This is a genomic window from Marichromatium sp. PS1, from assembly GCF_041155115.1.
Classification (GTDB): domain Bacteria; phylum Pseudomonadota; class Gammaproteobacteria; order Chromatiales; family Chromatiaceae; genus Marichromatium; species Marichromatium gracile.
This window is the reverse complement of the sequence record NZ_BAAFHB010000002.1, coordinates 1,416,239-1,530,183: the sequence shown is the minus strand read 5'-3', so window position 1 is coordinate 1,530,183 and position 113,945 is coordinate 1,416,239. Positions and strand designations below refer to the sequence as shown.

101 protein-coding genes, 1 tRNA gene, 1 other RNA gene and 3 pseudogenes (2 of these 106 running past the window's edge) are annotated in these 113,945 nt (G+C 66.4%); 47 read left to right on the top strand and 59 right to left on the bottom strand.

The genetic code is table 11. The features are described 5' to 3' along the window. On the bottom strand, positions 1-935 hold the 5' portion of the coding sequence (gltX, locus tag ACAM26_RS08315; protein WP_369613421.1) for a glutamate--tRNA ligase. The gene continues 481 nt to the left of window position 1, outside the view; only the first 935 of its 1,416 coding nucleotides appear in the window; the start codon lies at positions 933-935; the stop codon falls past the left edge of the window. Positions 936-1,213: 278 nt separating this feature from the next. On the opposite strand from gltX, the gene ACAM26_RS08310 reads away from it, so the two are divergent. Continuing rightward, complete coding sequence (locus ACAM26_RS08310) at positions 1,214-1,585, top strand: Mth938-like domain-containing protein (protein ID WP_369613420.1); 372 nt, start codon at positions 1,214-1,216, stop codon at positions 1,583-1,585. A gap of 20 nt (positions 1,586-1,605) precedes the next feature. Beyond that, positions 1,606-2,304, top strand: coding sequence for a hypothetical protein (locus tag ACAM26_RS08305; RefSeq protein WP_123139785.1), 699 nt, complete (start codon positions 1,606-1,608; stop codon positions 2,302-2,304). On the opposite strand, the gene ACAM26_RS08300 is transcribed toward ACAM26_RS08305, so the two are convergent. From ACAM26_RS08300 to mtnA, 8 genes are all read right to left on the bottom strand, one after another. Next, positions 2,283-3,149 (bottom strand): prephenate dehydrogenase/arogenate dehydrogenase family protein, encoded by an 867-nt coding sequence (locus ACAM26_RS08300; protein ID WP_132230517.1) that lies wholly within the window; start codon positions 3,147-3,149, stop codon positions 2,283-2,285. The two genes, ACAM26_RS08305 and ACAM26_RS08300, sit on opposite strands and share 22 nt — an antisense overlap. Next, entirely contained in the window at positions 3,146-4,258 is a 1,113-nt protein-coding gene (hisC, locus tag ACAM26_RS08295; protein ID WP_123139787.1) for a histidinol-phosphate transaminase, read from the bottom strand. The genes ACAM26_RS08300 and hisC overlap by 4 nt, the downstream gene beginning before the upstream one ends. A 141-nt stretch (positions 4,259-4,399) precedes the next feature. Continuing rightward, positions 4,400-5,500 (bottom strand): prephenate dehydratase, encoded by a 1,101-nt coding sequence (gene pheA / locus ACAM26_RS08290; protein ID WP_123139788.1) that lies wholly within the window; start codon positions 5,498-5,500, stop codon positions 4,400-4,402. A gap of 2 nt (positions 5,501-5,502) precedes the next feature. Next, positions 5,503-6,687, bottom strand: coding sequence for a 3-phosphoglycerate dehydrogenase family protein (locus ACAM26_RS08285; RefSeq protein ID WP_369613419.1), 1,185 nt, complete (start codon positions 6,685-6,687; stop codon positions 5,503-5,505). Positions 6,688-6,740: 53 nt separating this feature from the next. Further along, complete coding sequence (serC, locus tag ACAM26_RS08280; protein WP_123142546.1) at positions 6,741-7,826, bottom strand: 3-phosphoserine/phosphohydroxythreonine transaminase; 1,086 nt, start codon at positions 7,824-7,826, stop codon at positions 6,741-6,743. 33 nt (positions 7,827-7,859) lie between these two features. Next, entirely contained in the window at positions 7,860-10,472 is a 2,613-nt protein-coding gene (gene gyrA, locus ACAM26_RS08275; RefSeq protein WP_123142545.1) for a DNA gyrase subunit A, read from the bottom strand. Positions 10,473-11,015: 543 nt separating this feature from the next. Beyond that, positions 11,016-12,065: an EAL domain-containing protein gene (locus ACAM26_RS08270; protein ID WP_369613418.1), complete on the bottom strand. Its 1,050-nt coding sequence runs from the start codon at positions 12,063-12,065 to the stop codon at positions 11,016-11,018. Positions 12,066-12,174: 109 nt separating this feature from the next. Then, positions 12,175-13,230 carry an S-methyl-5-thioribose-1-phosphate isomerase gene (gene mtnA / locus ACAM26_RS08265; protein WP_123139793.1) on the bottom strand — a complete coding sequence of 352 codons (1,056 nt, stop codon included), beginning with the start codon at positions 13,228-13,230 and terminating at the stop codon, positions 12,175-12,177. A 70-nt stretch (positions 13,231-13,300) separates the two neighbouring features. On the opposite strand from mtnA, the gene ACAM26_RS08260 reads away from it, so the two are divergent. From ACAM26_RS08260 to ACAM26_RS08250, 3 genes are all read left to right on the top strand, one after another. After that, positions 13,301-14,617, top strand: a complete 1,317-nt coding sequence (locus tag ACAM26_RS08260; protein ID WP_123139794.1) for a TRZ/ATZ family hydrolase — start codon at positions 13,301-13,303, stop codon at positions 14,615-14,617. Positions 14,618-14,826: 209 nt separating this feature from the next. Beyond that, complete coding sequence (locus tag ACAM26_RS08255; protein ID WP_369613417.1) at positions 14,827-17,013, top strand: tRNA(Met) cytidine acetyltransferase TmcA; 2,187 nt, start codon at positions 14,827-14,829, stop codon at positions 17,011-17,013. Between the two features lie 201 nt (positions 17,014-17,214). Next, positions 17,215-20,841: an EAL domain-containing protein gene (locus ACAM26_RS08250; protein ID WP_369613416.1), complete on the top strand. Its 3,627-nt coding sequence runs from the start codon at positions 17,215-17,217 to the stop codon at positions 20,839-20,841. 6 nt (positions 20,842-20,847) lie between these two features. Here the strand turns inward: ACAM26_RS08250 and parE are convergent, their stop codons facing one another. Continuing rightward, positions 20,848-22,734 carry a DNA topoisomerase IV subunit B gene (parE, locus tag ACAM26_RS08245; protein ID WP_123139797.1) on the bottom strand — a complete coding sequence of 629 codons (1,887 nt, stop codon included), beginning with the start codon at positions 22,732-22,734 and terminating at the stop codon, positions 20,848-20,850. 120 nt (positions 22,735-22,854) lie between these two features. On the opposite strand from parE, the gene ACAM26_RS08240 reads away from it, so the two are divergent. From ACAM26_RS08240 to ACAM26_RS08205, 8 genes are all read left to right on the top strand, one after another. Beyond that, positions 22,855-23,097 carry an exodeoxyribonuclease VII small subunit gene (locus ACAM26_RS08240; protein WP_062276649.1) on the top strand — a complete coding sequence of 81 codons (243 nt, stop codon included), beginning with the start codon at positions 22,855-22,857 and terminating at the stop codon, positions 23,095-23,097. Beyond that, the gene (ispA, locus tag ACAM26_RS08235) at positions 23,090-23,989 is read left to right on the top strand and encodes a (2E,6E)-farnesyl diphosphate synthase (RefSeq protein WP_123139798.1); all 900 of its coding nucleotides are present in this window, start codon (positions 23,090-23,092) and stop codon (positions 23,987-23,989) included. The genes ACAM26_RS08240 and ispA overlap by 8 nt, the downstream gene beginning before the upstream one ends. Before the next feature lie 127 nt (positions 23,990-24,116). Next, a complete protein-coding gene (gene folE2, locus ACAM26_RS08230) occupies positions 24,117-24,965 on the top strand; it encodes a GTP cyclohydrolase FolE2 (RefSeq protein ID WP_123139799.1) in 849 nt (282 codons plus the stop codon). A 10-nt stretch (positions 24,966-24,975) separates the two neighbouring features. After that, positions 24,976-25,698, top strand: a complete 723-nt coding sequence (locus ACAM26_RS08225; protein WP_123139800.1) for an alpha/beta fold hydrolase — start codon at positions 24,976-24,978, stop codon at positions 25,696-25,698. Next, the gene (locus ACAM26_RS08220; protein WP_369613415.1) at positions 25,695-26,897 is read left to right on the top strand and encodes a Bcr/CflA family multidrug efflux MFS transporter; all 1,203 of its coding nucleotides are present in this window, start codon (positions 25,695-25,697) and stop codon (positions 26,895-26,897) included. The genes ACAM26_RS08225 and ACAM26_RS08220 overlap by 4 nt, the downstream gene beginning before the upstream one ends. Further along, positions 26,894-27,583, top strand: a complete 690-nt coding sequence (locus ACAM26_RS08215) for a Crp/Fnr family transcriptional regulator (RefSeq protein WP_123139802.1) — start codon at positions 26,894-26,896, stop codon at positions 27,581-27,583. The genes ACAM26_RS08220 and ACAM26_RS08215 overlap by 4 nt, the downstream gene beginning before the upstream one ends. A 244-nt stretch (positions 27,584-27,827) precedes the next feature. After that, a complete protein-coding gene (locus tag ACAM26_RS08210) occupies positions 27,828-28,013 on the top strand; it encodes a DUF2892 domain-containing protein (protein WP_062276659.1) in 186 nt (61 codons plus the stop codon). 225 nt (positions 28,014-28,238) lie between these two features. After that, the gene (locus tag ACAM26_RS08205) at positions 28,239-29,504 is read left to right on the top strand and encodes a diguanylate cyclase (protein WP_165913539.1); all 1,266 of its coding nucleotides are present in this window, start codon (positions 28,239-28,241) and stop codon (positions 29,502-29,504) included. Here ACAM26_RS08205 and ACAM26_RS08200 read toward each other — a convergent pair. From ACAM26_RS08200 to ACAM26_RS08190, 3 genes are all read right to left on the bottom strand, one after another. Then, positions 29,501-30,610 (bottom strand): osmoprotectant NAGGN system M42 family peptidase, encoded by a 1,110-nt coding sequence (locus ACAM26_RS08200; protein ID WP_123139804.1) that lies wholly within the window; start codon positions 30,608-30,610, stop codon positions 29,501-29,503. The two genes, ACAM26_RS08205 and ACAM26_RS08200, sit on opposite strands and share 4 nt — an antisense overlap. After that, positions 30,607-32,355 carry an N-acetylglutaminylglutamine synthetase gene (gene ngg / locus ACAM26_RS08195; protein WP_123139805.1) on the bottom strand — a complete coding sequence of 583 codons (1,749 nt, stop codon included), beginning with the start codon at positions 32,353-32,355 and terminating at the stop codon, positions 30,607-30,609. Before ngg ends, ACAM26_RS08200 begins: the two co-directional genes overlap by 4 nt. A gap of 188 nt (positions 32,356-32,543) precedes the next feature. Beyond that, a complete protein-coding gene (locus ACAM26_RS08190; RefSeq protein WP_369613414.1) occupies positions 32,544-34,319 on the bottom strand; it encodes an N-acetylglutaminylglutamine amidotransferase in 1,776 nt (591 codons plus the stop codon). 443 nt (positions 34,320-34,762) lie between these two features. Here ACAM26_RS08190 and folE point away from each other — a divergent pair, with 443 nt between their 5' ends. Further along, positions 34,763-35,401, top strand: a complete 639-nt coding sequence (gene folE, locus ACAM26_RS08185) for a GTP cyclohydrolase I FolE (protein ID WP_123139807.1) — start codon at positions 34,763-34,765, stop codon at positions 35,399-35,401. Between the two features lie 15 nt (positions 35,402-35,416). Here folE and ACAM26_RS08180 read toward each other — a convergent pair whose 3' ends face one another. Then, entirely contained in the window at positions 35,417-36,040 is a 624-nt protein-coding gene (locus ACAM26_RS08180; RefSeq protein WP_243695653.1) for a response regulator transcription factor, read from the bottom strand. A gap of 289 nt (positions 36,041-36,329) precedes the next feature. Here ACAM26_RS08180 and ACAM26_RS08175 point away from each other — a divergent pair, with 289 nt between their 5' ends. Further along, positions 36,330-37,250, top strand: a complete 921-nt coding sequence (locus ACAM26_RS08175; protein ID WP_369613413.1) for a diguanylate cyclase — start codon at positions 36,330-36,332, stop codon at positions 37,248-37,250. A 148-nt stretch (positions 37,251-37,398) separates the two neighbouring features. Then, positions 37,399-38,850: a sensor histidine kinase gene (locus ACAM26_RS08170; protein ID WP_132230423.1), complete on the top strand. Its 1,452-nt coding sequence runs from the start codon at positions 37,399-37,401 to the stop codon at positions 38,848-38,850. A 73-nt stretch (positions 38,851-38,923) separates the two neighbouring features. On the opposite strand, the gene ilvC is transcribed toward ACAM26_RS08170, so the two are convergent. The 4 genes from ilvC to ACAM26_RS08150 all read right to left on the bottom strand — a co-directional run bounded on the left by ilvC (position 38,924) and on the right by ACAM26_RS08150 (position 43,581). After that, positions 38,924-39,940 carry a ketol-acid reductoisomerase gene (gene ilvC, locus ACAM26_RS08165; RefSeq protein ID WP_025275104.1) on the bottom strand — a complete coding sequence of 339 codons (1,017 nt, stop codon included), beginning with the start codon at positions 39,938-39,940 and terminating at the stop codon, positions 38,924-38,926. A 106-nt stretch (positions 39,941-40,046) separates the two neighbouring features. Further along, positions 40,047-40,538 (bottom strand): acetolactate synthase small subunit, encoded by a 492-nt coding sequence (ilvN, locus tag ACAM26_RS08160; RefSeq protein WP_005220234.1) that lies wholly within the window; start codon positions 40,536-40,538, stop codon positions 40,047-40,049. A gap of 31 nt (positions 40,539-40,569) precedes the next feature. Then, positions 40,570-42,333: an acetolactate synthase 3 large subunit gene (locus tag ACAM26_RS08155; RefSeq protein ID WP_123139811.1), complete on the bottom strand. Its 1,764-nt coding sequence runs from the start codon at positions 42,331-42,333 to the stop codon at positions 40,570-40,572. 207 nt (positions 42,334-42,540) lie between these two features. Beyond that, positions 42,541-43,581 (bottom strand): PilZ domain-containing protein, encoded by a 1,041-nt coding sequence (locus tag ACAM26_RS08150; RefSeq protein ID WP_369613412.1) that lies wholly within the window; start codon positions 43,579-43,581, stop codon positions 42,541-42,543. A gap of 233 nt (positions 43,582-43,814) precedes the next feature. Here ACAM26_RS08150 and ACAM26_RS08145 point away from each other — a divergent pair, with 233 nt between their 5' ends. Both ACAM26_RS08145 and fabA read left to right on the top strand, forming a co-directional pair. Then, positions 43,815-45,539 carry a proline--tRNA ligase gene (locus ACAM26_RS08145; protein WP_234526090.1) on the top strand — a complete coding sequence of 575 codons (1,725 nt, stop codon included), beginning with the start codon at positions 43,815-43,817 and terminating at the stop codon, positions 45,537-45,539. Between the two features lie 119 nt (positions 45,540-45,658). Next, entirely contained in the window at positions 45,659-46,174 is a 516-nt protein-coding gene (fabA, locus tag ACAM26_RS08140) for a 3-hydroxyacyl-[acyl-carrier-protein] dehydratase FabA (RefSeq protein WP_062276685.1), read from the top strand. Positions 46,175-46,228: 54 nt separating this feature from the next. On the opposite strand, the gene ACAM26_RS08135 is transcribed toward fabA, so the two are convergent. Both ACAM26_RS08135 and ACAM26_RS08130 read right to left on the bottom strand, forming a co-directional pair. Further along, a complete protein-coding gene (locus tag ACAM26_RS08135; RefSeq protein WP_369613411.1) occupies positions 46,229-46,411 on the bottom strand; it encodes a hypothetical protein in 183 nt (60 codons plus the stop codon). 161 nt (positions 46,412-46,572) lie between these two features. Then, entirely contained in the window at positions 46,573-47,160 is a 588-nt protein-coding gene (locus ACAM26_RS08130) for a YceI family protein (RefSeq protein ID WP_369613410.1), read from the bottom strand. A 163-nt stretch (positions 47,161-47,323) separates the two neighbouring features. Here ACAM26_RS08130 and ACAM26_RS08125 point away from each other — a divergent pair, with 163 nt between their 5' ends. Next, positions 47,324-47,905, top strand: coding sequence for a nucleoside deaminase (locus ACAM26_RS08125; protein WP_369613409.1), 582 nt, complete (start codon positions 47,324-47,326; stop codon positions 47,903-47,905). Here ACAM26_RS08125 and ACAM26_RS08120 read toward each other — a convergent pair. Next, positions 47,878-48,258 (bottom strand): hypothetical protein, encoded by a 381-nt coding sequence (locus ACAM26_RS08120; RefSeq protein WP_123139817.1) that lies wholly within the window; start codon positions 48,256-48,258, stop codon positions 47,878-47,880. The genes ACAM26_RS08125 and ACAM26_RS08120 overlap by 28 nt on opposite strands. 98 nt (positions 48,259-48,356) lie before the next feature. On the opposite strand from ACAM26_RS08120, the gene ACAM26_RS08115 reads away from it, so the two are divergent. Both ACAM26_RS08115 and ACAM26_RS08110 read left to right on the top strand, forming a co-directional pair. Continuing rightward, entirely contained in the window at positions 48,357-49,007 is a 651-nt protein-coding gene (locus ACAM26_RS08115; protein WP_123139818.1) for an ankyrin repeat domain-containing protein, read from the top strand. Positions 49,008-49,040: 33 nt separating this feature from the next. Continuing rightward, positions 49,041-49,334 (top strand): hypothetical protein, encoded by a 294-nt coding sequence (locus tag ACAM26_RS08110; RefSeq protein WP_123139819.1) that lies wholly within the window; start codon positions 49,041-49,043, stop codon positions 49,332-49,334. Between the two features lie 348 nt (positions 49,335-49,682). Here the strand turns inward: ACAM26_RS08110 and bamC are convergent, their stop codons facing one another. From bamC to tpiA, 19 genes are all read right to left on the bottom strand, one after another. Further along, the gene (bamC, locus tag ACAM26_RS08105; RefSeq protein ID WP_123139820.1) at positions 49,683-50,864 is read right to left on the bottom strand and encodes an outer membrane protein assembly factor BamC; all 1,182 of its coding nucleotides are present in this window, start codon (positions 50,862-50,864) and stop codon (positions 49,683-49,685) included. Positions 50,865-50,953: 89 nt separating this feature from the next. Further along, positions 50,954-51,829, bottom strand: a complete 876-nt coding sequence (dapA, locus tag ACAM26_RS08100; RefSeq protein ID WP_123139821.1) for a 4-hydroxy-tetrahydrodipicolinate synthase — start codon at positions 51,827-51,829, stop codon at positions 50,954-50,956. A gap of 138 nt (positions 51,830-51,967) precedes the next feature. Beyond that, entirely contained in the window at positions 51,968-53,410 is a 1,443-nt protein-coding gene (gene nuoN / locus ACAM26_RS08095) for an NADH-quinone oxidoreductase subunit NuoN (RefSeq protein WP_123139822.1), read from the bottom strand. Between the two features lie 89 nt (positions 53,411-53,499). Then, positions 53,500-55,077, bottom strand: a complete 1,578-nt coding sequence (locus ACAM26_RS08090) for an NADH-quinone oxidoreductase subunit M (protein WP_005220220.1) — start codon at positions 55,075-55,077, stop codon at positions 53,500-53,502. A gap of 22 nt (positions 55,078-55,099) precedes the next feature. Then, complete coding sequence (gene nuoL / locus ACAM26_RS08085) at positions 55,100-57,106, bottom strand: NADH-quinone oxidoreductase subunit L (RefSeq protein WP_123139823.1); 2,007 nt, start codon at positions 57,104-57,106, stop codon at positions 55,100-55,102. 147 nt (positions 57,107-57,253) lie between these two features. After that, complete coding sequence (gene nuoK, locus ACAM26_RS08080; RefSeq protein ID WP_062276709.1) at positions 57,254-57,559, bottom strand: NADH-quinone oxidoreductase subunit NuoK; 306 nt, start codon at positions 57,557-57,559, stop codon at positions 57,254-57,256. After that, positions 57,556-58,218, bottom strand: coding sequence for an NADH-quinone oxidoreductase subunit J (locus ACAM26_RS08075; RefSeq protein WP_123139824.1), 663 nt, complete (start codon positions 58,216-58,218; stop codon positions 57,556-57,558). The genes nuoK and ACAM26_RS08075 overlap by 4 nt, the downstream gene beginning before the upstream one ends. Positions 58,219-58,265: 47 nt before the next feature. Further along, entirely contained in the window at positions 58,266-58,754 is a 489-nt protein-coding gene (gene nuoI / locus ACAM26_RS08070) for an NADH-quinone oxidoreductase subunit NuoI (protein ID WP_198015509.1), read from the bottom strand. 19 nt (positions 58,755-58,773) lie between these two features. Continuing rightward, on the bottom strand, positions 58,774-59,808 hold the full coding sequence (gene nuoH / locus ACAM26_RS08065) for an NADH-quinone oxidoreductase subunit NuoH (protein ID WP_123139825.1): 1,035 nt from the start codon (positions 59,806-59,808) through the stop codon (positions 58,774-58,776). Positions 59,809-59,815: 7 nt separating this feature from the next. Further along, the gene (gene nuoG, locus ACAM26_RS08060) at positions 59,816-62,209 is read right to left on the bottom strand and encodes an NADH-quinone oxidoreductase subunit NuoG (protein ID WP_369613408.1); all 2,394 of its coding nucleotides are present in this window, start codon (positions 62,207-62,209) and stop codon (positions 59,816-59,818) included. A gap of 181 nt (positions 62,210-62,390) precedes the next feature. After that, positions 62,391-63,674, bottom strand: coding sequence for an NADH-quinone oxidoreductase subunit NuoF (nuoF, locus tag ACAM26_RS08055; RefSeq protein ID WP_190287888.1), 1,284 nt, complete (start codon positions 63,672-63,674; stop codon positions 62,391-62,393). Positions 63,675-63,678: 4 nt separating this feature from the next. Then, the gene (gene nuoE / locus ACAM26_RS08050; protein ID WP_123139827.1) at positions 63,679-64,206 is read right to left on the bottom strand and encodes an NAD(P)H-dependent oxidoreductase subunit E; all 528 of its coding nucleotides are present in this window, start codon (positions 64,204-64,206) and stop codon (positions 63,679-63,681) included. After that, positions 64,206-65,465: an NADH-quinone oxidoreductase subunit D gene (locus tag ACAM26_RS08045; protein ID WP_123139828.1), complete on the bottom strand. Its 1,260-nt coding sequence runs from the start codon at positions 65,463-65,465 to the stop codon at positions 64,206-64,208. The genes nuoE and ACAM26_RS08045 overlap by 1 nt, the downstream gene beginning before the upstream one ends. Then, complete coding sequence (locus ACAM26_RS08040) at positions 65,458-66,168, bottom strand: NADH-quinone oxidoreductase subunit C (RefSeq protein WP_234526072.1); 711 nt, start codon at positions 66,166-66,168, stop codon at positions 65,458-65,460. Before ACAM26_RS08040 ends, ACAM26_RS08045 begins: the two co-directional genes overlap by 8 nt. Positions 66,169-66,185: 17 nt before the next feature. Next, positions 66,186-66,662, bottom strand: a complete 477-nt coding sequence (locus ACAM26_RS08035; RefSeq protein WP_005220209.1) for an NADH-quinone oxidoreductase subunit B family protein — start codon at positions 66,660-66,662, stop codon at positions 66,186-66,188. Next, positions 66,653-67,009: an NADH-quinone oxidoreductase subunit A gene (locus ACAM26_RS08030; RefSeq protein ID WP_025275102.1), complete on the bottom strand. Its 357-nt coding sequence runs from the start codon at positions 67,007-67,009 to the stop codon at positions 66,653-66,655. Before ACAM26_RS08030 ends, ACAM26_RS08035 begins: the two co-directional genes overlap by 10 nt. Positions 67,010-67,184: 175 nt before the next feature. Beyond that, positions 67,185-67,269: transfer RNA gene (locus ACAM26_RS08025), tRNA-Leu, on the bottom strand. Between the two features lie 8 nt (positions 67,270-67,277). Continuing rightward, complete coding sequence (gene secG / locus ACAM26_RS08020; RefSeq protein WP_123139830.1) at positions 67,278-67,766, bottom strand: preprotein translocase subunit SecG; 489 nt, start codon at positions 67,764-67,766, stop codon at positions 67,278-67,280. A 20-nt stretch (positions 67,767-67,786) separates the two neighbouring features. Then, positions 67,787-68,551: a triose-phosphate isomerase gene (gene tpiA / locus ACAM26_RS08015; protein ID WP_369613407.1), complete on the bottom strand. Its 765-nt coding sequence runs from the start codon at positions 68,549-68,551 to the stop codon at positions 67,787-67,789. A gap of 149 nt (positions 68,552-68,700) precedes the next feature. On the opposite strand from tpiA, the gene smpB reads away from it, so the two are divergent. Continuing rightward, a complete protein-coding gene (gene smpB / locus ACAM26_RS08010) occupies positions 68,701-69,180 on the top strand; it encodes an SsrA-binding protein SmpB (protein ID WP_005220205.1) in 480 nt (159 codons plus the stop codon). 80 nt (positions 69,181-69,260) lie between these two features. After that, positions 69,261-69,617: a transfer-messenger RNA gene (gene ssrA, locus ACAM26_RS08005) on the top strand. Between the two features lie 418 nt (positions 69,618-70,035). Here ssrA and ACAM26_RS08000 read toward each other — a convergent pair. The 3 genes and pseudogenes from ACAM26_RS08000 to ACAM26_RS07990 all read right to left on the bottom strand — a co-directional run bounded on the left by ACAM26_RS08000 (position 70,036) and on the right by ACAM26_RS07990 (position 71,780). Beyond that, a complete protein-coding gene (locus ACAM26_RS08000) occupies positions 70,036-70,452 on the bottom strand; it encodes a hypothetical protein (RefSeq protein WP_369613406.1) in 417 nt (138 codons plus the stop codon). A 2-nt stretch (positions 70,453-70,454) separates the two neighbouring features. Next, on the bottom strand, positions 70,455-70,610 hold the full coding sequence (locus ACAM26_RS07995) for a hypothetical protein (protein WP_369613405.1): 156 nt from the start codon (positions 70,608-70,610) through the stop codon (positions 70,455-70,457). Between the two features lie 61 nt (positions 70,611-70,671). Continuing rightward, a pseudogene (locus ACAM26_RS07990) lies at positions 70,672-71,780 on the bottom strand (IS3 family transposase). On the opposite strand from ACAM26_RS07990, the gene ACAM26_RS07985 reads away from it, so the two are divergent. Beyond that, positions 71,779-72,093 carry a hypothetical protein gene (locus ACAM26_RS07985; RefSeq protein ID WP_369613404.1) on the top strand — a complete coding sequence of 105 codons (315 nt, stop codon included), beginning with the start codon at positions 71,779-71,781 and terminating at the stop codon, positions 72,091-72,093. The pseudogene ACAM26_RS07990 and the gene ACAM26_RS07985 overlap by 2 nt on opposite strands. Positions 72,094-72,129: 36 nt before the next feature. On the opposite strand, the gene ACAM26_RS07980 is transcribed toward ACAM26_RS07985, so the two are convergent. Next, positions 72,130-73,304, bottom strand: a protein-coding gene (locus tag ACAM26_RS07980; protein ID WP_369613403.1) for an IS3 family transposase whose coding sequence is annotated in 2 segments (ribosomal slippage) — positions 72,130-73,052 and positions 73,052-73,304 — 1,176 coding nt in all. Because the reading frame shifts where the segments join, the coding sequence is not laid out codon by codon here. Positions 73,305-73,319: 15 nt separating this feature from the next. Between ACAM26_RS07980 and ACAM26_RS07975 the strand changes: the two genes are divergently transcribed. The 10 genes from ACAM26_RS07975 (at position 73,320) to ACAM26_RS07930 (ending at position 87,006) form a co-directional block, all read left to right on the top strand. Further along, on the top strand, positions 73,320-73,733 hold the full coding sequence (locus ACAM26_RS07975) for a gamma-glutamylcyclotransferase (protein ID WP_369613402.1): 414 nt from the start codon (positions 73,320-73,322) through the stop codon (positions 73,731-73,733). Between the two features lie 160 nt (positions 73,734-73,893). Further along, the gene (locus ACAM26_RS07970) at positions 73,894-74,109 is read left to right on the top strand and encodes a helix-turn-helix domain-containing protein (protein WP_029917984.1); all 216 of its coding nucleotides are present in this window, start codon (positions 73,894-73,896) and stop codon (positions 74,107-74,109) included. A gap of 9 nt (positions 74,110-74,118) precedes the next feature. Continuing rightward, entirely contained in the window at positions 74,119-76,251 is a 2,133-nt protein-coding gene (locus ACAM26_RS07965; RefSeq protein WP_369613401.1) for an N-6 DNA methylase, read from the top strand. Continuing rightward, on the top strand, positions 76,251-77,666 hold the full coding sequence (locus ACAM26_RS07960) for a hypothetical protein (RefSeq protein WP_369613400.1): 1,416 nt from the start codon (positions 76,251-76,253) through the stop codon (positions 77,664-77,666). The genes ACAM26_RS07965 and ACAM26_RS07960 overlap by 1 nt, the downstream gene beginning before the upstream one ends. Continuing rightward, the gene (locus tag ACAM26_RS07955) at positions 77,653-80,643 is read left to right on the top strand and encodes a type I restriction endonuclease subunit R (protein ID WP_369613399.1); all 2,991 of its coding nucleotides are present in this window, start codon (positions 77,653-77,655) and stop codon (positions 80,641-80,643) included. Before ACAM26_RS07960 ends, ACAM26_RS07955 begins: the two co-directional genes overlap by 14 nt. Next, positions 80,633-81,682, top strand: a complete 1,050-nt coding sequence (locus ACAM26_RS07950; RefSeq protein ID WP_369613398.1) for an HTH domain-containing protein — start codon at positions 80,633-80,635, stop codon at positions 81,680-81,682. Before ACAM26_RS07955 ends, ACAM26_RS07950 begins: the two co-directional genes overlap by 11 nt. 73 nt (positions 81,683-81,755) lie before the next feature. Further along, on the top strand, positions 81,756-83,156 hold the full coding sequence (locus ACAM26_RS07945) for a UvrD-helicase domain-containing protein (RefSeq protein WP_369613397.1): 1,401 nt from the start codon (positions 81,756-81,758) through the stop codon (positions 83,154-83,156). After that, a complete protein-coding gene (locus ACAM26_RS07940) occupies positions 83,153-83,848 on the top strand; it encodes a DarT ssDNA thymidine ADP-ribosyltransferase family protein (protein WP_369613396.1) in 696 nt (231 codons plus the stop codon). Before ACAM26_RS07945 ends, ACAM26_RS07940 begins: the two co-directional genes overlap by 4 nt. Further along, positions 83,838-85,601 carry an ADP-ribosylglycohydrolase family protein gene (locus ACAM26_RS07935; protein ID WP_369613395.1) on the top strand — a complete coding sequence of 588 codons (1,764 nt, stop codon included), beginning with the start codon at positions 83,838-83,840 and terminating at the stop codon, positions 85,599-85,601. Before ACAM26_RS07940 ends, ACAM26_RS07935 begins: the two co-directional genes overlap by 11 nt. A 297-nt stretch (positions 85,602-85,898) precedes the next feature. Then, positions 85,899-87,006 (top strand): IS3 family transposase gene (locus tag ACAM26_RS07930; RefSeq protein ID WP_369613394.1). Its coding sequence is split into 2 segments (ribosomal slippage): positions 85,899-86,152 and positions 86,151-87,006, totalling 1,110 coding nucleotides; the frame shifts between segments, so codons are not numbered across the junction. A 53-nt stretch (positions 87,007-87,059) separates the two neighbouring features. Here ACAM26_RS07930 and ACAM26_RS07925 read toward each other — a convergent pair. Both ACAM26_RS07925 and ACAM26_RS07920 read right to left on the bottom strand, forming a co-directional pair. Beyond that, a protein-coding gene (locus ACAM26_RS07925) for an IS3 family transposase (RefSeq protein WP_369613393.1) occupies positions 87,060-88,234 on the bottom strand; the annotation gives its coding sequence in 2 pieces (ribosomal slippage) (positions 87,060-87,982 and positions 87,982-88,234; 1,176 coding nt in all). 72 nt (positions 88,235-88,306) lie between these two features. After that, positions 88,307-88,885, bottom strand: a pseudogene (locus ACAM26_RS07920) (IS701 family transposase); the annotation flags it as partial. 174 nt (positions 88,886-89,059) lie between these two features. On the opposite strand from ACAM26_RS07920, the gene ACAM26_RS07915 reads away from it, so the two are divergent. Both ACAM26_RS07915 and ACAM26_RS07910 read left to right on the top strand, forming a co-directional pair. Then, positions 89,060-89,800 (top strand): hypothetical protein, encoded by a 741-nt coding sequence (locus ACAM26_RS07915; RefSeq protein WP_369613392.1) that lies wholly within the window; start codon positions 89,060-89,062, stop codon positions 89,798-89,800. A 141-nt stretch (positions 89,801-89,941) separates the two neighbouring features. Continuing rightward, positions 89,942-90,082 (top strand): annotated as a pseudogene (locus ACAM26_RS07910) (Wadjet anti-phage system protein JetD domain-containing protein); the annotation flags it as partial. Positions 90,083-90,090: 8 nt separating this feature from the next. Here ACAM26_RS07910 and ACAM26_RS07905 read toward each other — a convergent pair. After that, complete coding sequence (locus ACAM26_RS07905) at positions 90,091-90,639, bottom strand: HD domain-containing protein (protein WP_369613391.1); 549 nt, start codon at positions 90,637-90,639, stop codon at positions 90,091-90,093. 364 nt (positions 90,640-91,003) lie between these two features. Continuing rightward, entirely contained in the window at positions 91,004-91,459 is a 456-nt protein-coding gene (locus tag ACAM26_RS07900; protein ID WP_369613390.1) for a hypothetical protein, read from the bottom strand. A gap of 687 nt (positions 91,460-92,146) precedes the next feature. Between ACAM26_RS07900 and ACAM26_RS07895 the strand changes: the two genes are divergently transcribed. Beyond that, a complete protein-coding gene (locus ACAM26_RS07895) occupies positions 92,147-92,389 on the top strand; it encodes a hypothetical protein (RefSeq protein WP_123139837.1) in 243 nt (80 codons plus the stop codon). A gap of 74 nt (positions 92,390-92,463) precedes the next feature. Here the strand turns inward: ACAM26_RS07895 and ACAM26_RS07890 are convergent, their stop codons facing one another. After that, entirely contained in the window at positions 92,464-92,808 is a 345-nt protein-coding gene (locus tag ACAM26_RS07890) for a TusE/DsrC/DsvC family sulfur relay protein (RefSeq protein ID WP_165913537.1), read from the bottom strand. 290 nt (positions 92,809-93,098) lie between these two features. Between ACAM26_RS07890 and ACAM26_RS07885 the strand changes: the two genes are divergently transcribed. The 5 genes from ACAM26_RS07885 to ACAM26_RS07865 all read left to right on the top strand — a co-directional run bounded on the left by ACAM26_RS07885 (position 93,099) and on the right by ACAM26_RS07865 (position 99,840). After that, on the top strand, positions 93,099-94,634 hold the full coding sequence (locus tag ACAM26_RS07885; RefSeq protein WP_369613389.1) for an alkaline phosphatase: 1,536 nt from the start codon (positions 93,099-93,101) through the stop codon (positions 94,632-94,634). A 53-nt stretch (positions 94,635-94,687) separates the two neighbouring features. Continuing rightward, positions 94,688-95,797 (top strand): YibE/F family protein, encoded by a 1,110-nt coding sequence (locus tag ACAM26_RS07880; RefSeq protein WP_123139840.1) that lies wholly within the window; start codon positions 94,688-94,690, stop codon positions 95,795-95,797. 200 nt (positions 95,798-95,997) lie between these two features. Continuing rightward, positions 95,998-97,587, top strand: a complete 1,590-nt coding sequence (locus ACAM26_RS07875; RefSeq protein WP_369613388.1) for a diguanylate cyclase — start codon at positions 95,998-96,000, stop codon at positions 97,585-97,587. 27 nt (positions 97,588-97,614) lie between these two features. Then, the gene (locus tag ACAM26_RS07870) at positions 97,615-98,244 is read left to right on the top strand and encodes a protein phosphatase CheZ (protein ID WP_123139842.1); all 630 of its coding nucleotides are present in this window, start codon (positions 97,615-97,617) and stop codon (positions 98,242-98,244) included. A 231-nt stretch (positions 98,245-98,475) separates the two neighbouring features. Next, complete coding sequence (locus ACAM26_RS07865) at positions 98,476-99,840, top strand: NAD-dependent succinate-semialdehyde dehydrogenase (RefSeq protein WP_369613387.1); 1,365 nt, start codon at positions 98,476-98,478, stop codon at positions 99,838-99,840. 12 nt (positions 99,841-99,852) lie between these two features. Here ACAM26_RS07865 and ACAM26_RS07860 read toward each other — a convergent pair whose 3' ends face one another. The 3 genes from ACAM26_RS07860 to ACAM26_RS07850 all read right to left on the bottom strand — a co-directional run bounded on the left by ACAM26_RS07860 (position 99,853) and on the right by ACAM26_RS07850 (position 101,540). Next, positions 99,853-100,170: a cupin domain-containing protein gene (locus ACAM26_RS07860; protein WP_369613386.1), complete on the bottom strand. Its 318-nt coding sequence runs from the start codon at positions 100,168-100,170 to the stop codon at positions 99,853-99,855. Between the two features lie 120 nt (positions 100,171-100,290). Beyond that, the gene (locus ACAM26_RS07855) at positions 100,291-100,824 is read right to left on the bottom strand and encodes a GNAT family N-acetyltransferase (protein WP_369613385.1); all 534 of its coding nucleotides are present in this window, start codon (positions 100,822-100,824) and stop codon (positions 100,291-100,293) included. Between the two features lie 17 nt (positions 100,825-100,841). Then, positions 100,842-101,540, bottom strand: coding sequence for a hypothetical protein (locus ACAM26_RS07850; RefSeq protein WP_123139846.1), 699 nt, complete (start codon positions 101,538-101,540; stop codon positions 100,842-100,844). Positions 101,541-101,710: 170 nt separating this feature from the next. Here ACAM26_RS07850 and ACAM26_RS07845 point away from each other — a divergent pair, with 170 nt between their 5' ends. Then, on the top strand, positions 101,711-103,192 hold the full coding sequence (locus tag ACAM26_RS07845; RefSeq protein ID WP_123142344.1) for an oligosaccharide flippase family protein: 1,482 nt from the start codon (positions 101,711-101,713) through the stop codon (positions 103,190-103,192). Between the two features lie 31 nt (positions 103,193-103,223). Here the strand turns inward: ACAM26_RS07845 and ACAM26_RS07840 are convergent, their stop codons facing one another. Further along, on the bottom strand, positions 103,224-103,856 hold the full coding sequence (locus tag ACAM26_RS07840) for a DUF2076 domain-containing protein (RefSeq protein WP_123142345.1): 633 nt from the start codon (positions 103,854-103,856) through the stop codon (positions 103,224-103,226). Positions 103,857-104,011: 155 nt separating this feature from the next. On the opposite strand from ACAM26_RS07840, the gene nhaR reads away from it, so the two are divergent. Both nhaR and ACAM26_RS07830 read left to right on the top strand, forming a co-directional pair. Next, complete coding sequence (gene nhaR, locus ACAM26_RS07835; protein ID WP_132230395.1) at positions 104,012-104,950, top strand: transcriptional activator NhaR; 939 nt, start codon at positions 104,012-104,014, stop codon at positions 104,948-104,950. 293 nt (positions 104,951-105,243) lie between these two features. Then, on the top strand, positions 105,244-105,672 hold the full coding sequence (locus ACAM26_RS07830; RefSeq protein WP_123139850.1) for an FUN14 domain-containing protein: 429 nt from the start codon (positions 105,244-105,246) through the stop codon (positions 105,670-105,672). A gap of 44 nt (positions 105,673-105,716) precedes the next feature. Here the strand turns inward: ACAM26_RS07830 and ACAM26_RS07825 are convergent, their stop codons facing one another. From ACAM26_RS07825 to ACAM26_RS07800, 6 genes are all read right to left on the bottom strand, one after another. Next, a complete protein-coding gene (locus tag ACAM26_RS07825) occupies positions 105,717-106,763 on the bottom strand; it encodes a cyclopropane-fatty-acyl-phospholipid synthase family protein (protein WP_123139851.1) in 1,047 nt (348 codons plus the stop codon). Positions 106,764-106,844: 81 nt separating this feature from the next. Next, positions 106,845-107,429, bottom strand: coding sequence for an L-threonylcarbamoyladenylate synthase (locus tag ACAM26_RS07820; RefSeq protein ID WP_369613384.1), 585 nt, complete (start codon positions 107,427-107,429; stop codon positions 106,845-106,847). Beyond that, on the bottom strand, positions 107,426-109,729 hold the full coding sequence (topA, locus tag ACAM26_RS07815; protein ID WP_369613383.1) for a type I DNA topoisomerase: 2,304 nt from the start codon (positions 109,727-109,729) through the stop codon (positions 107,426-107,428). The genes ACAM26_RS07820 and topA overlap by 4 nt, the downstream gene beginning before the upstream one ends. A gap of 265 nt (positions 109,730-109,994) precedes the next feature. Further along, entirely contained in the window at positions 109,995-110,483 is a 489-nt protein-coding gene (locus ACAM26_RS07810) for a DUF494 domain-containing protein (RefSeq protein ID WP_062273949.1), read from the bottom strand. A gap of 94 nt (positions 110,484-110,577) precedes the next feature. Next, entirely contained in the window at positions 110,578-111,717 is a 1,140-nt protein-coding gene (dprA, locus tag ACAM26_RS07805) for a DNA-processing protein DprA (protein ID WP_123139854.1), read from the bottom strand. An 11-nt stretch (positions 111,718-111,728) separates the two neighbouring features. Then, a complete protein-coding gene (locus ACAM26_RS07800; protein WP_123139855.1) occupies positions 111,729-112,940 on the bottom strand; it encodes a LysM peptidoglycan-binding domain-containing protein in 1,212 nt (403 codons plus the stop codon). A gap of 121 nt (positions 112,941-113,061) precedes the next feature. On the opposite strand from ACAM26_RS07800, the gene def reads away from it, so the two are divergent. Together def and fmt are read left to right on the top strand one after the other, a co-directional pair. Beyond that, positions 113,062-113,598 (top strand): peptide deformylase, encoded by a 537-nt coding sequence (def, locus tag ACAM26_RS07795; RefSeq protein ID WP_123139856.1) that lies wholly within the window; start codon positions 113,062-113,064, stop codon positions 113,596-113,598. 56 nt (positions 113,599-113,654) lie between these two features. Beyond that, positions 113,655-113,945, top strand: partial view of a methionyl-tRNA formyltransferase gene (gene fmt, locus ACAM26_RS07790; protein ID WP_123142348.1) — the start only. Its footprint extends 648 nt past the window's final position; the window shows 291 of its 939 coding nt (coding positions 1-291); its start codon is at positions 113,655-113,657; its stop codon lies beyond the right edge, outside the window.

The following is a 113,945-nucleotide window of genomic DNA, read 5'->3' as shown; positions in this document are numbered from 1 at the left end:
GCATGGTGCAGATAGTGCTGGTTGAGCCAGTCGAGCTTGTCGGTGTTGAAGGCCGAGGCGGCCTTGTTGACCGCGCCGATGTCGAACAGCTCGACCATCTCCTCGAGCGAGAAGATCTCCTGATCGCCGTGCGACCAGCCCAGACGCACCAGATAGTTGAGCAGCGCCTCGGGCAGATAGCCCTGATCGCGATAGGACATCACCCCCACCGCACCGTGACGCTTGGACAGCCGCGCGCCGTCGTCGCCGAGGATCATCGGCACGTGGGCGTACTGCGGCACGTCGCGACCGAGCGCGCGCAGGATGTTGATCTGGCGCGGGGTGTTGTTGATGTGGTCGTCGCCACGGATGACATGGGTGATGCCCATGTCGGCGTCGTCCACCACCACGGTGAGGTTGTAGGTCGGCGAGCCGTCGCTGCGACGGATGATCAGGTCGTCGAGCTCGGCGTTGTTGAACGGCATCCGTCCGCGGATCATGTCGTCGACCACCACCACGCCGTCGGCGGGGTTCTTGAAACGGATCACGTGCGGCTTGTCGGGGTCGACCTGACGGTTGCGGCAGCAGCCGTCATAGCGCGGCTTGACCTTGCGCGCCATCTGGTCCTCGCGCAGCTTCTCGAGCCGCTCCTTGGGACAGTCGCAGCGATAGGCCAGCCCCTTGTCGAGCAGCTCGTCGATGACCTGGTTGTAACGGTCGAAGCGCTGCGTCTGGTAGAAGGGCCCCTCGTCGTACTCGAGCCCGAGCCAGGTCATGCCCTCGAGGATCGCGTTGACCGACTCCTCGGTCGAGCGTTCGAGATCGGTGTCCTCGATCCGCAGCACGAACTGCCCACCGTGCCTGCGGGCGAAGAGATAGCTGAACAGCGCGGTACGAGCGCCGCCGACGTGCAGATAGCCGGTTGGAGACGGTGCGAATCGGGTACGAACGGTCATGGGATTCCGGATCGGTTGTGATGGGAGTGAGCGCAGATTCTAGCAGAGCCGACCGCCGCGAACCCGGGTGGCGCGGTCGGCGGAGAATCGAGACGAGCGAAGCGCAAATGATACGACCGACCGCCAGCCGCCAGCGTCACGCCGAGCGCGCTGCGGCTGGCGGCTGGCGGCTGGCGGCTGGCGGCTGGCGGCTGGCGGCTGGCGGCTGGCGGCTGAAGGCTGAAGGCTGAAGGCTGGCGGCTTGTCCCCTCCCCGAGCCCTGGGGTATGGTCCGAGACATGAAATTCGCCCAGACAGAAGACGCCGACAGCAACCGGGTACAGGGCTACGGCCCCGAGGGGACCCAGATCCGCGACCGGCGCTACACCTATGCCCTGCTGGTCTCGGCCGAACGGCTCGACCCCGACTGGGGACCGGCGCGCGCCGAGGCGCTCACCCCCGAGCACATCGCCGCGCTGCTCGAGGGCGATCCCCAGGTCATCGTCATCGGCACCGGGGCGCGTCAGGTCTTCCCCGACCCCGCGGTCTATCGCGAGGCGATCGCGCGCGGGGTCGGCGTCGAGTTCATGGACACCGGCGCGGCCTGCCGCACCTTCAACATCCTCCTCGCCGAGGACCGGCGAGTGGTGGCCGGGCTGCTGCCCTACTGACCCGCACCGGAGCACACGCCATGGATCGCGCCCTGGTCCCCGGTCTCCTCATCGCCGCCCTGCTCGCCATCCTCGGACTGGCGCTGCTGATGCCCGATCCGCCGGCGCCCGCCGGTGCGCGTCTGCCCTGGCAGGTGAGCCTCAGCGCCGACGGCGCCACCGAGGTCTTCGGCCTGACCCTCGGCACCAGCACCCTGGCCGATGCCCGCACGCTGTTCGGCGAGTCGGGCGAGCTGAACCTGTTTCGCGCAGGCACCGAGCAGGCGCCGCGCCTGAGCGTCGAGGCCTATTTCGCGCGCCTGCACCTGCACCGGCTGCGCGCCGACTTCATCCTCAGTCTGGCGATCCCGCCCGAGCGGCTGACCGCGGCCTATGCCCGCGGGCTGCGCATCAGCCAGCTGCCGAGCGGCGACAAGAAGGTCCGTCTCGCCCCCGAGGACGAGACCGCGTTCGCCGCCGCGCCGATCCGCGCCATCACCTACCTGCCCCAGGCGCGGCTCGATCCGGCGCTGATCGAGCGCCGCTTCGGCCAGCCGGCACAGCGCCTCGTCGAGTCCGAGGGCGGCATCGTCCACTACCTTTATCCCGACCGCGGCATCGACATCGCCCTCGCCGCCGACGGCGAGACCGTCATCCAGTACGTCGCCCCGGCGGCCTTCGACACCCTGCTCGCGCCGCTCGAGGCGCGCGCGCTCGATCAGCGCACGCCGTCGATGTAGCGGTCGCGCGCCTCACGCGCGCGCGCGAACAACGCCAGCAGCTCGTCGCCGTCCTCCTCGCGGATCAACCGCGCGAGATCGGCCAGCTCGACGCTGAAGCGTCCGAGCATCGCGCTCAACGCCTCGCGGTTGGCCAGACAGATGTCGCGCCACATCTCCGGACTGCTCGAGGCGATACGGGTGAAGTCGCGAAAGCCGCCGGCGGCGTAGCGGAAGATCTCGTCGTTCTCGCGCATCCGCGCCAGGGTGTCGACCAGACCGAAGGCGAGCATGTGCGGCAGGTGGCTGGTCGCGGCCAGCACCTCGTCGTGGTGGGAGACGTCCATCCGCGTCACCTCGGCCCCGCAGGCCCGCCACATCGCCTCGACCCGATCGACCGCCTCCGGCGCGGTCTGCTCCACCGGGGTGAGGATCACCCGACGATCACGATAGAGCTCGGCGAAGGCGGCCTCGACCCCGCTGCGCTCGGTGCCGGCGATCGGGTGTCCCGGCACCAGGAACGGCGGCGGCGCGCCGAACACCGCGCCGGCATCGGCCACCACGCTGCCCTTGACGCTGCCGCCGTCGGTGACCACCGCACCCGGCGCGAGCGCCGGGGCGATGGTCTCGAGCACCCCCCGCATCGCCCGCATGGGCACGGCGAGGAAGACCATATCGGCGCCGGCGACGGCCTCGGCCGGGTCCTGGCTGAAGCGATCGATCACCCCCAGCTCGCGGGCGCGCTCGAGGTTGGGCAGCGAGCGGCCGCAGCCGACCACCTCGCCGACCGCCCCGGCCTCGCGCAGCGCGCGCGCCAGCGAGCCGCCGATCAGCCCGACGCCGATGACCGCGAGCCGCGCGATCATCGGCCCAGCACCTGCTCGAGCGCGGCGATGCAGCGGGCGTTCTCCGCCTCCAGCCCGATGCTGATGCGCAGGTGATTGGGCAGCCCGTAGTTGGCCACCGGACGCACGATCACCCCCAGGCGCAGCAGGGCGTCGTTGACCGGACCGGCCGGCCGACCGACGTCGACGGTGATGAAGTTGCCCACCGAGGGGATGAAATCGAGCCCCAGACGCGCGAAGGCCTCGGTGTACTGGCGCATCCCGGCGCGGTTGAGCTCGACCGAGGCGCGCACGTGCTCGCGATCGTCGAGGGCGGCGACCGCCGCGGCCTGGGCCAGGGCGTTGACATTGAACGGCTGGCGCACCCGGTTGAGCAGGTCGGCGACCTTGGGGTGGCTCAGCCCGTAGCCGACGCGCAGCGCCGCCAGCCCGTGGACCTTGGCGAAGGTGCGGGTAACGATCAGGTTGGGGTGCTTCTCCAGCCACAGGGTGGCGTCGGGGAAGTCGGGCTCGCTGACATAGTCGGTATAGGCCTCGTCGATCACCACCAGACAGGTGCGCGGCAGCGCCTCGATGAAGCTCTTGAGCGCGGCGGCGTCGAGCCAGGTGCCGCTGGGGTTGTTGGGGTTGGCGATCCACACCACCCGGGTGCGCTCGTTGACCAGCGCGGCCATCGCTTCGAGATCGTGGCCGTAGTCGCGCGCCGGGGCGATGCGCGCGCTCGCCCCCACCGCCTGGGTGGAGATGGCATAGACGGCGAAGGCGTGTTCGGAGAACACCGACTCGGTGCCGGGCTGGAGGAAGGCGCGCGCGATCAGGTCGAGCACGTCGTTGGAACCGTTGCCGAGGGTCACCGCACTCGGCGAGACGTCGTGGTGGGCGGCGATCGCCATGCGCAACTCGAAGCCACCGCCGTCGGGGTAGCGACCGAGGTCGCCGCAGGCCTCGGCGATCGCCGCGCGCGCCTTGGGGCCGGGGCCGAGCGGATTCTCGTTGGAGGCGAGCTTGACCGCGTCGGTGATGCCGAGCTCACGTTCGAGCTCGGCCATCGGCTTGCCGGGGACATAGGGCGAGAGACCGGCGACCCAGGGTGCGGCGATCTCGAGGAAGGGGTTGTCTTGATTGGGCATGATGCAGACTCGCGATGTTCTCGTCCTGATCGTCCCGGGGGATGGGACGAGATCCGTGATTGATGATCGGAGGCCGGGCGACGCGCGATCGCCCGGTAGCAGTCTCGACCGGCGCAGGGGCTGCGCCGGGGTCGGTCGCGGCTAGAGTACCGCCACCGGATAGGAGCCGAGCACCTTGAACAGCTGCGCCTCGCGCTCCAGGTGTTCGAGCGCCGCGGCGACCGGCAGGTCCTCGCGGTGACCGATGATGTCGACGAAGAAGACATAGTCCCAGATACCGCGTCGCGAGGGCCGCGACTCGATCCGGGTCATGCTGATGCCGTGGGCGGCCAAGGGCATCAGCAGCGCATGCAGCCCGCCGGCCTTGTTGCGACACGAGAGCAGCAGGCTGGTCTTGTCCTCGCCGCTCGGCGGTGCGTCCTGCTTGCCGATGACGAGAAAGCGGGTGGTGTTGCCCGGCTCGTCCTCGATGCGCTCGGCGAGCACCGCCAGGCCGTAGATCTCGGCGGCCTGATGGCCGGCCACCGCCGCCGCGCCCGACTCCTTGGCGGCGGTGCGCGCGGCGTCGGCGTTGCTGCCGACGGCCACCCGCTCGGCGTGCGGCAGATAGCGATCGAGCCACTCGCGACACTGGGCGAGCGACTGCTGGTGCGAATAGACGGTGCGGATCGCGCCGAGCTCGGTCTCGGCGCTCATCAGGTGATGATGGATGCGCAGCGTGACCTCGCCGGTGATCGCCAGCGGCGAGGTCATGAACAGGTCGAGGGTGTGGCTGACCACACCCTCGGTGGAGTTCTCCACCGGCACCACGCCGAAGTCGCAGGAGCCGGCCTCGACCTCGCGGAAGATCTCGTCGATGGTGGCCATCGCCCGGGTCACCACCGAGTGGCCGAAGTGCTTGATCGCCGCGGCCTGGGTGAAGGTGCCCTCGGGCCCGAGAAAGGCGGCCTGCAACGGACGCTCGAGCGCCAGACAGGCGGACATGATCTCGCGAAACAGCCGTGCCACCTCCTCGCCGTCGAGGGGCCCCGGGTTGGCGTCCTTGACCCGGCGCAGGATCGAGACCTCGCGCTCGGGACGATAGAACTGTACCGCGCGGCCATCGGTCTCGGTCTTGATGTGGGCAACACGCTGGGCACAGCGCGCCCGCTCGCTGATCAGATCGAGCAGTTCCTGGTCGATGGCATCGATCCGTCCACGGACCTGATCGAGCCCGTCCTGGTCGTGTGTGTTGTCGGCCATGGTCAGCACGCCTCCGGCAGCGGGTCGAGCGCACGCGCCGAGCACACCCCATCGATCGCCGCCAGGGCGGCGAGCGTCTCCGGCGGACAACGCCGGTCGACGTCGATCAGGGTCACCGCGATGGTCTCGCGCGAGCGGTTGAGCATATCGAGGATATTGAGCCCGGCGGTGCCGAGATGGGTCGAGATCTGACCGACCATGTTGGGGACATTGTTGTTGACGATGGAGATCCGTGCACCGCCGTTGCGCGGCAGCACGATCTCGGGGAAGTTGACCGAATGGGTCACGTTGCCGTTCTCCAGATAGTCGCGCAGCTGCTCGGCGACCATCACTGCACAGTTGTCTTCCGCCTCCCGGGTCGAGGCACCCAGGTGCGGCAGCACCACCACCTGCGGGTGGGCCTTGAGCTGGTTGTTGGGGAAATCGCAGCAGTAGCCGTGGAGCCGCCCCTCGTCGAGCGCCGCGAGCACCGCCGCGTCGTCGACGATGCCGCGCCGCGAGAAGTTCAGCAACAGCGCCCCGTGACGCATGCCGCGGATACGCGTGGCATCGATCAGATGACGGGTGTCCTCGGTCAGCGGCACGTGGAGGGTGACGCAATCGGCACGCGCGAGCACCTCGTCGACGCTGTGCGCGGCCTCGACGTCGTGTTCGAGCTGCCAGGCGCGGGCCACGGTGATGGTGGGGTCATAGCCGATCACCCGCATCCCCAGCGCCCGCGCCGCATTGGCCACCTTGACCCCGATCGCGCCGAGCCCGATCACCCCGAGGGTACGCCCCGGCAGCTCGAAGCCGACGAAGGCGCGCTTGCCCTGCTCCACCGCCTGCTGGATGGCGGCATCGTCGCCATCCAGCCCCTCGACGAAGCGCAGCGCCTGGGCGATGTTGCGCGAGCCGATCAGCAGCGCCGCGAGCACCAGCTCCTTGACCGCGTTGGCGTTGGCTCCCGGGGTGTTGAACACCGCCACCCCGCGCGCGGTCAGCGCCGTCACCGGGATGTTGTTGGTGCCCGCGCCGGCGCGCCCGACGGCGCGTACCGAGGACGGCACCGCCGCGGCCTGCAACGGCGCCGAGCGCAGCAGGATGGCGTCCGGGTGGACGATCTCCGAGGCCACCTCGTAGTGCTCGCGCGGCAGCCGCTCGAGCCCGGCCACCGCGATCTGATTCAAGGTCTGGATCCTGAACATGCCCGCTCGGCCTCCTGCATGATGACGGACGCGCGCCGACGCCCGGACGCGCCTCAGCCGTGACGACGCTCGAACTCGCGCATGAACGCGACCAGCGCCTCGACCCCGGACTCGGGCATGGCGTTATAGATGCTCGCGCGCATCCCGCCAGCCGAGCGATGGCCCTTGAGCGCGGTCAGCCCCGCGGCCGCGGCCTCTTCGAGGAAGCGCCCGTCGAGCGCCGGATCGGCCAGGGTGAAGGGGACGTTCATCCACGAACGCGACCCCGGGTCCACCGGATTATGGTAGAAGTCGGATGCGTCGATGGTGCCATAGAGCAGCGCCGCCTTGCGGGCGTTGATCTCGGCCATCGCGCCCAGCCCACCGTTCTCCCGGAGCCACTGGAACACCAGCCCGGCGAGGTACCAGGCATAGGTCGGCGGGGTGTTGTACATGGAGTCGGCGTCGGCGTGGACCTTGTAGTCGAACATGGTCGGGGTCGCCGCCTGCGGCTGGCCGAGCAGGTCGTCGCGGACGATGACGATGGTCAGTCCGGCCGGACCGATGTTCTTCTGCGCCCCGGCATAGATCAGCCCGAAGCGCGAGACGTCGATCGGGCGCGACAGCAGGGTCGAGGACATGTCGGCGACCAGCGGCACCACGCCGGTCTCGGGGACGTAGGAGAACTCGACCCCGGCGATGGTCTCGTTGGGGGTGTAGTGGACATAGGCCGCGCGCTCGCCGCTGAGCGCCAGCTCGTGCTGCGCCGGGGCGCGGCCGAGCGACTCCTCGACGGTGCTGGCGGCGACATTGACCGCGCAGTAACGCCGCGCCTCGGCGATCGCCTTCTTCGACCAGGTGCCGGTGTTGACGTAGTCGGCCTCGCCCTTGCCGCGCAGCAGGTTCATCGGCACCATCGCGAACTGGCTCGAGGCACCGCCCTGGAGGAACAGCACCCGGTAGTTGTCCGGGATGCCCAGCAACGCGCGCAGGTCGGCCTCGGCGCGCTCGGCGATGGAGACGAAGGCCTTGCCGCGGTGGCTCATCTCGGCCACGCAGGTCCCCGTACCATGCCAGTCGAGCATCTCCTCGCGGGCCTGCTGCAGCACCGCCTCGGGCAGCATCGCTGGCCCGGCGCTGAAATTGTACACTCGAGCCATTCTCACTCTTCCCCTAGCACAGAATCAGGATTGTCAATCGCGCGGCTCGGCATCCGCGCCCGCCTCGTCGGCAACATCCGAGGCATCGGCCTCGGCCTCCGCCGCCTCCTCCTCATCGAGCGCGACCACGCGCTCGACATAGGCCAGCCGCTCGCCGGCGCCGAGGTTGATCAGCTTGACGCCCTGGGCATCGCGCCCGACCACCGGGATCTCGTCGACCGAGGTCCGGATCAGGGTGCCGTGCTCGGTGATCAGCATGATCTCGTCGCCCGGCAGCACCAGCACCGCGCCGACCTGCTCGCCGTTGCGCTCCGAGGTGCGGATGGCGATCACGCCCTGGGTCCCGCGCCCCTTGGTCGGGAACTGGTCGACCGTGGTGCGCTTACCATACCCGTTTTCGGTGACGCTGAGCACGGTACCGGGCTCGGGCACCACCAGCGAGATGACGCGCTGATCGGGCTGCAGCTTGACCCCGCGCACGCCGTGCGCGGTCCGCCCCATCGCCCGCACCTGGTCCTCGGAGAAGCGTACCGCCTTGCCGGCGGAGGTAAACAGCATCAGGTCCTGGTTGCCGTCGGTGATCGCCACCCCGACGAGATACTCGTCCTCGTGCAGATCGATGGCGATGATGCCGCGCGAGAGCGGACGCGAGAAGTCCTGGAGCGGCGTCTTCTTGACCGTGCCGGCGCTGGTGGCCATGAACACGAAGTAACCGTCCTCGTACTCGCGCACCGGCAGCATCGCGGTGATGCGCTCGCCCTGCTCGAGCGGCAGCAGGTTGACCATCGGTCGACCGCGCGCGCTGCGTCCGCCCTGGGGCAGCTCGTAGACCTTGATCCAGTAGACCCGACCACGGCTGGAGAAGCAGAGCACGGTGTCGTGGGTGTTGGCCACGAACAGCCGATCGATGAAGTCCTCCTCGCGGAAGGAGGTCGCGCTCTTGCCGCGCCCGCCGCGGTGCTGGGCCTGGTAGTCGCTGAGCGGCTGGGCCTTGACGTAGCCCTGGTGGGAGAGCGTCACCACCAGGTCCTCGGGGGCGATCAGGTCCTCGAGGGTGAGGTCGGTGTGGTCGATCTGGATCTCGGTGCGACGCGCGCTGCCGAACTGCTCGCGGATCGCCTCCAGCTCCTCGCGGATCACCGCCATCAGCCGCTCGGGATCGCCGAGGATCGACAGCAGCTCGCCGATGCGGGCGAGGATCTCCTCGAACTCCTTGAGGATCTTCTCCTGCTCGAGCCCGGTGAGTCGGTGCAGCTGCAGCTCGAGGATCGCCTTGGCCTGGCGCTCGCTCAGGCGGTAGCCTTCATCGGTCATGCCGAAGCCGGGATCGAGCGTCTCCGGACGGGTCTGCTCGGCCCCGGTGCGCGACAGCATGTCGCTGACCGCGCCCGGCGCCCAGGCCCGCGTCATCAGTCGCTCGCGGGCCTCGGCCGGGCTCGGCGAGGCCTTGATGGTGGCGATCACCTCGTCGATGTTGGCCAGGGCGATGGCGTAGCCCTCGAGCACGTGGGCGCGATCGCGCGCCTTGCGCAGCTCGTAGAGGGTGCGGCGGGTGACCACGTCGCGCCGGTGACGCAGGAAGTATTCGAGGATCTGCTTGAGATTGAGGGTGCGCGGCTGACCGTCGACCAGGGCCACCATGTTGATGCCGAACACCTGCTGCATCTGGGTGTGCTGGTAGAGGTTGTTGAGCAGCACCTCGGGATGGGTGTCGCGCTTGAGCTCGATGACGATGCGCATGCCGTCCTTGTCGGACTCGTCGCGCAGCCCGTCCTGGGCGATGCCCTCGATCTTCTTCTCCTTGACCAGCTCGGCGATGCGCTCGAGCAGCCGCGCCTTGTTGACCTGATAGGGCAGCTCGGTGACCACGATCGCCTCGCGACCGCTGCGACTCTGCTCCTCGAAGTCGGCGCGCGCGCGCATCACCACCCGGCCCCGGCCGGTGCGATAGGCCTCGCGGATGCCACGTACCCCGTTGATCAGGGCACCGGTGGGGAAGTCCGGGCCGGGCACCAGCTCGATCAGCTGCTCGAGATCGACCAGGGGGTCGTCGATGATCGCCAGACAGGCGTCGATCACCTCGTTGAGGTTGTGCGGCGGGATGTTGGTCGCCATGCCCACGGCGATGCCCGAGGAGCCGTTGACCAGCAGGTTCGGGAAGCGCGCCGGCAACACCGTCGGTTCCTGCTCGGTGTTGTCGTAGTTGGGCGCGAAGTCGACCGTCTCCTTGTCGAGGTCGTCGAGCAGCGCATCGGCGATGCGGGTCATCCGCACCTCGGTGTAACGCATCGCCGCCGGCGGATCGCCGTCGACCGAACCGAAGTTGCCCTGACCGTCGACCAACAGGTTGCGCATCGAGAACGGCTGGGCCATGCGCACCATGGTGTCGTAGATGGCCGAGTCGCCATGGGGGTGGTACTTACCCATGACGTCACCGACGACGCGCGCCGACTTGCGATAGGCGCGATTCCACACGTTGCCCTGCTCGTGCATCGAGAAGAGCACCCGGCGGTGCACGGGCTTGAGACCGTCGCGGACATCCGGCAGCGCGCGCCCCACGATCACGCTCATGGCGTAATCAAGATAGGACTGACGCATCTCGTCCTCGAGATTGATGGGCAGGACTTCTCTGGCGAATTCTGGCATGGGTGTGGTGAACCGGCTGTAAGCGTGCTTGAGGGAACCTCAGAGCGAGGCCCCTGATGCGTGTTCTGAACCTGTCGATTCTACCACGCCGCGCCAAGGCACGCTGGAGACGATCGGCTGGGCGGGGAAGCAGCGACCAGGGAAGAGCGAACCGCCGAGAGGATCGAACCGCCAAGATACCGTCTTGCCCGTCAATCGCCGATCATGCACACCAGCCTCCCCGACTGGAGGCTGGAAGCTGATCGCTGGAAGCTGGTTCGAACCGCCAAGCCGCCAAGAGCGCGAAGATGGAGAAAGGCTTCCGGCCGCCAGCTTCCAGTGAAGGGGCTGGGGTGTCTCGTCGCGTCGCGGTTGACCGCAAACCGACACTGGAGGCTGCTTGCTGAAGACTAGTCGCTTTCTTCGCGCACTTTGCGGCTTTGCGGTTCAATCTCCTGGCGGCTGGCGGCTGGCGGCTGGCGGCTGGCGGCTGGCGGCTGGTAGCTGGTAGCTGGCGGCTGATAACTGGCGGCTGATAGCTGGCGACTGGCGGCGACCCTCCGCTCAGCCCCCGGCCGCCCCGGGACCGGGGCGTCCGAACAGATAGCCCTGGACCAGATCGGCGCCGTGACGGCGGACGTAGTCGAGTTCGGCCTCGGTCTCGATGCCCTCGGCGAGGAGTTCGATGTCGAGCTCGGCGGCGATGCCGGCGAGGGCGCGATAGATCGACTGGCGGGCGGGATCGCGGTCGATGTCGCGGATGATCTCCATGTCGACCTTGATGATGTCGGGGCGCAGCTGGGCGAGCAGGTTGAGCGAGGCATAACCGCTGCCGACGTCATCGAGCGCCACCCGGTAGCCGGCGTCGCGATAGTAGTCGAGGATGCGTTTGAGGTGCTCGATATCACCGACGCGCTCGGTCTCGACCACCTCGAAGACGATCCGACCGGGATCGATGCCAAGCTTGCGCGCCCAACCGACGGTGCTGCGCAGACAGTGCACCGGATCGTAGATCGCCGTCGGCAGGAAGTTGATGAACAGCAGCCCGTCGAGCCCCTGGGCGGCGGCGCAGTGCAGCGCCGCGGCACGCGCCTGACGATCGACCTGGAACAACAGGTCGTTGGCCGCAGCCAGCGAGAAGATCTCGCCCGGGAACATCAGCCCGCCCTCCGGCAACCGTCCGCGCAGCAGCGCCTCGTGCCCGACCACGGCACCATCGGCGATCGAGACGATCGGCTGGAACCAACTGACGAAGCGCTGGTATTCGAGGATCTCGAGCAGCGGGCGCGCCGCCAGCAGGGCGAACCAACGCTCCAGCGAATGGGCGCGGGTGAAGGCGTGAAAATCCAGGCCCTCTCCCGGAGCGAGCAACAGTGCCAGGATGCCCTCGCGCTCGAGGGCGTTGAACGGTTGATCGACCCGCAGTCGCTCGAGGAAGTCGAGCAGGCAGGTGTCGGGCAGGCGCACCACCATCTCCTCGACCCGGTGGACCAGCGGCGCCTGCTCGAGATAGCCGAGACACTTGTCGCGCAGCTCGCGCACCGCAAAGGTCAACAACAGCTCGCCCCGCGCCGAGGACGTCAGGGGCAGTGTCTGACAACGCGGACAGGCCATGAGGATCTCCATCTGTGAGGACCGCGGGTCAAGGGCCGGACCGCACAGGCCCGACCCCTTGATCTATGGATAACAGGCGCGCGGCCCAAGGTCCAACCCGACGCCCGCCTCAGCCCATCAGCGCGCGCATCCGTTCAGGGGTCGGCTCGAGCACCACCCCGCGCTCGGTGACGATGGCATCGACCAGTGCCGCCGGGGTGACGTCGAACACCGGGTTGCGCGCCGCGCAGCCCGCCGGCGCCACCGGGTTGCCGCCGCAGCCGAGCAGCTCGGCCGGATCGCGCTCCTCGATCGGGATCTCGGCGCCGGTGGCCAGCCCCATGTCGATGGTCGAGGTCGGCGCCGCGACCATGAAGCGGATGCCGTGATGACGCGCCATCACCGCCAGACCATAGGTACCGATCTTGTTGGCGACGTCGCCGTTGGCGGTGATGCGATCGGCGCCGACCACCACCCAGCCGACCCGCCCCTGCGCCATCAGGCTGGCGGCCGCACAGTCGGCCTGGAGGGTGACCGGGATGTCGTCCTGCATCAGCTCCCAGGCGGTCAGCCGCGCGCCCTGCATCCACGGCCGGGTCTCGTCGGCGTAGACCCGCTCGACCTTGCCCGCGGCGTGCGCGGCGCGCACCACGCCGAGCGCGGTGCCATAACCGCCGGTGGCCAGGGCGCCGGCGTTGCAGTGGGTGATGATCTCGGTCGGCGCGGTGATCAGCGCCGCGCCCAGCTCACCGATACGCCGGTTGGCCGCGCGGTCCTCCTCGTGCACCGCGCGCGCCTCGGCGAGCAGCGCGGCGAAGGGGTCGGCGGCACCCAGGGTGGCGATCAGCGCGCGCATCCGCCGAATCGCCCAGAACAGGTTGACCGCCGTCGGACGCGACCCGGCGAGCCGCTCCAGATCACCTTCGATGGCCTGCTTCCAGTCCGTCCCGGCGGCGGCGAAGGCGGTGCGCCCGGCAAGCGCCACGCCATAGGCCGCGGCCACACCGATCGCCGGCGCGCCCCGCACCACCATGTCGCGGATCGCCTCGGCGACGGCGGCGGCGTCATCGTAGGCCAGCACCTCGATACGCGCGGGCAGCACCCGCTGGTCGAGCAGATAGAGACGATCGTCCTGCCAGCGCACGGCGTCATCGGGGGTGGGGACGAACGGGGTTGCAGTTTCCATCAAAGGCTCCTTGTGGCATTTTGCGCGCATTGTCCCCGATTTTGCCGCCGTCACCAAAGGACCCCTATCGATGCAAGCCGAGCTCCTCATTCATGCCCCGTGGATTCTCCCGGTCGACGCCGCCGACAGCCAGCTCGACGACCATGCGATCGCGGTGTCCGAGGGGCGTATCCAGGCGCTGCTACCCTCGACCGAGGCGCGCGCCAGCATCGAGGCGCAACGCGAGATCGAACTCCCCGGCCATGTGCTCATCCCCGGGCTGATCAACGCTCACACCCACGCGGCGATGAGTCTGATGCGCGGGCTCGCCGACGACCTGCCGCTGATGACCTGGCTGCACGAGCACATCTGGCCGGCCGAGCAGCGCTGGGTCGATCCCGCCTTCGTCGGCGACGGCACCCGCCTGGCGGTGCTCGAGATGCTGCGCGGCGGCGTGACCTGCTACAACGACATGTACTTCCACCCCGAGGTCAGCGCCCAGGTCACCGCCGAGGCCGGGATGCGCGCGGTCATCGGCATGATCGTGATCGATTTTCCCACCGGCTATGCCGCCGACGCCGACGGCTATATCGCCAAGGGGCTGGCGCTGCACGAACGCTATCGCGATCATCCGCTGATCCAGGTCGCCTTCGCCCCGCACTCGCCCTATACCGTCTCCGACGCGCCGCTGGGCCGGGTGCGCACCCTCGCCGATCAGCTCGAGATCCCGATCCACATCCATGTCCACGAGACCCGCGACGAGGTCGCGCAGTCGCTGCGCGATCACGGCCAGCGCCCGCTGGCGCGGCTCGACGGGCTCGGGCTGCTCGACCCGGCGCTGCTGGCGGTGCACATGACCCAGCTCGAGGACGCCGAGATCGAGCGTCTCGCCGCCACCGGCGCCCATGTCGTCCACTGCCCCGAGTCCAACCTCAAGCTCGCCAGCGGCTTCTGTCCGCTCGCCAGACTGCTCGAGGCCGGGGTCAACGTCGCCCTCGGCACCGACGGCGCGGCCAGCAACAATGATCTCAGCATGCTCGGCGAGATGCGCACCGCAGCGCTGCTCGCCAAGGGCGTCTCCGGCTCGGCCGCCGCCGTCCCGGCGAGCGCCGCGCTGCGCATGGCCACCATCAACGGCGCGCGCGCCCTCGGGCTCGATGACGAGATCGGCTCGCTCGAGACCGGCAAGGCCGCCGACATCGTCGCCGTCGACCTCGGCGATGCCCACACCCAGCCGGTCTATCACCCCACCTCGCAGCTGGTCTACGCCGCCAGCAGCCATCAGGTGCGCCAGGTCTGGATCAACGGCCGCCAGGTACTGCGCGACGGTGCCCCGACCCTGATCGACACCGCCGACACCTTCGCCCGCGCCCGCACCTGGGGCGAGCGCCTGGCCGCGAGCGATTGAGCAACGCCGGGGCACAGTTGCAAGCTGTTGAACCGCAAAGACGCGAAGGACGCAAAGAAGGCAACAGTTTCCCGTGGGAGCCTGTATTCAAGCGTTGCATCGCCAGATCGCCTCTCCTCCAGCAGCCTTTCATCCCTTCGTGCGCTTCGCGTCTTTGCGATTCAAATCGCTCCCGCCAACACTGGCGACTGAAGGCTGACGCCTGAACCATGCCCACCCCGGCCCCGTCACCACAAGCAACGGCCATCGTCGCGCTGGCGCGGGCGCTGCGCGCCGAGGCGCTGGGGTGTCGACAGCGCCGGGTGTTGCTGGTCAGCGGCGAGGTCGGCTGGTGTGAGCGTCAGGCGCTGGCGGTGCTCGCGGCGCTGCCGGGGCTGGCGACGACCTGGCTCTCGGCACGCGCGAGCCCACCCCAGGCTGAACCGCTGGGCGCTGCCCGCAAGCTGCTCGGGGGCGAACTGGCGCTGCTGGTCTACGACGCCCACGGCGGCTTCGACCCCGATGCCTTCGGCGCCGCCACCGGCGCGCTGATCGGCGGCGGGCTGTTGCTGCTGCTGACCCCGCCGCTGGCCGAGTGGTCGACCCTGACCGACCCGCAGACCGCGCGCCTCGCCCCCTGGCCCCATCCGCCACAACCGGGCGGGCGCTTCATCGCGCGGCTGGCGCGGGTGCTGGCGAGCGACCCCGCACTGGCCCACATCGACCAGTCGCAGCCCCCTGCCCACTGGCCGCAACCCGCCCCCCGCGCGCCGGCCCCGGCCCCGCCGCCAGCCCCGGACGCCGAGGGCGCGGCGAGCGCCGATCAGGCGCGGGCGATCGCGGCGGTGCTGCGGGTGGCGCGCGGACGCGCTCATCGCCCGCTGGTGCTCAGCGCCCATCGCGGGCGCGGCAAGAGCGCGGCGCTCGGCATCGCCGCGCGGCGGCTGCTCGCCGAGGCCGAGGACTATCGCATCCTCGTCACCGCGCCCAACCGGGGCGCGGCGGCGACCCTGCTCGGACATGCCGGAAGCCACTCGGGGCTCGACTTCGTCGCCCCCGCCGACCTGCTCGACCGCCACCCCGCCGCCGATCTGGTACTGGTCGACGAGGCCGCGGCGATCCCCGCCCCCCTGCTCGAAGGGCTGCTGCACCGCTACCCGCGACTGGTGTTCGCCGCCACCGTCCACGGCTACGAGGGCACCGGACGGGGGTTCGAGCTGCGCTTTCGCGATGCGCTCGAGCGCCACACCCCGGGGTGGCGGCTCGAGCGGCTCGAACAACCGATCCGCTGGGCCGCGCACGACCCGCTCGAGACGCTGGGCTTCCGCGCCCTGCTGCTCGATGCGGCCATCCCCGCGATCGACCCGCCGAGCAGCACGACGCTCGCGGGCATCACCTGCGAACGCCTCGATCGCGACACCCTGGCCGGGGACGAGACGACGCTCGGGGCGCTGTTCGGGCTGCTGGTCCAGGCCCATTACCAGACCCGCCCGGCGGACCTGCGGATGCTGCTCGACGGCCCCGGGGTGCGGGTCTATGCCTGTCGGCTCGCGGGCCGGGTGGTGGCGACCCTGATCGCCAGCGCCGAGGGCGGCATCGACGACCCGGCGCTGCGCGCGGCGATCTTCGAGGGACGCCGGCGCCCGCGCGGTCATCTGCTGCCGCAGACCCTCTCGGCCCATGCCGGGCTGGCCGAGGCGCCGGCGCTGCGCGCGCTGCGGGTGGTGCGCATCGCCACCCACCCGGCGCTGCGCCGACACGGACTGGGCGCGCGACTGCTGACGACCCTGCAGGCGGCGGCGCGCGCCGAGGGCCTCGATCTGGTCGGCACCAGCTTCGGCGCCACCCCTGAGTTGCTCGCCTTCTGGCGCCACCAGGGCTGGCGACTGGCGCAGGTCGGCACCAGCCGCAACGCCGCCAGCGGCGAACACGCGGTGGTGCTGCTCGCGGCCTGCTCGGCGGCGGGTGAGCGACTGGCGACCCGCGCCGAGCGCCGACTCGGCGCGCGGATCGGGGTCTTGCTTGCCGGGCCGTTGCGCGCCCTCGACCCGAGGATCGCCGCGGCACTGCTCAGCGCACTGCCCCCGCCGAGCCGCAACGCCCTGGAGGAGGACATCGCCGAGCTGCACGCCTTCGCCAACGCCCACCGCACCCTCGAGGCGAGCCTCGCGCCACTGGCCGGGCTGACGCGGGTGCGGCTCGCCGAGACGCTGCGGGCAGGACGGATCACCCCGGACGAGGCGGCACTGCTGGTCGCCTGCGCACTCCAGCTGCATGCCCCGGCGACACTGGTCGAGCGCTTCTCCGCGAGCGGCCGAGAGGCGCTCACCGAGCAGCTCAGGATGGTCACGGGACGATTGCTGGAAGCGGCCATGCCGGGGGCAGGTGCCGACAAGACCACACCCCGGACACCCTGAGCCTGACACCGCGATCCGACCAGGGATGACGCCGCTGGAATCGACTGGAAAGCGATCGCATTTCCCCCTCGGGGCCGTGCGTTCGAGGTCCAACTGCGTCTACACTGCCAGTGGATGCCCACAAGCTGCCAGCCGCCCCTTTCAAGCTCGACCTGGATTCGCATGCCGGACAGTATCGCTACCCCGATCCGAATTGGCCTGATGCCGCCGCTCACCGGCCTGGTCTCGCTCTACGGCCCGGAGATCTCCTGGGCCGGGCGTATCGCCTGTGTCGAGATCAACGCCGCCGGCGGGGTACTCGGCCGCCCCCTCGAACTGGTGATCGTCGACGACGGCAGCCAGCCCGAGACCGCCGTACCGACCGCCGCCCGACTGATCGACACCCATCGCTGCGTGGCACTGATCGGCAACCTGCTGTCGAACTCGCGCATCGCCGTGGCCGGGCGGGTCTCGCAGCCACGCCGCGTGCCCTATCTCAACTTTTCCTTCTACGAAGGCAGCATCCACCACCGCTATTTCTTCAATTTCGCCGCCCTGCCCAACCAGCAGATCGATCATATGATCCCCTACATGGCGCGGCTGGCCGGCCCCAAGATGTTCTTCGCCGGCAGCAACTACGAGTGGCCGCGCGGCTCGATCGACGCGGCCAAGCGCGCGCTCGTCGCCTGTGGCGGCGAGGTGGTGGGAGAAGAATATCTTCCCTTCGGCAGCGCCCGGCTCGGCGCCCTGCTCAACCGGGTCGAGCGCTCCGGCGCCGATGTCTTCGTGCCCTACTTCGCCGGGGCCGACCAGATCGAGCTGCTCAACCGCTTCGACCAGCTCGGTCTCAAGTCACGCATGGCCGTGGTCATGGGCCATTTCGACGAGGCCATGGCCGCGCACCTCGCACCCGAGGTGCGCGAGGGCTTCTATTCGAGCAGCACCTATTTCATGGGCCTCGACACCCCGGCCAACCACCGCTATCTGCGCGCGCTCGCCGCCCTCCCCGAGGTCGAGGCGCTGCACCCCGAGGGGCGTGGCGTGCTGACCAACTTCGGCGAGGGCACCTATGTCTGCGTGCACGCCTTCGCCCAGGCAGCCAATTGCGCCGGCTCGGTCGAGCCCGAGGCGCTGGTCGAGGCGCTCGAGCAGGTCGTCATCGAGGCGCCACAGGGAGAGGTACGGATGGATCCGATCACCCATCACGCGGCGGTCAACGGCCATCTGGCGCGCTGCGACTTCGCCGGGCGTTTCGAGATCATCGAGTCCTTCGGCCTTACCGCCCCTGAGATCCCCGAGCGTTACTCCCACCTGCAGCGGCGACCGCACCCCGACGACGCCGGAGACAAGCCCGACGGGCAGGAGCACGAGACCAGGGCCGTGGTCCCCCAGGTCGCCGTGGTCGGTGTCGACGACCGTGACCGGATCGAGTACGTCAACCGGGCACTGCTCAAGCGCTGGGGGATCGCCGAGGAGTCCGAGCTGCTCGGCAAGCCGATCACCCTGCTCTGGGCCGAGGCCGACGAACCACTGGCCGAGGCGCGCCGCAACCTGGCCGAACAGGACGAGTGGCAAGGCATGCTGCAGGCACGCCTGAACGACGGCAGCCTGCGCCAGCTGGCCGTGGTCGCCGAACCGACGCTGCGCGCCGATGCCCGCGCCGGCTACACCCTGGCCTGTATCGACACCGAGCCACCATCGGCCAGCCAAACCTCGCCCTTCGGCCCCGAGCAGATGCTGTCGATGGCCGATGTCGCGGTGCTGGCCATCAGCGCCGAATCGATGGTGATCGAGGCCAACCGGCGCGCCGCCGAGCTGTTCGGCTATCGGGGCGACGAGATGGTCGGGCTGGCGCTCGAACAGCTCATCCCGCCGCAATACCGTCAGCGCCACGGCCAGCTCATCCAGCGCTTCCTCAATGGGCCGGAGCACGAGCGGCGGATGGGCATGCGCACCGAGGTCAGCGGATACCGCAAGGATGGCTCGTCCTTCCCCGCCGCGGCCTCGATCTCCAAGGTGATGAGCAACGGCGAGTGGGTACTGGTGGTCACCCTCAGCGACATCACCGACCGCAAGGTGGCCGAGGAGGAACTGGAGTGGCGTGCCTCGCACGACACCCTCACCGGACTGCCCAACCGCGCGCTGATCCGCGAACGGCTGGCCCACGCGCTGACCCGCTCACGCACCCAGGGACACGGGGTGGGCGTGCTGTTCATCGATCTCGACGGCTTCAAGCTGGTCAACGACAGTCACGGACACGCCACCGGCGACGCCCTCCTGAAGGGCATCGCGCAACGACTGGTCAGCCATGTCCGACCCGGCGACACCGTGGCGCGACTCGGTGGCGACGAGTTCGTGGTGCTCTGCGACCGCGTCGACACCGCGGCGACCCTCACCGCGCTCGCCGAGCGCATCAACGACCTGCTGCGCGAGCCGCTGCAACTCAACCAACACCAACTGTTCGCCACCGCCAGCATCGGCGTGGCGCTCGGTCACGGCACCACCCACAATGCCGATGACCTGCTGCGCAACGCCGACGCGGCGATGTACTCCGCCAAGGAGCAGGGACGCGACGGCGCCCGGCTGTTCAGCGAGGAGATCCACGAACAGGCGCGCCGGCGCTTCGATATCAGCAACGGGCTGCGCCAGGCGATCGAACGCGACGAGCTGGAGGTCCGCTTCCAGCCGATCCTCAGCGTCGATACCCTGCAGATCCGTGGCGCCGAGCTGCTGCTGCGCTGGTTCCCGAGCGCCGGCGAGGTCTCACCGGCACACTTCGTGCCGATCGCCGAGATGAACGGGGCGATCGTGCCGATCGGCAAGTGGGTCTTCCGTCAGGCCTGTCTGGCCGAGGCCGAGTGGCGCGCCAGCTTCGGCGCGCGCGCCCCTTATATCAGCGTCAACGTCTCGGCGCGCCAGCTCAACGACGCCACCCTGGTCGATGACTTCGTCGCCATCCTCGAGGCCACCGGAGCCGATCCCGAGCGCATCCTGCTCGAGCTCACCGAGACCTCGCTGATGAGCAACGTCAACTTCAATCTCGGCATGCTGCGCCGACTCGCCGAGCGCGGGCTGCGAGTGGCGGTCGACGACTTCGGCACCGGTTACTCGTCGCTCGCCCAGCTGCTGCGCCTGCCGGTGAGCAGCCTCAAGATCGATCGCGAGTTCGTCGACGGACTCGACAAGCGTCACGACAGCCGCGCCATCGTCTCGGCCGTCTGCAGCATGGCGCGCGCCATGGGACTCGGGGTGATCGCCGAGGGGGTGGAGAACCCCCGCCAGTTCGACTATCTGCGCGACATGGGTTGCGACCACGTCCAGGGCTATCACTTCTATCGCCCGCTGACCGCGCAGACGATGCGCGAGCTGCTCGGTGCCGCGCCGTCCGAGACCACGGTGCTCGCCGAGCACGACCTCTACGCCCTGCTCTATGTCAGCCAGGCCACCGAACCGATGAGTCCGCGCGAGCTACAGGAGCTGCTCAAACAGTCGCGCGAGTCCAATCGACGCCAGGGGCTCACCGGCTTCCTGCTCTATCTCAACGGCAGCTTCATGCAGTTGCTCGAGGGCAGTCGTCCCCGCCTGCTGCGCCTGCTGCAGCAACTGCGCGAGGATCCGCGCCATCACGGCGTGCGGGTGGTCTACGAAGGGGTGGTGAAGCAACGCATCTTCGCCGACTGGAGCATGGGCTTTCGCGACCTCGAGCACCTCGAGGACGACTACGACTTCGCGCGCTGGCGCGCGCGCACCCTCAACTTCGTCGACATGTCCGAGGATGCGCGTGCCTGCTTCAACCTCATCGCCGCCTTCGCCACGCAGACACAGGAACAATCGCGCAACGCACGCTGAACCGCATCAGAGTTCGGCCAGGTCCCCCTTGTGCTGCAGCCAACGGCGCCGGTCGGCGGCGCGACGCTTGGCCAGCAACATGTCGAGCAGCTCGCCGCTGCCATCCTCCGGATCGACGGTGAGCTGAACCAGCCGCCGGGTGTCCGGGGCGATGGTGGTCTCGCGCAGCTGCGCCGGGTTCATCTCGCCGAGTCCCTTGAAGCGCTGCACCCCGACCTTGCCGCGGATGCCTTCGGCGGCGATGCGATCGAGCACGCCGCGCTTCTCGTCCTCGTCGAGGGCGTAGAAGACCTGCTTGCCGACATCGATACGATAGAGCGGCGGCATCGCCACATAGACGTGTCCCTCGGCGACCAGACGAGGGAAATGCCGCAGGAAGAGCGCGCACAGCAGGGTGGCGATATGGGCACCGTCGGAGTCGGCGTCGGCGAGGATGCAGATCTTGCCGAAGCGCAGCCGCGAGAGGTCCTCGCTGCCCGGATCGACACCGATGGCCACGGCGATGTCGTGCACCTCCTGCGAGGCGAGCACCTCGGCGGGGTCGACCTCCCAGGTGTTGAGGATCTTGCCGCGCAGCGGCAGGATCGCCTGGAACTCGCGATCGCGCGCCTGCTTGGCCGACCCCCCGGCCGACTCGCCCTCGACCAGGAACAGCTCGCTGCGCTCGGGGTCGGTGGCGGTGCAGTCGGCAAGCTTGCCGGGCAGCGCCGGTCCCTGGGTGACCTTCTTGCGGGTGACGGTGCGCCCGGCGCGCAACCGCGCCTGGGCCGCGCCGATGGCCAACTCGGCGATACGCTCGCCGGACTCGACGTGCTGGTTGAGCCACAGGCTGAAGGCATCCTTGACCACCCCGGAGACGAAGGCTGCGCACTCGCGCGAGGACAATCGCTCCTTGGTCTGGCCGGAGAACTGGGGGTCGATCAGCTTGACCGAGAGGATATAGGCGATGCGGCTCCAGACATCATCCGGGGTCAGCCGCACGCCGCGCGGGAGCAGGTTGCGGAACTCGCAGAACTCGCGCACCGCCTCGGTCAGCCCGGTGCGCAAGCCATTGACATGGGTGCCACCCTGCAGTGTCGGGATCAGGTTGACATAGCTCTCGGCCACCGGCTCGCCGCCCTCGGGCAGCCACACCAGCGCCCAGCTCGCCGCCTCGTTGGTGCCCTGCATGTCGCCGACGAAGGGCTGCTCGGGGAGGCGCTCGACGCCGCCGAGCGCCTGCAGCAGATAGTCCTTGAGTCCGTCCTGATAGCACCAGCAGTGCTCCTCGTCGGCGGCCTCGTCGCGCAGTCGCACCTCGAGCCCGGGGCAGAGCACCGCCTTGGCGCGCAGCAGATGGATCAGCGCACGCACCGCGATCCTGGGGCTGTCGAAATACTTGGGGTCGGGCCAGAAGCGCAGCCGGGTGCCGGTGTTGTTGCGCCCGACACTGCCGACCACGGTCAGCTCGCTGACCTTCTCGCCGTCGGCGAAGGCCATGTGCGACTCCTGACCGCCACGACGCACCCACACCTCGAGGCGATTCGACAGGGCGTTGACCACCGAGACGCCGACACCATGCAGGCCGCCGGAGAAGCGATAGCTGCCGCTGCCGAACTTGCCCCCGGCATGGAGCTTGGTGAGGATCACCTCGACGCCCGGCTGGCCGAGCTGGGGGTGCAGATCGACCGGCATGCCACGACCGTCGTCGGCGACCTCCAGCGAGCCATCGGCGAACACCACCACTTCGATGCGCCTGGCATGGCCGGCGAGCGCCTCGTCGACGCTGTTGTCGATCACCTCCTGGGCGAGGTGGTTGGGGCGGGTGGTGTCGGTGTACATCCCGGGGCGCTTGCGCACCGGGTCGAGACCGCTGAGGACCTCGATGGCTGAGGCGTCGTAGTTGCCGGTCATGGCCGTGCTGGATCTTCCTGTGGCGGGGTGATGGACGAGAACGAGCGGTGCGCAAGACGCGCTGGTTTGACCACTCAACCGACCTACGGTACCGTACCTGCAAACACCGGTTCAAACCCGATGACGAAAGCCCCCGAGCACTCCCCGCCAACCTTCGAACAGGCACTCGCCGAACTGGAGTCGATCGTCGACGCCCTCGAGCAGGACGAGATGACGCTCGAGCAGTCGCTCGACGCCTTCGAGCGCGGCATCGGCCTCACCCGCACCTGTCAGCAGGCACTGGAGACGGCAGAGCAACGGGTGCGCATCCTCACCGACGCTCGGCCGGACGCCGAGCCAGAAGCCTTCGACACCCATGACTGAGACCAATCTGGACGCCTTCCGCTCGCGCTACCAGGCGCGCGTCGAGAACACGCTCGAGCAACTGCTGCCGAGCACCAGCGTGGAGCCGGCTCGCCTGCACGAGGCCCTGCGCTATACCGTGCTCGGTGGCGGCAAGCGCATCCGCCCGCTGCTGACCTATGCCGCCGGCGAGGCGCTCGCCATCGACCCCGAACTGCTCGACCGGCCGGCCTGCGCGGTGGAGCTGATCCACGCCTACTCGCTGATCCACGACGACCTCCCGGCAATGGACGACGACGACCTGCGTCGCGGCCAGCCGACCTGTCACCGCGCCTACGACGAGGCCACCGCGATCCTCGCCGGCGACGCCCTGCAGACGATCGCCTTCCAGGCCCTGGCCGAGGCCCCGGGGCTCTCCGCCGAGAGTCGGGTGGGCATGGTCACCGCGCTGGCGCGCGCCAGCGGCTCGCGCGGCATGGTCGGCGGTCAGGCGCTCGACCTCGCCGCCGAGGGCGAGGGGACCCAACTCGACGTCGCCATGCTCGAGCACATCCATATCCACAAGACCGGCGCGCTGATCCGCGCCTCGGTACAGATGGCCCTGCTCGCCCGCAGCGACGCCACCGACGACCAGCGCGAGCGGCTCGACCGCTATGCCAAGTGCATCGGTCTGGCCTTCCAGATCCAGGACGACGTGCTCGACGTCGAGGGCGACACCGCGCTCATCGGCAAGACCGCCGGACGCGACCAGGTGCTCGAAAAGGCCACCTATCCGTCGCTGGTCGGGCTCGCCCAGGCCAAGGCGATGGCGCGCGAGCTGACCGACGAGGCACTCTCGGCGATCAGCATCTTCGGCGAGCGCGCCGCTGCGCTCACCGCCATCGCCGAGGGGCTGAGCACCCGCCGCAGCTGAGAACCCCGTCACCGCCCGGGGCCGACCCGGGCGACTGTCGACACCAGACCCATTGTCTTGTCGCCGCAACACCCCCAGGGTTTGCGGCGATATCTCTTTTCCGCCGATCCGTCGAGGAAGCGAACCCATGGAGCATGTGCTCGAGTCCAACCGTTGCAACGCGACCGCCGATATCGCTGACGTCCAGGGGAGCGCCGACACCCGTCGCATCGCCATCGACAAGGTCGGCATCAAGGACATCCGCCACCCGGTGCGGGTGCGCGACCGCAGCGGCAATGAGCAGCATACGGTGGCGACCTTCAACATGTACGTCTACCTGCCGCACGATTTCAAGGGCACGCACATGTCGCGCTTCGTGCAGGTACTCAACAACCATGAGGAAGAGATCGGCGTCGCCTCCTTCAAGGACATGCTCGCCGAGATGTCGACCCGGCTCGAGTCCGAGGCCGGCCACATCGAGATGCGCTTCCCCTTCTTCATGCGCAAGCAGGCCCCCGTCTCCGGGGTGCAGAGCCTGCTCGACTACGAGGTGACGCTGATCGGCGAGATCCGTCACGGCGAGCCGGCGCTGCAGGTCAAGGTGGTGATCCCGGTCACCAGCCTGTGCCCCTGCTCGAAGAAGATCTCGGCCTACGGCGCGCACAACCAGCGCTCGCATGTCACCCTGCAGGTGCGCATGCGCGACTTCATCTGGATCGAGGAGCTGATCGAGATGGTCGAGTCGGAGGCCTCCTCCGAGCTGTTCGGCCTGCTCAAGCGCCCCGACGAGAAGTACGTCACCGAGCACGCCTACGACAACCCCAAGTTCGTCGAGGACATGGTGCGCGACGTTGCCAAGCGGCTCAACGAGGACGATCGCATCCTCTACTACGTGGTCGAGGCGGAGAACTTCGAGTCGATCCATAACCACTCGGCCTACGCCCTGATCGAGCGCGACAAGGAGGCCGAGGCCCGCACCGCCGAGGCCTCGCTCTGACCGTCCCGGCGTGAGCGCACCGCGTCGCCTGCTGCTGCACGGTTTCACCGGCACCGCCGCCGACTGGGCGACGCGCTGCGCGCACGACCCCGAGGCGCTGGCCATCGACCTCCCCGGTCACGGCGCCGCCCCGCCCCCACGGGGCGACTTCGCGAGCACCATCGCCGCGCTGCTCGCCCAGCTACCGCCCTCGATCGACGAGCTGATCGGCTACTCGCTCGGCGGCCGGGTCGCACTCGGCCTGCTGCAGGGCGCGCCCGAGCGCTTCCGGCGCGCCACCCTGATCTCCGCCCACCCCGGACTCACCGACCCGGTCGCGCGCGCGCGCCGTCGCGCGGCCGACCGACGCTGGATCGAGCTGCTGCGCACACAGGGCATCGGCGCCTTCGTCGACGCCTGGGAGCAACTGCCGCTGTTCGCCACCCAGACCCGCGCCGCCCCCGCCGCACTCACCCGCCAGCGCGCCCAACGTCTCGCCCAGGACCCCGAGGGCCTGGCCGCCGCGCTCGCCGTGCTCGGGCTCGGCGAGATGCCGCCGACCTGGCGCACCCTCGCCCGTCACCCCGGTCGAGTGCGCTGGATCGTCGGCGCCGACGATGCCAAGTTCCTCGGACTGGCGCGCCGGGTGGCGATGCTGCGCCCGAGGCTCCAGCTCCACGTCATCCCCGGCGCCGGGCACAACCCGCTGATCGAGGCCCCGGCGCGGCTCGACGCATTGCTCGACCCACGATGAACCGCGCCATCGCCCCGACCAGCCCCGCGCTCATCCTGCCCCTGGCGCTGCTCGCGGCGCTGACCCCCTTCGCCATCGACATGTATCTGCCCGGCCTGCCCGAGATCGCCCGCGCGCTCAACGGGCCGATCGAGCTGGCGCAGCTCAGCGTGGCCATCTATCTCGGTGTCTTCGCCCTCGCCCAGCTGGTCATCGGCCCGCTCTCCGACGTGCTCGGCCGACGCCTGACCATCAGCGCCGGGCTGGGGCTGTTCATGACCGCCGCGCTCGGCTGCGCCCTGGCGCCGAGCCTGCCGGTGCTGATCGGCGCGCGCGCCATCCAAGCCCTCGGCGGCGCCGCGGTGGCGGTCACGGTGCCGGCGCTGGTGCGCGATCTCTACGACAAGGAGGACTATGCCCGCGTCATGGCGCTGATCATGCTGGTGATGTCCTTCGCGCCGCTGGTCGCCCCCACCCTGGGCGCACTGGTGATCGGGCTCGGCGGCTGGCGCGCGGTGTTCATCGCGCTGCTGGCGATCGGTGCGGTGGCGCTGGCGCTGTTTCTCGCGCTCATCCCCGAGACCCTGCACCACCAGCACCGTCATCGTCTCGACCTCGGCCACATCCTGCGCAACTATCTGCGCCTGTTCGGCCACCGCGCCGCGCTCGCCTATCTGCTCGCCGGCGCCAGCAGCTTCTCCGGGATGATGGTGTTCATCGTCGCCTCGCCCTATGTCTATATCGAGTACTACGGGCTCGGCGCCGGCCAGTTCGGGCTGGTGTTCGCCGCCAACGTCGCCCTGACCATGGTGACGGCCACGCTCAACGCCCGACTGATCCCCCGTCTCGGCGCCGACCGTCTGCTCGCCATCGGTCTCGCCACCCAGGCGACGGTGGCACTCGTGGCCTTGGGGCTGGCGCTCCACGGCGCACCGCCGATCTGGTTGCTGGCACCGACCACCGCGCTCTATCTGGGGATGATGGGACTGGTGCTGGGCAACGCCACCGCCGGCTTCATGAGCTTCTTCCCGCGTCTGGCCGGGACCGCCTCGGCGCTCGCCGGTGCCGCGCGCTTCGGCGCCGGCGCCGCGGTGGCCACGTTGATCAGTCTGGTCCACGACGCCAGCCCGACGCCGCTGCTGCTGGGCATGGCCGGCAGCGGACTGGCGGCACTGTTGTTGTTCCATCTCGTCCGTCCGCGCCACGACGCCCCGTCATGATCCAGGACCCCCAGCAACGGGCTCGACTGCTCGAACACTTCGCCTTCCTGCGCACCGCCGAGCGCGATTTCCGCGAGGCCTTCTTCGACCGCGCCGTCACCGCGCGGCTGCCGGCCGGACACATCATCTGTCACGACGGCGGCAGCTGTGCACAGCTGGCGCTGGCGCTGGCGGGCACGGCACGGATCTACAAGCTCGGCGAGAACGGTCGCGAGGTCACCCTGTATCGCATCGGGCCGGGCGAGAGCTGCGTGGTCACCGCCGCCTGCATCCTCAGCGCGCGGCCCTTCCCCGCCTTCGCGGTGTGCGAGACGGCGATCGAGGCGGTGGTCGTCGGCGCCGCCGATGTCCGACGCTGGATGGCCGCATCGGCGCCCTGGCGCGAGTTCGTCTTCGGGCTGGTCGCCGAGCGCCTCGGCGAGGTCTTCGGGGTGCTCGACGCGATCCTCTTCAAGCCGCTCGACCAGCGCCTCGCGGCCTTGCTGCTGCATCGCTGGCAGGCCGCGGGACGACCGGCGATGCTGCACACTACCCATCAGGCGCTGGCCGTCGAACTCGGCAGCTCGCGCGAGGTGATCACCCGACTGCTCGGTGAACTCGAGGGCCGCGGCGCGCTGCGTACCGGGCGCGGACGCATCGAGCTGCTCGACCCCGGTCTGCTCGGGGCGCGCGACACGATCGACTGAGGACAGCGGTCTGGACCGCCAGCCGGCAAAACGCGCACAAGTCATGATGACCTGGGTTTGCTCGACGCCGACACGCCAGGACAGGCGCCCCATGGCTCGAGCCCGACCCACGCCTGGGGCGCCGCCTCGACAAGGCCGAGCGACTGCTCGCCACGCCTCTGGCGCTGCTGGGTGACATAGTCACAGAGTGGCGCAGCGCTACGCGTTAACCTCTCGACCATCAACCCATCGACGAGGTAACGACATGACCAAGAACATCGGCTCCACCGACCGCAACATCCGTCTGGCCATCGGCGCAGTACTGCTGCTCTGGGGCCTGATCGCCCAGAACTGGCTCGGCGCCATCGGTCTGGTGCCGCTGGCCACCGCACTGATCGGCTGGTGCCCGGCCTATGTGCCCTTCGGCATCAACACCGCCGCCAAGGACTGATCGTCCGCGACCATATCGGATCGGGGTCACGGCATCAGGCGCCGGTTGGTGCACCTGACCCCGATCTCACGTATCCTTTAGCAGCCAACCCGATCGCACACGATCGGCGGACGCCACGGGAGACGCGAAGGCACCGGCCAGCGCCGGCATCAGGATAGGCCTCTCCCCCCATCCTCGAACCTGGACGCCCGGCCGGACAGCGCCATGCGTCCGAACCGCCCCGTCATGGCCGCACACGACCTACCGAACGGCGACCTCCCCTCCGATGAACTGCTCGCGGTGCTCAACGAGGCCCTGACCAGCGTCATCATCACCAGCGCCGAACTCGACGACGACCACCCCAAGATCCTCTACGTCAACAAGGCCTTCGAGCGCATGACCGGCTATACCCGCGCGGAGCTGATCGGGCGCACACCGCGCATCCTCCAGGGCGAGCGCACCGAGCGCGCGGTCCTCGACCGGCTGCGCCGCAACCTCGAACGGGGCGAGGAGTTTGCCGGCCAGACCGTCAACTATCGCAAGGACGGCACGCCTTACTGGGTCTCCTGGAACATCACCCCGATCCGCAACCCCGACGGCAGCATCCGCTACTTCTTCTCCAACCAGAAGGACGTCACCGAGGAGGTGCGGCTGCGCCAGGCGCTCGAGCGCGAGCGCGCGCTGCTCGCCCAGATCATCGATTGCAACCCGGCGATGATCGGGATCAGCGACGGCCAGCGACTCAGACAGGCCAATGCGGCACTGCGCGAGTATTTCGGCATCCACGACATGGCCGCCTTCCAGCGCGAACGCGGCTGTATCTGTCACTACTTCAAGACGCTCAACGGCCGCCCCTTCACCCCCTCTCCGGCCTGGATCGAGGAGTCGGCGGCGCGCGGACCGGTCAAGCTCCAGGTGGAGTGTCGCGGACGACGCGGCTATCTGCTCGCCGAGTGCCGACGGTTGCCGGATGTCGGTGGTTTCGTGCTCACCCTGCACGACATCACCGACGCCGAACTGGCGCATTGTCGCGCGCTGGAGCAGGCCGAACGCGACCCCTTGACCGGACTGCTCAACCGCCGCGGACTCGACCGGGCGATGGCGCGTACCCGCGGTCGGGCCTGTGAGTACGCGACCGTGTTCATCGATCTCGATCACTTCAAGCGGATCAACGACGAACTCGGGCACGATCGCGGCGATGCGGTACTCCAGGCCGTCGCCAGGGTACTGTGTCAGCACACCCGCAAGAGCGACCTGTGTGCGCGTTGGGGGGGCGAGGAGTTCCTGCTGGTGCTGCCCTACAGCAACCTGAGAGACGGCGAGCGCACCGCCGAGAAGCTACGCCGGGCGATCGCGCGCGAGTCGGCCGTGCCCACCACCGCCAGTCTCGGGGTCAGTCTGGGCCGTCCCGGCGAGCCGCTCGACCAGACACTGGCGCGCGCCGACCAGGCGGTCTATCGCGCCAAGCACAGCGGGCGTAATCGCGTGGCCTGTCTGGCGCCCGAGGACTAGCCCGGCTGGGTCGGGAAGCCGGCGCGCGGCCCCATCTCGTAGCGGTCGCGACTGAACAGCGGCGGTGCCTGCATGTAGACCCCGACCAACCGCGCCAGCGATTCCAGGGCATCGAGATGGATGCGCTCGTAGCCGTGCGAGGCATCGACGCCGAAGGTCACCAGCGCGGTGCGCACGTCGTTGCCGGCCTCGAGCGCGGCGGCGCTGTCGGAGCGGTAGTAGCGGAAGACATCGCGCTGATGGGGGATGGTGAACTCCTGGCAGAGCTGGATGACGCGATGGGTGAGGTGGTAGTCGAAGGGACCGCTCTGGTCGGCCATCGCGATGGTCACCCCGAACTCGCTCGAGTTCTGTCCCGGCGCGGTGGTGCCGTTGTCGATGGTGAGCATCTCGGCGACGTCCTGATGCAACGCCGCCGAGGCGCCGGAGCCGACCTCCTCGGAGATGGTGAACAGCGGATGGCAGTCGACGGGCAGGTCGGGGCGCTCGCGCTGCACCGCCTCGATGGTCGCCAGCAGCACCGCGGCACCGGCCTTGTCGTCGAGATGACGGGCGTTGATGAAGCCGGTGTCGGTGATCTCCGGGCAGGTGTCGATGGCGAGGAAGTCGCCGACGTGCACCCCCAGGCGCAACAGCCCGTGCAGGTCAGAGACCCGTGTGTCGATGCGAAACTCGACGTGATCCCAGCCCCCGGGCTGATCGTCGATCTCTGGACCGAAGGTGTGTCCCGAGGCCTTCATCGGCAGGATGGTTCCGCGCAGCTGGCCGGTGTCGGTGAACAGGGTTGCGCGCGCGCCCTCGGCGAAGCGCGCGTTCCAGTGCCCTACCGGCACCAGCTGCAAGCGGCCGTTCTCCTTGAGTCCCTTGACCATGGCACCGAGGGTATCGATGTGGGCGACCACGGCGCGGTCGGGCTGCGACACCCGCCCTTCCAGGGTGGCGCGGATCGCCCCGCGCCGGGTCAGCTCGAAGGGCACGCCGAGGCGCTCGAGCTCTTCGCACACCAGATGAACCACCCGATCGGTATAGCCCGAGGGACTCGGGGTGAACAACAGCTTCAGCAGGATATCGACCAGATAATTCGAATCGATGGCGGGTAGCTTCAAGGGAACTCCTCCCGGGTCGCGGTCTGCGGGAACAACAGGTCGACGAAGCGCTCGGCGGTCGGCTGCGGCTCGTGGTTGGCCAGCCCCGGACGCTCGTTGGCCTCGATGATCACATACTCGGGCTCGGAAACCGAGGGCACGATGAAGTCGAGCCCGGTCACCGGGATCTCGAGCGCGCGCGCCGCGGCCTCGGCGGCCTCGGCGAGCGCCGGGTGCAGCTCGGCGGTGACATCGTGGATGGTCCCGCCGGTATGCAGGTTGGCGGTCTTGCGCACCTGCAGCATCTGCCCCTCGGGCAGGATGTGCTCGAGCACGAAGCCAGCCTCGCGCACGCAGCGCGAGGTCTCCTCGTCCATCGGGATGTTGCTCTCGCCGCCGGTGGCGGCGCGCCGGCGGCGGCTCTGCGCCTGGATCAGGTCGCGGATACTGTGGCGCCCGGTGCCGACGACGTGCGCCGGACGGCGGATGGCGGCGGCCACCACCTGGTAGTCGATGACGATGATGCGCAGGTCGTGGCCCTGCACGTACTCCTCGAGGATCACCGTCTCGCAGACCCGACGCGCCGCGCCGATCGCCAGCTCCAGCGACTTGGCGTCGCGCACATCGACGCTGATCCCCGCCCCCTGCTCGCCGCGCGCGGGCTTCACCACCAGGCTGCCGAGCCGCGAGAGCAGCGCTTCGGCCTGATCGAGCGCCTGGAAGCGGGCCTGTTCGGGCACCCGCAGCCCGGCATGGCGCAACAGCCGGTGGGTGACCGCCTTGTCGTCGCAGCGGCTCATCGCCACCGCACTGGTCATCTCGCTGAGACTCTCGCGACACACCACCCGACGACCGCCGAGGGTCAGCGCGAAGTAGCCCGCCTCGGCGTCGATCACCTCGACCCCGATGCCGCGACGCCGCGCCTCCTTGACGATGATGGTGGCATAGGGGTTGAGATCGGCCTCGGGCTGACGTCCCATGAACAATGGCTCGTTGAAGGCGTTCTTGTTCTTGACCGCGAACGCCGGGATGCGGCCGAAGCCGAGCTTCTGGTAGAGACGAATGGCGTTGCTGTTGTCGTGGATCACCGAGAGATCGAGGAAGGCGCGACCACGCGCCAGATAATACTCGATGACCTGACGCACCAGCGTCTCGCCGATCCCCGGATAGGGGGCCTGGGCGTCGACGGCGAGCGCCCACAGGCTGGCGCCGTTCTCGGGATCGTCGAAGGCTGCGGCATGGTCGACACCGTTGACCACGCCGAGCAGCGAGCCGTCCTGCTCGTCCTCCGCGACCCAGTAGGTCAGCACCTTGGAGGTGCGGTTCGCCCAGACGAAGTCCGCCCCCGGCGGCACCATGCCGCGACTGATATAGAGCCGCTGGATCGCCTCGGCGTCGGCACGGCAGTTGACCAGGCGGATATGGAACCCCTTGGGGCGGCGCTGGCAGGACTGGTAGCGCTCGAACCACAGCCGGAAGGTGTGCGAGGGGTCGAGGAAGAGGTCCTGCGGCGCCTGCGCCAGCACCACGTGCGGCTCATTGAGATAGAGCGCCACGTCGCGGGTACCGGGGCGCTCCTGCTGGAGCGCGCGCGCGATCTCGGCCGGGTCGCTGAAGGTCTGCCCGAACAACAGCCTGCCCCAGCCGCAGTCGACGCTGGCCGACTGCCCCAGGGTCTGATCGGTCCGTGGTCGGCGGTCCCAGTTCTTGACCGATGGGGCACGGCTGCGCTCGAGACGGTGATGGATGCGCTCTTTCATGGTCATGCTGGCTGTCCTGTCTGCGTCACTGGCATGGATCGGATGACGTCGCTCGGGCGCCAGGGCGAAGTCCGACCGGACGCATCCGACCGAACCCCAGGCCAAGCGCTCGCAGCCGCCGCGAGGCGGGTGCGAGCGCATGATTCAACGCATGCCGGGCGGCCCGGCAGGTCGTTCCCTGACGCCGCCCGCGCTCAGATCCCGTGTTCCTGCAGCCACAGCTCGAGCAGCGCCACCTGCCACAGCTTCGAGCCGCGCAGCGGGGTGATGTGCTCGTCGGGCGCGGCCAGCAGGTGCTCGACATAGTCCGAGCGGAACAGCCCGCGCTCGCGGGCACGCTGCGAGCGCACCAGGTCGGTCACCGTCTCCAGCACCTCCCCGCGCAGATACTTCAGCGCGGGCACCGGGAAATAACCCTTGGGACGATCGATCACCTCGCTGGGGATGATCTTGCGTCCGATCGCCTTGAGCACACCCTTGCCGTCATCGGTGAGCTTGTGCTCGCCGGGCATCCGCGCCGCCAGCTCGACCAGTTCGTGATCGAGGAAGGGCACGCGCGCCTCCAGCCCCCAGGCCATGGTCATGTTGTCGACCCGCTTGACCGGGTCGTCGACCAGCATGATCTGCTGATCGAGCCGCAACGCCTTGTCGAGCGCGTCGCTGGCGCCGGCGCCGGCGAAGTGCGCGGCGATGAAGGCGCGGCTGTGGTCGGCGCCGTGGAAGCGCGGATCGACCGCCTCGCAGAACTCGGCATGGCTACGATCGCAGAAGGCGCGGGCATAGTCACCGACCGGGTCGCTGCTGCCGACCATCGGCGGGTACCAGTGATAACCGGCGAAGACCTCATCGGCCCCCTGCCCGCTCTGCACCACCTTGACGTGCTTGGCCACCTCCTGCGAGAGCAGGTAGAAGCCGATGACATCATGGCTGACCATCGGCTCGGACATCGCCCGCACGCAGTTGGGCAGCTCCGGGAGCAGCCGCGCGGCCGAGTCGACACGGATCTTGTGGTGCGTGGTGCCGTAGTGACGGGCGATGATGTCGGAGTACTGGAACTCATCACCGGCCTCGCCGCCGACCGACTCGAAGCCGACCGAGAAGGTGTTGAGTCCGCGCTGGCCGTGCTCGGCGAGCAGACCGACGATCAGGCTCGAGTCGAGTCCGCCGGAGAGCAGCACACCGACGTCGACGTCGGCCACCAGGCGGCGCTCGACGGCGGTGCGCAGCGCCGCGAGGACGCGCTCCTGCCAGTCCTCGTAACCGAGTCCGCGCTCCTCGGCCAACGGCTCGAAGCTCGGCGACCAGTAGCAGCGATCGCGCTGACGGCCATCGGGCTCGACGACGCGGATGGTCGCCGGCGCGAGCTTGCGCACCCCGGCGAGCATGGTGTGCGGCGCCGGCACCACCGAGTGGAAGTGCATGTAGTGGTGCAGCGCCACCGGATCGATCTCGGTGTCGACGCCGCCGCCGGCGAGCAGCGCCGGCAGGGTCGAGGCAAAGCGTAGCCCGCCGGCGACCTCGGCGAGATAGAGCGGTTTGATGCCGAGACGATCGCGCGCCAGGGTCAACCGCCCGCTGTCGCGCTCGGCGATGGCGAAGGCGAACATGCCGTGGAAGCGCTCGACACAGGCATCGCCCCAGGCATGAAAGGCCTTGAGCACCACCTCGGTATCGCCCTCGGAGAAGAAGCGATAGCCCTTGGACTCGAGCGCACCGCGCAGCTCGCGATAGTTGTAGATGCATCCGTTGAAGGCGATCGACAGCCCCAGCTCGCTGTCGACCATCGGCTGCGCGGCATGATTGCTCAGATCGATGATCGACAACCGGCGATGGGCGAGCGCCACCCGACCCTGTTGCCAGACCCCATGACCGTCGGGGCCCCGCGGGGTCATGGCCGCATTCATGGCACTCAGGGCGTCAAGGTTCGCCGGGAGGTCGTCGAAGCGGATCTCACCGCAGAAACCACACATAGTCAGGTTCTCCTAGGGATTGGGCGAAGACATCCACGGCAGCCGACCGGGGTCGGACTCGAAACGAGAGGACGGCCAATCCACGAGGGGTGGCTCGCAACGACCAGGGGGGAAGTAGACACATGACCGCTGACTGTCAACGGCTCGTGACCCCGGAACGGACCGCACCGCGAGCGGCGCAGGAGGCGAGGAGACTGGCTGGACCGATCGGCTGAGCACTCATGGCCTTTCGTCCGCAGATCTTTGGATTTTGAGAAGAAACGGACCGTTATGTTAACCGACACCGGATCGTGTTTCCACAAACGCCCCGTGTATGACCCTTACGCGCACCGCCAGACTATTCCGTTCTCCCCCCTCGACCCCCATTGTCCGATCTGAAGCGGGCGCGCCTCAGGCCTCCGTCCGCCCATATCTTCTATATCAGCAATGGACCAGGCATCCAGATGGCAGAACAAGCGAGAGCCCCGAAGATCGTCACCCACAGTCACTACGCCACCAGCTTCGAGGCCGAGTCGGAGGCGGAGGTCTATGACCCGCGCAAGGAGGGGCTGGTGCGCGAGATGCTCGACGCGCTCGGCGAGGACGCCGAGCGCGAAGGCCTCAAGCGTACCCCGCTGCGCGTGGCCAAGGCGCTCGACTTCCTCACCAGCGGCTACCAGATGTCGGCCGAGGAGATCATCAAGAAGGCGCTGTTCGAGGAGGATGCCAAGGAGATGGTGATCGTGCGCGACATCGAGTTCTATTCGATGTGCGAACATCACATGCTGCCCTTCTTCGGCCATGCCCACGTCGGCTACCTGCCCAACGGCAAGGTGGTGGGACTGAGCAAGATCGCCCGCGTCGTCGATGTCTTCGCGCGCCGGTTGCAGGTGCAGGAGCGTCTGACCAACCAGGTGGCGGATGCCTTGATGGAGCATCTCGGCGCCCATGGCGTGGCGGTGGTGATGGAGGCCAGTCACACCTGCATGATGATGCGCGGGGTCCAGAAGCAGCGCAGCACCACGGTGTCGAGCGCAATGCGCGGCGCCTTCGAGAGCGACCCGCGCACCCGCGCCGAGTTCATGTCCTTCGTGCGCGGCTGATTCAGCCCCTTTCGATCAACCCTGCTCGAGCTGCCACTGCACCGCGTAACGCATCAGTTCGGCAGCCGAGGACAGCTGCAGCTTGCGCTTGATCTTCTCGCGATGGGTTTCGATGGTCTTGACGCTGAGGTGCAGCCGCTCGGCCATACGGCCATTCGACACCCCCTCGCCGATGAGGATGAACACCTGCAGCTCGCGGTCGGTGAGCAGTTCGACCGGGGACTGTGCCGGCACACGCTTCTGCGCGAATCCCTCGACGAAGCGCTGCTGCATGTCGGCGCTGAGATAGATGCGCCCGGCCAGGGTCTGGCGGACCGCGGCGATCACCTCGTCGATGCCCTTGTGCTTGTTGATGTAGCCAAGCGCCCCGGCACCGATGGCACGCTCGGCGAACAACGCCTCCTCGTGCACCGAGCAGACCAGGATGCGGATCTCCGCATCATGGGTTCTGAGCCGCTTGATCAGCTCCAGACCGTTGCCGTCCTCGAGCGAAAGATCGACGACGGTCAGGTTCGGGGTGAGGTCGCGCACCAACTGCAACCCCTCGCGTAGCGTCTCGGCCTCGCCACAGACCTCCAGATCCGGTTCGGCGGCGATCAGACTCGCCAGACCGGCCCGAACCAGCGGATGGTCATCCACGATCAGAATGCGTTTTACAGGCTCGTTCACTTGGAGATACGCCACCGATCAAGACACGTTGCGTGAGGATCGCCCCTGACAGGGGGAACTCGATCGAGATGATCCCCTGATGCCGGCATCAGGGGATCCCTGATCTTAGCGCCATCGTTGCACTGGGACAATGAAGCTCGACTTCATCGGTCCGTCCAGCCCCGGCACACGGCCTGGCACGGCGGACGACCGCAGTCTGGCGCCAACCCGCGCCAGGCGGAGATCAACGTCCACACGTGCAGCAAAACACCATTCGAAGATGAACTCGCCCGACTTCCATTTCGATCAGCATCCAGGGCAAGTCGGCACGCCGCCCTACACCACCGTGCTGCATGCCTCCGGTCCCACGCCCCATCATGCGCCCAGGATCCCGAACACCACGCCCGAGGTGCTCGTCTGCATCGACGCACAGGAGCAGATCGTGATCTGCGATCATGGCGTCGAGCCCCTGTTCGGCCACTCGCCCGAGGCGCTGCGCGGCAACTCCTGGAAGCACCTGGTCGCGCACCAGAGTCAGCAGCGTCTCAGCGACCTGCTGCAGCAGGTCGACACCAGCCCGCACCCCGACGGCATCGACCTGGGCCAGGCTGGGCTGCTCGGCCAGCATCAGGACGGCGCGCTCTTCCCTCTCGACGGTCGCATCCTGCCGGCGCGCAGTGGTGCCAGCGGCGGCTATACCCTGGTCCTGCGTCCGGCACCGCGTCGTGACGATGGCTGTGATCACTGCCCCGAGGTCGAGCGCCCACACCTCATCGACCAGCTCGATCGCGCGCTGCAACAGCACCGCCGACTCAACCGCTCCTGCGCGCTGTTGGTGATCGACATCGCCCTGGGCAGACACCACGCCAACCCGGCGCACACCGAGACGATGATGCAGGCCTGCATCCAGCGGCTGCAGCACGGGCGTCGCCGTCAGGACCGCCTGGCCCGGTTCGGCGCCAGCCGGCTGGCCCTGCTGCTGAGCGAGATCACCGGTGTGGACAAGGTCGAGCGCGTGGTCGAGCGCCTGCGCACCACCCTGTCCCAACCCGTCGAGTCCGCCGGCGGCCAGCACCGACCCAGCCCGCGCATCGGCTTCGCCTGCTATCCCGAGGACGCAATCTGTCCGGCGACACTGCTCGACCACGGCGAGCGTAGCTGTACCGAGCGACATCGCCCACCGACCATCCTGGTCAGCTGAGCCGACGCCCTCCCGTCGGCGATCGCCTTTTGACCGCGCTTCTTCTATCCTAACCGCTCCACGCGTCCTGTCATCGCGCGTTCATCCAAGATGCGATGACGGGGCAACGACGCGCCCCGGGGCGTCTGCCGTTTCCAGGAGAACGATCGTGCGCGCGCTGTTGTTCCTGGCGCTGAGTTACATCCCGCTTTGGATCCTGCTGCAGCAGGTACCGGGCTGGCCCGTTGCATCGCTCTGCGCACCGGAGGCCGCCCTGACCCTGGCTGCGGTGATGCTCGGCGGCCTGCAGGCCCTCCTGCTCCCCATCACCGCCACTCTGATCTACGCCCTGACCGCCTGGCCAGAAGAGGCCGCCACCCGCCAGCTGGCTACGGCACTGCTGCCCCTGCCCCTCTATGGCCTGCTCGGGCACTATCTGGCGCGCCGGCGGTTGATGCTCGAACCCTCGCTCAATGCCTTGCTGGCGATTGCCGCCACGGCGCTGGCCGCCATCGCCGCACAGAGCCTGATCCAGCCCGACACCCTGACCGCCGAACCCGGCCAGGGCGGGGCCATCTTCGTCTCCCTGCTGGTCACCGCCGCCCTGCTCTCGTTGCGTCAACACCCTGAACACCATCCCACGCCACCACCGCCGGCACAGGATACGGCCCGCACCACCCTCGGGCTGGCGCTGCTGCTGGCGTTGTTGAGCGCGCCGTTGAGCGATCACGGCATCGCCGCGCTGCTGCCACTCCTCGTCCTGCTCGCACTGCCGCTGGCGGCCGCCTTCGGCCTCGCACTGGGCCCACGAGCGGCGCTGGCGATGCTGTGCGGACTCGAGCTGCTCGCGCTGGTGCTGGCCGGCGCGCTCGGCTCACCGACGCTGACCCCGCTCTATCAGGCCGTGCTGGTACTGATCGGCGGCGCGTTGCCGCTGGCGATCAACCAGCTGCGGTTGCAGGTCGAGACGACCACGGCGAGGATCGGCCTGGCTCGGCACTTCGACGAGGAGCGGGTGGCGTACGGGCGCACCGCCCACCGACTCGCCCGCACCCTGCACGACGACCCGATGCAGCTGCTCACCGCGGCCGCACTCACCACCCAACGTCTCGCGCGCGACAGCGACGATGCCTCACGCGAGACACTGCGGCGTGTCCACCAGCTGATCGATCACGCGATCGACTCGATGCGCGGCGTCTGCGCCCGACTCAGCCCCCCACTGCTGCACGAGTTCGGTCTCGCCGAGGCCTTGACCCGCGAGGTACGGTCCAGCGCCAGCGGCGGCGAACCGCCACTGCTCGAACTCGATGCCGGACCACCGGTGGTCGCTGGGGCAACCCGCATCCTGCTCTTCGACAGCCTGCAGGCGCTGCTCGAGCACTATCCGCTGGCACGGATCCGCTTCACCACGAGGGCGGACGAGGGGTTGTCGATCATCCTCGACATCGCCGCCCCCGGCAGCGCAGCCGACCTGCCGCGCACCACGCTCGGCCAGATGCTCGAGCTGCGGTTGCAGGCACTCGGCGGAGAGCTGCGGCTGGCAGCGGATGGCATGAAGATCAGGATGGAGGTGCCACCACGAGCCTTGCTCGCGGATGCGCTGGACGAACGTCCGGGATGAGGGGCCGCCCGCGCCCTGACGGGCACGGACGCGAGCGGGACCGACCAGGATGGCCGGCCCCGACGGGGGGCGATCAGTTGCGGGTCTTGTCGACCAGCTTCTGCTCGCGGATCCAGGGCATCATCTCGCGCAGACGCTCGCCCACTTCCTCGATCTGGTGCTCGGCGCCGATGCGACGCAGGGCCTTGAGCGAGGAGGCACCGGCCTGGTTCTCGAGGATGAACTCCTTGGCGAACTGACCCGACTGGATCTCCTCGAGCACACGCTTCATCTCGGCCTTGGACTCGGCGTTGACGACGCGCGGACCACGGGTGAGGTCACCGTACTCGGCGGTGTTGGAGATCGAGTAGCGCATGTTGGCGATGCCGCCCTCGTAGATCAGGTCGACGATCAGCTTGACCTCGTGGAGGCACTCGAAGTAGGCCATCTCGGGGGCGTAGCCGGCCTCGACCAGGGTCTCGAAACCGTTCTGGATCAGCGACACCAGACCGCCGCAGAGCACTGCCTGCTCACCGAAGAGGTCGGTCTCGCACTCCTCGCGGAAGCTGGTCTCGATGATGCCGGCACGGCCACCGCCGTTGGCCGAGGCATAGGCCATGGCGATGTCGCGGGCCTGACCGGTGGCGTCCTGGTAGACGGCGATCAGGCTCGGCACGCCGCCGCCCTGGGTGTAGGTCGAGCGCACCAGGTGACCGGGGCCCTTGGGCGCGATCATGATGACGTCGAGGTCCTCGCGCGGCTCGATCTGGCCGAAGTGGACGTTGAAGCCGTGGGCGAAGGCGAGCGCCGCACCCTGCTTGATGTTGGGGGCGATCTGGTCGCGGTAGAGCGCGCCCTGGTGTTCATCGGGGGCGAGCACCATCACCACGTCGGCGCCGGCAACGGCTTCCTCGATCGACTTCACCGCCAGACCGGCGTTGGCCGCCTTGACCGCCGAGGCCGAACCCTCGCGCAGACCGACGGTGACCGAGACGCCGGAGTCCTTGAGGTTGTTGGCATGGGCATGGCCCTGCGAGCCATAGCCGATGATGGCGACCTGCTTGCCCTGGATGAGGGACAGATCGGCGTCTTTGTCGTAGTAAACGTTGATGCTCATGGGTGTGGATCCTATCGGATGGTGATATCCGCGCGGCGACGGATATGGAAGCGGAAGGCGTCCGGGCGATACCGCCCGGACGCCACATGGATACCGGAGGCTAGATGGTCAGACCCTTCTCGCCACGGGAGATCCCGGTCGGCCCGGAGCGCACGACCTCGATGATCAGCTCCTCGGCGACGGTATCGATGAAGGCGTCGAGCTTGTGGGTCGCCCCGGTCAGTTCGATGACATAGCTGGTGTCGGTGACATCGATGATCTTGGCGCGGAAGATGTCGACCAGACGCTTGAGCTCCTCGCGGTCGCGCCGCTCGGCGCGCACCTTGACCAACATCATCTCACGCTCGATGTGCGGGCCTTCGCAGAGATCGAGCAGCTTGACGGTGTCGACGAGCTTGTTGAGCTGCTTCTTGATCTGCTCGACGATGTCGTCGTTGCCGGTGGTCACCAGCGTCATGCGCGAGAGCGTGGGGTCGTCGGTCGGGGCGACGGTCAGGGATTCGATGTTGTAGCCACGGGCCGAGAACAGTCCGGCGACACGCGACAGCGCGCCCGCCTCGTTCTCCAGCAACACGGCGATGATGTGTCTCATGTGATCTTCTCGTCTTGTGTCGGCGCGGCGCTCAGGCCAGTTCTCGATCGGACAGGCTCGGCGAGAGCTGCATCTCGTGCTGGCCCTTGCCGGCGGCGATCATCGGATAGACGTTCTCCGTGGGATCGACCACCACGTCGAGGAACACGAACCTGTCGGTCATCGCGAACGCCTCCTGCATCGCCGACTCCAACTCCTCCGGGCGCTCCACGCGCATGCCGACATGGCCGAAGCTCTCGGCGAGCTTGACGAAGTCGGGCACCGCGTCGACATAGGAGTGCGCGTAACGGCCGTCGTAGAAGAACTCCTGCCACTGGCGCACCATGCCCATGTAGCCGTTGTTGAGCAGGATCACCTTGATCGGCAGCCCGTACTGCATGCAGGTGGCCAGCTCCTGGATGCACATCAGGATGCTCGCCTCACCCGAGACGCAGGCGACCTGGGCATCGGGATGACCGAGCTGGACGCCGATGGCCGCCGGCAGGCCGAAGCCCATGGTGCCGAGCCCGCCGGAGTTGATCCAGCGCCGCGGCTTGTCGAAACCGTAGAACTGGGCCGCGAACATCTGGTGCTGACCGACATCGGAGGTCAGATAGAGATCACCCTTGGTGACCTTGTGCAGGGTCTCGATGGCGAACTGCGGCTTGATCGTGCTGCTGGTGCGATCGTACTGGAGACAGTCGAGCGCACGCCACTGTGCGATCTGCTCCCACCAGGCGGCGAGCGCCGTATCGGTGCCCGAGACCGCCGGCTGCTCGCGATAGAGCCGCAGCATCTCCTCGAGCACCTTGCCGACCTGACCGACGATGGGCACGTCGACCTTGACGTTCTTGGAGATCGAGGAGGGGTCGACGTCGACATGGATGATCTTGGCATTCGGGCAGAAGTGCTCGATCTTGCCGGTGACGCGATCGTCGAAGCGCGCACCGATGGCGATCAGCACATCGGTCTCGTGCATCGCCATGTTCGCCTCGTAGGTCCCGTGCATACCGAGCATGCCGAGGAACTGACGATCGCTCGTCGGATAGGCACCCAGCCCCATCAGCGTGCTGGTGATCGGGAAGCCGGACTCGCGCACCAGCTCGGTGAGTTGCCCCGAGGCCTCGCCGAGCACCACCCCGCCGCCGGTGTAGAACACCGGTCGCTTGGCCGCGCGCATCAGCTCCACGGCGCGGCGGATCTGCCCCGAATGGCCCTTCTCGATCGGGCTGTAGGAGCGCATCCGCACCTCGCGCGGATACGCATAGGGCACCTTGATGCCGGGGTCGGTGACATCCTTGGGGATATCGACCACCACCGGCCCGGGCCGCCCCGAAGTGGCGATATAGAAGGCCTTGCGGATGGTCAGCGCCAGCTCGTTGACATCCTTGACGAGGAAGTTGTGCTTGACGCAGGGTCGAGTGATGCCGACGGTGTCGACTTCCTGGAAGGCATCGCTGCCGATCACCGGGGTCGGCACCTGGCCGGTGAGCACCACCATCGGGATCGAGTCCATATAGGCGGTGGCGATACCGGTGACCACATTGGTCGCGCCCGGCCCCGAGGTGACGAGACAGACGCCGCACTTGCCGGTGGCGCGGGAATAGCCATCGGCGGCATGGGCCGCGGCCTGTTCATGACGCACCAGGATGTGACGCAGCGCGCCGTGACGGAAGAGTGCATCGTAGATGTGCAGGACGGCACCGCCGGGATAGCCGAATACGCACTCGACGCCCTCGTCGGCCAGCGCCTGGACGACGATCTCGCCGCCACTCAACAGCGGTCCAGACGGCCCCTCGGCCGCGTCCGCGCCCATTTCATCCGGCTCCACTGACAGTGTCACCTCTACGACCTCCGATCACCCACCTTGATACTGCGACACTCGACGGAGCGCGTACGCGTCCCGCGACCGGAAGCGGCCGGGCGGTACGGATCCGGGGCCGATACCAGGGAACAGGTGAAATTGGTTGAAAAGGGATCGAAATTACAGGCATACCGAACGGGGGTCAAGCCAGGCCGGGATTCAGGTCACCCGCCCGCCGCGCAGCGGGTTGTCGCGCACGCTCGGCACCCCATAGGCCTGATCGTGGACATCCTGCAGCAGTCCCAGCTCCTCCCAGGCGTCCTCGGGCCAGCCACCGGGCTCGGCATGCTCCCCGATGATCAGATCCTGGAAACGCAGATCGAAGGCCTCGGGGTCGCCCCAGACCAGTGCCAGATAGTTGAGCGCATCGGGATAGCGCATCTCGAGCGTCGAGCCGCCATCGGTCGAGGGCGGCAGGACCTCGCTGGGGCTTGCCAGGTGCGCGCCACGCAGCCAGTCCGGCGCCTCGGCATAACTCGAGTCCTTGGCCTTCCAGTCGCTCGGCAACTGCTCGAGGAGCAGCTCGACGAGCTTCTTGAGCATCGGACGCGGATGCTCGATCGCGAACCGCAGCGAATAGAGCGCCGGCCAGTTGCCATCGGCCGCGCGGGCCGCCGCCACCTCGCGCACCCGCGCGCGCAGCCGCAACGAGGGCAGATCGCCATCGCCACGGATCACCAGGCGGATGCTCTGATCCACCGCATAGACCTCGAAGGCGCTCAGCGTCACCTCGCCGCTGACGACCTGCTTGAGGGTGTGGCGCATGTCGCTGGCATCGGCCATGGTGATGTTGAGTTCGCGCACCAGCGCCGGCCCGTCGATGCCATCGCGGGGACAGAGCATGTTGAGCAGCTTCTCGAGCCGGGCCTGGCTGCGCGGCGACAGACTCTGGAAGCGGACGGCGACCTGATAGCGTCCGTCGGCGAGACGCTGAGCGCGGGCGAGTTCGGCCTCGGCGGTGATCTGGCCGCCACCGGTCCAGGGCAGCAGCAGCGTCAGCGGCCCGGCCTCGCGGGTCGGCAGCTGGCCACCGAGCGACTTGCCGCTGACGATGAATCGCGCCCCGCCCCAGGAGAGATCCTGGTTGAGTGCCGAGACGGGCTGGTCACGCCCCGGCAGCCTGACCTTGATGGGGATCTCGGCACTGATGCGTGCCTGGGTGCGGCGCTCGTGGAAACTGGACTCTGCGTGTTTGCTCATCGGGGGGATCTGGCTGCGTCGGTGCACGACCTTCGACAAGGACCGCGCATCATGATTATCCGTTCAATTATAGATTGCACGTCCTGTGCGGAACGCGTTCAGCTCGACACAATGACCAAGGTGCCAGCCGGAGGCAAGCAATCGCAGACAACCGCCCGGCAGCCCAGCGCACCGTTGTGCTCGTCACCGTTGCACCCTAAACTCGCGTATTTTACGTCCTGGCCCCTTGCCCAATGCGCACATCCCAATTCCCTCTGCACACCGTCAAAGAAACCCCCGCCGATGCCGAGATCGCCAGCCACCAGCTGATGCTGCGCGCCGGCATGATCCGCAAGCTCGCCGCCGGCCTCTACACCTGGCTGCCGCTAGGGCTACGGGTGCTGCGCAAGGTCGAGCGCATCGTACGCGAGGAGATGGACCGCAGCGGCGCACTCGAGGTCTCGATGCCGGCGGTGCAGCCGGCCGAGCTGTGGCAGGAGTCGGGGCGCTGGGAGCAATACGGCCCGGAGCTGCTGCGACTGCGTGACCGTCACCAGCGCGAGTTCTGCTTCGGCCCGACCCACGAGGAGATCATCACCGATCTGGCGCGCAGCGAGATCAAGAGCTACAAGCAGCTGCCGGTCAACTTCTACCAGATCCAGACCAAGTTCCGCGACGAGATCCGTCCCCGCTTCGGGGTGATGCGTGCGCGCGAGTTCCTGATGAAGGACGCCTACTCCTTCCATCTCGACGACGACTCGCTCGATCGGACCTACCGCGAGATGCACGCCACCTACAGCCGCATCTTCACCCGCTGCGGGCTCGACTTCCGCCCGGTGCAGGCCGACAACGGCAGCATCGGCGGCAGCGCCTCGCACGAGTTCCACGTCCTCGCCAGCTCCGGCGAAGACGCCATCGCCTTCTCCGATGCCAGCGACTATGCCGCCAACGTCGAGCTGGCCGAGGCCGTGGCGCCACGCGCCGAGCGCCCCGCACCGGGCGAGGAGGCGCGCCTGGTCGACACCCCCGACACCCGCACCATCGCCGATCTGGTCGAGGGCTTCGGGCTGCCGATCGAGCGCACCGTCAAGACCCTGGTGGTCGCCGCGGCCGAGGACAGCGAGGCCGAGCTGGTCGCGCTGGTGGTGCGTGGCGATCACGAACTCAACGCCATCAAGGCCGAAAAACTGCCCCAGGTCGCCAGCCCGCTGCGCATGGCCAGCGAGGCCGAGATCCGCGCCGCGATCGGCGCCGGCCCCGGCTCGCTCGGCCCGCGCGAGCTGCCGATCCCCTGCGTCGTCGACCGCGCGGTGGCGGTCGCCGCCGACTTCGCCGCCGGCGCCAACAGCGACGGCAAGCACTGGTTCGGGCTCAACTGGGAGCGTGACTTGGCGCTGCCCGAGGTCGCCGACCTGCGCAACGTGGTCGAGGGCGATCCCAGCCCCGATGGCCAGGGCACCCTCACCATCGCCCGCGGCATCGAGGTCGGTCATATCTTCCAGCTCGGACGCAAGTACAGCGAAACGATGAAGGCCACCGTGCTCGGCGAGGACGGTCGCGCCACGGCCATGACCATGGGCTGCTACGGCATCGGCGTCTCGCGCGTGGTCGCCGCCGCCATCGAGCAGCACCACGACGACAAGGGCATCTGCTGGCCGGCGCCCATCGCCCCCTTCGAGGTCGCCCTGGTGCCGATGCGCATGGGCAAGTCCTACCGGGTGCGCGAGACCGTCGAGCAGCTCTACGACGCGCTGCGCGAGGCCGGTGTCGACGTCCTGCTCGACGACCGCGACGCCCGCCCCGGATTCATGTTCGCCGACATGGAGCTGATCGGTGTCCCGCACCGTATCGTCGTCGGCGACAAGGGCCTCGATCAGGGCATGGTCGAGTACAAGGGCCGCTGCGACGCCGAGATGCAGCTCGTCGCGGTCGATGCCATCGTCGACTTCATCCGCGAGCGGCTGCAGCCGAGCGCCTGATCCGGCGGCGGGGCGAACGCGCCCCGTCGTCCCCGACGGCCCGTCCCGGCGCCGTCCCCGAGCGGCGACGCCGACGACAGGCGTCGCTCCCGCCCATTCCTGACAGCAGAATCACGATCATGACCAAAGAAGCCTCCTTCGACAGGGAAGAACTCCTCGCCTGCGGCCGCGGGGAGATGTTCGGCCCGGGCAACGCCCAGCTGCCGGTCCCCAACATGCTGATGATGGATCGCATCCTGCGCATCGCCGACTTCGGCGGCGCCAACGGCAAGGGCGAGATCCTCGCCGAACTCGACGTCAACCCCGACCTGTGGTTCTTCCAGTGCCACTTCCCCGGCGACCCGGTGATGCCCGGCTGTCTCGGTCTCGACGCACTGTGGCAGCTGGTCGGTTTCTATCTGGCCTGGATCGGCAACCCCGGCCACGGTCGCGCACTCGGCGTCGGCGAGGTCAAGTTCACCGGGCAGGTGCTGCCCGAGGCGAGCAAGGTCACCTATCACATCGACATGAAGCGGGTGATCTCGCGCAAGCTGGTGCTCGGCATCGGTGATGGCATCGTCCAGGTCGACGGTCGCACCATCTACACCGCCAAGGATCTGCGCGTGGGGCTCTTCACCTCGACCGAGGGATTCTGAGCGGCTGACACGCCGCCGGATCGACGGTCGTCGTCCGGCGGCGAGAGGATGAAATCAGGCGGGCTGCACGGGCACCGTCGCGACCACGGCGACTGCGGGCAGAGGACTCTGCACCGCACCCTCGAACGACTGGGCGCCGGAGTTGCCGGAAAACAGGTGCGGGATCAGGAAATAACCCACCGCGACACCGCTGATCGCACCGATCGCAGCACCCAGCAGGATGGCATACCACTTCATGGTTGAACGAACCTCGTCACGCTCACGACCGCGCCCCAGGGCACCATGCCCCGGGGTCTGACCCCACGCACCGACACACTGTCGACGCGCGGCTCGGCCGCGTTCCCCCGAGTGTCCGAACTCACCACGGACAAGTCAAGCCACGCACCCGCCGAACCGACTCACTCCGGCTGGGCGACGAAGGTCACGACAAAGGTCACCGGCACCGCCCGGGCGATGCGCTCGAGCCCGGCGATCTCGCGCAGTTGCTCCACACCGTCACTCAACCCGAACTTCTCCGCATCGACGATCAACGGCTTCGTGCTCGCCACCATCAGGGTGGTCTCATCGAGCCGCGCCACCTGCATGCTGATGGTCATCGGCTGGGTCTCACCGTGCAGCGACAGCCGTCCCTCGGCGATCAGTGGCATCATCGACCCGACCTCGAGCGCAGCGAGCTGCTCGGGATCGACCTTGGCCTCGAGCAGCGCCTCGCGATAATCGGCAGTCTCGAACAGCATCTCGCGCATGCGCTCGTTGCGGATCGGGATCAGCGTCTCGACACTGTCGAGCATCAGCGTCACGGTGACATCGCCCTGCTCACCGACCACGCCATGCACCTCCTCGAAGGTGTTGATCTCGGCGACATCACCGGACTTGATCGAGACGAAGGCCAGGTGCGAGCGCTCAGGATCAAGGGTCCAGTCGGCGAGCACCGGGGTCGCGGCAAGCAGGGCACTACAGCCCAGGGCAAGGATCAAATGACGCATTCGTACGCTCCCTATGCAGAGGATCATGGGTCCAGGCACCGCAGGGCGCGGCGCGATCAGGGAGAGAGGTTATGGGTGGCTGGCGAAATTCAAGCCCCGGGCTGTCCCGACGCCACGCGCCATGTCACCCTCCCGGGACCGATCACCACCACAGACATCGAGCATGCAAGCGATCCACATCACCCACCCCGACTGGCTGGCCGGACTGCTCGCGTCCCGCGCCACGCCCCTGCCCGACCCCGAGGCGCAGATGGCGCTGGTGCTCACCCTGGCCGAGACCAATGTACGCCAGCGCAGCGGCGGCCCCTTCGGCGCGGCGGTATTCGCACGCGCCGACGGGCGGCTGCTCGGCGCCGGGGTCAACCGGGTCAGCCCCAGCCACTGCTCGCTCGCCCATGCCGAGATGCTGGCGCTGGCGAGCGCCCAGCAACGACTCGGCGACGATGATCTGGGACGTGCCTGTCCCGGCGGCTGCGTGCTGGTGAGCAGCGCCGAGCCCTGCGCCATGTGCATGGGCGCGATCCCCTGGAGCGGGGTCGATGCCCTGTACTGCGGGGCTCGCGACAGCGACGTGCGCGCGATCGGCTTCGACGAGGGGGACAAGCCCGCCGACTGGGTGGCGCACTATGCGCACCGCGGGATCGCGGTCACCCGCGACCTGCTGCGCCCACGCGCGATTGCCGTCCTCGAGGCCTATGTCGCCGGCGGCGGCGTGCGTTATGGACCCGCCGCGACATCGGCCTGAGCGGGCGCGAGCAGCATCCGCTCGACGTCGGCCAGGCGCACCTCGATCCCGTCGAGGGTGCGGAAGCGCCGCCCCTCGACCGAGCCTCGGCGCGCCAGATAGCGGGTCTCGGCGCCGCTGGCGACATTGAGCACCCGCACCTCGACCACCTCGCGCCCCCGCTGCCAGTCATGCAGCAGATAGAAGCCGCTCGCCCCGAGCATCACCACCACCAGCCCCGCAGCCGTCCAGCGCAGTGCGCGCGAGGGCAGCCCTGGACGCATCCCCGGAGCGGTGTCGCCCCGCCAGCGCGCGCGCACCACCAGATAGGCCCCGGCGATCACCGCCAGGGTCAGCACCAGCTTGCCGATCATCGTCCTGCCCCCATGTCCTGACACACGGCTTGCGCCTTCCCGAGGGCAGGCCTTACCATCAACCGAGCCTTGTCGCCGGCGATCTCGCCCATCATCCGATGCATCGTTTACTGCCCATCCTGTTCGTTGCCGTACTCGGCGCCTGTAGCGAACCGCCACCGCCGACGCTCAACCTGTTCCGCGCGCTCGAGATCGGCGACCTCGACCAGGTCAAGCGCCACCTCTACTGGGAGGACGGGACCGACCGCCCCGACAGCGCCGGTGATTACCCGCTGCACATCGTCGCCCGTACCAATCGGGTCAGCATCGGTCGCGCTCTGCTCGAACACGGCGCCGACCCCGAACGTCGCAACGGCGCTGACCAGACCCCGCTCGAGGTCGCCCTGGCCAACGGCAAGATCCTCTTCGCACAGATGCTGATCGAGGCCGGCGCCGCCTTCGATCCCCAACGGCTGTTGCTCGAGCAGGCCGCCACCGGCAACGCCGACCGCGACGTCCATACCTTCCTGCTCGAACAGGGCGCGGTCATCGACCAACCCGACGCGCAGGGACGGACCGCGCTGCACCTGGCCATCGCCGGCGGCCATCTCGACGCCGTCTCCCGACTCATCGACAATGGCGCTGACGTCAACCGCGTCGACGGCAAGGGCCATCTGCCACTGGAACTGGCGCGCCAACCCGGAATCGGCCCGGACGCCGGGACCATCGAGCGATTGCTGCTGCGCAATGGTGCGCGCGCAAACCGCTGAACGCGGTCCATCATCAGCAAGGAGATTCAATCAATGACCGAAACGGTCGAAGACCTGTCCGTCAGCTATGTCGAGGACGGGATCGAAACCACGCAGCAACTCGACAAGGTGATCCTCTCCAAGGGGAGCTGGACGACCATCGTCTTCCGCTATCGCGACTGGGACCGCGCCAAGAACTGCTACGGCCCGGACAAGTTCACCATCCGCCGCTATCAAAAACGCAGCGGCGAGTATCGACAGCAGTCGAAGTTCAACATCTCCAGCCGCGCCCAGGCGCAGTCACTGGTCGACGCGCTGCAAGGCTGGCTGAGCGAGGCCGAGGACTGAGAGAGGCTGGACCGCCAGGACCTCGCCCGACCTGAAACCGCTGGTCATGAGCAGCTGCGCCCCGCCTCGGATCGCTCAAGGCTGATGCCAATCGCCAGGGCGCCGAGGAGACACGGGCGGGCCAGATACATCGGCTTCCAGGTCGGGCCTGGCTTGCCCAGACATCACCCCATCGACAACTCGCCAGGGCGCATCGACGGACAGCCCGACATCGACATCGGCAACTGACACCAAGAGCCACCTCGGTTCAGCACAGGCGGTCAAGGTCGATGATCGGACATCGCAGCAGACGTTGGGTTGCCAAGAAGCGGCAACCCAACCTACGGGCCACTGGCGAGGCCAGGGCTGTCAGCGGATCTCGGCCTGCAGCAGACCGAGGATGCGCTCGGCGCTGGCCGAGTCGTCGATCCGCCCCTTGTCGTCGAGCACCCGGACGCGGGATCTCTGGGTATCGCCCTCGACCTGGATCAGGTACTGACGCACCCCCTCCTCCGAGTCGCCCTTGCCACGCCAGAAGGCCAGACGCGAGAACATGCCGCGCTTCTCCTCCTCCTCGACCGCACGCCCGCCCTCGCCGCCGTAGCGAACGTAATAGAGCCCACGACTCTGGTCGCGATCCTCGACCGCGAAGCCGGCGCGATCGAGCGCCGAGCCGGTCAGGCGCCAGGCGCGACGGAACTCCTCGTCGATCGCCAGCACCTGGACACCGCCGTCCTCGGTCAGTCGCGCCCGCTGCGGCGCAACCGTATCGCCACGTGTGGCGACCGCCGTGGCGGCACGCTGTGTCGAGGCACCGAGATAGATCATCAGCCGGCGCAACATCTCGGCCTCCTTGCCGGCATCACGACCGCTGGGCTCCCACACCGTCCCGGCACTGTCGCCGAGGGCGTTGGTGACCAGCTTCTCCTCCATGCCGCGATGGCTGAGATGGACATCGGTGGTGCCGGCGCCGGTGCCACGTTCGATGCGCACCCGGTACTGATCGCGCGTCGAGGTGGCATAGACCCCCTCGACCACCTTGCTCAGCATGCGGGTGACGAAGTCCTTGCGGATCTCGGCGCGGTTGTCGAGCCAGTCGGTGCGCATCACCCCGATGGCGGGGTTCTGGTCGAGCAGCAGGATCCCCTGCTCGCGCCAGAAGGCGACGACCCGCGACCACACCTGCTGCGGCGAACCCTCGACCTCGAGCCAGCGCTCGTCACCGCGACGCTTGAGCTCGACGTCGGCGACCTCGGGCAGCACCTCGGTGGACCCCGAGGCAGCGATCCGCGCCCGCGCCGCGCGCGAGCCGGAGTATTCGGAATAGGTAGTGGTACCGGCCACGACCCCGGGCACATCGAGCGCATCGTCGAAGCTGCTGCCGACCAGATCCGGCGGAACCTCGAGGTTCTCGCCGGCCTCGCGCTGCTTTTTGTAGGCGAGACGCTGGTCGGGCAGCGCGTCGTTGACGGCGGACATGCTGCAGCCGGCCATCAGGGGGACCAGGATCGCCACGGCACAGACACCGGGCAGCCAGAAACTTGCTCTCAACGTCAGCAACCTCTCAGTGGAGTTGGGGGACGTGTGGGCGCCGGCCGGGGGTAGCGCTGCGGCGCCCTCCCCCGGCCCAGGCGTGACGATCAGAGGATGCCGGCCCGCTCCATGGCGGCCCTGACACGTCCGTGATATTCATCGGAGAGCCAGGTCAACGGCAACCGGATCCCGCGCGGGCTGCGCCCCAGTTCGGAGACGGCCCATTTTACCGGGATCGGGTTGGACTGCACGAACAACTCGGCATGCAGACCGGCGAGAGGCTGATCGAGGGCGACGGCCTGCTCGCGCTCGCCGGCGAGCGCCGCGGCGCACATCGCCTGCATCTCGCGCGGGGCGACGTTGGTCGTCACCGAGATCACCCCGTCACCGCCGCGCAGCATGAACTCGCAACCGGTGGCGTCATCGCCGCTGTAGAGGGCGAAGTCCGGCCCGCAGCCCTCGCGCAACGCCGTCACCCGCTCGAGCTCTCCGGTGGCATCCTTGATGCCGACGATGTTGTCGATCGTGGCCAGGCGCGCCACCGTATCGCTGTGCATGTCACAGGCGGTGCGACCGGGGACGTTGTAGAGGATCTGCGGCAGGTCGACCGCCTCGGCGATCGCCTTGAAGTGCAGATAGAGCCCTTCCTGCGTCGGCTTGTTGTAGTAAGGGGTGACCAGCAGCGCGGCGTCGGCCCCGGCCGACTGGGCGCAACGGGTCAGCGCGATGGCCTCGCGCGTCGAGTTCGCGCCGGTACCGGCGATGACGGGGATGCGCCCGGCGGCGAACTCGACACAACGGCGGATGACCGCACAGTGCTCATCCTCGTCGAGGGTGGCCGACTCGCCGGTGGTGCCGACGGCGACGATCGCCGTGGTCCCGGACTCGACATGCCAGTCGATGAGCGCGCCCAGGCTCTCCTCATCGACCGTGCCATCGGCGTGCATGGGCGTGACTAACGCAACGATGCTGCCGCGTAACATGCGTGGACTCCATTAGAGCAAAGCGGCCATGGTAGCTTGCGCGAACGCGTCGAGACAACCAGCGCGCCATGCCACCTCTCGCCACCAGACGGGGAATGTCGAGTCCGCGCGCCGGTGCTCACCGGCACGCGCACCACATCAGGCGCCGAAGACCGCCTGACAGACGGCCAGCAGGCTCGCCGGGAAGATCCCGAGCGCGAGCAGCGCCAGCCCGTTGAGCGACATCGCCACCCGCACCCCGCCGCTGCTGACCAGCGCCGGCGCATCCTCCTCGGGCTTGTCGAAATAGATGTAGCGCACCACCCGCAGGTAATAGAAGGCACCGATGATCGAGAAGATCACCGCCACCACCGCCAGCCACACGAAGCCGATGCGCACCACCGCCTCGAGCACCAGCAGCTTGGCCATGAAGCCGACCAGCGGCGGCACCCCGGCCATCGAGAACATCACCAGAGCCATCATCGCCGCGTACCAGGAGTCGCGCTCGTTGAGGCCCTTGAGGTCCTCGATGCGCTCGGCGTCGAAGCCCTTGCGGCTGAGGATGATGAGGATGCCGAAGGCGCCGGTGGCCATCACCGCGTAGGTGATGGTGTAGAACATCGCCGCGGCATAGCCCTGCTCGGTGCCGGCGAGCAGACCGAGGAAGATGAAGCCGACGTGCGAGATGGTCGAGTAGGCGAGCATCCGCTTGATGTTGCGCTGGGCGATCGCCACCAGGTTGCCGATCCCCATCGACAGCACCGCGAGGATCAGCAGCATGCCCTGCCAGTCGGCATGGAGGCTGCCCAGGCCGTCGACCAGCAGACGGATGGCAAGCCCGAAGGCGGCGATCTTCGGCGCGCTGCCGAGCAGCAGCACCACCGGGGTCGGGGCGCCCTCGTAGACGTCGGGCACCCACATGTGGAAGGGCACGGCGCCGAACTTGAAGCCGATGCCGATGACCATGAACACCAGACCGAAGACCAGGACCTTGTTCTCCATGCCCTGGCTGGCGAGCGCCTCGGCCACCGCGCCGAACTCGACCGAGCCGGTGGCGCCGTAGACCATCGAGATGCCGTAGAGCAGCATGCCCGAGCCCAGGGCGCCGAGCACGAAGTACTTCATCGCCGCCTCGGCCCCGCGCGAGGAGTCGCGATCGAAGGCGACCAGCGCATAGAGACTCAGCGCCAGCAGCTCGAGACCGAGATAGACGGTGATGAAGCTATTGGCCGCGACCATCACCAACATGCCGAGCACCGCGAACAGCCCGAGCATGTAGAACTCGCCGACCAGCATGTCGCGATCGCGCAGCCAGGGACGGGCATAGATGAACACCAAGAGGCTGACCACCAGGATCGCCCCCTTGAGCAGATCGGCCAGCGAGTCGCGCACGACGTTGCCGTCGAACACCAGCTCGGTGGCGCCACCACCGACCGCGCCGGTCAGGGCAACGGCGGCCACCAGACCGATCAGGGTCAGTCCGTGGATCACCTCGCGATGACGTTCAGCGATGTAGAGATCGACCACGAGCACGATGGCGGCGGTGAGCAGCACCGCGATCTCGGGCAGGATCGGCAAGAGGTTGGCGGCGTCGAAGTGCATGTGAATCTTCCAGTGAGAGTAGATCCGCGTTCGCGGCGCCCGGGGCGGGGGCGGTGCTCAACCGCCCCGGACCTGCACGCGACAAGGGGTCAGGGTTGGACGACGGTGGCCAGCGGCTCGGGGCGCGCGAGCACACAGGCGCCGATCTCGTCGGCCGGCAGCTTGCAGGTGGTCACCTGGGCGACCAGATGCTCGACCGAGGTGTGCATCACCTCGAGCAGCGGCGCCGGCCACAGACCGAGCGCCAGCACCGCCGCGGCGAGCACACCGAGGTTGAGCGCCTCGCGCCGGTTGAGATCGGTGAGCGCCGCGACCTTGTCGTTGGCCACCGGGCCGAACACCACCCGTTTGATCATCCACAGGGTATAGGCCGCGGCGAGGATCAGGGTGGTGGCCGCCAGCAGCGCCCACCAGAAGTTGGCACGGAAGGTGGCGAGGATCACCATGAACTCACCGACGAACCCGGAGGTGCCCGGCAGCCCCGAGTTGGCCATGGCGAAATAGACGAAGAAGGCGCCGAACCAGGGCATGGTGTTGACCACGCCGCCGTAATCGGCGATCTCGCGCGAGTGCACCCGGTCGTAGAGCACGCCGACACAGAGGAAGAGCGCGCCGGAGATGAAGCCGTGCGAGATCATCTGCACCATGCCGCCCTCGACGCCCATCACCGCACCGGCGCCGGCTGTCGAGTTCTGCACGATGGCGAAGACGATGAAGAAGCCGAGGGTGACGAAGCCCATGTGGGCGATCGAGGAATAGGCGATCAGTTTCTTCATGTCGCGCTGGGCGAGAGCGACGAAACCGATATAGACCACCGCGATCAGCGACATGGCGATGATCAGCCAGGCGAGCGCGGCGCTGGCGTCCGGGGCGATCGGCATCGAGAAGCGCAGGAAGCCGTAGCCGCCGATCTTGAGCATGATCGCCGCCAGCACCACCGAACCGCCGGTGGGCGCCTCGACATGGGCGTCGGGCAGCCAGGTGTGCACCGGGAACATCGGCACCTTGACCGCGAAGGCGAGCAGGAAGGCGATGAAGATCAGCGTCTGCGCGGTCATCCCCAGCTCGAGGCCGTGGAAGTCGAGGATGCTGAAGCTGTCGGCCTGGAAGTACATGTAGATCAGCGCGACCAGCATGAACACCGAACCGAAGAAGGTGTAGATGAAGAACTTGATGGTCGCATAGACCCGGTTCGGCCCGCCCCAGACCCCGATGATGATGAACATCGGGATCAGCATCGCCTCCCAGAAGACGTAGAAGAGCACCGCGTCGAGCGCCGAGAACACGCCGATCATGACGCCTTCCATGATCAGGAAGGCGGCCATGTACTGACTCGGCTTGTAGCTGATCACCTCCCAGCCGGCGATCACCACGAAGATGGTGATGAAGGTGGTGAGGATGATCAGCGGCATCGAGATGCCGTCGACCCCGAGCGCGTAGTAGACGTCGAAGGTCGGGATCCAGGCCACGCGCTCGGCGAACTGCATCTCGGCGGTGCCCGGATCGAAGCCGAACCACAGCCACAGGCTGGAGACGAAGGTGAGCACGGCGAAGCCGAGCGCGGTCCACTTGGAGGTGGAGGCCGACCTGTCACCACTGGCCAGCACGGCGATACCGCCGACGATCGGCAGCCAGATGAGCAGCGTCAGCAGCGGAAACTGATACATGCGGGGCGTCTCCCTGTGCGCGTCAGAGGGTCACGAAGATCGTCATCAGGCCGACCAGACCGACGATCATCGCGATAGCGTAATGGTAGAGATAACCGGTCTGCAGCAGACGCAGCACGCCGGCCATGCGGCCCACGCTACGCGCCGAGCCGTTGACCATACCGTCATCGATCAGCGCCCGGTCGCCACGGCTCCAGAAGGTCTGACCGAGCAGCTGCGCGCCACCGGCGAGGAAGCGCTGGTTGAAGTCGTCGAAGCCGTACTTGTTCTGCAGCAACCGGGTCAGCGGCCCGCCGAGGGCAAGCAGCTTGGCGTCGATGTCGGGCTTGCGCGCGGCGACCACCCACCAGATCAGCGCGGCGAGCACCAGACCACCGAGCGCGAGCATCAGCGTCGGGGTGCCGAGCGCGTGCATCACGAAGGCGCTCTGGCCGTGCCAGTGCTCGCGCAGATGCGCCAGGGTGTCGTGCTCGGGGGCGACCATGATCGGGCTCCAGTCACCCGAGGCGAACCAGTCGTTGATCAGCATCGGCTCGATTGCGAACCAGCCGATGAACAGCGAGGGGATGGCCAGCATCACCAGCGGCACGGTCACCACCCAGGGCGTCTCGTGCAGGTGCTCGCGGGTATGCTCGTCCATCCGCGGCTTGCCGTGGAACACCAGGAAGTACATGCGGAAGCTGTAGAGCGCGGTCACCAGCACGCCGAGGGTGAGCAGCACCGAGGCGTAGCCACCGCCGAAGATCGCCGTCTCGTTGACCGCGGCGATGATCGCGTCCTTGGAGAAGAAGCCGGAGAAGCCGGGGAAGCCGATCAGCGCCAGCGAGCCGATCAGTGCGGTGATCCAGGTGATCGGCATGAACTTGCGCATACCGCCCATCTCGCGGATGTCCTGCTTGTGGTGCATCGCGATGATCACCGAGCCGGCGGCGAGGAACAGCAGCGCCTTGAAGAAGGCGTGGGTCATCAGATGGAAGACGCCGGCGGCATAGGCCGAGGCGCCGAGCGCGGTGATCATGTAGCCGAGCTGGGAGAGCGTCGAGTAGGCGACCACCCGCTTGATGTCGTTCTGCACCAGACCGATCAGCCCCATGAAGAAGGCGGTGGTGGCGCCGATGATCAGCACGAAGCTCAGCGCCGCCTCGGAGAGCTCGTAGAGCGGCGACATCCGCGCAACCATGAAGATACCGGCGGTGACCATGGTGGCGGCGTGGATCAGCGCCGAGATCGGGGTCGGGCCCTCCATCGAGTCGGGCAGCCAGACGTGCAGCGGCACCTGCGCCGACTTGCCCATGGCGCCGATGAACAGCAGCACGCAGATCAGGGTCATCAGCGAGATGCCGCCGAACAGCGCCACCTCGGTATCGGCCAGCCCCGGGGCGGCGGCGAACACCTCGGCGTAGTCGAGGGTGCCGAAATACATCGCCACCGCGGCGATGCCGAGGAGGAAGCCGAAGTCGCCGACGCGGTTGACCAGGAAGGCCTTGAGGTTGGCGAAGATCGCGCTCTCGCGGGTCGACCAGAAGCCGATCAGCAGGTAGGAGACCAGACCGACCGCCTCCCAGCCGAAGAACAGCTGCATGAAGTTGTTCGCCATCACCAGCATCAGCATCGAGAAGGTGAACAGCGAGATGTAGCTGAAGAAGCGCTGATAGCTGTTGCGACCGGTGAGCGCACCCTCGGGCCAGTTGTGCTCGTCGTCGGCCATGTAGCCGATGGTGTAGATGTGCACCATCAGCGAGACGAAGGTCACCGTGGCCATCATCATCGCGGTGAGCTTGTCGACCAGGAAGCCGACCTCGAAGCGCATGCCGTCGGAGACCAGCCAGGTGTAGACGGTGCCATCGAACACCGCCTGCTCCGCCCAGATGAAGCGTCCCAGCACCCACAACGACAGGAGTGTGGAGAGGCCCACGCCGGCGATGGTCACCGAGTGCGCGCCCACGCGGCCGATCCTGCCGCCGAAGAAGCCGGCGACGATGGCGCCGACCAGGGGCGCGAGCACGATGGTCAGGTAGACGTTTTCCATCTTGATTTCTGCTCTTTCGCTCTATTTGCCGTGTCCACGGGTGCCGACCGCGGTGAGGCGGCGGCGCCCGAGGGCCTCCGCGCGCCGCCGCGCGCGCCGCAACGACGATTCCCAGGGACCGCCGGCGCCTCGGCGCCCGCGCGCGCCCTACCCTTTCAGGACGTCGAGATCCTGCACATTGATCGACCGTCGGTTACGGAACAGCACCACCAGGATGGCCAGTCCGATCGCCGCCTCGGCGGCCGCGACGGTGAGGATGAAGAAGACGAACACCTGTCCCGTGACATCCCCGAGGAAGTGCGAGAAGGCCACGAAGTTCATGTTCACCGCCAACAGCATCAGCTCGATGCACATCAGCAGCAGGATCAGGTTCTTGCGGTTCAGGAAGATCCCGGCCACCGAGATCGAGAACAGCAGACCACCGAGGATCAGATAGTCGGAGAGCGCGATCATGCGGACCCTTCCTCTTGCGATTGTGCAACACCCCGCGCGCCCTGCTCCTCGCGCAGCCCCGCCGTGGAGACCTGCGAGACCAGACGCACCCGGTCCGGCCCCTTGCGCACCTCGACCTGATGCTTGGGATCGACATACTTGGTATCGGGACGCTTGCGCAGGGTCAGACGAATGGCGGCGATGATGCCCACCAGCAGGATCACCGCGGCCAGCTCGAAGGGATAGACATAGGCGGTGTAGAGCAGCATCCCGACCTCCTCGATGTTGGAGGCCTCGGCCGGCGCCGCGGCCGGTGCCGGGAACTGCTCGGCACCGAAGTTGCCGGGCCCCACCACCAGCAGGATCTGCGCGGCCATCACCACCGCGATCACCGCGCCGAGCGGCAGATAGCGGATGAAGCCCGCGCGCAACGTCGCCAGGTCGATGTCGAGCATCATCAGCACGAACAGGAACAGCACCATCACCGCGCCGACATAGACCAGCACCAGCACCAGCCCGAGGAACTCGGCCTCGAGCAGCAGCCAGAGCGCGGCGCTGGAGAAGAAGGCGAGCACCAGATAGAGCACCGCGTGCACCGGATTGCGCCGCGTCACCACCATCCCCGCCGCCGCCAGGGTGATGGCGGCGAAGACGTAGAAGAGAAACTTTTCAAAGCCCATGGTTGATCCCTAGTCTCCTGGATGCGCGAGACGGCGCGTGATCCCGTTCATCGATAGGGCGCATCGGCCGCCCGCGCCGCGGCGATCTCGGACTCGTACTTGTCGCCGATCGCCAGCAGCTTGTCCTTGGTCATGATGTGCTCACCACGATTCTCGAAGTGATACTCGTAGACCCCGGTCTCGACGATCGAGTCGACCGGGCAGGACTCCTCGCAGAAGCCGCAATAGATGCACTTGAACAGATCGATGTCGTAGCGCGTGGTGCGCCGCGAGCCGTCCTCGCGCGGTTCGGCCTCGATGGTGATGGCCAGCGCCGGACAGACGGCCTCGCACAGCTTGCAGGCGATACAACGCTCCTCGCCGTTGGGATAGCGACGCAGCGCATGCAGCCCACGGAAGCGCGGCGAGATCGGCGCGCGCTCCTCCGGGTACTGGACCGTGAACTTGCGTTTGAACAGATAACCGCCGGTGACCCGCATCCCCCGGAACAGCTCGACCAGGAGCAGGCTCTGCACATACTCTCGCGCGTGTTTCAGCATCTTGCCTCCTCCACAATCACGCCGACCACCACGGCGGCAGCCGGTAGACCACCGCCAGCGCCACGACCAGGATCCACACGATCGTGATCGGGATGAACACCTTCCAGCCCAGGCGCATGATCTGGTCGTAGCGGTAGCGCGGGAAGGTCGCGCGCAGCCACAGGAACAGGAACATGAAGAAGCCGGTCTTCAACGCGAACCAGTGGAAGCCGTCGTCGAGCAGCGCCACCCCGTCGACCCAGGACTGCGGCAGCGGCGACAGCCAGCCGCCCATGAACAGCACCGCAGTCAGCGCCGAGATCAGGATCATGTTGGCGTACTCGGCGAGGAAGAAGACCGCAAAGGCCATCCCCGAGTACTCGACGTGGAAGCCGGCGACGATCTCCGACTCGCCCTCGGCGACGTCGAAGGGCGCGCGGTTGGTCTCGGCCACGCCCGAGATCAGATAGACCCCGAACAACGGCAGCAGCGGCAGCCAGTACCAGGTGAACAGGTTACCCGCCTGGGCCTCGACGATGGCGCCGAGATTGAGGCTACCGGCGGCCACCAGCACCCCGACCAGGGCAAAGCCCATGGCGATCTCGTAGGCGACGATCTGCGCCGCCGAGCGCATCGCGCCGAGCAGCGCGTACTTGGAGTTGGAGGCCCAGCCGGCGATGATCACGCCGTAGACCCCGAGCGAGGTCAGCGCCAGCACATAGAGCAGCCCGGCGTTGATGTCCGAGAGCACCAGCCCGGCGTCGAAGGGGATCACCGCCCAGGCGGCCATCGCCGGGCCGATGGTGATCACCGGGGCCATCAGGAAGAGCGCCTTGTCGGCCTTGGAGGGGATCACCACCTCCTTGAGCAACAGCTTCAGCGCATCGGCGATCGGCTGCAGCAGGCCGCGCCAACCGACCCGGTTGGGGCCGATGCGGACCTGGATATAGCCGATCACCTTGCGCTCGGCATAGGTGTAATAGGCCACCAGCAGCAGCAGCGGGACCAGGATGGCGGTGATCTTGAGCAGGATCTGGATCACCACCGGGAGGCTGTTCCACAGTTCGATCATAGTCGCATCATCCTCTCTGGGCGCCGGCGGCGGTGATCTCGATCGGGCCGATCTGCGCGCCGAGCCGCTCGCTGCCCGCGACCGCGGCCGGCACCCAGGCACACCCGGGGGCGAGCCGTGCATCGAGCCGCACCTCGCAGTCGAGCGTCCGGCCGCCCTGGGTCAGGGTCGCCTCGGCGCCCTCCTCCAGCCCCAGCGCGGCGGCCCGCTCCGGGTGCAGATAGAGCGCGAGGTCGGCGCGCGGCATGGCGGTGCGCTGCAGCGCCGGGGCGCGTCGCACCAGGGCGTCGAGCGCATAGATCGGCACCCCGCCGACCCGCGCCAGGGCATCCGCAGGCAGGCGCTGCTCGAGCGTATCGAGCGGTGCGCGCGCGGCATTGTCGTGGACGATCTCGCCACAGTGTGCGGCAAGCTCCTCGCGGACCCCGGCCGCGCTGACATAGTCGAAGCCGCGCAGGTCGAGCAGGTTGCCGAGCACCCGCAGCACCTTCCAGCCCGGGCGTGCCTCGCCCGGGGGCGCCACCGCGCCCTGGAACGACTGCCAGACGCCACTGGCGTTGACGAAGGTGCCGGAGGTCTCGGCGAAGGCGCCGATCGGCAGCAGCACGTCGGCGACCGCCTCCAGCGACGGCGAGCGGAAGGCCGAGCAGGCGACGACGAACTCGGCCTGCTCGCAGACGGCCATCGCCCGCGCCGGGTCGACCAGATCGCGATCGGGCTCGACGCCCCACAGCACCAGGGTGCGCGGCGCCTCGGCGAGCATCGCATCGAGCGCACGCCCGGGCCGCTCCAGCGCGACGCCACCGGGGCCGACCTGGGGCAAGGCGCCGGCGAGATGGGCGCCGACGCTGTTGGCCGCCGCCGGCAGCCAGCCGAGCGCGCAACCGCTGGCCGTGGCGATGGTCTCGGCCAGGGCGCGGATCAGCGCGTAATCGGGATGGGCGACGGCGAGCGCGCCGAGCGCGACCAGACCGCCCTGCCCGGCCTCACCGGCGCGCAGCAGCTCGGCGAGCGCGCGCTGCGCCTCGTCGGGCTCGGCGGCGGCGATCAGCGCCGCGCCCGCGCCCTCTGGAGCGCAGTCGAGCGCCTTGGCGATCGCCGCCAGCGCCGCGGGCAAGGCCGCCGGATCGACCACCAGCTGGGTGGCGGCGTGATTGAGTTCGAGTTCGAGCGGATTGACGCAACCGACCCCGGCGCCGGCGAGCGCGGCCTTGCGGATGCGATGGGCGAGCAGCGGCTGCTCCTGGCGCAGGTCGCTGCCGATCACCAGGATCGCACGCCGGGTCTCGAGCTCGGCGATGGTGCAGCCGAGCCAGGGGCGCAGCGGCGCCACCGCGTCGTCGCGGAAGTCCTGCTGACGCAGTCGGCTGTCGATGTCGGCGACGCCGAGTCCACGCGCCACCCGCTGCGCGAGATAGAGCTCCTCGAGGGTGGCGTTGGGCGCCAGCCACCAACCGCTGGTGGCCGGATCGGCGGCCTTGAGCCGCTCGGCCACCAGGGTCATCGCCTCGCCCCAGGCCACCGCCTGCCAGGCGCCGTCGCGCTTGATCATCGGCTGGGTGAGCCGATCGGCGGCATGCAGGCCCTCGTAGCTGAAGCGGTCGCGGTCGGCGATCCAGGTCTCGTTGACCGTCTCGTTGTCGTTGGGGTGGACCCGCAGCACCTGGTCGCGACGCACGTGCAGGCGCAGGTTGGCGCCGACCCCGTCGTGCGGGGAGATGCTGTCGCGACCGGTCAGCTCCCAGGCGCGGGCCTGGAAGCGATAGGGCTTGGAGGTCAGGGCACCGACCGGACAGAGGTCGATGACATTGCCCGAGAGTTCGTGCTCCACGGCGACGGCGGTGAAGGTGCCGATGCGCATCGTCTCGCCGCGCCCGGTGGCGCCAAGCTCGCGCACCCCGGCGATCTCGGCGCCGAAGCGCACGCAGCGGGTGCAGTGGATGCAGCGGGTCATCTCGGTGGCGATCAGCGGGCCGAGGTCCTCGTCCTCGACCACCCGCTTGCGCTCGCTGTAGCGCGACACGTCACCGCCGTAGCCCATGGCCACGTCCTGCAGCTCGCACTCGCCGCCCTGATCGCAGATCGGACAGTCGAGCGGGTGATTGATCAGCAGGAACTCCATCGTGCCCTCCTGGGCATCGATGGCCTTGGGCGAGCGCGTCTGCACCTTCATCCCGTCACTGACCGGGGTCGCACAGGCCGGCACCGGCTTGGGGAAGGGACGACCGCCGGCCTCGGCCTCGACCAGACACATCCGACAGTTCGCCGCAATGGACAGCTTCTTGTGATAGCAGAAGCGGGGAATGGTAATGCCCTCACGGTCGGCGACCGCGATGATCATCTCCCCCGGCGCTGCCTCACAGGCACGGCCGTCGATCTCGATGGTGATCTTGTCCGTCATTAAGGTCTCTCGATCGGCACCAGTGACGCGGCCTCCAGAGGGCCGCATTGAGACGCCCGAGGTGCACTCGCTACGGGGCGCCAGGATGTCCGCCGCGGCGGACACCGTCTGCTCATGGATTCACGGTCGGCGGCGACACGGGCCGCCGGCCGACAGAGGATGGCTCGAAGGACGCGGCCGCTCAGGCGACCATGCTGCGTCCGTGTTCGATCCGGTACGCGAACTCGTGCCGGTAGTGCTTGAGGAAGCTCTGCACCGGCATCGCCGCGGCATCGCCGAGGGCGCAGATGGTGCGCCCGCCGATCCGTCCGGCCACGCTCTCGAGCAGCTCCAGGTCCTCGGCGCGCCCCTGACCGTCGAGGATGCGCTTGAGCACCCGCGCCAGCCAGCCGGTGCCCTCGCGGCACGGGGTGCACTGACCGCAGGACTCGTGCATGTAGAAGTGCGAGAGGTTGTGCAGCACGCGCACCATGCAGGTGCCCTCGGCGATCACGATCACCGCGCCAGAGCCGAGCATGGAGCCGGCCTTGGCGATGGAGTCGTAGTCCATGTCGGTCTGCATCATGATCTCGCCCGGCACCACCGGGACCGAGGAGCCGCCGGGGATCACCGCCTTGAGCGGGCGATCGTCGAGCACCCCGCCGGCCATCTCCAGGAGATCGCGGAAGGGGGTACCGAGCGGCACCTCGAAGTTGTTCGGGCGGTTGACGTGGCCACTGACCGAGAACAGCTTGGGACCACCGTTGTTGGGCCGTCCCTGCTCGAGGAACCACTGCCCGCCACGCTCCAGGATCACCGGCACCGAGGCCAGCGATTCGGTGTTGTTGATGGTGGTCGGACAACCGTAGAGACCCTGCTGGGCGGGGAACGGCGGCTTGTAGCGCGGCTGTCCCTTCTTGCCCTCGATCGACTCGAGCAGCGCGGTCTCCTCGCCACAGATGTAGGCGCCGGCGCCGCAATGGACATAGAGATCGAAGTCGACCCCGGAGCCGAGCAGGTCGCGCCCCAGCAGCCCGGCCTCATAGGCCTCGCCGAGCGCCTCCTCGAAGCGCGCGATCGGTTCGTAGAACTCGCCGCGGATGTAGTTGTAACCGACGGTGGCGCCGATGCAGTAGCCGGCGATGGCCATGCCCTCGATCACCTGGTGCGGGTTGTAGCGCAGGATGTCGCGGTCCTTGCAGGTGCCCGGCTCGCCCTCGTCGGAGTTGCAGACGATGTACTTCTGCCCCGGCGCGGTGCGCGGCATGAAGCTCCACTTCAGCCCGGTGGGGAAGCCCGCGCCACCGCGTCCGCGCAGGTTGGAGCGCTTGACCTCCTCGATCAGGTCATTGGGATCCGGGCGCTCGCGGAGGATGCGCTCCCACTGGACATAGCCGCCGACGCTGCGATAGGCCTCGAGGCTGTGCCGCGTCGCGGCCTCGAGGTGCATGGTGCGAAAGCATACGGTGTTCTGGTTCTCGACCATGGTCTCACTCCAGCCCGTCGATGAGTTCGTCGAGCGCCTCCGGCGAGAGGTTCTCGTGGTAGGTCTTGTCGACCAGCACCGCCGGCGCATGGCGGCAGGCCCCGAGACATTCGACTTCCTTGAGGGTGAAGCGACCATCGGCGGTGGTCTCGCCCGGCCCCACCCCGTACTTCTCACCGACGTGCTCGATCAGCGTCTCGGAGCCGCGCAACATGCAGGAGACGCTGTTGCAGACACAGACCTTGTGCCGTCCCTGGGGTTCGAGGTCGTACATGCCGTAGAAGGTGGCGACCTCGTAGACGGCGACCTCGGGCATGTCGAGATAGGCCGCCAGGTCGTCCATCAGCTCGCGGGTGAGCCAGCCACCGTTGGCGTCCTGCAGCAGGGTCAGTGCGGGCATCACCGCCGACTGCTGCCAGTCCTCGGGGTAGCGGGTCAGCAAGGCATCGATCGCCTCGCGCAGCTCTGCGGTGAACAGGGTCGACTTGTCGCGATCGTGCGCGACGGTGAGCGGTGTGGTACGAAAACTCATCAGCGATCGATCTCCCCGAAGACGATATCCAGCGTCCCGATGATGGCCACCACGTCGGCGATCATGTGACCGCGCGACATCTCGTCGAGGGCGGCCAGATGGGGGAAGCCGGGGGCGCGGATCTTCAGCCGGTAGGGCTTGTTGGCGCCGTCGGAGACGATGTAGCAGCCGAACTCGCCCTTGGGCGCCTCGACCGCGGCATAGACCTCGCCGGGCGGGGTGCAATAGCCCTCGCTGAAGAGCTTGAAGTGATGGATCAGGGCTTCCATGTCCGCCTTCATCCGCTCGCGCGAGGGCGCGATCACCTTGGCATCGTCGATGCGCACCGGACCGGGGTTGACGCGCAGCCAGTCGATGCACTGACGGATGATGCGGTTGGACTGGCGCATCTCCTCCATGCGCACCAGATAGCGATCGTAGCAGTCGCCGTTGATGCCGATCGGGATGTCGAAGTCGACCTTGTCGTAGGCGGCATAGGGCTGCTTCTTGCGCAGGTCCCAGGCGATCCCCGAGCCACGCAGCATCGGCCCGGTGAAACCGAGGGCCTGGGCGCGCTCGGGCGAGACCACGCCGATGCCGACGGTACGCTGCTTCCAGATGCGGTTGTCGGTGAGCAGGGTCTCGTACTCGTCGACGTGCTTGGGGAAGCGCTCGGTGAAGTCCTCGAGGAAGTCGAGCAGCGAGCCCTGGCGATTGGCGTTGCGCCGGGCCATCTCCTTGGCGCCGTGCCACTTGGAGCCGGCCTTGTCGAACTGCGGCATGCGCTCGGGGAGGTCGCGGTTGACCCCGCCCGGACGATAGTAGGTCGCGTGCATGCGCGCGCCGCTGACCGCCTCGTAGCAATCGAACAGGTCCTCGCGCTCGCGGAAGCAGTAGAGGAACACGCTCATCGCGCCGATATCGAGCGCATGCGCGGCCAACCACATCAGGTGGTTGAGGATGCGCGTGATCTCGTCGTACATGGTGCGGATGTACTGCGCGCGCTCCGGCACCTCGACCCCGAGCAGCTGCTCGATGGCGCGCACGTAGCCGTGCTCGTTGCACATCATCGAGACATAGTCGAGCCGGTCCATGTAACCGATGCTCTGGTTGTAGGGCTTGCTCTCGGCGAGCTTCTCGGTGGCGCGATGCAGCAGTCCGACGTGCGGATCGGCGCGCTGGATGACCTCACCGTCGAGTTCGAGCACCAGACGCAGCACGCCGTGGGCCGAGGGGTGCTGGGGACCGAAGTTGATGGTGTAGTTGCGAATCTCAGGCATCACCTGGCTCCTGGCTGGGATCGGACCCGGCGGGTGCCTCGCCACGGATCACGCGCGGCACCAGCACCCGCGGCTCGATCGAGACCGGCTCGTAGACCACACGGGCCTGCTCGGGGTCGTAGCGCATCTCGACCTGGCCGATCAGCGGGAAGTCCTTGCGGAAGGGATGCCCGACGAAGCCGTAGTCGGTGAGGATGCGACGCAGGTCGGGGTGACCGCGGAAGAGGATGCCGTAGAGGTCGAAGGCCTCGCGCTCGAACCAGTTGGCCGCCGGCCAGAGATCGACCACCGAGTCGACCATCGGCTGGGCGCCACCGGTATGGACCCGCAACCGCAACCGGCGGTTGTAGGCCAGCGAGAGCAGGTGGTAGGCCACCGCGAAGCGCTTGGGGTCGTCGAGTTCGAGTTCGGGATCGCGATCGACGCCGCGCCCGAAGCCGGTGAAGGAGGCCGTCTCGGTCTCCCACTCGGATTCGCCGTAGGCGGCGTAATCGACGCCGCAGACGTCGATCAGCTGCTCGAAGCGCAACGCCTCGTGGTCGCGCAGGGTCAGGCACACGTCGAGCAGACGCTCGGCGGGTACCACCAGGGTCAGCTCACCAAACTGCTCCAGCAGCTCACAGCCGTGTTCCGCGAACTGCTCGCGAAGAGTAGCGGCGAGCGCATCCAGCCTGGCGTTGCGGGTCAGGTGCTCTGTAGACATGGATTATGGAGACTGCTTCAGCGGGCGATGGTGTTCGTTCGGCGGATCTTGTTCTGCAGCTGCAGAATGCCGTAGAGCAGCGCCTCGGCGGTCGGCGGACAGCCGGGCACGTAGACATCCACCGGCACGATGCGATCGCAGCCGCGCACGACGGAATAGGCGTAATGATAGTAACCGCCACCATTGGCGCAGGAGCCCATGGAGATCACCCAGCGCGGCTCGGCCATCTGATCGTAGACCTTGCGCAACGCCGGGGCCATCTTGTTGACCAGGGTGCCGGCGACGATCATCACATCGGATTGACGTGGACTCGGGCGGAAGATGATGCCGAAGCGGTCAAGGTCGTAACGCGCGGCGCCGGCGTGCATCATCTCGATCGCGCAGCAGGCCAGACCGAAGGTCATCGGCCACATCGAGCCGGTGCGCGCCCAGTTGATCAGCTTGTCGGCCGTCGTGGTGACGATGCCTTCTTCAAGAACCCCTTCTATTCCCATTCCAGTGCGCCCTTCTTCCACTCGTAGATGAAGCCGACCACCAGGATGCCGAGGAAGATCGCCATCGACCAGAAGGCGAACACCCCAAGGTCATCCAGTACGACCGCCCAGGGAAAGAGGAAGGCGATCTCCAGATCGAACAAGATAAAGAGGATTGCGACCAAGTAGTAACGGACGTCGAACTTCAGACGTGCGTTCTCGAAGGCCTCGAAGCCGCACTCGTAGGGGGAGTCCTTTTCCTGATCCGGTCGGCGCGGTCCCAACAGGTACCCGAGCCCGAGCGACCCGACACCCACCAGGATCCCCACGAGGATAAAGATCAGGATGGGCAAATAGTTCTCGAGCACCTTGACCCCCGTGTTTCATGGTTTGCTTATAAAGCCGGAAGATTGAGTCTAGTGCAGCGTCAACGACAGTGTCAACCCGGCGCTCAATCAAAAATATTAGGATTTTCAATCCCTTAGAATATCGATCCCGGCATAAAAAAACGGCATACCAGATACTGGTATGCCGTTTGCTGTTTGGTGCCGACGGCCAGACTCGAACTGGCACGGCTTTCGCCACTACCCCCTCAAGATAGCGTGTCTACCAATTTCACCACGTCGGCAATAAATTTTATTCGCTGTTACCGGTCTCGACAGATGCGTCATCTGCCTGCCCGTCAGCGTGTCCCACTACATTAGCAGAATTTTCGTCGTTGTCAACAGAAATTTCTGCTGCAGGCGCAGCGGGGATGTCGGAAGCGCCCGGAGCGGCGCTGTCACCGGCGTCCACGCCAGGGACCGAGGGCACGTCGGACGGCACCAGGGTTTCCGGCGCGGCCTCGATCAGCACGGCATCATCCATGTCTTCCATGAAGCCTTCCGGCTCGCTGACTTGGGTCGCGAAATAGGCCAGCGCCATGCTGGTCAGGAAGAACAGTGTCGCGAGGATCGCGGTCGCTCGCGTCAGGAAGGAACCTGACCCCTGCGAACCGAAGACGGTCTGCGATGCACCGCTTCCGAAAGCGGCTCCAGCGTCAGCGCCCTTGCCGTGCTGAATGAGGACCAAGCCTATCAGGCCCAACGACAGGAAGACCTGGACAATTGTCAAAATGGTTTGCATGCCTGACTCGTTACCCTGGGCTAACCTGCCGCGGCCTCTGCGGCGCGACAGATCGCGAGAAAATCATCAACGTCCAGCGACGCGCCGCCGATCAGTCCACCGTCGATATCCGGCTGCGCCAGCAGCTCGGCTGCGTTACCGGGCTTCATGCTGCCACCGTAGAGAATCCGCAGCTTCTGCGCAATACGCTGATCCGAGGCAGCAATTCTTGCGCGCACGAAGGCGTGGACCTGCTGCGCCTGTTCGGGAGTCGCGGTCTTGCCGGTACCGATCGCCCAGACCGGCTCGTAAGCGATGTCGAGCGCAGCGAAGACCTCGATGCCGGCAACCTGGAGCACGCCATCGAGTTGTGCGGCGATGACCGCCTCGGTCTCGCCGCGCTCGCGCTGCTCCAGCGTCTCGCCGATGCAGAGGATGGGACGCATCCCGCTGGCGATGACCGATTGCAGCTTGCGCGCAATCAGGGCGTCTGATTCGGCGTGATACTCACGGCGCTCGGAGTGCCCACAGATCACGTAGCGACAGTCGAACTCGGCCAGCATCGCTGCCGCGACCTCGCCGGTATAGGCACCAGCGGACTCGGCGCTGACGTCCTGGGCGCCGAGACGCACCACGCCATCGGCGAGTTCGGCCTCACCGAGCGCCAGATAGGGGAAAGGGGGACAGACCGTGACCTCGACCCCTTGGAGCGAGGCGGCTCCCGCTGATACACCGCCGAACAGCAGCTGCGCGTCGCGCTTGCTGCCGTTCATCTTCCAGTTCCCTGCAATCAGTGGCGCTCGCATGGCAAAGACTCCGTCCTGATCGAGCCGGGTAATCTACCCGCTTAGCCTATCCCTTGCAAGCCAAAGGGCGTGGATGTGCGTATCATGGGGGCTGGACAGGCGCTCGCCTCCCGTACCGCCCTACCTCGACTATCGATTACACTCGCGACATGGCTAAAGGAAAGAAGAACAAGACCGACGGCGGCTCGACCATCGCGCTCAACAAGAAGGCGAGCCACGACTACTTCATCGAGCAACGCCTGGAGGCGGGCTTGGCACTCGAGGGCTGGGAGGTCAAGAGCCTGCGCGCCGGGCGCATCCAGCTCAAGGAGAGCTACGTCAAGATCCTCCATGGCGAGGGCTACCTGATCGGCGCCCACATCTCGCCGCTGCAGACCGCCTCCACCCACATCAACCCCGACCCCACGCGATCGCGCAAGCTGCTGCTCAAGCGCCACGAACTCAACCGCCTGATCGGCCAGACCGAGCGCGCCGGCTTCACCCTGGTGCCCACGGCCATGTACTGGAAGCGCGGTCGCGCCAAGCTCGAGATCGGCCTCGGCAAGGGCAAGAAGCAACACGACAAGCGCACCACCGAGAAGGATCGTGACTGGCAGCGCGAGAAGGAGCGGCTGTTCAAGGGCAACTGAGCCGCTGCGATCCGTACCCCGCCCCGGCACACCGCACTTGCCGGGGAACCCCGGCTCTTCTATAGTGTCCTTTCACTTAAGGGGGCGACTGGCTTCGACGTGGGTCGCGAAACCTAAGGTGCATGCCGAGGTGCGGTTGACCTCGTAAAACCCTCCGCAAACTTATAGTTGCCAACGACGACAACTACGCTCTCGCTGCTTAATCCCAGCGGGCCTCTGACCGTCACTTGCCTGTGGGCGGCGGATTCCAGGGGTAACCTCACACAGGATCGTGGTGACGGGAGTCCGGACCTGATCCACTAAAACCTAACGGAATCGCCGACTGATCGCCCTGCCCTTCGGGCGGCAGAAGGCTAAAAACAATAGAGTGGGCTAAGCATGTAGGACCGAGGGCAGAGGGCTTGCGGACGCGGGTTCGATTCCCGCCGCCTCCACCATTTACAAAAGAAAAACCCGTCTCCCTGGGGTCATTCTCCGGGGTGACGGGTTTTCTTTTTACCCTTGTTTTTAAAGGGTTTGCTCCCTTTTCACATCTTTCCAAAGCACCTCTCAGCACCCTCGATTCTCCCCATCTTCCAGCCTTTCTTTCTCTGTTTGGCCCCTGATTCTCTGTTTTCTCCGGACCAAGTCCGAAGCTCGTCCGGAAAGCTACATCCTTGATTGATATGGGTTTGCGGCTGATTGCCATTTTGGGCGGTTGTCTTATGTCATCGTTTGATGCCGCAACCGGACGTTTTTTCGAAATCGCCCGCCTCGGCCATGAAAAGAAGCGCGGTCAACTCCAGCTTTCTGCCCCCTAAAGAAGAAAAGCCGACGCTGATGGTCGGCTCTCTGGGGCGGTCTCCGGTCCGGTCGTCAGTCGGTGGCAAAGCCGAACTGGCGGCGCTGCTCGGCCCAGTCCTCCGGGAAGGTCTGCGTCAGTTTGGCCAGCGAGAGCCCGTTGGGTTCCTCACCGTTGATCAGGGCTTCGACGATGTCGGGGGCCAGAGTCGTCAACTTGAGAATGCGGGCCACATACGAGCCATCGACGTCGAGGGTACGGGCAAGCTCGCTGATGGACTTGATCTGGCCGGATTCGAGGATGTCGGCCCAGGAAAAGGCCCTTCCCAGCGCCTGAAGGACGGCGGACTGCACCGGTTCCTGCGCTCCGGTGATTTCTCCATCCAGGGCCTGGGGAGCGATGACCGTCTTGCGGCCGCGCATGCGCCGGATCAGCATCGGGATATGGATCTGCAGGTTGCCGTTGTAGGCAACGGTAATGGTCGGCTTCATTTTCATCGGTTTGTCCTCCGTTCGGTGACTTCGCATGCCAGACCGGCCAGCTCGGCGATGAGCGTTGTCAGCCCGTTGGTGCGCAGCTCCATGTCGATTCCGGTCTCGCGGATCTCGACCTTGTCCACCAGGAGGCGGATAAGCCGGTTTCGTTCCACTGGGAAAAGGTCCTCCCAGAAGCCCTCGACATTCTGGAAGGCCTCCTGTCAACTCCCCTTTTTAGGTCCATCCATAAATAGACACTGCGGCATGTCCGCGGCGGTTAAGAAACTCGATTGGTGAAAGATCGCCGAGCGATTCGTGCGGTCGGCACAGGTTGTATTCGTCGAGCCAGTCGTCTGCCTGTTGGCGAACCTCCTCGAGGGTGCTGAAGAGCTAGGCATCGAGGACCTCGCGGCGGAAGCTGCCGTTGAAGCGTTCGATGAAGCCGTTCTGAGTCGGTTTCCCGGGGCTGATGAAGTCGAGGGCGATGCCACGTTCGGCGACCCAACGTTTGAAGGCGGTGCTGGTGAACTCCGGTCCGTTGTCGAGACGCAGACGCTCGGGGCGCCCCCGGACACTGATGACCTGTTCGAGCACGCGGATGACGCGCGCCGAGGTCAGCGAGTCGTCGACCTCGATACGCAGCGCCTCGCGGTTGTAGTCGTCGATGAGGTTGAAGGTGCGATAGCTCATGCCGCTTCTCAGCGCATCGCTCATGAAATCGGCCGACCATTGCAGGTTGGGACGGATCGGTTGCACCAGCGGTTGCGGCGGGCGGAGCGCACGGAGCCGCTTGCGCCGACGCCGCAGATTGAGCTTGAGCGCGCAATACACCCGCCAGACCCGCTTGTGGTTCCAGGGATGTCCGGCGCGGCGCAGCCGCACATAGCGCTTGCGGAACCCGGCGGATGGATGGCGCTCGGCCAGCGCGCTCAGCGCCTTGATCAGCGGCCCGTCGTCACGCGGGCGTGCGTGATCATCGAGCACCGAACGGCTCAGCCCGAGCAGTCGACAGACGCGCCGCTTGCTCACACCCTCAGCCATGGACTCACCCGCCAGGGCGCGCCGCGCCCTGGCGCTCAGAGCTTTTTTTCGACGATCTCCTTCAGGATCTTGTGATCCAGGCTCAGATCCGCGTACATGTGCTTGAGCCGGCGATTCTCCTCCTCCAGCGCGCGCAGCCGCTTCAGGTCCGAAGCCTCCATCCCCCCGTACTTCGAGCGCCATTGATAGAAGGTCGCCGCGCTGACCCCCAGCTCCCGGCACACGTCCTTGACGGCTACGCCAGACTCAGCACGACGCAGTACGTCAACGATCTGCTGCTCGCTGTACTTGCTCTTGCGCATGTGGGCTCTCCTCTGCTCGGCCACCATCATGCCCTCGGTCTCTACTTTTCGCTGGACCTATTTTTGGGGAAGGGGACACAAGGGCAACAAGCCGCTCTGCCTGCGCATCCACCGCCAGCACCGGGTGGTGCTCTACGCCTCGGACGACGCCTTCATCGACTTTGCCGTGGACAACGAGAAGGGCTGGCGCGAGCTGGAGGTGCCTCCCATGACCATGCTCACCATCCGCCACGAGGATGTGCGGGCCATCGAAAACAGCGAATTCCGCTTCATACCCCAGGAGCGCAAAGGGACACTGCCCGAAGGAGTGTGAGGTTCCCCTGTTTTTTCGTCCCCCAAGGGGTTGGTCTCATGCGACCGTCTGGTCGCGGCGCTGTCTCGCCTCCCACTGTTGCATGAACTCGACGGGTGAACGGTAGCCGAGTGTCGAGTGCAGTCGCTTGCGGTTGTAGAAGACCTCGATGTACTCGAAGGCCGTGGCGCGCATTGCCTCGCGGGTCGGGAAGCGCTCGCCGAAGACGCGCTCGTGCTTGAAGCTGTTGAACCAGCTCTCGGTTGGGGCGTTGTCCCAGCAGTTGCCGCGCCGGCTCATCGAGCAACGCATGGCGTAGCGACGCAGGCGTTGTTGGAAGGCGTGGCTGGCGTACTGGCTGCCCCGGTCGGAGTGGTGCAGCAGCCCTGGTGGCGGTCGGCGCCGGGCATGGGCCATGTCGAGGGCGCTGATGACCAGCTCGGCGTCCATGCGGGCGCGCATCGACCAGCCGACGACCTCGCGGTTGAACAGGTCGAGGACGACGGCCAGATAGAGCCAGCCCTCATCGGTCCAGAGGTAGGTGATATCGGCGCTCCATACCTGATTCGGGGCGCTGGGCCGGAAGTCCCGGGCGAGCAGATTCTCGGCGACGGGAAGACGGTGGCTCGAGTCGGTCGTGACGCGATAGCGACGTCGATGACGGCCGCGCAGGCCGTGCGCACGCATCAGCCGCTCCACACGCGCCTTACTCGCGCTCAGGCCGCGGGCGCGCAACGCTCGCACTATCCGCGGACTGCCGTAGGCGCCACCGGTCTCGGCGTGGATGGCCTGCAGCAGCAGCGTCAGCTGCGCGTCACTCAGCCCCTGGCGCTGGCTGCCGCGCTGCCAGGCCCGATAGCCGCTGGCACTGACGCCCAGCAGCGCGCACAGCCGACGCAGGCCGTGCGCGCCGCGATGCGCATCGATCCAGGCGTACTTCACAGCGCATCCTTCGCGAAGTACGCCGTCGCTTTTCGCAGGATCGTGTTCTCCTCGCGAAGCTCGGCAACCTCGGCGCGCAACCGCGATAGCTCCATCTCCTCGGGCGTCACCGCCTTGCCCGCGCTCGACTCCAGCTTCCCCGCCTCGCTGCGCCGCACCCAGTTGCGCACCGTCTGCTCCACCAGGCCCATCTCGCGCGCCACCGAGGCGATACTGCGCCCCGACTGCACCCGCTTGACCGCCTGCTCCTTGAACTCCAGCGTGTATACCCGCTTCGGGATCTTCTGCATCGTGCTCTCCAAGGTTTGATCGTCAGTCTACGTCAATCCTTGGGGGACGAAATTCGGGGGGAAACTCACTACCATCTTCACGCCGGGTTTCCGGCGCTTGAGGTTCCGGAAGGTTTGATCCTGGCCCGGGGCAGCGCCGATCCACTGGCCGACGCCCGCAGGCAGCAGGAGATCGGCACGCCGCGCTTCGGCCGCCCGACCGGTGACTGGGATCTGATCCACGGAGAGCTGGCGACCTTCACCGACCCGCAGCGCGACCTGCCGCCCATCGACCGGCTGGAAGGTTTCCGGCCCGGCGGGCACAGCATGTACCAGCGGGTGATGGTGGCGGTGCTGTCCGGACGCACCTCGATTTCAGCCTGGACCTACTGGATGCCGCGCATCGACACCGGGAGCAGGCTCGGAACAGGCGTCTGGCATCGAGCGTGATAGAAAATAATCGGCTCAAATCGGCAAAGATCGTTTGACATAGCACGGAGTGCCTTTGTATATTGATGGAGTTTTTTAACCTGGGAGAGGTGCATCCAGTCTCTCCCGTTTCGCCTCTGGCGGACGTGGCAAACAACCAAAACGCCCGTGGAGCAAGAGAATGAACGAGATGGAAGACCGCTGGTTATCAATAACCGAGATCTGCAAGTACCTCGGGGTCAGCAACGACACCGTTTACAAATGGATCGACAAGCATGGCATGCCCGCCCACCGCATGGGTCGTCTTTGGAAGTTCAAGAAAGATGAAGTGGACGAGTGGGTCAAGGCTGGCGGCGCGGCCGAGCCTGTAGAAACCGACAAGAAGCGCAAGGAGTAACGACGGGCCATGAACCATGTGATCCATAACAGCATCGTGAATTTTATCTGGGGCATTGCCGACGACGTGTTGCGCGATGTCTACGTGCGCGGCAAGTACCGCGACGTGATCCTGCCGATGACGGTCATCCGCCGCCTCGACGCGCTGTTGGAACCGAGCAAGGAAAAGGTGCTTGGCATGAAGAAGCAGCTCGACGGGGCTGGGATCGCCAACCAGCACGCTGCCCTTTGTCAGGCCTCCGGCGAGGCCTTTTACAATGTCTCGCCCTTTACGTTGCGCGACCTGAAGAACCGTGCCAAGCAACAGCAACTCAAGGCCGATTTCGAAGCCTACCTGGACGGCTTTTCGCCCAACGTCCAGGAGATCCTCGACAAGTTCAAGTTCCGCAACCAGATCCCCACGTTGATCGAGGCGGACATCCTCGGCCACCTGATCGAGAAGTTCCTCGACGGCCGCATCAACCTCAGTCCCAAACCGGTGCAGGACGTGGACGGCAACGAGATCCTTCCAGCGCTCGACAACCATTCGATGGGCACCATCTTCGAGGAGCTGATCCGCCGCTTCAATGAAGAGAACAACGAAGAGGCCGGAGAACACTTCACCCCTCGCGACGTGGTCAAGCTCATGGCCGACCTGATCTTTCTGCCGGTGGCCGACGACATCGAATCGGGCACTTACCTCGTCTATGACGGAGCCTGCGGCACCGGCGGCATGCTGACCGTGGCGGAGGAGCGCCTGACCGAACTGGCCGAAAGCCACGGCAAGGATGTCTCCATCCACCTGTTCGGCCAGGAGGTACAGCCGGAAACCTACGCCATCTCCAAGGCCGACCTGCTCCTCAAAGGCGAAGGGGCCGAGGCCGAGAACATGAAGTACGGCTCCACCCTCTCCAGCGATGCCTTCCCGTCGCAGGAATTCGACTTCATGCTCTCCAATCCGCCCTACGGCAAGAGCTGGAAGACCGACCTGGAGCGCCTGGGCGGCAAGGGTGATATCAAGGACCCGCGCTTTGTCACCCAGCACGGCGGCGACCCGGAATACAAGATGATCACCCGCTCCTCGGACGGGCAGCTCATGTTTCTGGTCAACAAGCTCTCCAAGATGAAGCACACCACCCGCCTCGGCAGCCGCATCGCCGAGGTTCACAACGGCTCATCGCTCTTCACCGGCGACGCCGGTCAGGGTGAGAGCAACATCCGCCGCTGGATTATCGAAAACGACTGGCTGGAGGCCATCATCGCCCTGCCGGAGAACATGTTCTACAACACCGGCATCGCCACCTACATCTGGGTACTGACCAACCGCAAGAGCGAGGAACGCAAGGGCAAGGTTCAACTCATCGACGCTACCGAATGGTATGTGCCGCTGCGCCGCAACCTCGGCAAGAAGAACTGCGAATACTCCGAGGAACACATCCGCGCCATCTGCGACCTGGTGGTCAATCCGGTAGAGACCGAGAAATCCAAGATCTTCCCCAACGAGGCCTTCGGCTACTGGAAGGTGACAGTGGACCGCCCGCTGCGCCTCGCCGTTGACTTGAGCCCGGCCCGGCTGGAACGGTTTGTGAGAACCTGCGCCAAGGCCAAGGAAGAGCCGCTGGCCAACCTGGCCAGTCGCGTGGCCGAGACCCTCGGAGCCGGTCCGCACCTGGATTTCAACGCCTTCATGGACGCCTGCGACACCGATGCCGACAAACACGGCGTCAAGCTCACCGCCAAGCGCAAGAAGCTGCTGCAAAGCGAGCTCTGCGACACCGGCGAGGACGCCGCGCCGGTGCTGAAGAAAATTTACAAACCCGGCAAGGCCACACCCGATCCCATCCACGGCCTGTTCGAGGCCGAGGTGAACGGCAAGACCTGCGTGGTCGAATACGAGCCGGATACCGCCCTGCGCGACAGCGAGCAGGTGCCGCTGCTGGAAGAAGGTGGCATCGAGGCATTCTTCCGGCGCGAGGTGCTGCCCTACACCCCGGATGCCTGGATCGACCCGGGCAAGACGCTGGTGGGCTACGAGATCTCCTTCACCCGCCATTTCTACAGGCCCGCGCCCATGCGCACGCTGGATGAGATCAAAGCCGACATCTACGCCCTGGAGCAGGAAACCGAGGGATTGCTGGAACAGATTGTCGGGGAGGCTGAGTGATGAAGCTGGCCCCTTATCCAGATTACAAGGACGCAGGAGTGAGCTGGGTCGGGAGCATTCCCGCGCATTGGCCTGAGAAGCGGGCAAAGTATTACTTCAAAGAGGTTGATGAGCGCTCCCAGACAGGCGACGAAGAGATGCTCTCGGTGTCGCACATCACGGGAGTGACACCCCGCAGCCAGAAGAACGTGACCATGTTCAAGGCCGAGTCGAATGTCGGCCAGAAGCGCTGCCAACCTGGCGATCTGGTCATCAATACGATGTGGGCCTGGATGTCTGCATTGGGTGTCTCGAACCACGACGGAATCGTGAGTCCCGCCTATGGCGTTTACCGGCCAAGAAGCAGCCATGCCTACGATAACTATTTTCTCGATCACCTGTTGCGGATTGAAGGATATCGCTCGGAATACATTTGCCGGTCAACGGGTATTCGCTCTTCCCGGCTTAGGCTCTATCCCGATAAATTTCTGAGCATGCCGGTGGTCTGCCCTCCGCAGGAAGAGCAGCAAACCATCGCACGATTCCTGAAGGCGCAAGACCGCTTGTTCCGCAAATTCATCCGCAACAAGCGGCGGCTCATCGAACTGCTCAAGGAGCAGAAGCAGAACGTCATCAACCAGGCCGTGACCCGGGGGCTCGATCCCAAGGTCAAACTCAAGCCCAGCGGTGTGGAATGGATCGGGGATATTCCGGAGCACTGGGATGCCACGAAGCTCAAACGCGTGGTCAGCTTCAATCCATCGAAATCTGAGACACGAGCGAATCCGGCGGATGAAGAAAAGGTTGTCTTTCTTCCCATGGAGAACATCTCCGTCAATGGGGATATCGACTGCTCCGAAAAACGCACGCTGTCCGAAGTCTGGAATGGCTTTACCTATTTCCGACGCGGGGATGTGGTTGTCGCGAAAATTACTCCCTGTTTTGAAAACGGCAAGGGAGCTTACCTCAAAGGGCTTGAATCTGATTTCGGCTTTGGCACTACAGAGCTGATCGTTCTTCGCCCTTCAAAGGCCATCGACGGCGCTTTTCTTCGGTTCCTCACATCGACCAAACAATTCCTGTTGTTGGGCGAGCAATACATGACCGGTGCGGCTGGCCAGCAGCGGATTCCATCGGATTTTGTGAAAAATTATCCAATCGGTCTGCCACCAATTGATGAGCAACTGGAAATTCTTGAACACATCCAGGGAAAGTCGGCCGAGATCGACCAGGCCATTTCCCGCGCCCAACGCGAGATCGAGCTGATGCGCGAATATCGCACCCGGCTGATTTCCGATGTGGTCACCGGCCAGGTGGATGTGCGCGGCATCGAAGTGCCGGAGGTCGCCGAGGACGAACTGCTGGCGCTGGATGAGGACACGGCCGAATCCGATGACGTGATCGATGACGAGGGGGACATGGATGAAACCGACTGACACCAGCGAAAAGGGCCTGGAATCGATCATCGTCGCCTCCCTTGTTGAAGAGGCCGGATACGTCCAGGGCGACCCGCAGGACTACGACCGGGAACACGCCGTCGACCTGGCCAAGCTGCTGCAATTTCTCGCCGCCACCCAGCCCGATACCTATGAGGCTCTCGGCATCGACGAGGAAGGCCCCAAGCGCACCCAGTTCCTGCACCGCCTTCAGGGCGAGATCGCCAAGCGCGGCGTGGTAGACGTGCTGCGCGGCGGCATCAAGCACGGCCCGGCCCATGTGGACCTTTTCTACGGCACGCCGACCCCGGGTAACGTGAAGGCGGCCGAACGGTTCGCGGCCAACATCTTCAGCGTCACCCGCCAGCTCCGCTACAGCCGCAACGAGACCGCGCTCTCCCTCGACATGGCCGTGTTCATCAACGGCCTGCCCATCGCCACCTTCGAACTCAAGAACAAACTCACCAAGCAGACGGTGCTCGATGCCGTGCAGCAATATCAGCGCGACCGCGACCCGAAGGAGCTGCTGTTCCAGTTCGGCCGCTGCGCTGTCCACTTCGCCGTGGATGATCACGAGGTGCGTTTCTGCACCCACCTCAAGGGGAAAGGCTCGTGGTTTCTGCCCTTCAACAAGGGCTACAACGATGGCGCTGGCAATCCGCCCAACCCGGCCGGGCTTGCCACCGACTATCTGTGGAAGGAGTCCCTCTCCAAGGCGGGCCTGACCGACATTCTGGAAAACTACGCACAGGTGGTGGAGGAAAAGGACGAGAAGACCGGTAAAAAGAGGTACAAGCAGATCTTCCCCCGCTACCACCAGTTGAAGGTGGTGCGCATGCTGCTGGCCAATGCCGCCGGGAGCGGCGTCGGCAGGCGCTACCTGATCCAGCACTCGGCGGGCAGCGGCAAGAGCAACTCCATTGCCTGGCTGGCGCACCAGCTCGTTGGGCTTGAGCACGAGAGTAAGGCGTTGTTCGATTCGGTGATTGTGGTCACCGACCGGCGCGTGCTCGACAAGCAGATCCGCGACACCATCAAGCAGTTTGCCCAGGTTTCCGCCACCGTCGGCCATGCCGAACATTCCGGCGACCTGCGCCGCTTCCTCAAGGCAGGTAAGAAAATCATCATCACCACCGTGCAGAAGTTCCCGTTCATCCTCGATGAGATCGGCGACGAACACCGCAAGAGCAAGTTCGCCATCATCATCGACGAGGCCCATTCCAGCCAGGGCGGCAAGACCACTGCCGCGATGAACATGGCCGTTGCGGAGAAGCCGGGTGAATACAGGGCGGAATGGGACGAACTGGATACCGAGGACAAGATCAACAAGATCATGGAAGGCCGGAAGATGGTGACCAACGCCAGCTACTTCGCCTTCACCGCGACCCCCAAGAACAAGACCCTGGAGATCTTCGGCGAGCCGGACCCGCAGCCGGACGGCACCGTAAAGCACCATCCGTTCCACAGCTATACGATGAAGCAGGCCATCCAGGAGGGCTTCATCCTCGATGTGCTGAAGAACTACACCCCGGTGGAGAGCTACTACCGTCTGGCCAAAACGGTGGAGGACGACCCGCTCTTCGACGCCAAGAAGGCCCAGAAAAAGCTGCGCCGCTATGTGGAGTCGCACGAGCACGCCATCCGCGAGAAGGCCGAGATCATGGTGGACCACTTCCACGCCCAGGTGATCGGCCACCGCAAGATCGGCGGCCAGGCCCGGGCCATGGTCATTACCAACGGCATCGTGCGGGCCATCCAGTATTTCCACGCCTTCAAGGATTACCTCAAGGAGCGCAAGAGCCCTTACGAGCCCATCGTGGCTTTTTCCGGGGAGCACGAGTACGGCGGCAAAAAGGTCACTGAGGCGACCCTGAACGGCTTTCCCAGCAGTCAGATCCCGGACAAGGTTCAGCAGGACCCGTACCGTTTCCTGATCGTCGCCGACAAGTATCAGACCGGCTACGACGAACCACTGCTGCACACCATGTACGTGGACAAGGCGCTTTCCAGCATCAAGGCGGTGCAGACTCTCTCGCGGCTCAATCGCGCCCATCCGCAGAAGCACGACACTTTTGTGCTCGATTTCTACAATGACTCGGAGACCATCCAGAAGTCGTTCGAGCCCTATTACCGGACCACCATCCTCAGCGACGAGACCGACCCCAACAAGCTCCACGATCTGAAGTCTGAGCTGGACGGCTACCAGGTCTATTCGCAGGTGCAAATCGACGACCTGGTGGGGCTCTACCTGAACGGCTCGGATCGCGACAAGCTCGACCCGATCCTGGATGCCTGCGTGGCCACCTACAACGCCGATCTCGATGAAGACGGCCAGGTGGACTTCAAGGGCAAGGCCAAGGCTTTCGTCCGCACCTACGGCTTTCTGTCCTCGATTCTGGCGTACTCGAATGCCGACTGGGAAAAGCTGTCGATCTTTCTGAATGTCCTGATCCCGAAACTCCCCGCGCCCAAGGAAGAGGACCTGTCCCGGGGCATCCTGGAGGCCATCGACATGGACAGCTACCGTGTCGAGGTGAAAACCAGCCTGAAGATTGGCCTTCCGGATCAGGATGCCGAAATCGGACCGGTGCCGACCAGCGGCGGCGGCCGCAAACCGGAACCTGAGCTGGACCAACTGAGCAACATCATCAAGGCGTTCAACGACCAGTTCGGCAACATCGAGTGGAAGGACGGCGACAAGATCCGCAAGGTCATCGCCGAGGAGATCCCGGCCAAGGTGGCGGCGGACGCGGCCTACCAGAACGCCATGAAGAACAACGACAAGAAGACCGCCCGGATCGAGCACGACGCCGCGCTGCAGCGGGTCATGATCGACCTTTTGTCCGACCACACCGAGCTGTTCAAGCAGTTCAGCGACAACCCGTCATTCAAGAAATGGCTGGGGGATACCATCTTCGGCGTGACCTACCAGCAACAGGCCAATAAATCTGCAACGGGGGCGAGCCATGGACGTTAAGACAGCCGCCATTCAGGTTTTACAGCAGGCCGGAACGGAACTGCACGCCAAGGATATCGCCGAGCAGATCATGGCTGCCGGTCTCTGGCAGTCCGAAGGAAAGACCCCAGACGCCACCGTCAGCGCCCGGCTCTACTCCGACATCAAGAACAACGGAGACCAGTCACCCTTTGTAAAGGTCGGTCCTCAGACCTTCGCGCTTCGGGATTCCGCTGAAATACCGAGCGGCGCTGGGCCGGTTCCTGCGGCCGTCCAAGAGGCTCCAAAACCTTCTCCTGCAAGCGTGGGTTTCTCCTTCACAGATTGCGCTCAGAAGGTGCTTGAGGAGTTCGGTGGCAAGAAGCCGATGCACTACAAGGAGATCACCGAGAAGGCCCTGGCGAAAGGATGGTTGGTGACAGGCGGCAAAACGCCCGAAGCCACCATGTACGCCCAGGTGATCACCGAGATCAAGCGCCAGCAAAAACGTGGTGAGCGCCCTCGCTTCGTTCAGCACGGCCGTGGGTATGTGGGCCTCAGCCAATGGATGGGGCGCGGACTGGCGTTCCAGATCGAGCAGCACAACCACCAGGTTCGAAAGGCCCTGCGCGAGCGCTTGCTGGCCATGAAGCCCGGCGAGTTTGAGGAGCTCATTTCGCAGTTGCTGGCGGAGATGGGCTTCGAGATGGTCGAGGTGACCAAGCTCAGCGGTGACGGCGGCATCGATGTCCGGGGCACCCTGGTGGTGGGCGATGTGGTCCGCATCAAGATGGCCGCCCAGGTCAAGAAATGGAAGCTCAAGAACAACATCCAGGCCCCGGTGGTACAGCAGGTACGCGGCAGCCTCGGAGCGCACGAGCAAGGTCTGATCATCACCACCAGCGATTTCAGCCCAGGAGCCGTTAAGGAGGCCGCCCAGGCAGACAAGACCCCCATCGCGCTGATGAACGGGGAACAGCTTGTGATGCTGTTGATGGAACATGGCATCGGCGTCCATCGCTCCACACCGGATCTGTTCGAGATTGATGAGGATTTTGCTCTGGGAGGGAACGTGAAATAAAGGCTGCGAAAGGTTCTCAAAAATACGATCACAGCTCGAAATACGAGGCGCAAAAATAAAAGGTGAGAGCGTAATGAGGGGAAATCTGCCAAAGCCTATCAAGAAGCAGCGCGAAGTGCTGTACATGCCTTCAGCAGGGCACACTGCCGTGCTCGGAACTGCTGGAAGCGGTAAAACGACACTCGCGCTCTATCGGGCTGCCTATCTGTCCGAGCCGTCGATGCCACATGCTGGAAGGACGCTGCTCCTGACATTTAATAAAACACTTGTCACCTATCTTAAGTATCTCAAGCCTATCGAGCTACAGAATGTCCAAGTTGAAACCTACCATACATTCGCACGTGGTTATCTCAACAACCGTGGGAAAATGAGTAGGAATTGTATTTGCGATCCTGACTACAGAAACGCATTCATTTCCCAAGCAGTCAAAGCAGTCGAATCCGGCTACGAACCGTCAAAATTCTTTAAGAGGCCCCTCGAATTTTTCTCTGACGAAATCCAGTGGATTTTCTGCCATGGGATCACTTCTCAAGAGGAATATGTGGAAGTGGAGCGCGTTGGGCGTATCGGCACAAATCTTTCTCGCAAGCTTAGGCCGGTCATGTACGAGATTCTCAACAAGTATCTCGAGATTAGAACTGCCGCCGGAAAATTGTATGACTGGGATGACATAGCTATTGCTGTGCGAAAAGAGTTCGAGGAGGATTCCTCGGCCCGTTTTTATAAGCACATAATCGTTGATGAAGGGCAAGACTTCTCCCCAGAGATGATTCGCTCGCTGGCGGCAGCAATCCCCGAGGATGGTTCACTTTCGTTTTTCGGGGACGTTGCCCAGCAAATCTATGGACAACGGATGAGCTGGCGCTCTGCAGGACTGAACATCCCACAGCAGTGGTTCTTCAAAGAAAACTATCGAAATACAAAACAGATCGCCCAGTTGGGTTTGGCCATTTCCAGGATGCCTTTTTTTCAGGATATTCCTGATTTGGTTGAACCCACATCACCAAGGGCCGACGGTGCCTTGCCTACCGTGGTCGACTGCACTGACAAGGATCAGCAAGTTGAAATCGCACTACGGGCAGCAAGAGGCGCTGGGAAAACCCAGAGTGTTGCCATACTCGTAAAGGATAGAGCCCAGGAGAGGATTTTCAGCTCCGCCCTGGGAGCAAACGCTACACGATTGCACCGCGACCTCCAAGTATGGAATGACGGCCCCGGAATTTACCATGGCACCTATCACGCGGCTAAGGGGCTTGAATTTGACGTAGTGATACTTCCTTTCTTGGATGCGGACAATCTTCCCGATCCAGGCTACATAGACTCTCACGGGGAAGAGGATGGTCTTACGCATGATGGAAGACTTCTTTATGTAGCGGTAACAAGAGCAAAAACGAACTTGATTCTGCTCTACACCGGTGAGCTTACGTCACTGCTACCCGTTGACGAATCACTCTACCAGAGGGTCAAGCCATGAACTTGATTCAACAAGAGTGCGCCAACCGTGGAATCACTCGGGCCTGCCATTTTACGCAGTCGAGAAACCTCGCTCATATTTTTGACGATCCTCTCGGGCTTTGTTCGAAGCGGACGCTTCAGCAGTATGATATGCCGCATAATCCGACCGACCCAGACCGATATGACGGGCGGGATGATCTGATTTGCTGTTCTATCGAATATCCGAACACCTACTACTTCGCGAAAGTCCGGGAACAAGATCACTTGTTCAAGGACTGGGTAGTGTTGATGATCGATCCCAGCTACCTGTGGCACCCTGAGACTTGCTTTTGCCCGTGCAATGCCGCTCGGGCTCGGGGTGCTTATATCCAAACAGGGATAAACGGGTTTCGATCACTTTACGCGGATACATCCCCAGGAATTACTTTTTCCCGTCCTGCCAGACATCTTCCCGCTGCACCAACCGATATTCAGGCGGAAGTTCTCCTTAAAGACCCGATTCCACTTGATTCAATTATCGGTATTGCCGTTCATACAGAAGAACAGGTCCATCGGGAAATATGCAGATTGGAGATCCAGGGAATAACACTCGACAAACCAATTTACATCGCTCCGGACTTTTTCAATAAGGCATCGCTTTCGCGGTTGATTCAAAGCGGAGTCCGAGCGACGGAAACGATATATGAAAACGGAGGTCTACATGACCGATAACAACACAATAAGGCTAAAAGCAAGCAAAGGCGTAGGAGCCATGCTTGGTGCTGCTTTTGGTGACGCACTGGGTTGGCCCAATGAGCGAATTGCCAAATCAAACGCCTCACAACAAACCCAAGGGCGTCTGCATGATTTTAAGAGATGGACTCGACGTTCAGGCGGCCGCTTTTTTCCTCATGAAGAGATTATTGAGGAAGGTGAGTACAGCGACGACACCCAACTCATACTGTGTCTCAGTCGGTCTTTGCAGAAAGGTGAAAGGTGGTGGGAACACTTCACACAGGTGGAGTTACCCTTTTGGTCCGTTTATGAACGTGGTGGTGGCGGAGCAACCAAAAGAGCTGTGGAGTCATGGCTGGATGGTGTCATGCCATGGAGTTCTAGCCGGAAGCCGCAGGATGTGAAGCGATATTATGACGCGGGCGGAAACGGTGTCGCGATGCGCGTCCTCCCTCACGTCTTGCTTCTGGGCGAAAAGGAATTCCCCAAAATAGCCACCAACATTTTCCTTGATGGTATAGCAACACATGGACACCCCCGGGCGCTGTTAGGCGCTTTGGCTTACGGTTTCGCGCTTTGGGCGGCTTTTCGAAAGGATTCGAAACTGGCTTATGGTGAATTGGTGGAAGAATTGATCAAGAACGTCGATCTCTGGTCTGCTCTTCCGGCCACACCAAGCATTCCGCCAGAATGGCGGAGCCAAGCGGAAAAAAGCCTTCAGGACTATATTAAACTTTGGGAGTCGACCAAAGCTGAGGTCATGGACCATCTTGAAGTTTGCCGAGCTGAACTCTCGAAAGGGGCTTTGAGTCTCGATGACGATGTACTGAAAAAACTCCAATGCTTCAACAGTAAGATAAGCGGAGCTGGAACCGTTGCTGCGATAGCCTCAGTGTACCTGGCATCCCGCCACGCTACCGATCCAATTAATGGCGTGGTAAAAGCCGCATTCGCCATTGGTTCAGACACCGATACAATCGCCTCAATGACGGGTGGTCTGCTCGGCTGCATTAGTGGCCCCGACTGGCTATCCCCTGTGAAGCAAGGCATTCAAGACGCTGCCTACATCGAGAAAAATGCATTTCGATTAGCAAACGGACATATTGGAGACAAGCCTACTCATGGAGTTGTCAAGAGATCCTTGCTCAAGAATTGGGTTGATGAAGTTGTAATTGCTCCTGATTCGAGCGAAGTCAGTCTCCCTGACCGAAGAAAGGCCAAGGTAAATCGGGGGCGTGATTACATCGGACGCAGCGGGAAGTTCAAAGTCGAATTCCGACGTTTGACCACCGACGACGGCCAAATCATCTACCTGAACAAGATTTCAAAGGGCGATTTCGAGCCAATAGCCAACAACCTGAAGCAAACCAGCTTACCTCACCAGCAGCCTTCTAAAAGTCGTGGATGCGGTTCAAAGATACCTGTGGCCTCATTCGAAAAAGCCATTTGGTTCTATCGTGACTGCCTCGGCTTAACTGTGAAGAAACAGAGCGCGGATGTGGTTGTTTTCGACCAAGGACTCGTTTTGGTTCCCTTGAGCTACACGAACAATGTCCCTCAAGGGATGCAACTGCGAGCGATGCTCTACATTCAGGCAACGAACATTGCTGAGCGCTTTCGGTGGGTTAAAGAGAGCGATTTGCAGATAGTTACTGTGTTGGCTCCGTGGGGAAAATCCGGGATGCTTTTTTTCAGAAGTCTTGACCCGGATGGCAATGTCGTCGAGGTCTTTTCGGCCGATGGGCAGTGACTTGATAAATAATCGTGCCCAGGGCTGCCTCCTTGGACAGCTCACCGGTGACGCCCTTGGCAGCCTGGTCGAGTTCCAGTCGTGAGGTTCCCCTCGAATTTCGTCCCCCAAGGATTGACGTAGACTGACGATCAAACCTTGGAGAGCACGATGCAGAAGATCCCGAAGCGGGTATACACGCTGGAGTTCAAGGAGCAGGCGGTCAAGCGGGTGCAGTCGTGTCCCCTTCCCCAAAAATAGGTCCAGCGAAAAGTAGAGACCGACGGCATGATGGTGGTCGAGCAAAGGAGAGCCCACATGCGCAAGAGCAAGTACAGCGAGCAGCAGATCGTTGACGCACTGCGTCGTGCTGAGTCTGGAGTAGCCGTCAAGGACGTGTGCCGGGAGCTGGGCGTCAGCGCGGCGACCTTCTATCAATGGCGCTCGAAGTACGGGGGGATGGAGGCTTCGGACCTGAAGCGGCTGCGCGCGCTGGAGGAGGAGAATCGCCGGCTCAAGCACATGTACGCGGATCTGAGCCTGGATCACAAGATCCTGAAGGAGATCGTCGAAAAAAGCGCTGAGCGCCAGGGCGCGCCGCGCCCTGGCGGGTGAGTCCATGGCCGAGGGTGTGAGCAAGCGGCGCGTCTGTCGACTGCTCGGGCTGAGCCGTTCGGTGCTCGACGATCACGCTCGCCCGCGTGACGACGGGCCGCTGATCAAGGCGCTGAGCGCGCTGGCCGAGCGCCATCCATCCGCCGGTTTTCGCAAGCTCTATGTGCGGCTACGCCGCGCCGGACATCCCTGGAACCACAAGCGGGTCTGGCGGGTGTATTGCGCGCTCAAGCTCAATCTGCGGCGTCGGCGCAAGCGGCTCCGGGCGCTCCGCCCGCCGCAACCGCTGGTGCAACCGATCCGTCCCAACCTGCAATGGTCGGCCGACTTCATGAGCGATGCGCTGAGCAGCGGCATGAGCTATCGCACCTTCAACCTCATCGACGACTACAACCGTGAGGCGCTGCGTATCGAGGTCGACGTCTCGCTGACCTCGGCGCGCGTCATTCGCGTACTCGAGCAGGTCATCAGTGTCCGGGGGCGCCCCGAGCGTCTGCGTCTCGACAACGGACCGGAGTTCACCAGCACCGCCTTCCAACGTTGGGCCGCCGAACGTGGCATCGCCCTCGACTTCATCAGCCCCGGGAAACCGACCCAGAACGGCTTCATCGAGCGCTTCAACGGCAGCTTCCGCCGCGAGGTCCTCGATGCCTGGCTCTTCAACACCCTCGAGGAGGTTCGCCAACAGGCAGACGACTGGCTCGACGAATACAACCTGCGCCGACCGCACGAATCGCTCGGCGATCTTTCACCAATCGAGTTTCTCAACCGCCGCGGACATGCCGCAGTGTCTATTTATGGATGGACCTAAAAAGGGGGAGTTGATGAGGTTCCCCTGTTTTTTCGTCCCCCAAGGGGTTGGTCTCATGCGACCGTCTGGTCGCGGCGCTGTCTCGCCTCCCACTGTTGCATGAACTCGACGGGTGAACGGTAGCCGAGTGTCGAGTGCAGTCGCTTGCGGTTGTAGAAGACCTCGATGTACTCGAAGGCCGTGGCGCGCATTGCCTCGCGGGTCGGGAAGCGCTCGCCGAAGACGCGCTCGTGCTTGAAGCTGTTGAACCAGCTCTCGGTCGGGGCGTTGTCCCAGCAGTTGCCGCGCCGGCTCATCGAGCAACGCATGGCGTAGCGGCGCAGGCGTTGTTGGAAGGCGTGGCTGGCGTACTGGCTGCCCCGGTCGGAGTGGTGCAGCAGCCCTGGTGGCGGCCGGCGCCGGGCATGGGCCATGTCGAGGGCGCTGATGACCAGCTCGGCGTCCATGCGGGCGCGCATCGACCAGCCGACGACCTCGCGGTTGAACAGGTCGAGGACGACGGCCAGATAGAGCCAGCCCTCGTCGGTCCAGAGGTAGGTGATATCGGCGCTCCATACCTGATTCGGGGCGCTGGGCCGGAAGTCCCGGGCGAGCAGATTCTCGGCGACGGGAAGACGGTGGCTCGAGTCGGTCGTGACGCGATAGCGACGCCGATGACGGCCGCATAGGCCGTGCGCACGCATCAGCCGCTCCACACGCGCCTTACTCGCGCTCAGGCCGCGGGCGCGCAACGCTCGCACCATCCGCGGACTGCCGTAGGCGCCACCGCTCTCGGCGTGGAGGGTCTGCAGCAGCAGCGTCAGCTGCGCGTCACTCAGCCCCTGGCGCTGGCCGCCGCGCTGCCAGGCCCGATAGCCGCTGGCACTGACGCCCAGCAGCGCGCACAGCCGACGCAGGCCGTGCGCGCCGCGATGCGCATCGATCCAGGCGTACTTCACAGCGCATCCTTCGCGAAGTACGCCGTCGCTTTTCGCAGGATCGTGTTCTCCTCGCGAAGCTCGGCAACCTCGGCGCGCAACCGCGATAGCTCCATCTCCTCGGGCGTCACCGCCTTGCCCGCGCTCGACTCCAGCTTCCCCGCCTCGCTGCGCCGCACCCAGTTGCGCACCGTCTGCTCCACCAGGCCCATCTCGCGCGCCACCGAGGCGATACTGCGCCCCGACTGCACCCGCTTGACCGCCTGCTCCTTGAACTCTAGCGTGTATACCCGCTTCGGGATCTTCTGCATCGTGCTCTCCAAGGTTTGATCGTCAGTCTACGTCAATCCTTGGGGGACGAAATTCGGGGGGAACCTCATTGACACCCCGGCATCGAGTGCGCGCTCGAGCATCGTACGCGCCAGGGCTGGTTTGGTCTGGAAGCGGTGTGCCTGCTCCGGGACACCGGCCTCAGCGCAGCGTGCGGGGTCATTCGCCCAACATTTGGGCAGGTACAGCGCCCGATCGATGAAGGCCGCGCCGTGCCGGCTGGCGTAACACAGAAACACCCCGACCTGACTGTTCTCGACCCGGCCCGCCGTGCCGCTGTACTGGCGCTGCACCCCCACCGAGTGCGTGCCCTTCTTCAAGAAACCGGTCTCATCGACGATCAGCACCGCCTCGGCGTCGCCCAGCGCCTCGACGACATAGGCACGCAGCACCTCGCGCGCCGCCTCGGCGTCCCAGCGTGCCGTGTTGAGCAACCGCTGCACCCCGTCCGGGCGCCGTTCGCCCAAGGTTTCGGCCAGCTGCCAACCGTTCTTGCGTGGCACTGTCTTCAGCAGCCCTTGCAGATAACCCCGCGCTCGGGCGCGCGGCTCAGGACGACGAAAGCAGTCCGCCAGGCGCTGATGGATCCTGTCCAGTTCCGTCTCCCAGCCAGAGACCTCGCTGTACTTCATGTTGTTTGAAAATTAAGCCGTTGAGTCTACATATCACAACACAAAAAATGTGCGGCTGTAGTAGTAGAGCAAGGCGGCGCGGCGCCGACGCTGGACTCGACCGAGCCCTACGCCGCTTTCAAGTCGTTTCTGGACGCGTCCAAACCGGACCTTGCCGGTCGCCGCTTCCTGCTGATGGTCGACGAGGCGGACCTGATGCCGGAGCGCCGCCTCGGCGAACTGTTGCCGGGTTTCTTGCGGGCCTTGATGCAGGGACCACGGTATCCGGTGGTGTTGCTATTCTGTGGCACCACACGGCTGCACGCGATGGCGCGGGACTACTTTTCCATCCTGTTCAATACGGCGCAGTTCCGCACGGTGAGCTATCTCACCGAGGCCGAGTCGGCGGAAGTGCTGACCAAGCCAGCCGACGGCATCCTGGAGTACGATCCTTCGGTGTTGGCGGAGGGCTACCAGCTTACCCGCGGTCAGCCCCTATTGTTACAGCTGATCGGCGCGACCTTGATCAACGCCTTCAACGAACAGGCGCGCTGTGGCGAGGAGCGCAGCAACTATGTCAGCACCGCCGACTTCGCGCGGGCCGTGAACACGGTTGTGCAACTGGAGACGAACGCAGCCTTCGAGAACCATTGGCAGGACAGCGACCCGCAGACGCACCGGGTGCTGGCGGCGCTGGCTTGGGCGACGGATGACCACAACCGCCGCCAGTTCGACATCGACGGCATTGAGGCGGCCATGACCGAGAACCGGCTCCCCCTCCCCCGCGCAGACATCTTCCGTATCCTGGAGCACCTGGCCGATGATGAGGTGCTGGAGCGCGACGGCCCGACCTATCGCTTCTGGGTACCGATGTACCGCCGCTGGATCGCCTGGCGCTGGCCGCCGCAGCGAGTGCGGGACGAGATGGTGATCTGACGGGATGTGTGTAGCGGCCAAGATGGGCGGTCGGATAAATTTCAGCGAGTGACTGCATCGATCACCATGTCCACGCCTCACCGTGCCCAGGGTGACCAATTCCACTGATCCGGCGCCAGATAACTAACTCGACAGTTCACCCAGCCGCTCAGTCGGTTGGACGCGAACGAGCGCGCGCTGTTCGAGGACCTGGTCGAGCAGTGCCTCGGCGAACGACTCCGCCTGGAGCAGGAGCGGGTGGGGTTCAGCTGGTTGGAGCAGGCGCTAACGGCGCTGTCGTAGAGATCGTTTCAGAGCCCACGCCCCTGGGCATGGACCTGATCGAAGACCGCCTCGAGCGCGGCGTGGGTCCCGCGCAGGCCGTCGATCACCTGTCCGGCCCAGTCGAAATAGGCGCGCTGGCGCTCACGGCTCCAGTCCGGTGGGGGCGAGTCGAGGATGTCGCGCAGGTTGCAGATCTTGTCGGCGAGCTTGACCAAGCGGGCCTGCTCGGAGAGCTGCGGGGCGTGCTCGATCTGCAGCCGTTTACGCTCGTGCTGGGCCAGCGACCTGTCGTCGCTGACCTCGAGCACCACGGCGGTGACGGTATCCCCGAAGTGCTCGATCAGCTCGGCCTCGGTGGTGGCGGTGTCCTCGATGGTGTCGTGCAGCAGCGCGGCACAGAGCACCACGGGGTCAGTCACCCCGGCCTCGTCGATCAGCACCCGGGTCAGGGCGATCGGGTGGTTGATATAGGGCGAGGCACGCTCGTCCTTGCGGCGCTGGTCGCGGTGCTTGTCCGCGGCGAAATCGAGCGCGCGCACGAAGTCGGCCAGGGACTCATACTGCATCGTCGTCATCTTCTTCACTCCTCGGGGCCGCCACATCCCGGACGACGGCCTTGGCCAACGGAACGAGACGACAGGCACGGGGCACGCATGGACCCGCCGGGCACCGTCTCGCATCCAGAGCATCACGCCCCCCGTCCATGGGCCTTGCAAGGCCACATGCGGCGATGATTGATGGAATCCTGCGACAAGGCGCGGGCGCTGTTCAACCCCGAATCACCGATGACAATCCCACGCCACGGCGATCACCAGAGCGGCATCCGCCAACGAGGTCAAGGGGTGATCCGGGTCGCAAGGCCGACCAAGGGTTCGACGGGACGGCGACAGCGGGAGGAGGAGCGGAGGCTGAACGACATGGCCGCGCTTGCGCGCGACGTCAAGGCACGGGTGTGTCCCGCCAGCCATTGAAGATCAGAGTTCCGGTGGTGTCTGACTCCAGGTTGATCGACTGCTCGAAGGAGCGCGACAGCGTCCGGGCACGAATCCGGTAACGCCCTTCCGGCAGGCGCAGCAGCAGCCAGGGCCCGGGGGAATGCAGCGACACCAGCGGCCCGCCATCGGCGCCGAGGATCTCGACCGCGACGTCGCCGAGATAGCGACCGTCGCGCAGCGCGAACTCGAGCTTGAGGTTGTAGTCGATGCCGAGGCGTGTATCGAGATAACGACGTTCGTCGAGTCCGACCCCACCGCTCACATAACCGATGCCCTGGCGCTCTCCCGGTGTCAGCAGCAGTCCATCCTGGGCCAGGGCATCGGTCAGACCGAGCAGCACCGTCAGCGACAGCGCCCCCATCATCACACGCCATCCGTGCACCAACCATTGCAAGCTCATCGGTCCATGTACTCCCGCAGGAGACAAAACGCGCACGTCATCAGCCATGCCAACGCAGCCGACCGCCGGAACGGGCGAAACTGCTGGCGATCAGCGTCTCCCATGGCGAGGCATCTCCACCCAACAGACAGAGCGCGGCCCGTGTCTGTACCGACAGACGCCAGCGCCCCGCCCGGGTCGCGGCGAGCCAGGCCCGGGCGAGTTCGCACCCCAGCTCATCACCATCGGGCGGCTTGCGTAGGCCCGCGCGACGCTGCAGGGGCAACGCGGATGGCGAACGCGAGCCATGTCTCCAACGGACGCCGGACGATGCCTGGGTACATCTCCAGCAACGAAAGACACAGGGTGCAGCGGGGGGTGCGTCGCCCCCTGAGCAGTCATTTTCGGTCATCGTGCATCTCCGTGGTCTGATTGCGCAGCGGATCGCACATGCGGAACAGCCCATCGAGCGATCCGATCGGTCGCCTACAGCAATTCCGTCCCTGGACCTGAAGCAAGAGTACAGGGCGGCGGGACCACTCCAACGACCGCTCATCATGTTGCAGCGCAAAAAAACGTCCCTATCTAGTTCGACGGGCGGGCCGAAATGACCCGCCGCCTATCTTCAAGGCCCCCATGTACCGACATCCTGGCGCTATCCTCAAGCGCCCGACACCGTCTCACCGAGACAGCACAGGAGGTGTAGAGATGACCATCCCATCGCCCCGTATCGCGTTCGCGCTCACCATCGGCCTGCTCGGCGCGCCGATCCTCGCCGGCTGTGAACAGGAGGGACCGGCCGAGGAGGCCGGACGCAAGATCGACCAACAGGCCGAACAGATCGGTCAGCAGCTGGAGCAGGCTCGCGACGCCGTCACCGAGGCACTCGAGGGTGCCGGGGACCGGGTCGAGCAGGCGACCGACCAGCTCGAGGACAACGGCGAGCGCTGACACCCCGGGGCCCGGCCTGCCGGGCCCTGCCCCCCCCCCGGCACCCGCCACGGCAGCGCTACGGGACGAAGGCGTCAGCGTAACTGGCGTACCGCCCCACCGCCGGGCACCAAGGGCGCACGGCGAGGCGAGTCCGCGGCCGGCAGGCCGGCGATCCGCCAGGCTGTCCGCATATCCCCGAACAGACGCTCGGCACAATCCGCCGGAAGTCCCAGCGCGCGACACGGATCGGCGCGCGCATGCCCCTCCAGATAATCACCTCGCAGCCGATCGATCAGGTCCCAGTGCGTCTCGGTCAACTCGCCGAGACGTAGCTCGGCGGCGATCGCCAGCGCCAGGTCGCGACTCCACAGCTCGGGGTCCTCGAGAAATCCCTGCTCGTCGAATAGGTCCTGATGGCACGGGGTCGAATCGTCCATCGCAACCTCCAGCATCGGTGGTCGGATTGGGGGTGCGCAGTCAGGCTGCGCCCCTGCCCTACACAAGGTAGACGGCGATCGCGTAAACGGTAGTCCGCGCAGGGCCATCGGCCACCGGCGCGCACCACAGATGACGCTCGACGTCACAGCGCTGTCCACGAATCGTCATCCCCGTCTGGTGAAATCACGCGCTTGAGGGGAAACCCCACGCTGACAAGGTCGATACCGAACCCAAGGAAGCCGGTGAGCGGAGACACCCCGCCACCGCCATATCGCGAGGATCCGTAGCAATGATCGACAGCAAGCCACGCACCCTGGCCCGCGCCCTGCTCCTGGGGCTGTGCGCACTGGGCGCTGCCGGCGCGAGCGCCGCGCCCAAATACGTCTTCTATTTCATCGGCGACGGCATGGCCAGCCCGCAGATCCATGCCACCGAGGCCTATCTCGGCGCCCTGCAGCAGGACGACGCCGAGCCCGGCGGGACCAAGTCGGTGGCGCTGCACATGAGCCAGTTCCCGGTCCAGGGGATGCAGACGAGCTATGCCAACGACCGTCTGATCACCGGCTCGGCGGCCGCCGGCACCGCGCTCGCCTGCGGACTCAAGACCAACATCGGGGTCATCGCCATGGACCCGAGCGCCACTCAGCCCTACACCACGCTCGCCGAGCTGGCCAAGCGCAAGGGGATGAAGGTCGGCATCATCAGCAGCGTCTCGCTCGATCACGCCACCCCGGCGGTGTTCTATGCCCACGAGTCGAGCCGCAACAACTACGAGCAGATCGACCAGGCGCTGCTGGCGAGCGACTTCGACTACTTCGCCGGCGGCGGCCTGCGAGTCAACAAGTGGCAGAGCGAGCAGTACGCCGACCTGAGCAACGCCCAGCGCTACACCCTGGTGCGCGAGTGGGCGCGCGCCCGCGGCTTCCAGTACGCCGACGACCGCGCCACCTTCGACGCCCTCGCCCCGGGGCTGCGCACCATCGCCATCAACCCCTATCTCGACGGCTCCAACGCCATCCCCTACGCGCTCAATCGCAAGGCCGGCGACTACCCCGGCGGGCCCTACGAGGGCTCGATCAGCCTCGCCGAGTTCACCGCCAAGGGCATCGCCGTACTCGACGGCCCGCAGGGCTTCTTCATGATGATCGAGGGCGGCAAGATCGACTGGGCCGCGCACGCCAACGACGCCCGCGCCGCGATCGAGGAGACCATCGCCTTCGACGACGCCATCCGGGTCGCCGCCGACTTCGGCGCCCGCCACCCCGACGAGACCCTGATCGTGGTCACCGGCGATCACGAGTGCGGCGGCATGACGCTCGGCTTCGCCGGCACCGCCTATGACACCTACTTCGAGGTGCTCGCCGGCCAGCAGCTCGCCTACGACGACTTCGACGACCGGGTGTTCGAGGCCTATCTCGCCCAGTTCGACACCGCCCCGCCCAACATCGACGCAACCCTCTGGGGGCTGGTCTCGACCTACTTCGGACTCGACGGCGCCAGGCTCACCGAGACCCTCGAGGATGATCTCAGCGACTACGAGCTCGGACTCCTCGAGGCCGCCTACGACAAGACCGCACACAACCACAGCGACAACGCCGCCGAGGCCGACACCCTGCTCTACGGCGGCTACAACCCGTTCTCGGTGACCCTCACCCACCTGCTCAACCGCCGCGCCGGGATCGCCTGGACCTCCTATTCGCACACCGCGGTGCCGGTGCCGGTGCTGGCCACCGGCGCCGAGGCCTGGCGCTTCGGCGGCTATTACGACAACACCGAGGTGGCGCGGCGTATCGCCGCGGCCATGCGGGTCGAGCTCGATCAGTGAGCCCGACGGGCGTCCCCCTGGCGGGGGCGCCCGCCACCGGTCGCGCAGCAACGATGAAAAAAGACCTCCTCACCGTGTCACTCTTCGCCCTGCTCTGTCTGCTGCTGTGGCTGGCGCCCACCGGCTTCGAGCACAGCCGTCCCGAGGGCAGTCTGCTCGCCAAGGCACGGGTGATCGCCAGCGACGACGCCGATCTGCGCCAGCACGGCGTGGTGCGCACCGGCACCCAGACGCTCACCGTCGAGCTGCTCGACGGCGCGCAGCGCGGACAGCGCGCGCGCGTCACCAACGCGCTCACCGGCAAGCTCGAGTTCGACGAGTTCTACCGCCCCGGCGAGCGCCTGCTGGTCGAGTACCGTCTACGCGACGGCGAGATCGGCCTGGCCTATGCGCGCGGTCACTACCGTCTCGACCACCAACTGTTGCTGCTCGGGCTGTTCTGCGGTTTTCTCGTGCTGGTCGCCGGCTGGACCGGGGTCAAGGCGCTGCTCTCCTTCGTCTTCGCCGCACTGGCGCTGTGGAAGGTGCTGATCCCGCTGTTGCTGCGCGGGGCCGACCCCGTGCTGGTCGCCCTCGCGGTGGTCGCCGGGCTCACCGCCGCGGTCAGCCTGCTGATCGGCGGACTCAACCGCCGCGGCCTCACCGCCTGTCTCGGCGCGCTCGGCGGCCTGCTGCTCGCCTATGCGCTGGCGCGCATCTTCGCCACCGGCTTCGCTCTCCACGGCGTGGTGCGCCCCTTCACCGAGAACCTGCTCTATGCCGGGTTCGCCGGTCTCGACCTCACCGCGATCTTCCTCGCCGGGATCATCCTCGCCTGCTCGGGCGCGGTGATGGACCTGGCGATGGACATCGCCGCCGCGCTCGACGAGCTGCGCGCCAAGCGCCCCGATCTCGACGCGCGCGCGCTCTTCGTCTCCGGCATGGCGGTCGGCCGTTCGGTGGTCGGGACCATGACCACCACCCTGCTGCTGGCCTACTCCGGCGGCTACACCACCATGCTGATGGTGTTCATGAGTCAGGGGCTGGCGCTCTCCCAGGTGCTTAATATCCACTTCGTCGCCGCCGAGGTGCTCAACGTCATCGTCGGCAGCTTTGCCCTGGTCGCGGTCGCCCCCCTGACCGCACTCGCCGGCGCCCTGATCTATCGCCGCCCAGCACGCTGAAACGACCGATCGCGCGGCTGACGCGGCATCCATCATGTATTGCGGGTATCCTGCAGTGTCGGTGCACTCCTCCATGGAGTTGCACCCGCATTCGTCTGGTCTACACAGACATCGATCAGTCTCGACCCCTGTTATCCGCAATGCCATCACACGCCCAACCGGATCGCGATCATCTCGATACAGACAGCCCCGACGCGTCGTTGCTGACAGCGGTCGGCGTGCCGGTGCTGGTGCTCGACGACAGCCACCGCATCCACACCGCCAACCCGGCGGCAACGGCGCTGTTCGGTCGCGATCCCGTCGGTGAACACTGCTTCGCGCTGCTCGCCGGCGAGACGGCTGCGTGCGCCAACTGTCCGTCCACGCACGCGCACCCCGCATCAGCGCTGGCGCGCAACATTCGCGACGCGGAAGGTCGCGAGCACTACCTGAAGGAGTCACTGACCCACGGCCCGGATGGCCTGGTACTCACCCTGGTCGACATCAGCCGCGAGATCGAGGCGCTCAGACGCGCCGATCTCGGTCGTAAGGAGGCCCAGGCCAAGCGCATCATCCTCGAGCGCCAGCACCGCGAGGCGCTGCTCGAGCAGCGCGGACTCAGCCAGCTCATCGATGATCTCCCCGATGCCCTGGTAGCCATCTCCTCGGACCACCGCATCCTGCGGCGCAATGCCGCCGCCCGTCAGTGGTTCGCCACGGGCGAGACGGCGGAGAGCTGCCACGGGCTGCTCGGCCATGACGCACCCTGTCCGGACTGCCCGGCCCACGGCGGCTTCGCCCTCGGCTCCACGTGCAAGACCAAGCACCGGCTCGGCGGTCGCTACTACACCGAGCAGCTGATCGACACCGGCGACGGCAACGGCCTGCTGCTGTTTCGCGACACCACCCGCGAGATCCGGCTGATCGAGGAGATCCGGGCACAGCGCGCCACCATCACCCGCAACAACGACATCCTCTCCGGACTGTTACGCCTGGAGTCATTGATGCGCCACGCCGCCACTCCCGTGGATGTCGCCGACGAGCTCCTGGCGCTGTTCATGTCGGCCTGCGGCAGCGAGGCCGTCGCGCTGCGCCTCGACGACGGCCCGAGCGACCCGATCCGCCGTGGCGACCCGCCAGCCGAGCCGAGCCCCGACCAGTCCCGGCTGGAGATCGTCGGCGGCGACGGCAGACGGGTCGGCGAGGTCTGGTGGCGACCGGGCACCATCGAGGGCGGCGATGAGCTCGCCAGCCTCTTCTTCGAACCCTTCGGCGCCTATCTGCACAACCGGCGGCTGATGCGCCAGCTCGAGGAAAAGGCCAGCACCGATGCACTCACCGGCGTATACAATCGGGATTATCTGCATGCCGCGCTGGAGACGGCGCGGCATGATCATGCAACCAGGGCCATACCACATGCCCTGGTACTGGCCGACGTCAACCGACTCAAGCAGGCCAACGACCGCTACGGACACGAGGCCGGTGATCGGCTGATACTGGCCGTCTCCGAGCGGATCACCCAGGCGGTACGCGACTGCGACCTCGTCGCCCGGACCGGCGGCGACGAATTCGTGATTCTGCTCCCCGGATCCACCGAGACCGAGGCCGAGGCCCTGGTCGACCATCTCCAGCGGAACGTGTTCTCCGGGGCCAGCATCGAGGTTGCCCCGCACGAGCATTTCCCGGTCAGCCTCAGCCTCGGTGCCTGCGGGACCGATCGCACCCCGCCGGAGTCGCTGCTCAAGACCGCCGACGCACGCATGTATGCCGCCAAGGCGGCCTTCTACAAAGATCACAAATACAACAGATAGCTGCGATCGTATCGTCGCGAGGGACCCATGGCAGAGCCGCAGAACATCGACAAGAACATCGCCTCACTGGTCAAGGCCACAGAATCCATCCTCAACGGCGAATACGAGCGTCTCGACATCGATATCGACGCCGAGGGCATGCTCTCGGTGCTGGCGCAGAAGATCAACGCGCTGGTGGTCAACATGAAGAGCGCCGAGACCCCGCTGACCAACGCAGGCGAACAGGCGCCAAACGCCGTCAGTCACGCGCGCAACGTGATCGAACTGATGTCGCAGTCCACCGGCCAGGTACTCGACAACGCCGACCGGCTCTCCCAGGAGATCGAGAGCCTCGAGGGGCAGCTGCGGGGCGATACCGCCTCGGCCCCCGAGCACGAGCAGCGTCTCAGCCAGATCAAGCACCACCTGTTCGACATCGTCGCCTCGCAGTCCTACCAGGACGTCGCCCGACAGCGCATGGAACAACTGGTCGAAGACCTCGACCAGATCCGCGACTGGCTCGTTGAGGTGCTGGTGATCCTCAACATCCAGCAAAACAGCTCGATCGAGAACGTCGAGCAGAAGGCCCAGCTGCTGCGCGAGGTCAACGGGTCGAGCACCCCGGAGGCACTCAAGCAGGATCTGGTCGACGACCTGCTCTCCGAGTTCGGTTTCTAGGCCCCGTTCCTGCATCGAGCGAGCCCCGCCGACACGATCGATCAGGCGCTGCGAGGCACGGCCGCCCCCGGCCCCGCCGATGCGGGCGGGCGCGCGAGGCCGGCTTGATCCATCCTGGCCCCGCACCGACACTCACGGCGATGCGTCTCGACGACGCCAGCGAGTGGCGTACATCGGGGGCCGCCCCGCTCGGCGATGCGCCACCAGCCCCCCCAGCCGCAGGAGCCATCGATGCCACTGAGATCAATCGACCCCGCAACCGGCGCCCTCCACGCCACCCTGGAGCCGGCCACCGCCGCGATGCTCGAGCAGGCGCTCGCCAGCGCGAGCCGCGCTGCCGGCCCGTGGGGCACCCAGCCACTCGCCACACGCGTGACACTGCTGCGCGCCCTGGCCGAAGGGTTGCGCGCCGAGCGCGCCCGGCTCGCCCGACTGATCACCGACGAGATGGGCAAGCTCATCGCCGAGGCCGAGGCCGAGATCGACAAATGCGCACTGGTCTGCGACTACTACGCCGAGCACGCCGCGACCCAGCTCGCCGACATCCCGCTCGCGTCCGACGCCAGCCGCAGCCTGCTTGCCCACCAGCCGCTCGGCGTGGTACTGGCGGTGATGCCCTGGAACTTCCCCTTCTGGCAGGTCTTTCGCTGCGCTGCCCCGGCGCTGGCCGCAGGCAACGTGGTGCTGCTCAAGCACGCATCCAACGTGCCGCGCTGCGCGCTGGCGATCGCCGACCTGTTCGCCGCCGTCGATGCCCCCGAGGGCGTGTTCCAGACCCTGCTGATCGATGCCGAGACCGCCGAGCAGGTGGTCGCCGACCCACGGGTGCGCGCCGTCAGCCTCACCGGCAGCGAGCGCGCCGGACGCCGGGTGGCGGGGATCGCCGGGGCCAACCTCAAGAAGAGCCTGCTCGAGCTCGGCGGCGCCGATGCCTGCGTGATCCTCGAGGATGCCGACCTCGAGCGCGCCGCCGAGATCGGTGCCCGCTCGCGCTTCATCAACGCCGGACAGAGCTGTATCGCTGCCAAGCGCTTCATCGTCGTCGAGGCGGTGGCCGATGACTTCGCCGCGCGGCTCCAGTCCCAGGTCGAGGCGCTGGTGCCGGGGGACCCCCGCGACCCCGACACCACGCTTGCGCCACTGGCCCGCGAGGACCTGCGCGAGACCCTGCACCAGCAAGTCGAGCAGAGTCGCGCCGCCGGCGCCGAGCTGCGCTGCGGCGGACAACCGTTACCGGGACCGGGGTGGTTCTATGCGCCGACCCTGCTCGACCGGGTTGGACCGGGGATGCCCGCTTACGAGGACGAGCTGTTCGGACCGGTGGCGACGGTGATCCGGGTGGCCGACGAGACCGAGGCGCTGCGTGTGGCCAACGATACCCGCTTCGGGCTCGGCGGCAGCGTGTGGAGCACCGACATCGCGCGCGCCGAGCGCTTTGCGCGTGCCATGGCCTGCGGCGCGGTCTTCGTCAACGGACTGGTGAAGAGCGATCCGCGCCTGCCCTTCGGCGGGATCAAGGACTCGGGCTATGGTCGTGAACTCGGCGCGCCCGGCATCGCCGAGTTCCTCAATCTCAAGACCCTGTGGATCGGTTGAGCCCGGGGTCGGCTAGGCCGCCCGCATGCGCTCGGCGGCCAGGCTGACCACCGGCTCATCGCCCATCACCTCGGTCTGGTAGAAGGTGTGCCTGGGGATGACCACCAGGTCGCCGGGGCCGAGCACCAGGCTGCGCTCGCCGATCCCGACCCGCATCCGACCGCAGATGACGCCATCGATATGATCGATGCCGTGGTCATGGTCGGGGAGGAAGGTTCCGGGGGGATAGATGTCGAGTCGGGTCTGGAAACCGCGAGCCTCGAGCTTGCGTCGCATGCTCGCCTCGGTGAGCGCGCCGTCGCGCCGGGCATGCCAGTGTTCGATCTGCATGATGTGCCCTCCTGTGCCAGGATGACGGGGCGGTGACAGCAGCCCCTACCGTCACCTTAGCCGAGCCATCCTCCTTTGCAAGACGGCCCATCCGGCGGACCTTCACCCCCGTCGCACGCTTCAGTCGGGATCGCTCCCCGAGGTCTCGGTCAACGACAGCCGCATCGCGCAACGACGCTCCGGCGCCAGACCGTGCTCGGCCTCGTGACGCAGCACCGCGCACAGCCGCGACCCGAGCTGGTCCTCCTCCAGGACCCGGAACCCCAGGGTGGCGTAGAAGGGGGCGTTCCAACCGAGATCGCGGAAGGTGGTCAGGGTGAGCGCGTGGTAGTGACGCGAACGCGCCCAGGCGATCGCCGTCCGCACCAACCCCCGACCACCGCCGCGACGCTGCTGCGCCAGCCGGACCGCCAGCTGGCTGAGATGCAGGGTTCGCCCCACCGGCTCGGCACAGAGAAAGCCCCAGGGAGCGGGGTCGGCGCCATCTCCGACCACCCAGGAGGTCCCTGCCCGGACCGCCTCCAGGTGCGCTGCGACCGGCAAGACCCGATCATCGGCGATCCAGGCCAGCTCGGGGACGGTCCTGAACAACGCGCCGGCAGAGCGCTCGATCCCGGGCAGCACCTCGACCTCATCGCGCCGCGTCGGTCTCACCCAGAGGTCCCCCATCCTCAATGACGTGCCCGCTGGCGCAGCCGGGCCTGACGGGCACGGATGGTGGCGCGGCGGGTCGCGCGCCACAGACCACGCACCCCGAGCGCAAAACAGGCCGCGCCGAACAGGGTCAGGGACTGCTCGGTCCAGTGCAGCGACACCGGCTTGGGTTCGGTGATGGCCAGCGAGGGCAGGATCAGCACCACCGCCAGATCGACCGCGAGCAGCAGCCCCACCCCCCAGCGTCGCAGCCGCAACGCCGCCGTCAGCAGCAGAGCGCTCAACGCCAGCTTAGCGATCGAGGCCAGCGTCAGCAGCGGCAGGAACCAGCCACGTGCGATCCCCAGCAGCTCGACCCGCGCCGCGGCGACGGCGGCAACCAGCGCCAGCACCCCCAGGACCAGCCGCCAGGGATGTCGCAATGGCGGTCGCACCGTCGACCACAGCGCCACCGCCAGCAACGCGAACCCCGGCCCCAACAAGGGAAAGAGCGCCGCAGCCAGCCAGGGGATGTCCATCCCCAGGGTCACCACCAGCAGTTTCCAGCTCGCCTTGACCACCCCCGCGGCAAAGACCAGCACGGCACCGAGCCGGACCATGGCCAGCTGCGTGTCGTCGCGATCGCGGACATAGCCGGTCAGCCACCACAGGGCCAGACCGGTGACGGCCACGGGCAGCAGGTTGTAGAGCGCAAGGGCGAGAGAGAAATCGTACATCCAGGTATCCACCGCTTGAAATCATGGTTATTGCACCATGATCCGGCCTCGATCGCACCGTTCAGGATTCACGAAAACCAACAGGGATCCAGACAGCAGCCCCTGACATCACGGACCGACGACAGGGTTTAGAATATGCGCCCTGCCCGCACAAGCCGAGAGCATCGATCTTGAACCCACTGAAACGACTCGCCTCGCAGACCGCCATCTACGGCGTCAGCAGCGTCCTCGGGCGCTTTCTCAACTATCTGCTGGTGCCATTGCTGACCTACAGCTTCGCGCCCCAGTCCTACGGCGTGGTCGCTGAATTCTACGCCTACATGGGCTTTCTCGCGGTGGTGCTCACCTTCGGGCTGGAGACCGGCTACTTCCGCTTCCGCAACGGCGACACCTGGGCACCCGAACGGGTCTATGGCACCGTGGTACAGACCCTGCTCGTCGGCAACCTGCTGTTTCTGCTCGGCGCGCTGTTGGTGAGTGAGCCACTGGCGGCGCTGCTGCGCCATCCCGAACACCCCGAGTACATCTGGTGGTGCGCGGCCATCCTCGCCACCGACGCGCTCGGCGCCGCGGCCTTCGCGCGACTGCGCGCCGAGGAGCGTGCGGCGCGCTTCGCCGCGATCAAGCTGCTCGAGATCGGCGCCAATATCGGGCTGACGGTGTTCTTCATCGGTCTCTGTCGCCCCGCCTTCGAGCAGGACCCCAACTCGTTCCTGGGGGCGCTGTGGGACCCGGCGATCGGCATCGGCTACGTCTTCATCGCCAACCTCATCGCCAGCCTGCTCAAGCTCGGGTTACTCGCACCACAGCTGCGCGACGGGCTCGGTGGATTCCAGGGGGACCTGTTCCGCCGCCTGATCCGCTACTCGGCGCCGATGGTGGTGATCGGGCTGGCGGGGATCGTCAACGAGATGCTCGACCGTGCCGCGCTCAAGTACTTGCTGCCCTATGACGACGCCACCAACCTCGCCCAGCTCGGCATCTACAGCGCCTGCTACAAGCTCTCGATCCTGATGGCGCTGTTCATCCAGGCCTTTCGCTATGCCGGCGAACCCTTCTTCTTCGCCTACGCCCGCGAGCGCGACGCCCGCGCAGTCTACGCCCTGGTGCTCAACTGGTTCGTGATCTGCTGCGTCTTCATCTTCCTGATGGTATCGCTGTTCCTGGAGCTGTTCGGCTATTTCGTCGGTCCAGAATACCGCGCCGGACTCGGTGTGGTCCCGGTGCTGCTGATCGCCGGTATGCTGCTCGGGGTCTATGTCAATCTCTCGATCTGGTACAAGCTCACCGATCGCACCCTGCTCGGCGCCGGGGTATCGCTGATCGGCGCCGCGATCACGGTGGTGCTGCTGTGGTGGTGGGTGCCGATTCACGGCTATGTCGGCGCGGCCTGGGCGCACCTGGTGTGTTACGCGAGCATGGTGGCGCTGTCCTATCTGCTCGGACGGCGTTACTACCCGGTGCCCTACGAGGTCGGGCGGGTACTCGGCTATCTCGCCTTCGGCATCGGGCTCTATCTGCTCGGCGAATGGCTGACCGAGACGCGGGGCTGGTCGTCGGTGGCGGTGGGCGCAGCCATCCTGGCGGGATTCATCGCGGTGGTGGCGGCGACCGATGGCCGCCGCCTGCTGCGCCGGACGGCGCGGGCCTGAAGGCCCGGCAACCCGTCCGGCTGAGGCGGGATCAGAACTCCTCTTCGCCGCCGAAGTCGTCGAAGAAGGCGCCCTCGTCCTCGGGCATCGCCTCCATCGGGTCCTGCATCATCTCCGGCTCCATCGGCACCTCCGGCTCGGCGGGGATATCGGCGGCCTCGGCGTCGTCGGCGAACATGCCGGCGATGGCGTTACCGAGCAGCACGCCACCGGCCACGCCCATCGCGGTCTGCGCCGCGCCGGCGAGGAAGCCGCCGCCGCCACCGGCCTGGCCCTGCTGGAAGGGGGCCGCGCCCTGGCCCTGCGGCTGCGCGCCACGCCCGGCGCCCCAGCCACCACCGCTCGACTGACGCGGCTGACGGGCAGGCGCCTGCTGCTGTTGCTGCGCGCCGCCGCCGAACAGGCCGCCGAGGAAACCACCGCCGCTCTGCTGCGGACGCTCGGCGAGCTGCTTCTCGAGCTCCTCGACGCGCCCCTGCAGGTTCTGCAGGGCATGCTCCTGCACCAGCACCGCCTGGGCCATCAGATAGGGAGCCGCCGGCTGACGGGCGATCATGTCCTGAATCAGCTTCTCCGCCTCGGGATCACGCTGGCCGGACTGGGTCTCGGCCTGCTGCAGGCGCTGGAACAGACCCTCGATCGCGGATTGGTCCTGTGCATTCATCTTGCGGATTACCTCGTGATGTTCATTCGGTGGTCACGCACCGTCACGCGACGGTGTCTTCCACTGCCAGTGACAACAGAGTGTAAGACAAGGTTTCGATCAATATAATTCGAATCTTTTCTAGATAAGAGTTCGAAAAAACCGAACTGAAGGCGATGCGCGGCAGCAATTACAAGCACCTCTATTACTTCTGGATGGTCGCCAAGGAGGGTGGCGTGGTCCGCGCCGCCGAGGCGCTGCACCTCACCCCGCAGACCATCAGCGGCCAGCTGCGGGTGCTCGAGGAGCAGCTCGGCACCCGACTGTTCGACCGGCGCGGACGCGGGCTGACGCTGACCGAGACCGGGCGGCTGGCGTTCAACTTCGCCGACGAGATCTTCCGTCTCGGCGCGGAGATGGAGGAGGCGCTGCAGGGGCGGACCAGCGGCCGACCGCTGCAGTTCACCGTCGGGGTGGTCGACGTGGTGCCGAAGATGGTCGCCTACCGGCTGCTGGAGCCGGCGCTGCACCTGGCCGAGCCGGTGCGTATCCACTGTCGCGAGGGCAAGCTCGAGGCCCTGCTCGCCGATATCGCGGTGCACAAGCTCGACATGGTGCTCGCCGACACCCCGCTGGCCGGAGCGCTCAATGTCCGCGCCTTCAACCATCCGCTTGGCGAGTGCGGCATCACCTTCTTCGCCGCCCCGGCGCTCGCCGCGCGCTATCGCGCGGGCTTCCCGCAGTCACTGCACCAGGCGCCGATGCTGGTCCCGGCGCTCAACACCGCGCTGCGCGGCGCGCTGATGCAGTGGCTCGACCAGCTCGACATCCGCCCGCGGATCGTCGGCGAGTTCGAGGACCGAGCGCTGATGCAGGCCTTCGGCCAGGCCGGGGTCGGGGTCTTCGTCTCGCCCAGCGTGATCGCCGAGGAGACCCGGCGCCAGCACGGAGTCGAGACGATCGGCGCGACCGAGGCGGTGCGCGAGCGCTACTACGCGATCTCCGCCGAGCGCCGCCTGCGCCACCCCGCCGTCGTCGCCGTCAGCCAGGCCGCACGACTGGAACTCTTCCAGGCGGAGACCGAGGGCGGCGGAGGCCAGCCGCCAAAAGATTGAACCGCAAAGGTCGAACCGCAAAGTCACAAAGGACGCCAAGGGGGAGGAAAGTCTTCAGCTCCGAGTGAGAGCAAAGCACAGCGTACCCACCGGAGGTGAGCGGCGAGGTTCGTCGGTAGGCGTCGACGTCGATGTCGCCGCCAACCCGGCACACGACCGTCCTTTCCTTCGCGATCTTTGCGGCTTTGCGGCTTTGCGGTTCGACGCTCTCCTGCGCTCATCCGACTGGCTACTGACCAGCGTTCCCCGGATAATGCCCCGGTTTCCGCTGACCGTATTGACCGAGACCCCGCATGTCCGACCCGATCCGTTCGTCCCGCACTGGTCACCTGCGCGCGCTGCCCTTGCTGCCACTGCTCTGGGGGGCCGGAGGCGCCCGAGCGCAGTCCCCCGCGACGCTCAGCGCCGAGGCCGGCGAGCTGTTCGACCAGGGCTTCTTTCTCACCCTGGGCTTCTCCTTCATGGTCGGGCTGGCGCTCGGTTTCGCGCTCAAGTTCGCCTTCAAGGTGGCACTGGTGGTGGGCGGGGTGATCCTGATCGCCCTGGTCGGGCTGCAATCGATCGGCGTGGTGGAGATCAACTGGGCCGGGCTCGAGGGGCACTATGACACCTGGAGCGCCTGGACCAGCGCACATGCCCAGGCGCTCTTCGATCTGGTCGCGGCCAACCTCTCCGGCACCGCCGCCTTCCTCGCCGGCCTCGCCGCCGGGCTCAAGCTCTGAAGCAGCGCTCTCCCGCCCTCGCCCGAGCGTGACGATTCAGGGTCTCACGCCGGGCGCTCGAACAGATAGTGCCCGACGTACCACTCCTGACCATCACGGAAGGCGAACAGCTCGGCACAGGCCATGAAGAACAGCCGCCAACGCCGCCACCACAGCGGCGCGTCCGCCACCCCGTAGGTCTGCTCGAGCAGCGGCCAGACCTGCTCGCGCGCGCCATCCATGCGCGCCAGCCAGGCCTCCAGGGTGTGGGCATAGTGCAGCCCGTTCCAGCGCCAGCGATCGATCAGGCGCAGCCGGTCCTGAAAGGACAGCGGCAGGTCGTCGCTCGGCATCAGCCCGCCGGCGAAGAAGTAATGGCTCATCCAGTCGCTCGGACCGTCGTCCTCGAAGAAGTAAGGGTGGTGGCGGTGACAGAAGATGTGCATCAGCATCCGCCCGCCCGGGTGCAACCAGTCGTGGATGCGTCCGAGCAGGCGACGATGGTTGCGCATGTGCTCGAACATCTCCAGCGAGACCACGCGGTCATAGCGCCCGTCGGGTTGGAAGTCGTTCATGTCGGCGGTGATCACCTCGAGCCCGTCGAGCCCGAGCCGATCGCGCTCGGCCTCGATGAAGCGGCGCTGCGCGTGTGAGTTGGAGACGGCGGTAATGCGACAGCCCGGCAGGTGCTCGGCCAGATAGAGGCTGAAGGCACCCCAACCACAGCCGAGCTCGAGCACGCGCTGACCGTCACGGATGCCGGCGCGCTCCAGGGTCGTGGCGAGCGACGCCTCCTCGGCCCGCTCGAGCCGGTCGACGCCCTCGGGCCAGTAGCAGCAGCTGTACTTGCGCCGTGGTCCGAGCACGGTGGCAAAGAAGGCCGCCGGCAGCTCGTAATGCTGCTCGTTGGCGCGTTGCGGCACCTCGGCGACGGCCGAGTCATCCATCCGCGCGATCAGCGCCTGCTGTTGCGCCAGGGCCGCTTCGCAGTCGTCCTGCGGCAGGCTCGCCAGGCGCTGACGCAGCAGCGCGCGAATACCACCGCGCGTCACCCCGTCCGGCACCAGCCCCTGCTCGACCCAACGAATCGCCGTCGCTGTGGCATTGAACATCCACGCCTCCCCATCCGGAGTCTTCCGACCATTTCGGTGAGATATCGGCGTGAGCGCCGAACAACAAGCCCCGGCGACCGATCAGCCGCGCAGGATACGACCGCTGGCGGCGTCGCGAATGGTCGATGGGCGGTCGGCGCCGCAGCAGGCGCCATAAAGGAGGTAGTCGGGAGCGTCGCCGGCGAGCGCCAGACGCAACGCCCGCGCGGTTGTGGCCGGCGGGCGGTCGGCACGGTTGGCGCTGGTCGAGACGATGGCACCGCCATAGGTACGGCACAGCGCCGCGGCCAGCGGATGGGCAGTGACCCGCACCGCCAGGGTGGAGAAGCGACCGGTGAGCCAGTCGGGGGTGCTCGGGCGCGCCGGCAGCAACCAGGTGTTGGGTCCGGGCCAGCTCGCCCGGACCTCGGCCATGCGCGCGGTATCGAGCGACTCGACCTCGACATAGGGGGCGAGCTGGGCGTAGTCGGCGGCGATCAGGATCAGCCCCTTGGCCGGATCGCGCTGCTTGATCTCGAGGATGCGTGAGACCGCGACGGCATCGCGCGGATCGCAGCCGAGCCCGTAGACGGCCTCGGTGGGATAGCCCACCACCGCGCCGGCGCGCAGCCAGGCGGCGGCGAGTCGCACCCGATGACGCTGGGCGGGGCCGAGCACCGTGCTCACCCGCCCTCGTCCTCGCCGCCGGGCTGCTCGACCGGGGCACGATAGCCGCACTCCTTCTGCGGACAGACCTTGGAGGCGCCCTTGGTCTTGGTCACCTTGAGGGTGAGCACCGGCCAGCCACAGCGCGGACAGGGCTCATCGAGCGGCTGGTCCCAGACCGCATAGTCGCACTTGGGATAGGTCGAGCAGGAGTAGAAGATCTTGCCACGGCGCGACTTCTTCTTCTGCAGGGTGCCCTTGCCGCACTTGGGACAGGGCACGCCGGTGTCTTCGGGTTTCTCCAGCGGCTCGATATGACGGCACTTGGGGTAGGCGCTGCAGCCGATGAACTTGCCATAGCGCCCGCGCTTGATCTCCAGCGGTGAGCCGCACTCGGGACAGCTGCGCCCCTCGACCACTTCGGGGGCCTCGGCCTCGCCCTGATCGGGGTTGAGGTCGCGGGTATAGTCGCAGTCGGGATAGTTGGTGCAGCCGATGAAGCGACCGTTGCGACCGAGCCGGATCGAGAGCTGACCGCCGCACTTGGGGCAGACCTCGTCGATACGCTCCTGGGTGACGTCGCTGCGCTTGACGTTGGCCTGGGTGTGGTCGACCTGCTCCTTGAAGGGCTGCCAGAAGCGCTCGAGCAGCGGGATCCAGTCGACCTCGCCGCGCGAGATGGCATCGAGGTCGTCCTCGAGCCGGGCGGTGAAGTCGTAGTCGACATAGGAGGTGAAGTACTCGGTGAGGAAGCGGTTGACCACCCGACCGACGTCGGTCGGCAGGAAGCGCTTCTTGTCGAGCACCACGTACTCGCGATCCTGCAGCGTGGAGATGATGGTGGCATAGGTCGAGGGGCGACCGATGCCGAACTCCTCCAGCGCCTTGACCAGCGAGGCCTCGGTGTAGCGCGGCGGCGGCTCGGTGAAATGCTGTTCAGGGCGGATCCCGAGCAGGGTCACGTGATCGCCCTCGTTCATCTCCGGGAGCATCCGCTCCTCGTCGTCGTCCCCGCCCTTGGCATCGTCGCGCCCCTCGAGATAGACCCGCATGAAGCCCGGCTCGGCGACCATCGAGCCGGTGGCGCGGAACAGGTTGCCATCACCGGCGCTGAGATCGACCGCCACCTGGTTGATCAGCGCATGGGCCATCTGGCAGGCCAGGGTGCGTTTCCAGATCAGCTCATAGAGGCGCTGCTGCTCCTGGTTGAGATAGGGCTTGAGCGAGGCCGGGTCGCGCAGCACCGAGGTCGGGCGCACCGCCTCGTGGGCCTCCTGGGCGTTCTTCGACTTGGTCTTGAAGAAGCGCGGCTGCGGCGGCAGGTGATCGGCGCCGTAGCGATCGGCGACGCACTGGCGGATCTCCTCGAGCGCCTCCTGAGCGAGGTTGACCGAGTCGGTGCGCATGTAGGTGATCAGACCGACGGCGCCGGCGCCGACATCGACACCCTCGTAAAGCTGCTGAGCCACACGCATGGTGCGCTGGGCGGTGAAGCCGAGCTTGCGCGCGGCCTCCTGCTGCAACGTCGAGGTGGTGAAGGGCGGGGCCGGATGACGCTTGCGCTGCTTGCGCTTGACCGACTCGACCACCAGGGTGCCGGCGGCGGCCTGCTCGAGCTGCTGGCGTACCGTCTCGGCACGCTCGCCGTCGGTGATCGAGAACTGTTCGAGCTTGACCCCATCGAGCTGGATCAGCTTGGCGACGAAACGCTTGGCGTCCCTGTCGAGATCGGCCTCGATGCTCCAGTACTCGTGGCGCTCGAAGCGCTCGATCTCGGACTCGCGCTCGCAGATCAGCCGCAGCGCCGGGCTCTGCACCCGCCCCGCCGAGAGACCACGACGGATCTTCTTCCACAGCAAGGGGGACAGATTGAAGCCGACCAGATAGTCGAGCGCACGCCGTGCCTGCTGCGCGTTGACCATGTCGAGCGAGAGTTCGCGCGGATTGGCCACCGCCTCCTGCACCGCGCGCTTGGTGATCTCGTTGAACACCACGCGGTGCACCGCCCGCTCGCCGAGCTGGCGGCGCCCCTTGAGCAGCTCGAAGAGATGCCAGGAGATCGCCTCGCCCTCGCGATCGGGGTCGGTGGCCAGATACAGCGCATCGGCCCCCTTGAGCTTCTTGGCGATGGTCTGGACGTGTTTCTCGTTGCGCTCGATCACCTGGTACTTCATCGCGAAGCCATGCTCGGGATCGACCGCCCCCTCCTTGGGCACCAGATCGCGGACATGGCCGTAGGAGGCGACCACGTCGAAGTCCGGGCCGAGGTATTTCTTGATGGTCTTTGCCTTCGCAGGTGATTCGACGATAACGAGATTCATCTGTGGTCTTGGTCGGCCATGTGGGTGTGACTGAAGCCTGCCGGGATACAGGTCATCGGGTCAAGGTGGTGGAGGTGACACCGCCACTGCCGCGCAGGAGCACGACGGGACGGCGCAGACGGACACGGGCGGCGCGGAGAGCCTCCGACGCAGGGGCCAGGTCCGGCGCGGAATGCGGGCAGTTTAGCGGTGCGCTCGGAGTCCCCACAAGGGGGCCAGAGCGCACGCGGCGATCGGCACCGGGTCCGATCCGGTGCGCTGATCCTCAGTGTAGGTAGGCCTGCCCCCCATCGTAGACCATCTCCTCCATCTGACTGAAGGCGTCCTCCTGACCGGGTCGGTTCAGCAACACCAGCAGCACCACCCACTTGACCTCATCGGCCGTCACCTGCGGCAGATGGGTCGCCAAGAGACGGTCGATCACCAGCTCCCGGCCGAGCGGGTCGAGGATCCCGTTCTGCTCCAGCGCCAGCAGGAAACCGCGCGCCTCGGCACTGAGCTTGACACACTCCTGCTCGGCATAGACACGGAGCGAACCGGCCGCGTGGCCCAGGTCCTGCGGCGCATACTGCGGGGCCTCGACTTCGTCGGCCAACTCGTCGAGCCAGCGCAGCGCCTGCTCGATCTCGTCGCTGTTGAAGCCTGCCTCGGAAAGTTCATCCTCGAGCACGTGCGAGTCGATGGGGGCGCGCTCCCCACCGTCCATATAATTCTCGTAGAGATAGATCAGAACATCGACCATGTTTTCGAACATCAGCCAACCTCGTGGGCGGCGCCAGCCGGGCGACTGGCGGGAAGCGGCGCCTGGATGCGCCCTGGGGGTCGTCACTGGCCTCGCGACGCGTCGCTTACACGGACGGCGGCGCGTCACCGCGCTCGGCGACGCCGCGACGACAATAGCGACCACCCGGCAGCGATGATACATGAGCGTCCAGTTCCAGGACCAACAAGGTCGAGAGGATCTGCTGTGCCGGCAATCCGGTGCGGGCGCTCAGCTCGTCGGGGGCGACCGGATCCTCACCCATCGCCTCGAGCACCCGCGTGGCGGTGTCATCCAGCCCGTTCGGGGTGGCCGGTCCCGGCTGCGCCCCGGCGGGCACCGGATCGATCAGCGCACGCAGCTGGGGCGCGAGTTCGACGAGCACCTCCTGGGCCTCCTCGACCAGCCGCGCGCCATCGCGGATCAGCGCGTGACAGCCGCGCGCCAGCGGGTTGCGCACCGAGCCCGGCACCGCGAACACCTCGCGCCCCTGTTCGAGGGCGAGTCGCGCGGTGATCAGCGAACCGCTCTTGAGCGCCGCTTCGGTGACCAGCACGCCCAGCGACAGACCGCTGATCAGACGATTGCGCCTGGGGAAGTTGCGCGCCAGCGGCTCGACCCCGGGCGGGAACTCGCTGACCAGGGCGCCGTTGGCGGCGATGCGGTGGGCCAGCTCGCGATGCGCGGCCGGATAGACCCGGTCCGGCCCGGTGCCGAGCACCGCGATGGTGCGCCCGCGCTCGAGCGCGCCGAGATGGGCGGCGGCATCGACCCCGCTGGCCAACCCGCTGGTCACCACCAACCCGTAACCGGCCAGCTCGCGGGCGAAGGCATGGGTGAGTTCGGCGCCGCCCGGGGTCGGGTTGCGGCTGCCGACGACGGCGACCTGGGGTTCGGCGAGCAGTGTCGGATCGCCGCGTACGTAGAGCAGCGGCGGGGCGTCGTCGAGCTGGGCGAGACGCCGCGGATAGCGCGGATCGTTGCGGGTGAGCACCCAGGCCCCCGGCTGCTCGACCCAGTGCAGCACCCGCTCGATCGGCTCGCGCGCCGGACTGGCGAGTGCCGCGACCGTCTCCGGGCGCAGCCCGGCAGCGGTGAGCTGGCGCGCGGGCTGGGCGAGGATCGCCTCCGCATCGCCGTAGCGCTCGAGCAACTGGGCGGCAGTCCGCGGACCGATCCCGGGGGCATTGACCAGGGCCAGCCAGGGCTCGAGCGCCTCGTGCCTCAACGCCACCTCGCTCAGGCCGGCGGCGGGGCGACCCGGTCGCCGACCGCCATGGCGCGGTAGGCCTCGAGCACCAGCGCAAAGCTAACCCGATCGAAGACGCGGAACACCATCAACACGCCCGCCCGTTCATAGGGTCGGAGATAGGTGTCGCGGTCACGACGCATGTCGGCGTGCAGCGGCATGCCGTCCTCTCCGGGCGGATCGGCGCGCCACCCCTCGAAGGAGAAATCACCGAACCAGAAATCGCTGTCGAGCGGGGAGTCGTCGCGCCAGTTCCAGTCGAAGCCGCCCCGACGCACCTGATCCGGCGCCGTCTCGCCGCCGATGAAGACCTCGAACACATGGCCTGCCTCGATACCGTCACGCTCCCCCTTGTTCAGGATCACGACATCGAACTGACCGATCTGCGACACCCCCTTGAGCACCGAGAGGATGCGCCCACGGACCCCGGCGGGGCCTGGCTCGGGATAGAAGTTCTCGAGCGAGCGCTCCTGCTCGGCCGGGATCACCCGGTCGCCGATCGCGACCTCCCGCTCGGCGCGGGCGATACGCAGCTTGGCCGGGTCGCCCGGGCGCTCGAGCGCGGCGGTGGCGACGAACTCGACCTCGTAGCCGAGCAGCTCATTGGAGTCGGGGTCGCGCAGCGCCTTGCCCGGGCGCACCACCTGGTAGCGCGAGGAGTCGGTCTGGGCGAGCCGGCGCACATAGATCGAGTCGAAGGTGCCGACGACGAGGTGCTCGTCGGGGAAGCCGACCACGTAGGGCGCGCGCTCGACCTGATCGGAGTCGGCCACCAGCGGCTGGGTGAGGAAGGGGGCGATCGAGGCGATCGGGATCACCGGCACGGCATCCTCGAGCGAGGTCACGCGGGCCTGGGGCGAGCGCTTGACCACGCGCATCCCGTCCTGATAGCCGAGGGTCCGGTCACCGCCCCCGCGGGTCAGCTGCAACTGCGCCGCGCCGTTGACCTCGACGAGTTCGAGCAGGTCGCCGGGGTAGATCAGATCGGGGTTGGTGATCCCGGGGTTGGCGCGCCACAGCGCATGCCAGCGCCAGGGGTCGCGGAGGAAGCGCCCGGCGATGTCCCACAGGGTGTCGCCCGAGCGCACCACGTAGCGGGCGGGGGCATCGGGGGCAAGCGTCACCTCGGCGCGTGTCGGCGCGGGGACAAGGAGCACGAGCAACAGCGGTGCCAGCACACGAAGCGAGCGGGGAGCGCGCATGGACCCTCCGTGACGGTCGAAACGGGATTCACCCGCCCCCAATACGGGGTATAGTATTGATTCCGATAGTAGCGCAGTCCAGGCGCCCTCTTCCACTCGCGGACCTGACACTCAACGAACCATGGCCATGCTCGAAATCCTCACCTTCCCCGATCCCCGGCTGCGCAAGGCAGCAAAACCGGTCGACCAGGTCGACGATGCCGTGCGTCGGCTGATCGACGACATGCTCGAGACCATGTACGCCGCTCCGGGAATCGGACTCGCCGCCACCCAGGTCAATGTTCACAAGCGCATCGTGGTGATCGACATCTCCGAGGATCATGACCAGCCGCTGTGTCTGATCAACCCGGAGATCCTCGAGCGCGAGGGTGAGGAGCAGATGGAGGAAGGCTGCCTGTCGGTGCCCGGGTTCTACGAACCGGTCATCCGTGCAGAGCGGGTCCGGATCAAGGCGCTCGACCGCGACGGCAAACCCTTCACCCTCGCGGCCGAGGGCCTGCTGGCGGTGTGCATCCAGCACGAACTCGACCATCTCGACGGCAAGCTGTTCGTCGATCATATCTCCACGCTCAAGCGCCAGCGCATCCGCCGCAAGCTCGAGAAGGTCAGCAAGCGCCACCACGGTGCCGCCGAGACGGCGCACCGGACCGCGATCTGATGCCGACGTCCCCAGCCGTCGCCTCGACATCAACCCAGACCCAGACCGATTCTCCCATGCGTGCACTGCGAATCATCTTCGCCGGAACGCCCGACTTCGCCTGTCCGAGCCTCGCCGCGCTGATCGCCGCGGGCCACCAGGTGGTCGGCGTCTACACCCAGCCCGATCGCCCCGCCGGACGCGGGCGCAAGCTCCAGGCCAGCCCGGTCAAACAGCTCGCGCTCGAACACGCGATCCCCGTCCATCAGCCCCAGAGCCTCAAGCGCGACCCGGCGGCGGTCGCCGAGCTGGCCGCGCTCGAGGCCGACCTGATGGTGGTGGTCGCCTACGGCCTGCTGCTGCCCCAA

Excerpts from the sequence above, each read along its gene's own strand:
- nuoH (WP_123139825.1), bottom strand. The coding sequence starts at position 59,808 with ATGATCGAACTGTGGAACAGCCTCCCGGTGGTGATCCAGATCCTGCTC.
- ACAM26_RS08045 (WP_123139828.1), bottom strand. The coding sequence starts at position 65,465 with ATGCCTGAGATTCGCAACTACACCATCAACTTCGGTCCCCAGCACCCC.
- folE (WP_123139807.1), top strand. The coding sequence starts at position 34,763 with ATGGCAGAACAAGCGAGAGCCCCGAAGATCGTCACCCACAGTCACTAC.
- ACAM26_RS08220 (WP_369613415.1), top strand. The coding sequence starts at position 25,695 with ATGAACCGCGCCATCGCCCCGACCAGCCCCGCGCTCATCCTGCCCCTG.
- ACAM26_RS08175 (WP_369613413.1), top strand. The coding sequence starts at position 36,330 with ATGAACTCGCCCGACTTCCATTTCGATCAGCATCCAGGGCAAGTCGGC.
- ilvN (WP_005220234.1), bottom strand. The coding sequence starts at position 40,538 with ATGAGACACATCATCGCCGTGTTGCTGGAGAACGAGGCGGGCGCGCTG.
- ACAM26_RS07945 (WP_369613397.1), top strand. The coding sequence starts at position 81,756 with ATGAGGGGAAATCTGCCAAAGCCTATCAAGAAGCAGCGCGAAGTGCTG.
- ACAM26_RS08240 (WP_062276649.1), top strand. The coding sequence starts at position 22,855 with ATGACGAAAGCCCCCGAGCACTCCCCGCCAACCTTCGAACAGGCACTC.
- ACAM26_RS07985 (WP_369613404.1), top strand. The coding sequence starts at position 71,779 with ATGTGGGCTCTCCTCTGCTCGGCCACCATCATGCCCTCGGTCTCTACT.
- ACAM26_RS08000 (WP_369613406.1), bottom strand. The coding sequence starts at position 70,452 with ATGAAGCCGACCATTACCGTTGCCTACAACGGCAACCTGCAGATCCAT.
- ACAM26_RS07850 (WP_123139846.1), bottom strand. The coding sequence starts at position 101,540 with ATGTACGATTTCTCTCTCGCCCTTGCGCTCTACAACCTGCTGCCCGTG.
- ACAM26_RS07950 (WP_369613398.1), top strand. The coding sequence starts at position 80,633 with ATGGACGTTAAGACAGCCGCCATTCAGGTTTTACAGCAGGCCGGAACG.
- ACAM26_RS08145 (WP_234526090.1), top strand. The coding sequence starts at position 43,815 with ATGCGCACATCCCAATTCCCTCTGCACACCGTCAAAGAAACCCCCGCC.
- ACAM26_RS08270 (WP_369613418.1), bottom strand. The coding sequence starts at position 12,065 with ATGGCCTGTCCGCGTTGTCAGACACTGCCCCTGACGTCCTCGGCGCGG.
- hisC (WP_123139787.1), bottom strand. The coding sequence starts at position 4,258 with ATGCCCAATCAAGACAACCCCTTCCTCGAGATCGCCGCACCCTGGGTC.
- nuoL (WP_123139823.1), bottom strand. The coding sequence starts at position 57,106 with ATGGAAAACGTCTACCTGACCATCGTGCTCGCGCCCCTGGTCGGCGCC.
- nuoE (WP_123139827.1), bottom strand. The coding sequence starts at position 64,206 with ATGAGTTTTCGTACCACACCGCTCACCGTCGCGCACGATCGCGACAAG.
- ACAM26_RS08305 (WP_123139785.1), top strand. The coding sequence starts at position 1,606 with ATGGATCGCGCCCTGGTCCCCGGTCTCCTCATCGCCGCCCTGCTCGCC.
- mtnA (WP_123139793.1), bottom strand. The coding sequence starts at position 13,230 with ATGGAAACTGCAACCCCGTTCGTCCCCACCCCCGATGACGCCGTGCGC.
- ACAM26_RS08205 (WP_165913539.1), top strand. The coding sequence starts at position 28,239 with ATGGCCGCACACGACCTACCGAACGGCGACCTCCCCTCCGATGAACTG.
- ACAM26_RS08120 (WP_123139817.1), bottom strand. The coding sequence starts at position 48,258 with ATGATCGGCAAGCTGGTGCTGACCCTGGCGGTGATCGCCGGGGCCTAT.
- ACAM26_RS08115 (WP_123139818.1), top strand. The coding sequence starts at position 48,357 with ATGCATCGTTTACTGCCCATCCTGTTCGTTGCCGTACTCGGCGCCTGT.
- ACAM26_RS08035 (WP_005220209.1), bottom strand. The coding sequence starts at position 66,662 with ATGGGAATAGAAGGGGTTCTTGAAGAAGGCATCGTCACCACGACGGCC.
- ACAM26_RS07955 (WP_369613399.1), top strand. The coding sequence starts at position 77,653 with ATGAAACCGACTGACACCAGCGAAAAGGGCCTGGAATCGATCATCGTC.
- folE2 (WP_123139799.1), top strand. The coding sequence starts at position 24,117 with ATGGAGCATGTGCTCGAGTCCAACCGTTGCAACGCGACCGCCGATATC.
- ACAM26_RS08300 (WP_132230517.1), bottom strand. The coding sequence starts at position 3,149 with ATGATCGCGCGGCTCGCGGTCATCGGCGTCGGGCTGATCGGCGGCTCG.
- pheA (WP_123139788.1), bottom strand. The coding sequence starts at position 5,500 with ATGGCCGACAACACACACGACCAGGACGGGCTCGATCAGGTCCGTGGA.
- secG (WP_123139830.1), bottom strand. The coding sequence starts at position 67,766 with ATGCAAACCATTTTGACAATTGTCCAGGTCTTCCTGTCGTTGGGCCTG.
- smpB (WP_005220205.1), top strand. The coding sequence starts at position 68,701 with ATGGCTAAAGGAAAGAAGAACAAGACCGACGGCGGCTCGACCATCGCG.
- ACAM26_RS07900 (WP_369613390.1), bottom strand. The coding sequence starts at position 91,459 with ATGAGCTTGCAATGGTTGGTGCACGGATGGCGTGTGATGATGGGGGCG.
- nuoF (WP_190287888.1), bottom strand. The coding sequence starts at position 63,674 with ATGGTCGAGAACCAGAACACCGTATGCTTTCGCACCATGCACCTCGAG.
- ACAM26_RS07860 (WP_369613386.1), bottom strand. The coding sequence starts at position 100,170 with ATGCAGATCGAACACTGGCATGCCCGGCGCGACGGCGCGCTCACCGAG.
- ACAM26_RS07895 (WP_123139837.1), top strand. The coding sequence starts at position 92,147 with ATGACCATCCCATCGCCCCGTATCGCGTTCGCGCTCACCATCGGCCTG.
- ACAM26_RS08155 (WP_123139811.1), bottom strand. The coding sequence starts at position 42,333 with ATGGGCGCGGACGCGGCCGAGGGGCCGTCTGGACCGCTGTTGAGTGGC.
- ACAM26_RS07865 (WP_369613387.1), top strand. The coding sequence starts at position 98,476 with ATGCCACTGAGATCAATCGACCCCGCAACCGGCGCCCTCCACGCCACC.
- ACAM26_RS08215 (WP_123139802.1), top strand. The coding sequence starts at position 26,894 with ATGATCCAGGACCCCCAGCAACGGGCTCGACTGCTCGAACACTTCGCC.
- ACAM26_RS08310 (WP_369613420.1), top strand. The coding sequence starts at position 1,214 with ATGAAATTCGCCCAGACAGAAGACGCCGACAGCAACCGGGTACAGGGC.
- fabA (WP_062276685.1), top strand. The coding sequence starts at position 45,659 with ATGACCAAAGAAGCCTCCTTCGACAGGGAAGAACTCCTCGCCTGCGGC.
- ACAM26_RS07870 (WP_123139842.1), top strand. The coding sequence starts at position 97,615 with ATGGCAGAGCCGCAGAACATCGACAAGAACATCGCCTCACTGGTCAAG.
- ACAM26_RS07935 (WP_369613395.1), top strand. The coding sequence starts at position 83,838 with ATGACCGATAACAACACAATAAGGCTAAAAGCAAGCAAAGGCGTAGGA.
- ACAM26_RS08135 (WP_369613411.1), bottom strand. The coding sequence starts at position 46,411 with ATGAAGTGGTATGCCATCCTGCTGGGTGCTGCGATCGGTGCGATCAGC.
- gyrA (WP_123142545.1), bottom strand. The coding sequence starts at position 10,472 with ATGCCAGAATTCGCCAGAGAAGTCCTGCCCATCAATCTCGAGGACGAG.
- ACAM26_RS07830 (WP_123139850.1), top strand. The coding sequence starts at position 105,244 with ATGTCCGACCCGATCCGTTCGTCCCGCACTGGTCACCTGCGCGCGCTG.
- ACAM26_RS08260 (WP_123139794.1), top strand. The coding sequence starts at position 13,301 with ATGCAAGCCGAGCTCCTCATTCATGCCCCGTGGATTCTCCCGGTCGAC.
- ACAM26_RS07970 (WP_029917984.1), top strand. The coding sequence starts at position 73,894 with ATGAACGAGATGGAAGACCGCTGGTTATCAATAACCGAGATCTGCAAG.
- ACAM26_RS08285 (WP_369613419.1), bottom strand. The coding sequence starts at position 6,687 with ATGTTCAGGATCCAGACCTTGAATCAGATCGCGGTGGCCGGGCTCGAG.
- ACAM26_RS07810 (WP_062273949.1), bottom strand. The coding sequence starts at position 110,483 with ATGTTCGAAAACATGGTCGATGTTCTGATCTATCTCTACGAGAATTAT.
- ACAM26_RS07905 (WP_369613391.1), bottom strand. The coding sequence starts at position 90,639 with ATGACGACGATGCAGTATGAGTCCCTGGCCGACTTCGTGCGCGCGCTC.
- ACAM26_RS08250 (WP_369613416.1), top strand. The coding sequence starts at position 17,215 with ATGCCGCCGCTCACCGGCCTGGTCTCGCTCTACGGCCCGGAGATCTCC.
- ACAM26_RS07880 (WP_123139840.1), top strand. The coding sequence starts at position 94,688 with ATGAAAAAAGACCTCCTCACCGTGTCACTCTTCGCCCTGCTCTGTCTG.
- ACAM26_RS08210 (WP_062276659.1), top strand. The coding sequence starts at position 27,828 with ATGACCAAGAACATCGGCTCCACCGACCGCAACATCCGTCTGGCCATC.
- ngg (WP_123139805.1), bottom strand. The coding sequence starts at position 32,355 with ATGACCATGAAAGAGCGCATCCATCACCGTCTCGAGCGCAGCCGTGCC.
- nhaR (WP_132230395.1), top strand. The coding sequence starts at position 104,012 with ATGCGCGGCAGCAATTACAAGCACCTCTATTACTTCTGGATGGTCGCC.
- ACAM26_RS07825 (WP_123139851.1), bottom strand. The coding sequence starts at position 106,763 with ATGTTCAATGCCACAGCGACGGCGATTCGTTGGGTCGAGCAGGGGCTG.
- tpiA (WP_369613407.1), bottom strand. The coding sequence starts at position 68,551 with ATGCGAGCGCCACTGATTGCAGGGAACTGGAAGATGAACGGCAGCAAG.
- def (WP_123139856.1), top strand. The coding sequence starts at position 113,062 with ATGGCCATGCTCGAAATCCTCACCTTCCCCGATCCCCGGCTGCGCAAG.
- parE (WP_123139797.1), bottom strand. The coding sequence starts at position 22,734 with ATGACCGGCAACTACGACGCCTCAGCCATCGAGGTCCTCAGCGGTCTC.
- nuoN (WP_123139822.1), bottom strand. The coding sequence starts at position 53,410 with ATGCACTTCGACGCCGCCAACCTCTTGCCGATCCTGCCCGAGATCGCG.
- ACAM26_RS07940 (WP_369613396.1), top strand. The coding sequence starts at position 83,153 with ATGAACTTGATTCAACAAGAGTGCGCCAACCGTGGAATCACTCGGGCC.
- ACAM26_RS08075 (WP_123139824.1), bottom strand. The coding sequence starts at position 58,218 with ATGGGCTTTGAAAAGTTTCTCTTCTACGTCTTCGCCGCCATCACCCTG.
- ACAM26_RS08090 (WP_005220220.1), bottom strand. The coding sequence starts at position 55,077 with ATGTATCAGTTTCCGCTGCTGACGCTGCTCATCTGGCTGCCGATCGTC.
- ACAM26_RS07965 (WP_369613401.1), top strand. The coding sequence starts at position 74,119 with ATGAACCATGTGATCCATAACAGCATCGTGAATTTTATCTGGGGCATT.
- ACAM26_RS08110 (WP_123139819.1), top strand. The coding sequence starts at position 49,041 with ATGACCGAAACGGTCGAAGACCTGTCCGTCAGCTATGTCGAGGACGGG.
- ACAM26_RS07800 (WP_123139855.1), bottom strand. The coding sequence starts at position 112,940 with ATGCGCGCTCCCCGCTCGCTTCGTGTGCTGGCACCGCTGTTGCTCGTG.
- ACAM26_RS07890 (WP_165913537.1), bottom strand. The coding sequence starts at position 92,808 with ATGGACGATTCGACCCCGTGCCATCAGGACCTATTCGACGAGCAGGGA.
- ACAM26_RS08255 (WP_369613417.1), top strand. The coding sequence starts at position 14,827 with ATGCCCACCCCGGCCCCGTCACCACAAGCAACGGCCATCGTCGCGCTG.
- ACAM26_RS07840 (WP_123142345.1), bottom strand. The coding sequence starts at position 103,856 with ATGAATGCACAGGACCAATCCGCGATCGAGGGTCTGTTCCAGCGCCTG.
- topA (WP_369613383.1), bottom strand. The coding sequence starts at position 109,729 with ATGAATCTCGTTATCGTCGAATCACCTGCGAAGGCAAAGACCATCAAG.
- ACAM26_RS07885 (WP_369613389.1), top strand. The coding sequence starts at position 93,099 with ATGATCGACAGCAAGCCACGCACCCTGGCCCGCGCCCTGCTCCTGGGG.
- ACAM26_RS08130 (WP_369613410.1), bottom strand. The coding sequence starts at position 47,160 with ATGCGTCATTTGATCCTTGCCCTGGGCTGTAGTGCCCTGCTTGCCGCG.
- nuoG (WP_369613408.1), bottom strand. The coding sequence starts at position 62,209 with ATGACGGACAAGATCACCATCGAGATCGACGGCCGTGCCTGTGAGGCA.
- serC (WP_123142546.1), bottom strand. The coding sequence starts at position 7,826 with ATGGCTCGAGTGTACAATTTCAGCGCCGGGCCAGCGATGCTGCCCGAG.
- nuoK (WP_062276709.1), bottom strand. The coding sequence starts at position 57,559 with ATGATCGCGCTCTCCGACTATCTGATCCTCGGTGGTCTGCTGTTCTCG.
- dapA (WP_123139821.1), bottom strand. The coding sequence starts at position 51,829 with ATGTTACGCGGCAGCATCGTTGCGTTAGTCACGCCCATGCACGCCGAT.
- ACAM26_RS07915 (WP_369613392.1), top strand. The coding sequence starts at position 89,060 with ATGGTCGACGAGGCGGACCTGATGCCGGAGCGCCGCCTCGGCGAACTG.
- ACAM26_RS08190 (WP_369613414.1), bottom strand. The coding sequence starts at position 34,319 with ATGTGTGGTTTCTGCGGTGAGATCCGCTTCGACGACCTCCCGGCGAAC.
- ACAM26_RS07960 (WP_369613400.1), top strand. The coding sequence starts at position 76,251 with ATGAAGCTGGCCCCTTATCCAGATTACAAGGACGCAGGAGTGAGCTGG.
- ACAM26_RS08150 (WP_369613412.1), bottom strand. The coding sequence starts at position 43,581 with ATGAGCAAACACGCAGAGTCCAGTTTCCACGAGCGCCGCACCCAGGCA.
- ACAM26_RS08125 (WP_369613409.1), top strand. The coding sequence starts at position 47,324 with ATGCAAGCGATCCACATCACCCACCCCGACTGGCTGGCCGGACTGCTC.
- ispA (WP_123139798.1), top strand. The coding sequence starts at position 23,090 with ATGACTGAGACCAATCTGGACGCCTTCCGCTCGCGCTACCAGGCGCGC.
- ACAM26_RS08040 (WP_234526072.1), bottom strand. The coding sequence starts at position 66,168 with ATGTCTACAGAGCACCTGACCCGCAACGCCAGGCTGGATGCGCTCGCC.